The 115343-nt window shown below is 71.3% G+C and carries 100 protein-coding genes, 5 tRNA genes, 1 pseudogene and 1 riboswitch (1 of these 107 only partly in view); of the genes and pseudogenes, 61 read left to right on the forward strand and 45 right to left on the reverse strand.

Annotated features, from left to right (window positions below):
* Window positions 1-86 precede the first annotated feature (86 nt).
* Window positions 87-1910 carry a sigma factor-like helix-turn-helix DNA-binding protein gene (locus G515_RS0106775; RefSeq protein ID WP_028659550.1) on the reverse strand — a complete coding sequence of 608 codons (1824 nt, stop codon included), beginning with the start codon at window positions 1908-1910 and terminating at the stop codon, window positions 87-89.
* 133 nt (window positions 1911-2043) lie between these two features.
* Here G515_RS0106775 and G515_RS19925 point away from each other — a divergent pair, with 133 nt between their 5' ends.
* The 5 genes from G515_RS19925 to G515_RS0106800 all read left to right on the forward strand — a co-directional run bounded on the left by G515_RS19925 (window position 2044) and on the right by G515_RS0106800 (window position 6877).
* Window positions 2044-3363, forward strand: a complete 1320-nt coding sequence (locus G515_RS19925) for a cell division protein PerM (RefSeq protein WP_211220974.1) — start codon at window positions 2044-2046, stop codon at window positions 3361-3363.
* 9 nt (window positions 3364-3372) lie between these two features.
* Window positions 3373-3984 (forward strand): phosphoribosylglycinamide formyltransferase, encoded by a 612-nt coding sequence (purN, locus tag G515_RS0106785; protein WP_028659551.1) that lies wholly within the window; start codon window positions 3373-3375, stop codon window positions 3982-3984.
* A 12-nt stretch (window positions 3985-3996) separates the two neighbouring features.
* Window positions 3997-4072: riboswitch (ZMP/ZTP riboswitch) on the forward strand.
* Between the two features lie 32 nt (window positions 4073-4104).
* Window positions 4105-5670, forward strand: a complete 1566-nt coding sequence (gene purH, locus G515_RS0106790) for a bifunctional phosphoribosylaminoimidazolecarboxamide formyltransferase/IMP cyclohydrolase (RefSeq protein WP_028659552.1) — start codon at window positions 4105-4107, stop codon at window positions 5668-5670.
* 13 nt (window positions 5671-5683) lie between these two features.
* Window positions 5684-6541: a bifunctional methylenetetrahydrofolate dehydrogenase/methenyltetrahydrofolate cyclohydrolase gene (locus tag G515_RS0106795; protein WP_028659553.1), complete on the forward strand. Its 858-nt coding sequence runs from the start codon at window positions 5684-5686 to the stop codon at window positions 6539-6541.
* Between the two features lie 9 nt (window positions 6542-6550).
* Window positions 6551-6877 (forward strand): DUF3017 domain-containing protein, encoded by a 327-nt coding sequence (locus tag G515_RS0106800; protein ID WP_157571033.1) that lies wholly within the window; start codon window positions 6551-6553, stop codon window positions 6875-6877.
* 113 nt (window positions 6878-6990) lie between these two features.
* Here G515_RS0106800 and G515_RS0106805 read toward each other — a convergent pair whose 3' ends face one another.
* A complete protein-coding gene (locus G515_RS0106805) occupies window positions 6991-7971 on the reverse strand; it encodes a malate dehydrogenase (protein WP_036554729.1) in 981 nt (326 codons plus the stop codon).
* An 89-nt stretch (window positions 7972-8060) separates the two neighbouring features.
* Between G515_RS0106805 and G515_RS0106810 the strand changes: the two genes are divergently transcribed.
* The gene (locus G515_RS0106810; protein WP_157571034.1) at window positions 8061-8867 is read left to right on the forward strand and encodes a hypothetical protein; all 807 of its coding nucleotides are present in this window, start codon (window positions 8061-8063) and stop codon (window positions 8865-8867) included.
* A 15-nt stretch (window positions 8868-8882) separates the two neighbouring features.
* Here the strand turns inward: G515_RS0106810 and G515_RS23025 are convergent, their stop codons facing one another.
* On the reverse strand, window positions 8883-9980 hold the full coding sequence (locus G515_RS23025) for an MIP/aquaporin family protein (RefSeq protein WP_084653245.1): 1098 nt from the start codon (window positions 9978-9980) through the stop codon (window positions 8883-8885).
* 175 nt (window positions 9981-10155) lie between these two features.
* Between G515_RS23025 and G515_RS0106820 the strand changes: the two genes are divergently transcribed.
* The 3 genes from G515_RS0106820 to G515_RS0106830 all read left to right on the forward strand — a co-directional run bounded on the left by G515_RS0106820 (window position 10156) and on the right by G515_RS0106830 (window position 17579).
* Window positions 10156-12345 carry an NADP-dependent isocitrate dehydrogenase gene (locus G515_RS0106820; RefSeq protein ID WP_028659557.1) on the forward strand — a complete coding sequence of 730 codons (2190 nt, stop codon included), beginning with the start codon at window positions 10156-10158 and terminating at the stop codon, window positions 12343-12345.
* A 206-nt stretch (window positions 12346-12551) separates the two neighbouring features.
* Complete coding sequence (locus G515_RS0106825) at window positions 12552-16115, forward strand: ATP-binding cassette domain-containing protein (protein ID WP_028659558.1); 3564 nt, start codon at window positions 12552-12554, stop codon at window positions 16113-16115.
* 96 nt (window positions 16116-16211) lie between these two features.
* The gene (locus G515_RS0106830; protein WP_084653247.1) at window positions 16212-17579 is read left to right on the forward strand and encodes a cytochrome P450; all 1368 of its coding nucleotides are present in this window, start codon (window positions 16212-16214) and stop codon (window positions 17577-17579) included.
* 44 nt (window positions 17580-17623) lie between these two features.
* Here the strand turns inward: G515_RS0106830 and G515_RS0106835 are convergent, their stop codons facing one another.
* On the reverse strand, window positions 17624-18580 hold the full coding sequence (locus tag G515_RS0106835) for an acyl-CoA thioesterase (RefSeq protein WP_084653285.1): 957 nt from the start codon (window positions 18578-18580) through the stop codon (window positions 17624-17626).
* A 125-nt stretch (window positions 18581-18705) separates the two neighbouring features.
* Between G515_RS0106835 and G515_RS0106840 the strand changes: the two genes are divergently transcribed.
* The gene (locus G515_RS0106840; protein ID WP_028659561.1) at window positions 18706-19923 is read left to right on the forward strand and encodes an MFS transporter; all 1218 of its coding nucleotides are present in this window, start codon (window positions 18706-18708) and stop codon (window positions 19921-19923) included.
* Window positions 19924-20008: 85 nt separating this feature from the next.
* Here the strand turns inward: G515_RS0106840 and G515_RS19935 are convergent, their stop codons facing one another.
* Complete coding sequence (locus G515_RS19935; protein WP_051217968.1) at window positions 20009-21118, reverse strand: GNAT family N-acetyltransferase; 1110 nt, start codon at window positions 21116-21118, stop codon at window positions 20009-20011.
* Window positions 21119-21167: 49 nt separating this feature from the next.
* Here G515_RS19935 and trpS point away from each other — a divergent pair, with 49 nt between their 5' ends.
* The 4 genes from trpS to G515_RS0106865 are packed head-to-tail and all read left to right on the forward strand — an operon-like array spanning window position 21168 to window position 24112.
* On the forward strand, window positions 21168-22229 hold the full coding sequence (gene trpS / locus G515_RS0106850; protein WP_028659562.1) for a tryptophan--tRNA ligase: 1062 nt from the start codon (window positions 21168-21170) through the stop codon (window positions 22227-22229).
* A gap of 43 nt (window positions 22230-22272) precedes the next feature.
* The gene (locus G515_RS0106855) at window positions 22273-22809 is read left to right on the forward strand and encodes a 2'-5' RNA ligase family protein (protein WP_028659563.1); all 537 of its coding nucleotides are present in this window, start codon (window positions 22273-22275) and stop codon (window positions 22807-22809) included.
* Window positions 22806-23894 carry a YihY/virulence factor BrkB family protein gene (locus G515_RS19940; RefSeq protein ID WP_245565274.1) on the forward strand — a complete coding sequence of 363 codons (1089 nt, stop codon included), beginning with the start codon at window positions 22806-22808 and terminating at the stop codon, window positions 23892-23894. Before G515_RS0106855 ends, G515_RS19940 begins: the two co-directional genes overlap by 4 nt.
* Window positions 23891-24112: an SCO4848 family membrane protein gene (locus G515_RS0106865; RefSeq protein WP_028659564.1), complete on the forward strand. Its 222-nt coding sequence runs from the start codon at window positions 23891-23893 to the stop codon at window positions 24110-24112. Before G515_RS19940 ends, G515_RS0106865 begins: the two co-directional genes overlap by 4 nt.
* A 124-nt stretch (window positions 24113-24236) precedes the next feature.
* Here the strand turns inward: G515_RS0106865 and G515_RS0106870 are convergent, their stop codons facing one another.
* The 4 genes from G515_RS0106870 to G515_RS19945 form a co-directional block, all read right to left on the reverse strand.
* Window positions 24237-24980: a succinate dehydrogenase/fumarate reductase iron-sulfur subunit gene (locus G515_RS0106870; protein ID WP_028659565.1), complete on the reverse strand. Its 744-nt coding sequence runs from the start codon at window positions 24978-24980 to the stop codon at window positions 24237-24239.
* The gene (locus G515_RS0106875) at window positions 24980-27034 is read right to left on the reverse strand and encodes a fumarate reductase/succinate dehydrogenase flavoprotein subunit (RefSeq protein WP_028659566.1); all 2055 of its coding nucleotides are present in this window, start codon (window positions 27032-27034) and stop codon (window positions 24980-24982) included. Before G515_RS0106875 ends, G515_RS0106870 begins: the two co-directional genes overlap by 1 nt.
* Before the next feature lie 9 nt (window positions 27035-27043).
* Window positions 27044-27754: a succinate dehydrogenase cytochrome b subunit gene (locus tag G515_RS0106880; RefSeq protein WP_028659567.1), complete on the reverse strand. Its 711-nt coding sequence runs from the start codon at window positions 27752-27754 to the stop codon at window positions 27044-27046.
* Between the two features lie 345 nt (window positions 27755-28099).
* Window positions 28100-29152, reverse strand: coding sequence for a glycosyltransferase (locus G515_RS19945; protein ID WP_051217969.1), 1053 nt, complete (start codon window positions 29150-29152; stop codon window positions 28100-28102).
* A 486-nt stretch (window positions 29153-29638) separates the two neighbouring features.
* Between G515_RS19945 and G515_RS0106890 the strand changes: the two genes are divergently transcribed.
* The 10 genes from G515_RS0106890 (at window position 29639) to G515_RS0106935 (ending at window position 42836) form a co-directional block, all read left to right on the forward strand.
* The gene (locus G515_RS0106890; protein ID WP_028659568.1) at window positions 29639-31342 is read left to right on the forward strand and encodes a methylmalonyl-CoA mutase family protein; all 1704 of its coding nucleotides are present in this window, start codon (window positions 29639-29641) and stop codon (window positions 31340-31342) included.
* Window positions 31339-33504: a methylmalonyl-CoA mutase gene (gene scpA / locus G515_RS0106895; protein ID WP_028659569.1), complete on the forward strand. Its 2166-nt coding sequence runs from the start codon at window positions 31339-31341 to the stop codon at window positions 33502-33504. Before G515_RS0106890 ends, scpA begins: the two co-directional genes overlap by 4 nt.
* Complete coding sequence (gene meaB, locus G515_RS0106900) at window positions 33504-34514, forward strand: methylmalonyl Co-A mutase-associated GTPase MeaB (protein WP_028659570.1); 1011 nt, start codon at window positions 33504-33506, stop codon at window positions 34512-34514. The genes scpA and meaB overlap by 1 nt, the downstream gene beginning before the upstream one ends.
* 111 nt (window positions 34515-34625) lie before the next feature.
* Window positions 34626-35843 carry an amidohydrolase gene (locus tag G515_RS0106905; protein ID WP_028659571.1) on the forward strand — a complete coding sequence of 406 codons (1218 nt, stop codon included), beginning with the start codon at window positions 34626-34628 and terminating at the stop codon, window positions 35841-35843.
* Window positions 35844-36003: 160 nt separating this feature from the next.
* A complete protein-coding gene (locus G515_RS0106910) occupies window positions 36004-37062 on the forward strand; it encodes a BMP family lipoprotein (RefSeq protein ID WP_028659572.1) in 1059 nt (352 codons plus the stop codon).
* 166 nt (window positions 37063-37228) lie between these two features.
* Window positions 37229-38746: an ABC transporter ATP-binding protein gene (locus tag G515_RS0106915; RefSeq protein WP_028659573.1), complete on the forward strand. Its 1518-nt coding sequence runs from the start codon at window positions 37229-37231 to the stop codon at window positions 38744-38746.
* Window positions 38743-39885, forward strand: a complete 1143-nt coding sequence (locus tag G515_RS0106920; protein ID WP_245565276.1) for an ABC transporter permease — start codon at window positions 38743-38745, stop codon at window positions 39883-39885. Before G515_RS0106915 ends, G515_RS0106920 begins: the two co-directional genes overlap by 4 nt.
* Window positions 39882-41147, forward strand: a complete 1266-nt coding sequence (locus tag G515_RS0106925) for an ABC transporter permease (protein WP_028659575.1) — start codon at window positions 39882-39884, stop codon at window positions 41145-41147. The genes G515_RS0106920 and G515_RS0106925 overlap by 4 nt, the downstream gene beginning before the upstream one ends.
* Window positions 41148-41152: 5 nt before the next feature.
* Entirely contained in the window at window positions 41153-41563 is a 411-nt protein-coding gene (locus G515_RS0106930) for a cytidine deaminase (protein WP_245565278.1), read from the forward strand.
* On the forward strand, window positions 41556-42836 hold the full coding sequence (locus G515_RS0106935; RefSeq protein WP_028659577.1) for a thymidine phosphorylase: 1281 nt from the start codon (window positions 41556-41558) through the stop codon (window positions 42834-42836). Before G515_RS0106930 ends, G515_RS0106935 begins: the two co-directional genes overlap by 8 nt.
* 140 nt (window positions 42837-42976) lie before the next feature.
* On the opposite strand, the gene G515_RS0106940 is transcribed toward G515_RS0106935, so the two are convergent.
* On the reverse strand, window positions 42977-43432 hold the full coding sequence (locus G515_RS0106940) for a MaoC family dehydratase (protein ID WP_028659578.1): 456 nt from the start codon (window positions 43430-43432) through the stop codon (window positions 42977-42979).
* Window positions 43433-43486: 54 nt separating this feature from the next.
* Here G515_RS0106940 and G515_RS0106945 point away from each other — a divergent pair, with 54 nt between their 5' ends.
* A complete protein-coding gene (locus G515_RS0106945; RefSeq protein ID WP_028659579.1) occupies window positions 43487-44569 on the forward strand; it encodes an adenosine deaminase in 1083 nt (360 codons plus the stop codon).
* A 77-nt stretch (window positions 44570-44646) separates the two neighbouring features.
* Here the strand turns inward: G515_RS0106945 and G515_RS22550 are convergent, their stop codons facing one another.
* From G515_RS22550 to deoC, 3 genes are read right to left on the reverse strand one after another with little or no spacing between them, the layout of a single operon-like run.
* Window positions 44647-45186 carry a hypothetical protein gene (locus G515_RS22550; protein ID WP_051217970.1) on the reverse strand — a complete coding sequence of 180 codons (540 nt, stop codon included), beginning with the start codon at window positions 45184-45186 and terminating at the stop codon, window positions 44647-44649.
* A 12-nt stretch (window positions 45187-45198) separates the two neighbouring features.
* Window positions 45199-45795: an ATP-binding protein gene (locus G515_RS0106955; protein ID WP_028659580.1), complete on the reverse strand. Its 597-nt coding sequence runs from the start codon at window positions 45793-45795 to the stop codon at window positions 45199-45201.
* A 10-nt stretch (window positions 45796-45805) separates the two neighbouring features.
* Window positions 45806-46486 carry a deoxyribose-phosphate aldolase gene (gene deoC / locus G515_RS0106960; RefSeq protein ID WP_028659581.1) on the reverse strand — a complete coding sequence of 227 codons (681 nt, stop codon included), beginning with the start codon at window positions 46484-46486 and terminating at the stop codon, window positions 45806-45808.
* 63 nt (window positions 46487-46549) lie between these two features.
* On the opposite strand from deoC, the gene G515_RS0106965 reads away from it, so the two are divergent.
* Window positions 46550-47152 carry a hypothetical protein gene (locus tag G515_RS0106965; protein WP_036554735.1) on the forward strand — a complete coding sequence of 201 codons (603 nt, stop codon included), beginning with the start codon at window positions 46550-46552 and terminating at the stop codon, window positions 47150-47152.
* A 127-nt stretch (window positions 47153-47279) separates the two neighbouring features.
* On the opposite strand, the gene G515_RS0106970 is transcribed toward G515_RS0106965, so the two are convergent.
* Window positions 47280-48917, reverse strand: a complete 1638-nt coding sequence (locus G515_RS0106970; RefSeq protein WP_028659583.1) for a phospho-sugar mutase — start codon at window positions 48915-48917, stop codon at window positions 47280-47282.
* A 151-nt stretch (window positions 48918-49068) separates the two neighbouring features.
* Here G515_RS0106970 and G515_RS0106975 point away from each other — a divergent pair, with 151 nt between their 5' ends.
* Window positions 49069-49524 carry an SRPBCC family protein gene (locus G515_RS0106975; RefSeq protein ID WP_028659584.1) on the forward strand — a complete coding sequence of 152 codons (456 nt, stop codon included), beginning with the start codon at window positions 49069-49071 and terminating at the stop codon, window positions 49522-49524.
* On the opposite strand, the gene G515_RS0106980 is transcribed toward G515_RS0106975, so the two are convergent.
* Window positions 49493-50155: a biliverdin-producing heme oxygenase gene (locus tag G515_RS0106980; RefSeq protein WP_036554808.1), complete on the reverse strand. Its 663-nt coding sequence runs from the start codon at window positions 50153-50155 to the stop codon at window positions 49493-49495. The genes G515_RS0106975 and G515_RS0106980 overlap by 32 nt on opposite strands.
* Window positions 50156-50293: 138 nt before the next feature.
* On the opposite strand from G515_RS0106980, the gene G515_RS0106985 reads away from it, so the two are divergent.
* The 6 genes from G515_RS0106985 to G515_RS22555 all read left to right on the forward strand — a co-directional run bounded on the left by G515_RS0106985 (window position 50294) and on the right by G515_RS22555 (window position 58870).
* The gene (locus tag G515_RS0106985; protein WP_245565280.1) at window positions 50294-51442 is read left to right on the forward strand and encodes a heme/hemin ABC transporter substrate-binding protein; all 1149 of its coding nucleotides are present in this window, start codon (window positions 50294-50296) and stop codon (window positions 51440-51442) included.
* Window positions 51443-51461: 19 nt separating this feature from the next.
* The gene (locus G515_RS0106990; RefSeq protein WP_028659587.1) at window positions 51462-52538 is read left to right on the forward strand and encodes a FecCD family ABC transporter permease; all 1077 of its coding nucleotides are present in this window, start codon (window positions 51462-51464) and stop codon (window positions 52536-52538) included.
* Complete coding sequence (locus G515_RS19955) at window positions 52538-53392, forward strand: heme ABC transporter ATP-binding protein (RefSeq protein ID WP_084653289.1); 855 nt, start codon at window positions 52538-52540, stop codon at window positions 53390-53392. The genes G515_RS0106990 and G515_RS19955 overlap by 1 nt, the downstream gene beginning before the upstream one ends.
* Window positions 53393-53457: 65 nt before the next feature.
* A complete protein-coding gene (locus G515_RS19960; protein ID WP_051217972.1) occupies window positions 53458-54576 on the forward strand; it encodes a hypothetical protein in 1119 nt (372 codons plus the stop codon).
* On the forward strand, window positions 54566-56791 hold the full coding sequence (locus G515_RS19965; protein WP_051217973.1) for a hypothetical protein: 2226 nt from the start codon (window positions 54566-54568) through the stop codon (window positions 56789-56791). Before G515_RS19960 ends, G515_RS19965 begins: the two co-directional genes overlap by 11 nt.
* Before the next feature lie 123 nt (window positions 56792-56914).
* Window positions 56915-58870, forward strand: coding sequence for an HtaA domain-containing protein (locus tag G515_RS22555; RefSeq protein WP_051217974.1), 1956 nt, complete (start codon window positions 56915-56917; stop codon window positions 58868-58870).
* Between the two features lie 207 nt (window positions 58871-59077).
* On the opposite strand, the gene G515_RS0107015 is transcribed toward G515_RS22555, so the two are convergent.
* Both G515_RS0107015 and G515_RS0107020 read right to left on the reverse strand, forming a co-directional pair.
* Window positions 59078-59641, reverse strand: a complete 564-nt coding sequence (locus G515_RS0107015) for a TetR/AcrR family transcriptional regulator (RefSeq protein WP_028659588.1) — start codon at window positions 59639-59641, stop codon at window positions 59078-59080.
* A 2-nt stretch (window positions 59642-59643) separates the two neighbouring features.
* On the reverse strand, window positions 59644-60450 hold the full coding sequence (locus tag G515_RS0107020; RefSeq protein ID WP_028659589.1) for a purine-nucleoside phosphorylase: 807 nt from the start codon (window positions 60448-60450) through the stop codon (window positions 59644-59646).
* Between the two features lie 114 nt (window positions 60451-60564).
* Here G515_RS0107020 and G515_RS0107025 point away from each other — a divergent pair, with 114 nt between their 5' ends.
* From G515_RS0107025 to G515_RS23770, 3 genes and pseudogenes are all read left to right on the forward strand, one after another.
* Complete coding sequence (locus G515_RS0107025; RefSeq protein ID WP_028659590.1) at window positions 60565-60942, forward strand: VOC family protein; 378 nt, start codon at window positions 60565-60567, stop codon at window positions 60940-60942.
* 409 nt (window positions 60943-61351) lie between these two features.
* Window positions 61352-61648, forward strand: a pseudogene (locus tag G515_RS23765) (HD domain-containing phosphohydrolase); the annotation flags it as partial.
* Between the two features lie 256 nt (window positions 61649-61904).
* Window positions 61905-62606, forward strand: coding sequence for an HD domain-containing phosphohydrolase (locus G515_RS23770; protein WP_245565281.1), 702 nt, complete (start codon window positions 61905-61907; stop codon window positions 62604-62606).
* 9 nt (window positions 62607-62615) lie between these two features.
* Here G515_RS23770 and G515_RS22560 read toward each other — a convergent pair whose 3' ends face one another.
* Window positions 62616-63074, reverse strand: a complete 459-nt coding sequence (locus G515_RS22560) for an alpha/beta fold hydrolase (protein ID WP_051217975.1) — start codon at window positions 63072-63074, stop codon at window positions 62616-62618.
* Complete coding sequence (locus tag G515_RS0107040; RefSeq protein ID WP_028659591.1) at window positions 63071-63925, reverse strand: alpha/beta fold hydrolase; 855 nt, start codon at window positions 63923-63925, stop codon at window positions 63071-63073. The genes G515_RS22560 and G515_RS0107040 overlap by 4 nt, the downstream gene beginning before the upstream one ends.
* A 141-nt stretch (window positions 63926-64066) precedes the next feature.
* On the opposite strand from G515_RS0107040, the gene G515_RS19985 reads away from it, so the two are divergent.
* Window positions 64067-65185, forward strand: a complete 1119-nt coding sequence (locus G515_RS19985; protein WP_051217976.1) for a C45 family autoproteolytic acyltransferase/hydrolase — start codon at window positions 64067-64069, stop codon at window positions 65183-65185.
* Here G515_RS19985 and G515_RS0107050 read toward each other — a convergent pair.
* The 3 genes from G515_RS0107050 to G515_RS0107060 form a co-directional block, all read right to left on the reverse strand.
* Entirely contained in the window at window positions 65175-66077 is a 903-nt protein-coding gene (locus G515_RS0107050; protein WP_051217977.1) for an alpha/beta hydrolase, read from the reverse strand. The two genes, G515_RS19985 and G515_RS0107050, sit on opposite strands and share 11 nt — an antisense overlap.
* The gene (locus G515_RS0107055; protein WP_028659593.1) at window positions 66070-66636 is read right to left on the reverse strand and encodes a quercetin 2,3-dioxygenase; all 567 of its coding nucleotides are present in this window, start codon (window positions 66634-66636) and stop codon (window positions 66070-66072) included. The genes G515_RS0107050 and G515_RS0107055 overlap by 8 nt, the downstream gene beginning before the upstream one ends.
* A 102-nt stretch (window positions 66637-66738) precedes the next feature.
* The gene (locus G515_RS0107060) at window positions 66739-67191 is read right to left on the reverse strand and encodes a gamma-glutamylcyclotransferase (protein WP_028659594.1); all 453 of its coding nucleotides are present in this window, start codon (window positions 67189-67191) and stop codon (window positions 66739-66741) included.
* Between the two features lie 127 nt (window positions 67192-67318).
* Between G515_RS0107060 and lpdA the strand changes: the two genes are divergently transcribed.
* Window positions 67319-68716, forward strand: a complete 1398-nt coding sequence (gene lpdA, locus G515_RS0107065) for a dihydrolipoyl dehydrogenase (protein WP_028659595.1) — start codon at window positions 67319-67321, stop codon at window positions 68714-68716.
* A gap of 120 nt (window positions 68717-68836) precedes the next feature.
* Here the strand turns inward: lpdA and G515_RS0107070 are convergent, their stop codons facing one another.
* On the reverse strand, window positions 68837-70201 hold the full coding sequence (locus G515_RS0107070) for a hypothetical protein (RefSeq protein ID WP_028659596.1): 1365 nt from the start codon (window positions 70199-70201) through the stop codon (window positions 68837-68839).
* 180 nt (window positions 70202-70381) lie between these two features.
* Here G515_RS0107070 and G515_RS0107075 point away from each other — a divergent pair, with 180 nt between their 5' ends.
* Window positions 70382-71779 carry an NAD(P)H-quinone dehydrogenase gene (locus G515_RS0107075; protein WP_028659597.1) on the forward strand — a complete coding sequence of 466 codons (1398 nt, stop codon included), beginning with the start codon at window positions 70382-70384 and terminating at the stop codon, window positions 71777-71779.
* 328 nt (window positions 71780-72107) lie between these two features.
* Here G515_RS0107075 and G515_RS0107080 read toward each other — a convergent pair whose 3' ends face one another.
* Window positions 72108-75527, reverse strand: coding sequence for a pyruvate carboxylase (locus tag G515_RS0107080; protein WP_028659598.1), 3420 nt, complete (start codon window positions 75525-75527; stop codon window positions 72108-72110).
* 90 nt (window positions 75528-75617) lie between these two features.
* Complete coding sequence (locus G515_RS0107085) at window positions 75618-76595, reverse strand: NAD-dependent epimerase/dehydratase family protein (protein ID WP_028659599.1); 978 nt, start codon at window positions 76593-76595, stop codon at window positions 75618-75620.
* 148 nt (window positions 76596-76743) lie between these two features.
* Between G515_RS0107085 and G515_RS0107090 the strand changes: the two genes are divergently transcribed.
* The gene (locus G515_RS0107090) at window positions 76744-77454 is read left to right on the forward strand and encodes a TetR/AcrR family transcriptional regulator (protein WP_028659600.1); all 711 of its coding nucleotides are present in this window, start codon (window positions 76744-76746) and stop codon (window positions 77452-77454) included.
* A gap of 30 nt (window positions 77455-77484) precedes the next feature.
* Here G515_RS0107090 and G515_RS0107095 read toward each other — a convergent pair whose 3' ends face one another.
* The 7 genes from G515_RS0107095 to G515_RS0107125 form a co-directional block, all read right to left on the reverse strand.
* Window positions 77485-79152 (reverse strand): PH domain-containing protein, encoded by a 1668-nt coding sequence (locus tag G515_RS0107095; protein WP_051217978.1) that lies wholly within the window; start codon window positions 79150-79152, stop codon window positions 77485-77487.
* Window positions 79149-79646 (reverse strand): PH domain-containing protein, encoded by a 498-nt coding sequence (locus tag G515_RS0107100; RefSeq protein ID WP_028659602.1) that lies wholly within the window; start codon window positions 79644-79646, stop codon window positions 79149-79151. The genes G515_RS0107095 and G515_RS0107100 overlap by 4 nt, the downstream gene beginning before the upstream one ends.
* Before the next feature lie 179 nt (window positions 79647-79825).
* Window positions 79826-81076 (reverse strand): LPXTG cell wall anchor domain-containing protein, encoded by a 1251-nt coding sequence (locus tag G515_RS0107105; RefSeq protein WP_028659603.1) that lies wholly within the window; start codon window positions 81074-81076, stop codon window positions 79826-79828.
* 13 nt (window positions 81077-81089) lie between these two features.
* Window positions 81090-81848, reverse strand: a complete 759-nt coding sequence (locus tag G515_RS0107110; RefSeq protein ID WP_028659604.1) for a hypothetical protein — start codon at window positions 81846-81848, stop codon at window positions 81090-81092.
* Window positions 81845-83116: a hypothetical protein gene (locus G515_RS0107115; RefSeq protein ID WP_028659605.1), complete on the reverse strand. Its 1272-nt coding sequence runs from the start codon at window positions 83114-83116 to the stop codon at window positions 81845-81847. Before G515_RS0107115 ends, G515_RS0107110 begins: the two co-directional genes overlap by 4 nt.
* An 8-nt stretch (window positions 83117-83124) precedes the next feature.
* Window positions 83125-84306, reverse strand: a complete 1182-nt coding sequence (locus tag G515_RS0107120; RefSeq protein ID WP_028659606.1) for a hypothetical protein — start codon at window positions 84304-84306, stop codon at window positions 83125-83127.
* Window positions 84307-84330: 24 nt separating this feature from the next.
* Window positions 84331-86103: an acetyl/propionyl/methylcrotonyl-CoA carboxylase subunit alpha gene (locus tag G515_RS0107125; RefSeq protein WP_028659607.1), complete on the reverse strand. Its 1773-nt coding sequence runs from the start codon at window positions 86101-86103 to the stop codon at window positions 84331-84333.
* 230 nt (window positions 86104-86333) lie between these two features.
* Between G515_RS0107125 and G515_RS19990 the strand changes: the two genes are divergently transcribed.
* Complete coding sequence (locus tag G515_RS19990) at window positions 86334-86822, forward strand: GtrA family protein (protein WP_051217979.1); 489 nt, start codon at window positions 86334-86336, stop codon at window positions 86820-86822.
* Between the two features lie 76 nt (window positions 86823-86898).
* Here the strand turns inward: G515_RS19990 and G515_RS0107135 are convergent, their stop codons facing one another.
* The gene (locus G515_RS0107135) at window positions 86899-87501 is read right to left on the reverse strand and encodes a Maf family protein (protein ID WP_211220979.1); all 603 of its coding nucleotides are present in this window, start codon (window positions 87499-87501) and stop codon (window positions 86899-86901) included.
* A gap of 41 nt (window positions 87502-87542) precedes the next feature.
* Here G515_RS0107135 and G515_RS0107140 point away from each other — a divergent pair.
* A tRNA-Leu gene (locus tag G515_RS0107140) sits at window positions 87543-87624 on the forward strand.
* Between the two features lie 147 nt (window positions 87625-87771).
* Here the strand turns inward: G515_RS0107140 and bcp are convergent.
* Window positions 87772-88239: a thioredoxin-dependent thiol peroxidase gene (gene bcp / locus G515_RS0107145; protein WP_028659609.1), complete on the reverse strand. Its 468-nt coding sequence runs from the start codon at window positions 88237-88239 to the stop codon at window positions 87772-87774.
* A gap of 73 nt (window positions 88240-88312) precedes the next feature.
* Here bcp and G515_RS0107150 point away from each other — a divergent pair, with 73 nt between their 5' ends.
* Window positions 88313-88570, forward strand: a complete 258-nt coding sequence (locus tag G515_RS0107150; protein WP_028659610.1) for a DUF3618 domain-containing protein — start codon at window positions 88313-88315, stop codon at window positions 88568-88570.
* Window positions 88571-88622: 52 nt separating this feature from the next.
* Complete coding sequence (locus G515_RS0107155; RefSeq protein WP_028659611.1) at window positions 88623-88946, forward strand: GroES family chaperonin; 324 nt, start codon at window positions 88623-88625, stop codon at window positions 88944-88946.
* 18 nt (window positions 88947-88964) lie between these two features.
* Here the strand turns inward: G515_RS0107155 and G515_RS19995 are convergent, their stop codons facing one another.
* Together G515_RS19995 and G515_RS20000 are read right to left on the reverse strand one after the other, a co-directional pair.
* On the reverse strand, window positions 88965-89801 hold the full coding sequence (locus tag G515_RS19995; protein WP_036554743.1) for a serine/threonine-protein kinase: 837 nt from the start codon (window positions 89799-89801) through the stop codon (window positions 88965-88967).
* Window positions 89798-91600: an ABC transporter ATP-binding protein gene (locus tag G515_RS20000; RefSeq protein ID WP_169570470.1), complete on the reverse strand. Its 1803-nt coding sequence runs from the start codon at window positions 91598-91600 to the stop codon at window positions 89798-89800. Before G515_RS20000 ends, G515_RS19995 begins: the two co-directional genes overlap by 4 nt.
* Here G515_RS20000 and G515_RS23280 point away from each other — a divergent pair.
* On the forward strand, window positions 91599-91790 hold the full coding sequence (locus tag G515_RS23280) for a hypothetical protein (RefSeq protein ID WP_157571037.1): 192 nt from the start codon (window positions 91599-91601) through the stop codon (window positions 91788-91790). The two genes, G515_RS20000 and G515_RS23280, sit on opposite strands and share 2 nt — an antisense overlap.
* 294 nt (window positions 91791-92084) lie before the next feature.
* On the opposite strand, the gene G515_RS0107170 is transcribed toward G515_RS23280, so the two are convergent.
* The 7 genes from G515_RS0107170 to orn form a co-directional block, all read right to left on the reverse strand.
* Window positions 92085-92160 (reverse strand) — tRNA-Lys (locus G515_RS0107170).
* Between the two features lie 140 nt (window positions 92161-92300).
* Window positions 92301-92376, reverse strand: a tRNA-Lys gene (locus tag G515_RS0107175).
* 60 nt (window positions 92377-92436) lie between these two features.
* On the reverse strand, window positions 92437-94128 hold the full coding sequence (locus G515_RS20005; RefSeq protein WP_084653253.1) for an ATP-binding cassette domain-containing protein: 1692 nt from the start codon (window positions 94126-94128) through the stop codon (window positions 92437-92439).
* A 220-nt stretch (window positions 94129-94348) separates the two neighbouring features.
* The gene (locus tag G515_RS0107185; protein WP_028659612.1) at window positions 94349-95242 is read right to left on the reverse strand and encodes a bifunctional helix-turn-helix transcriptional regulator/GNAT family N-acetyltransferase; all 894 of its coding nucleotides are present in this window, start codon (window positions 95240-95242) and stop codon (window positions 94349-94351) included.
* A gap of 43 nt (window positions 95243-95285) precedes the next feature.
* A complete protein-coding gene (locus tag G515_RS0107190) occupies window positions 95286-95558 on the reverse strand; it encodes a hypothetical protein (protein WP_028659613.1) in 273 nt (90 codons plus the stop codon).
* 195 nt (window positions 95559-95753) lie between these two features.
* Window positions 95754-95826 (reverse strand) — tRNA-His (locus G515_RS0107195).
* 91 nt (window positions 95827-95917) lie between these two features.
* A complete protein-coding gene (gene orn / locus G515_RS0107200) occupies window positions 95918-96562 on the reverse strand; it encodes an oligoribonuclease (RefSeq protein ID WP_028659614.1) in 645 nt (214 codons plus the stop codon).
* Between the two features lie 369 nt (window positions 96563-96931).
* Between orn and bla the strand changes: the two genes are divergently transcribed.
* Window positions 96932-97756 carry a class A beta-lactamase gene (gene bla, locus G515_RS0107205; RefSeq protein WP_211220975.1) on the forward strand — a complete coding sequence of 275 codons (825 nt, stop codon included), beginning with the start codon at window positions 96932-96934 and terminating at the stop codon, window positions 97754-97756.
* Between the two features lie 49 nt (window positions 97757-97805).
* Here bla and G515_RS0107210 read toward each other — a convergent pair whose 3' ends face one another.
* Window positions 97806-98381 (reverse strand): hypothetical protein, encoded by a 576-nt coding sequence (locus G515_RS0107210; protein ID WP_028659616.1) that lies wholly within the window; start codon window positions 98379-98381, stop codon window positions 97806-97808.
* Window positions 98382-98505: 124 nt separating this feature from the next.
* Here G515_RS0107210 and G515_RS22565 point away from each other — a divergent pair, with 124 nt between their 5' ends.
* From G515_RS22565 to betT, 12 genes are all read left to right on the forward strand, one after another.
* Window positions 98506-99654: a sensor histidine kinase gene (locus G515_RS22565; RefSeq protein ID WP_051217981.1), complete on the forward strand. Its 1149-nt coding sequence runs from the start codon at window positions 98506-98508 to the stop codon at window positions 99652-99654.
* Window positions 99651-100307 (forward strand): response regulator, encoded by a 657-nt coding sequence (locus G515_RS0107220; protein ID WP_028659617.1) that lies wholly within the window; start codon window positions 99651-99653, stop codon window positions 100305-100307. Before G515_RS22565 ends, G515_RS0107220 begins: the two co-directional genes overlap by 4 nt.
* Before the next feature lie 93 nt (window positions 100308-100400).
* Window positions 100401-100901 (forward strand): SRPBCC family protein, encoded by a 501-nt coding sequence (locus G515_RS0107225; protein WP_028659618.1) that lies wholly within the window; start codon window positions 100401-100403, stop codon window positions 100899-100901.
* A gap of 3 nt (window positions 100902-100904) precedes the next feature.
* Entirely contained in the window at window positions 100905-101933 is a 1029-nt protein-coding gene (locus tag G515_RS0107230; RefSeq protein ID WP_028659619.1) for an LLM class flavin-dependent oxidoreductase, read from the forward strand.
* Between the two features lie 32 nt (window positions 101934-101965).
* The gene (locus G515_RS0107235) at window positions 101966-102460 is read left to right on the forward strand and encodes a MauE/DoxX family redox-associated membrane protein (RefSeq protein WP_028659620.1); all 495 of its coding nucleotides are present in this window, start codon (window positions 101966-101968) and stop codon (window positions 102458-102460) included.
* Window positions 102461-102464: 4 nt separating this feature from the next.
* Entirely contained in the window at window positions 102465-103187 is a 723-nt protein-coding gene (locus tag G515_RS0107240) for a DsbA family protein (RefSeq protein WP_028659621.1), read from the forward strand.
* A complete protein-coding gene (locus G515_RS0107245; protein WP_028659622.1) occupies window positions 103187-104203 on the forward strand; it encodes an adenosine deaminase in 1017 nt (338 codons plus the stop codon). The genes G515_RS0107240 and G515_RS0107245 overlap by 1 nt, the downstream gene beginning before the upstream one ends.
* Before the next feature lie 17 nt (window positions 104204-104220).
* Entirely contained in the window at window positions 104221-104388 is a 168-nt protein-coding gene (locus G515_RS23285) for a hypothetical protein (RefSeq protein WP_157571038.1), read from the forward strand.
* A 46-nt stretch (window positions 104389-104434) separates the two neighbouring features.
* A tRNA-Arg gene (locus tag G515_RS0107255) sits at window positions 104435-104508 on the forward strand.
* An 86-nt stretch (window positions 104509-104594) separates the two neighbouring features.
* Window positions 104595-106109 (forward strand): aldehyde dehydrogenase family protein, encoded by a 1515-nt coding sequence (locus tag G515_RS0107260; RefSeq protein WP_245565282.1) that lies wholly within the window; start codon window positions 104595-104597, stop codon window positions 106107-106109.
* A 53-nt stretch (window positions 106110-106162) separates the two neighbouring features.
* The gene (gene betA / locus G515_RS20015) at window positions 106163-107887 is read left to right on the forward strand and encodes a choline dehydrogenase (protein ID WP_036554747.1); all 1725 of its coding nucleotides are present in this window, start codon (window positions 106163-106165) and stop codon (window positions 107885-107887) included.
* Between the two features lie 6 nt (window positions 107888-107893).
* A complete protein-coding gene (gene betT, locus G515_RS20020) occupies window positions 107894-110044 on the forward strand; it encodes a choline BCCT transporter BetT (protein WP_084653256.1) in 2151 nt (716 codons plus the stop codon).
* A gap of 21 nt (window positions 110045-110065) precedes the next feature.
* Here betT and G515_RS20025 read toward each other — a convergent pair whose 3' ends face one another.
* Window positions 110066-111508 (reverse strand): aminopeptidase P family protein, encoded by a 1443-nt coding sequence (locus tag G515_RS20025; RefSeq protein WP_051217983.1) that lies wholly within the window; start codon window positions 111506-111508, stop codon window positions 110066-110068.
* Between the two features lie 82 nt (window positions 111509-111590).
* Between G515_RS20025 and G515_RS0107280 the strand changes: the two genes are divergently transcribed.
* The 3 genes in view from G515_RS0107280 to G515_RS0107290 are tightly spaced (at most 35 nt apart) and all read left to right on the forward strand, a layout consistent with a single transcriptional unit that may run on beyond the window.
* Window positions 111591-112733 (forward strand): PrsW family intramembrane metalloprotease, encoded by a 1143-nt coding sequence (locus G515_RS0107280; protein ID WP_028659624.1) that lies wholly within the window; start codon window positions 111591-111593, stop codon window positions 112731-112733.
* A complete protein-coding gene (locus tag G515_RS23905; protein ID WP_281168290.1) occupies window positions 112730-114640 on the forward strand; it encodes a dynamin family protein in 1911 nt (636 codons plus the stop codon). The genes G515_RS0107280 and G515_RS23905 overlap by 4 nt, the downstream gene beginning before the upstream one ends.
* A 35-nt stretch (window positions 114641-114675) precedes the next feature.
* Window positions 114676-115343: the beginning of a YfjP family GTPase gene (locus tag G515_RS0107290; RefSeq protein ID WP_051217984.1), read on the forward strand. 985 nt of this gene lie beyond the right edge of the window; 668 of the gene's 1653 nt are visible here — the first part of the coding sequence; its start codon is at window positions 114676-114678; its stop codon lies beyond the right edge, outside the window.

Here is a 115343-nt window from a genome sequence, read left to right on the forward strand (position 1 = left end):
GACTCAACGGTCCGGGAGGACCGACTCAACGGTCCGGGAGGACCGACTCAACGGTCCGGGAGGACCGACTCAACGGTCCGGAGTGGTCAGGACAGGTAGCCGAGGCGGTCCTGGGCGCGGTCGCTGAGGGTGGCGAAGTCGCCGGCGACCATCTGCACCGAGTCGGCGGGGATGAACCCGAGCTGGGAGACGTTGCGGCCTTCGCGGATGATCGACATCTGGTAGACGACGGTCCGGTTGTCGGAGACCTCCACCGAGACCCGCCACAGGGTGAGGTCACGCTGCTTGGCCCGCTCGGAGGAGAGCTCGGTGACGTCGACGGTGAGATCACGGTCCTGGCAGCTGGACATCTTGGTGCGCACCTGCTCGACGAAGCGCCGGGCCGCGGCCTGGTTCCTCAGCTGGCCGACCGACTGGGTCAGTCCGAATTCCTCGGGTAGCCGGGCCGCCTCCGGGATGACGAAGGAGCGAGTACGCCCCTTGCTCACCGCGTCGGTGTTGAAGGAGGTGGTGTCGCACCGAGTCGCGGCAAGGTTGACCGTGGCCCGCTGCGGTCGGGTGCCGACCCAGGGCTTGTTCACACCGGTGACGGGCGGGAGATCGACCTCGTCCAGCATCGCGGGGTTGCGACCGATGGGCAGCGGCTTGACCTCACGGGTCACGGGCACCCGGGCGCACGCGCCGGCCTCGGGGAGATCGCAGACTCCGTTGACCGAGTCCGCGAGCAGTCCGCTGATCCCAGTGCTGTTCTTCAGCTGCTTCGGCGGCAGCTGGGCGGCCACCGTGGTGGTCAACTGACCGGTCCGGGCGACACCGACGGCGATGGTGCGCACGGGGTCGGCCCAGTTCTGGAGGAGCACGATGCTGGCTTCGTCGCCGACGCGGCGCACCTGTTCGGTGGAGAGCAGTTGGAAGCGGGAGTCCTGGCAGGCGGCGTACCAGGTCAGCGCGTTGTCGTAGGCGGCCTCGGCGCCCGCTTCGCTGCCCGCCACCTCGGCGGAGGAACCCACGGCGGCGTCGGGCGTGCGGCCGGTGAAGGTGCGCACCAGTGAGGACTCGACGTCCTTGCCGGCGTACCGCTGCCGATGACAGGGGAGGAGCAGGCCGTCGTCGGCGGAGCTGTCGGAGGTCAGATCGACCCGCCACCGCCCGGGGAGGCGGCCGTTGACCTGCTCGGCGGTCACCAGATCGGTCGATTCGAGTTCGGGGACCGGAGCGCTGCTGGAGGGACTCTCACCCGGCCCGGTCAACCGGAGACCGTCCAGGGTGGGGCCGCTCTGACCATCGCTGGTGACGGCCCATCCGGTGCCCAGCAGTACGACGACCGCGGCCGCGGCCGCGGCGAAGGTGTGGGTACGACGGCGCCGGGTGCCGGCCCGGGTCAGGGTGTCCGCCTCGGGCCACGAGACGTCGTCCAGGTGGGCGGCCATCGGCGCGAAGACCGACGGGATCGCGGTGCTCTCGACCTCGCGGGAGAGGCTGAACGCGGAGCTGGCGGACTGCAGTTCGCGCTCCACACGCGCGCGGGCGAGGCCGACCTCCCGGGCGATCTGGTCGAGGGGGAGTCGGCTGAGGTGGGCGAGCAGCAACACCTTCCGCTGCACCAGCGGGAGCTTGCCCAACGCCGCCAGAGTGTCGCGGACCTCGTCCGGGACGTCCTTCTCCTTGTGGAAGGGGCGGGTCGTGTGCCGGCGCAACGCCCGGCTCCATGCCTGCGGCCGCACGTAGCTCTCGGGGTCGTCGAGCCGGCTGACCTTGCGCCAGTGGTGCCAGCTGACCGTGAGCGCGTCGCGGACGGCGGCCTGGGCGGCGGGCAGATCACCGGTGAGTGCCCAGGTCTGGAGGAGGAGCCGGTCGCGGACCTCTCGATAGAAGGTCGCGAAGGCAGCTGGGTCGGGCTTGTTGCTCATGACCGTGCCGAGTCTAGGCGGGCCGTGGTCGGGGCAGGCCGTCCGCGTGACGGTGGCCTGTCCCACACCGGGCCAAGACCGGATCCGGCGTGCCTGCGTGAACCGGCGACCTCGCCGGGTCAGGATGGCCACGATGACGTCCCTGCTGCACTCACCCGCGCGCGCCGCCAGCGGTCTCGCCGCTGACCTGCGTCATCGCCGTCCGCTGGTCCTGGTCGCCGCCCTGGCCGGCCTGCTCGCCGCCCTGGGCACGCTGGTGCTCTGCCTGGCGGTCGGCGTGGTCGGCTGGTTCCTCAGCGACGCCGGGGCGCACGGGACGCCGAGCGAGGCCCTCCGCGTCGGGGCGCTGGGTTGGTTGCTGGCGCACGGTTCCGGCATCGAGGTGGCCGGCACCACGATCAGCGCCGTACCCCTCGGCCTCACCCTGCTGTGCGGTTGGTCCTGCTGGCGGCTGGGGCTGGGGGCCGGCGACGCGATCTCGGGGCACGGACCCGACGCGGAGCGGTTGGCGGACGGGGAGCGCGACTACACCGTGCCGGTGGGGGCGGGCGTGTTCGCGTTGGCCTACGCCGCCATGGCGGTGCTGGTGGCGACGCTGGCCGGCTCGCCGTCCGCCGGGCGGGTCTTCGGCTGGTCCCTGCTGCTCGCGCTCGGCGCCGGCGGCACCGCGATCGCGGTGGGTTCGGGGCGGGCATCGGTGTGGCTGGCGCTGCTCCCGGAGTCGGTGCGCGCGAGCGTGGCGGCGGCCCGATCGATCCTGCTGGGCTGGCTGCTGGTCTCCGCTGCCGTCCTGCTGATCGCGTTCGTGGCCGACCTCGACACCGCGATCAACATCTTCTCCCAGCTGCACACCGACGCCGGCGCGGTCGTGCTGTACGCCCTGATCTGCGTGCTGCTGCTGCCGAACGCCGTGCTGTTCGCCAGCTCCTACCTGCTCGGTCCGGGCTTCGCGGTCGGCGCCGGCACCGTGGTCGCCCCGGGGGCGGTGTCCCTCGGAGCGCTGCCGCTGTTCCCACTGCTGGCGGCGCTCCCGGACGCCGGTGACCCCCCGGCCTGGACCCCCGCCCTGATGGCGCTCGCACCACTCACCGCGGCCGCGGGGGTGTTGCACGCCCAGCGTCGGCGTCCCACCGCCAGTTGGGAGGAGGGCGCCGTACGTGGCATGGCGGGCGGCCTCCTCGCCGCGGTGCTGCTCTGCTTGCTCTCGCTGCTCGCCGGGGGAGCGGTCGGTCCGGGTCGGATGGCACAGGTCGGCCCGTTCGTGGGTGACCTCCTCATCCACGTCCTCACCGCCTTCGGCCTGGCCGGCCTCGTGGCCGGGCTGGCCGGTGTGTGGTGGCAGCGTCGCTCCATGACTCGTGCACAGGGCCCCGCCAGCGCGACCACGGACACCGCGGTACGGCCCCGGGCGAGCGCCGAGTCGGCGGAGACCACCGAGGACGAGGACGTCTAGACTTCCGGCGTGCCAGCCGCTCGCCTCGTCGTCCTCGTGTCCGGTTCGGGCACCAACCTGCAGGCCCTGCTCGATGCCTGCGCCGATCCTGCCTACGGGGCGGAGGTGGTCGCCGTCGGTGCCGACCGCACCGGCATCGTCGGGCTCGAGCGGGCCGAGCGGGCGGGTGTCCCCACCTTCGTCCAGCGTGTCCAGGACCACGCCGGCCGGGCCGAGTGGGACGCCGCGCTGACCACCGCGGTGGCCGCGTATCGGCCCGACCTGGTGGTCCTGGCCGGCTTCATGAAGCTGGTCGGCGAGGACTTCCTCGCCCACTTCGGCGGCCGCACGGTCAACACCCACCCGGCGCTCTCGCCGTCCTTCCCCGGCATGCACGGACCCAGGGATGCACTCGAGTACGGCGTCAAGGTGACCGGTTGCACCCTCTTCGTGGTCGATGCCGGCGTCGACACCGGCGCCATCGTCGCGCAGCGGGCGGTGCCGGTCGAGGACGACGACGACGTCGAGGCGCTGCACGAGCGGATCAAGGTGGCCGAGCGGGGGGTGCTCGTCGACACCGTCGGCCGGATGGCCCGCGAGGGCTGGTCGGTCGACGGGAGGCGGGTTCGGCTGGGAGCCTAGTTCCCGGATAGGATCGGGGCACACGACTGGCGCAGGTGGGTCACCACCAGGGAGTGACGAGCCGGCATCGACCGCCTGGGTGCCCTCATCGAGATCAACGTAGCGATGAGGAGTGGAACCGTGGCACAGGACCGGATCGCGATCAAGCGGGCACTGGTGTCCGTCTATGACAAGACCGGGCTCGAGCAGCTCGTCCGAGGACTGCATGAGGCCGGCGTCGCGCTGGTCTCCACCGGCGGGTCCGCGCGGCTGATCGCCGAGCTCGGGCTCCCGGTGACCAAGGTGGAGGAGCTGACCGGCTTCCCCGAGTGCCTCGACGGCCGGGTCAAGACCCTGCACCCCCGCGTGCACGCCGGGATCCTGGCCGACCGCCGGCTCGAGTCGCATGTGGCCCAGCTCGAGGAGCTCGAAGTGGAGCCGTTCGACCTGGTGGTGTGCAACCTCTACCCGTTCCGCGAGACCGTCGCCTCGGGCGCGGCTCCCGACGACGTGGTCGAGCAGATCGACATCGGCGGCCCCTCGATGGTCCGCGCCGCCGCCAAGAACCACCCGTCGGTCGCCATCGTCACCAGCCCGGAGCGGTACGTCGACGTGCTGGCCGCGGCCGGTGCCGGCGGCTTCACCCTCGACCAGCGCAAGGCCCTGGCAGCCGAGGCGTTCGCCCACACCGCGGCGTACGACTCGGCGGTGGCGAACTGGTTCGCCGCCTCCTACGTCGGTGCGGAGGACGGCTGGCCCGCCTTCGCCGGCGAGGCGTGGGAGAAGCAGGCGGTGTTGCGCTACGGCGAGAACCCCCACCAGCAGGCCGCGCTGTACTCCGACGGCACCGGCGGTCTGGCCGGCGCCGAGCAGTTGCACGGCAAGGAGATGTCCTACAACAACTACGTGGACACCGACGCCGCCCGTCGGGCTGCGAACGAATTCGGCGAGCCGGCGGTCGCGATCATCAAGCACGCCAACCCGTGCGGCATCGCGGTCGGCACCGACATCGCCGAGGCGCACCGGCGCGCGCACGCCTGCGACCCGGTCTCCGCCTTCGGTGGCGTCATCGCCAGCAACCGGCCGGTCTCGGTCGAGATGGCCCAGCAGGTGTCCGAGGTCTTCACCGAGGTGATCGTCGCCCCTGGCTACGACGACGGCGCCGTGGAGATCCTGCAGGGCAAGAAGAACATCCGGATCCTGGTCTGCACCGCGGAGAGCGGCGAGCAGCCTGCCGAGTTCCGGCAGATCAGCGGCGGCGTCCTGGTCCAGATGCGCGACCACGTCGACGCCGTCGTGGAGGACGGTGGGGACGACCCGGCGACCTGGACCCTCGCGACCGGCGAGGCAGCCTCTCCCGAGGTGCTCGCCGACCTCGCCTTCGCCTGGAAGGCCTGCCGCTCGGTGAAGTCCAACGCGATCCTGCTCGCCGCGGACGGCGCCTCGGTCGGCGTCGGCATGGGCCAGGTCAACCGGGTCGACTCGTGCAAGCTGGCCGTCGAGCGGGCGGGGGAGCGCGCGGCCGGTTCGGTGGCCGCCTCGGACGCCTTCTTCCCCTTCTCCGACGGCCCCCAGATCCTGTTGGACGCCGGCGTGAAGGCGATCGTCCAGCCCGGTGGCTCGGTGCGCGATGAGCAGACCGTCGAGGCCTGCCGCGCGGCCGGGGTCACGATGTACTTCACCGGCACCCGCCACTTCTTCCACTGATCGCGAGGCCGAGATGACCGCTCAGAAACTCGACGGCACCGCGACCGCCAAGGCGATCAAGGACGAACTGCGCGAGCGCGTGGCCGTGCTCCGTGCGGCCGGCGTCCAGCCCGGTCTGGGCACGATCCTGGTCGGCGACGACCCGGGGTCGCGCTGGTATGTCAACGGCAAGCACAAGGACTGCGCCGAGGTCGGCATCGAGTCGATCCGGATCGACCTGCCCGGCACCGCGACGCAGGAGGAGATCGAGGACGCGGTCAGGGTGCTCAACCAGGACCCCGCCTGCACCGGCTACATCGTGCAGCTCCCGCTGCCGAAGGGCATCGACGAGAACCGCGTGCTCGGCCTGATCGACCCCGCCAAGGACGCCGACGGCCTGCATCCCACCAACCTCGGCTGGCTGGTCCTCGGCAAGCCCGCCCCGCTGCCCTGTACGCCGGCCGGGATCGTCGAGCTGCTGCGTCGCCACGGCGTCGAGCTGGCCGGGGCCGAGGTGGCCGTGGTGGGCCGCGGGGTGACGGTGGGGCGTCCGCTGGGGCTGCTGCTGACGCGGCGCAGCGAGAACTCCACCGTGACGCTGTGCCACACCGGCACCCGCGACCTGGCCGCGCACATCAGGAACGCGGACATCGTGGTGGCCGCCGCCGGCGTACCCGGCATCATCACCGCCGACATGGTCAAGCCCGGAGCGGCCCTGCTCGACGTGGGTGTCTCCCGGGTCGATGGCAAGCTCGCCGGTGACCTAGCCGCGGATGTCTGGGACGTCGCCGGCTGGGTCTCGCCCAACCCCGGCGGGGTCGGACCGATGACGCGCGCGATGTTGCTCTCCAACATCGTGCTCAACGCCGAGAACGCGCTGGCGGATCGGTAGTTTGACCCTGTGAGCGAGCAGGCCGAGGGCGAACAGCAGGCCGAGCAACCCGAGCACCGTCGGCACCCCTCGACGGTGGGAGGTGCGGTGTTCCTGGTGGTGCTGGTGGTCGCCCTGGCCGGGATCGGCATCGTGACCGCGGACCGCTGGCGGCTCGGCATCCAGTGCGTGGCGGGAGCGCTGGGGGCCGCGGCCCTGGTCCGGCTCGTCCTTCCTCGCCGGGACGCCGGCATGCTCGCGGTGCGGAGTCGATGGCTCGACGTCACGCTGCTCGCCGTACTCGCCGGGCTGCTGTGGTTCCTGGCCGGGAGCATCCCGGACCAGCCCACGATGTGACCCTCCGCGTTGGAGCGCCCCGCCCCAGCCTGGCGAGCCCGACAAGCGGCCCGCCGGGCGACGGGGTGTCGGGCGCGCCTGCCGGGGCGGGTACGCCGCGAGCAGCGGTGCGCTCAGACCAGGCCGAGTGACTCCACGGCCGCCTTCTCCTCCAACAGCTCGGCCACGGAGGCGTCGATGCGGGAGCGGGAGAAGTCGTCGATCCGGAGGTCCGGAACGATCCGCCACTCACCGCCGCCGGTGGTGACGGGGAAGGAGCTGACCAGACCCTCCGGGACGCCGTAGGAGCCGTCGGAGATCACCGCCATCGAGCCCCAATCGTCGGCCGGCGTACCGCTGAGCCAGGTGCGGGCGGCGTCCAGGGTCGCCGAGGCCGCGGAGGCGGCCGAGGAGAGCCCGCGCGCCTCGATGATCGCGGTGCCGCGCTTGGCCACCGTGGGGATGAAGTCCTCCTCCACCCAGGTCCGGTCCACCAGCTCCAGGGCGGGCCGGCCGTCGACAAGCGCGTGGGTGAGGTCGGGGTACTGCGTCGCGGAGTGATTGCCCCAGATGGTCATCTTGGCGATGTCGTGCGCGGGCACCCCGGTCTTCAGCGAGAGCTGGGCGATCGCACGGTTGTGGTCCAGGCGGGTCAGCGCGGAGAACCGCTCGCGGGGGATGTCGGGTGCGTTGGCAGCGGTGATGAGCGCGTTGGTGTTGGCGGGGTTGCCGGTCACCTGGACCCGGACGTTGTCGGCGGCGACCTCGTTCAGTGCCCGGCCCTGCGCGGTGAAGATGGCGCCGTTGGCCTCGAGGAGGTCCTTGCGTTCCATGCCCGCCGACCGGGGGCGCGCCCCGACGAGCAGGGCCAGCTCGACCCCGTCGAAGACCTGCTGGGGGTCATCGCCGATCTCGATGCCGGCCAGGTGCGGGAAGGCGCAGTCGTCGAGTTCCATCACCACCCCCTCGAGCGCCTTCAGAGCGGGCGTGATCTCGAGGAGCCGGAGCTCGACCTCGCGTTCGCCGGCGAGGGCGCCCGAGGCGATCCGGAAGAGCAGGGAGTAGCCGATCTGTCCGGCGGCACCGGTGACCGCCACCTTCAGGGGAGTCGTCACGCCGGTCACCGTAGCAGCGAAGTGATCTGGCCCACAGGAGGTCGCCGGCCCTTCTCCGGCGAGTCCGGTCGATGGGGGATGCTGGCACCGTGCAGGTATCTCGCCCTTGGGTCGTCAGGGCCGTCGTCACCGCCTCGCTGGTGCTGACCCCGGTACTGACCGGGTGCGGCACCTTCTCCCGCACCGAGCCGCCTACCGGGGTGGATCAGCTGACCATCCCGACCCCCTCGCCCGATCCGGCCGACTTCGTCGCGACGGTGGACAATCCGTGGCTGCCGCTGGAGCAGGGCCGGGTGAGCACGTACGCCGTCGAACTCCCCTCCGGCGGTCACGGAGTGCGGACGGTGTCGGTCCAGTCGGGGACCGAGCGCATCGCCGGCGTGCTGACCACGGTGGTCCTCGAGAGACTCACCGGCGACGCCGGCGGGATTCTCGACCGGGCCTTCTACTACTACGCCCAGGACCGGGACGGCAACGTGTGGTGGTTCGGCCGGCGCGACGCCGATGCCGAGGGCGCCGGTGCGGAAGCCGGGAGCGGCAATCCGCCGAGCCCCTCGACCGCACCGGAGGACACCTGGCGGGCCGGCGAGGGCGGCGCTCAGGCCGGGCTGGTGATGGCGGCCGGACCTCGGCTGGGCGACGGCTACCGGACGGCGTACCTGCCCGGCGTGTTGGAGCCGGTCGCGACGGTGACGGAGGTCGAGAAGGGTCGCGTGGAGCTCGAGATCGGGCCTGGAGGTGGGGAGCAGGAAGCCCCCGGCTCCGTCGGAACGGAACCGGGGGCTGTGACCTCCGAGGTCGTGACCGAGGTCTACGAGCTCGGCCTGGGGCTCACCCGGCGCGAGGAGGAGCCCAGCGGCCAGATCGAGTCGCTGACCTCCACGCTGCGTCGGTGAGTGCTGCTGTGCGGCTCAGCCCTGCGGGGGCTGGTCGACGGGCTTCCACTGCTGGGCGGCGTAATCCCACTGCCAGCCGTCCTGGATGATCACCGGCTGATCGGCCGGCGGGGGCGCCTCGGTGCCCTCGCCCTTGATCACGGTGCGGCCGTCCTCCTCATCGGTCCAGGGGGCGGCGTGCTGAGCGGGGGACTGCGGCGCCTGCGGGGCCTGCTGCTCCGGCTGCGGAGCGGCGTACCCCTGCTGCTGCGGGTAACCCTGCTGGCTCCAGTCCTGCTGCTGGTTCCACTCCTGCTGGAGCTGGTCGGGTGCGCCCCAGGCGGGTGCCGCGGCGGGGGCCGCACCGAACCGCAGGCCCGAGCCCGGCACATCCTCGTCGCCGCGACCGAACAGGACCGGCATCAGCAGGCCGGCCAGGGCGGCACCCACCAGTGGCGCCAGGATGAAGAGCCACAGTTGAAGGATGACGTCGAAGTCGAAGGTCATGATCGCCGGTCCGATGGACCGGGCTGGGTTGACCGAGGTGCCGGTGGCGGGGATCGCGACGAAGTGGATCGCGGCCAGGGTGAGGCCGATCGCCAGCGGGGCCATCCCCGGGTGGTCGTTGCGGATGTCGGTGACGGCCAGGATGACCATCACGAAGAGGAAGGTCATCACCAGTTCGAGGCCGAAGGCGGCGATCCAGGAGTAGTCGCCGGGGGACAGGTCGCCGTAGGCGTTCTGTCCGAGGCCGATCTGCTCGACGTCGTAGGCGGGGAAACCCTCGACGAGGATCCGGAGGACGATCGCGCCGACGAGTGCGCCCACGACCTGGGCGGCGGCGTACAGGGCTGCATCGATCCAAGCGATCCGGCCGGCGATCGCAGCACCGAGGGAGACCGCGGGGTTGAAGTGTCCGCCGGACACCTTGCCGAAGGCGTAGACCATCACCACGATGGCGATACCGAAGGTGAGGCCGACGGTGGTGATGGTCGGGAAGAGCGCCAGTGCGTCCCTCCCCGCGGCTGAGATGGCGAAGATGACCGAGCCGCAGCCGAAGAAGACGAGCACGAACGTGCCGATCGCCTCCGCGGTCAATTTCTGGACGAGTGTGGGTGTCGCCGTGTCAGACATGTCCTGCAGCTGCCCTTCTCCGAGTGGGTCCAACGAGAGGTCGCGAACGACTCTAGACCTTTCCCGCCGTGTGCGTGGGATGCGAAGCTGGGCGCGCGGACACGGCGTTCGGTGCCGTCAGGTATCTTGACGTCGAGGTATCTTTCCACGCTCGAGTTCAGGAGCCGCCCGAACCATGGCCACGATCATCTACACGCACACCGACGAGGCGCCCCTGCTGGCGACCTACTCCTTCCTTCCCGTCGTCTCCGCGTACGCCGCCAAGGCCGGCGTACCCGTCGAGACCCGCGACATCTCGGTGGCCGCGCGCATCCTCGCCCAGTTCGGTCTGGCCGATGACGCGCTGGCCGAGCTCGGTGAGCTGGCCAAGACGCCCGAGGCGAACATCGTCAAGCTGCCCAACATCTCGGCCTCGGTGCCGCAGCTGAAGGCGGCCATCAAGGAGCTGCAGGAGAAGGGCTTCGCGGTCCCCAACTACCCGGAGGACCCCTCCACCCCGGAGGAGAAGGAGATCCGGGCGAAGTTCGACAAGGTCAAGGGATCGGCGGTCAACCCGGTCCTGCGCGAAGGCAACTCCGACCGGCGCGCCCCCGCCTCGGTGAAGAACTACGCCAAGAGCCACCCGCACACCAACAAGCCGTTCGGTGAGGGGTCGAAGACCAACGTCGCCACCATGGGCGAGCACGACTTCAAGAGCAACGAGAAGTCGGTGACCATCACCGCCGACGACACCCTGTCGATCGTGCTCGAGACCACGGCCGGCGAGAAGGTCGTGCTCAAGGAGTCGCTGCCGGTCATCGCCGGCGAGATCGTCGACGCCACCAAGATGGACGTCGCCCAGCTCAACGCCTTCCTCCGCAACGCCATCGCCCGGGCCGAGGCGGACGACGTGCTCTTCTCGGTCCACCTCAAGGCGACCATGATGAAGGTCTCCGACCCGATCATCTTCGGCCACGTGGTGAAGGCCTACTTCGCCGAGGTCTTCGAGAAGTACGGCGCCGACCTCGCCGCCGCCGGTCTCTCCGCCAACGACGGCCTGGGCTCGATCCTGCCGGCGCTGGACGGGCTCGCCAACGGCTCGGAGATCAAGGCCGCCTTCGAGGCCGCGCTCGCCTCGGGTGCGCGCCTCTCCTACGTCAACTCCGACAAGGGCATCACCAACCTGCACGTCCCCTCGGACGTGATCGTGGACGCCTCGATGCCGGCGATGATCCGCAACGGCGGACGGATGTGGGGCGTCGACGGTGGGGAGGCCGAGACCCTCGCCGTCATCCCGGACTCCTCCTACGCCAGCGTCTACCAGGCCGTCATCGACGACGTGAAGGCCAACGGCCCGCTCGACCCGGCCACGATCGGCAGCGTCCCCAACGTCGGCCTGATGGCGCAGAAGGCCGAGGAGTACGGCTCACACGACAAGACCTTCGAGATCCCGGCCGCCGGCACCGTCCGCGTGCTCGGCTCGAACGGCGAGGCGCTGCTCGAGCACGACGTCGAGGCCGGAGACATCTGGCGCGCCTGCCAGACCAAGGACGTCCCGATCCGCGACTGGGTCAAGCTCGCCGTCAACCGCGCCCGCGCCTCGGCGACCCCGGCGATCTTCTGGCTCGACGAGACCCGTGCGCACGACGCCCAGCTGATCAAGAAGGTCGAGGCCTACCTGCCCGAGCACGACACCACCGGTCTGGAGATCCAGGTCCTCGCCCCGGCCCTCGCGACGGCGTACTCGCTGGAGCGGATGCGGCGCGGCGAGGACACCATCTCGGTGACCGGCAACGTCCTGCGCGACTACAACACCGACCTCTTCCCGATCCTCGAGGTCGGCACCTCGGCCAAGATGCTCTCCGTGGTCCCGTTGATCGCCGGCGGCGGTCTGTTCGAGACCGGCGCGGGCGGCTCGGCACCCAAGCACGTGCAGCAGCTGGTCGAGGAGAACTACCTGCGCTGGGACAGCCTGGGTGAGTTCTTCGCCCTCGTGCCCGCCTTCGAGAAGTACGCCGAGCAGGCCGGCGTCCCGGCGGCGACGGTGCTCGCCGGCGCGCTCGACCGCGCGACCGCGACCTTCCTCGAGGAGGACCGGTCCCCGGGTCGCAAGCTGGGCACCCTCGACAACCGCGGCTCGCACTTCTACCTGGCGCTGTACTGGGCCAAGGAGCTGGCTGCCCAGACCGAGGACGCCGACCTGGCTGCGGCGTTCGCTCCGCTGGCCGAGAAGCTCACCGCGGGCGAGGCGACCATCGTCGAGGAGCTCAAGGCCGTGCAGGGCGAGCCCGCCGACATCGGGGGCTACTACTACCCCGACGGCGAGAAGATCGACAAGGTGATGCGTCCCTCCGCCACGCTCAACGGCGCCCTCGCGACGCTGTAACTGTTGGCGCGAGCGTGTCGCCGCACGGGTGCGTGCAACGGACAAGGTGCACCCGCCCGGCGGCACGCTGCCGCGCGTGGGACGGGAGCTGATCCCGTCGCCCGGGCCCCGTCCGGCTCACCGGAGTCGGCGGGGCCTGTCCGCGTCCGGAGCACTTGAAAACCAGGGGAGAACTGTCGGTGTGGTGGCGTAGCGTCAACGAGGCCATGACGGACACGTTGACCAGACCTCTTCCGACCGAGGTCACCCGTTCCACGGATCCTGCGCGCCGGGTGGACTGGCGTCGACTCCGCGGCCGCGTGACCGTGGCCGCGTTGATCGCCTCCGCGCTCGCGGCGCTGGGGCAGAGCCTGGGCACCGTGGTCGCCGGCCAGTTGGCCGAGGATCCCTCCAGCACCCTGATCTGGCTGCTGACCCTGTGCGTGGTCGGAGCGGCCCTCGTGGACACCGTCGGCCGGGTGGCCTGGTCGGGGGTGAGCGACCGGGCGGAGGGTCGGTTGCGCGCAGACCTGCTGACCGCGGCGCTGCATCAGCCCCTGGGGGCGTTGAACGAGCAGGCCGTGGGCGAGATCCTCGACCGGGTCGACGACGACACCCACGAGGTCGGCACCCTGGTGCGGCTGCACCTGTGGATCGTCGCGCGCACCCTCTTCGGCGTCCTCCCGATGTGGGTGATCGCCGGGCTGACCTGGTGGCCGGCCTGGCTGCTCTTCCCCCTCATGGCGGCCGTGACCGGGTGGGCGATCCGTCCCCTGCTCGGGGAGATCGCGCGCCGCAAGGTCGTCGAGGAGATGGCCTGGACCGACCACGCGGCCGCCTTGGAGGAGGGCATCGCCGGCCGCGACGACCTCCGCACCAGCCTCGGGCAGGCCCATGTCGTCCGTCGGCTCGCACGACTCTCGGCCGAGGTGCACTCTCGGTTCCGCGCGGTGGTGGAGGTCGAGAGCAGGCTCGTGCGTCGCGCCGGCCTGTTGCTCTACACCCTGCTGGTCGCCGTGGCGGTGGCCGGCGTCGCGCTCGCCGCCGACGGGTCTCTCTCGGTGGGTGCGCTGGTGACCCTCTTCCTGATCACCTCCACCTTCGTCGGCCAGATCACGATGGTGGCCGAGCACCTCCCCGACCTCCAGGCGGGGCTGGGCGCGATCATGCGGTTGCGGCAGCTGCTGGGAGCCGACGAGGAGCCGGTCGGCGGGCAGTCCCTACCGGCGGGTGCCGTCGACATCGAGGTGCGTTCCCTCGAGTTCAGCTACGCCGAGGGCACCTTCGCGCTCCACGACATCGACCTGCGCGTGCCGGCCGGCCAGACGATCGCCCTGGTGGGGCGCACGGGTTCGGGCAAGTCCACACTCGCCTCGATGCTGTCCCGCGCCGTGGAGCCGCCGCCGGGGGCGGTGTTCCTCGGCGGTGTCGACGTCACCGAGCTCGACCTGCAGGGCCTACGCCGAGCGGTGGGTGTGGTCACCCAGCGCACCGAGATCCTGGCCGGCACCCTCGCCGAGAACATCGCCCTCTTCGCCGAGAAGCCGCGCACCGAGATCGAGGCCGCCGTCTCCGAGCTGGGGCTCGACGACTGGGTCGCCGGTCTGCCCGAGGGCCTCGACACCCTGCTCGGCCCCGGCGGCACGACCCTCTCGGCGGGTGAGGAGCAGTTGGTCGCCTTCGCCAGGCTGCTGGTGCGCGACGTGCGGGTCGTGGTGCTCGACGAGGCCACCGCCCGGATGGACCCGCTGACCGAGCGTCGGGTCGTGGCGGCGGCCGACCGGCTGCTCAGCGGACGCACCGGGGTGTTGGTCGCCCATCGGCTCACCACCACCGAGCGCGCCCAACTGGTCGGCGTGCTCGACCGCGGGCGTCTGGTCCAGCACGGCCCCCGGGCCGAGCTGGCCGAGCATCCCGGGCCGTTCCACGACCTGCTCCAGGCCAGCCTCGGCCTGCGCGCGCGGGCGCTGGACAGCGTGGGCCTGGAGAGCACGGAGGCGGTCCCCGCGTCGGCGGGCGCGGAGGGACGGGAATCCGCGGCCGCTGAGGCGGCCGCGATCGGCGGGCGTCGCCGTACGGGGCCGCCACCGGAGCTACCCGAGGTGGGCACCGGTCCGAGCCTGACCCGCGGCATCGCGCACACCCTCTCGGTGCGGCCGTGGTGGGGCATCCTCGGCGCCGCGATGTTCCTGCTCGCCGCGACCGTCGGCGCCCAGGGGGCGATCACCGGCATGCTGTGGGGCCGCCTGGTCGTCGACCTGCAGGACGGCGGCACTCCGGCGCTGCTGACCGTGGCGCTGGTGCTGTGCCTGGTCGCGGCACCCGTGCTGCTGGCCGACGCGTTCTGGCGCTACCCGCGCTGGTGGGTGGAGGTCATGCTCCGTGCGCGGATGGCCGTGCTCTACGGGCAGACCCGGCAGCATCGGCTGCCGCGCACCCCGCCCGGTGAGGTGGTGGCCCGCTCGATGGACGCCGACCGCTACGCCCGCTACGCCGACCGCTGGGTCGACTTCGTCAACGGACTGGTCATCGCGGCCCTCACCGCGCTCCTGGGCGGCACCTGGCTCGCCGGCGGGATCCTGCTCGCGGTGATGGTCGCCTCCGGCCTCGCCTCCGCACTCGGTCGACCCCTGGCCGGCCGCTCCGCGGCTGCGTCCTCCGCCGCCCGCGCCGGCTTCGGGCGCGCGCTGGTCTCCGCTCTGGAGTCGGCGCGCACGGTCAAGCTCGCCGCGGCGACCCCCGACGTGCACACGCATCTGCGGCACGTCGACGCCGGCCGGGTGCGGGCCGCGGTGTGGGAGCACCGGGTCCAGGCGGTCCTCGACGGGGTGCCCATCGTGATGGTCCAGCTCGGCGTGGTCGCCGCTTGGGCCGCCCTGGTGTGGGGATGGTGGGGCCTGGCCACCGCGCTGCTGGTCTCGGGCGCGGTCAACGGTTTCGACTGGTTCGGCAGGGTGGCCGGCTCGGTGATCACCGAGGCACCGGGCACCCGGGCCTGGCAGAAGGCCACCAGCAGGTTCGCCGGCGGCCGGGACCTGATGGACCTCCCGCCCGGTGTGGACCTGGTCGCCGGCGAGGCACCCGAGCCCGCCGCCGTGGTGGCCGAGCCGCTGCAGCGACTCGAACTCGTCGGGCTCAGCGCCATCCACGACGACGGCACCCTCGGCGTCAGCGACGTCGATCTCACCATCGAGGCCGGCGAACTCGTGTTGATGGTCGGTCAGGTGGGCGCAGGCAAGTCCAGCCTGATCGGCGCCCTCGCCGGGCTGGTCGAGCACACCGGTCAGATCCGGTGGAACGACCGGGTGATCGAGGACGCCCAGGTCTTCCTGCGTCCGGGGCAGGTCGCGCACGTGGCGCAGGTGCCGAGGGTCCTGTCCGGCACCTTCGCCGACAACGTCCAGCTCGGGCACGTCCGGGCCTTCGACCGGCCGGTCGCCGATGCCCGCCTGGAGAGCGACGTCGTGGAGGCCGGTGGCCAGCACGCCCTGGTCGGGCACCGAGGTGTCCGACTCTCCGGGGGGCAGGTGCAGCGGCTGGCGCTGGCGCGCGCGCTGGCGGCCGAGACCGAGCTCCTCCTGGCCGACGACGTGTCGAGCGCCCTCGACGCCAGCACCGAGATCGAGCTCTGGACCAGTCTGCGCGACCGTCACACCACCGTGATCGGGGCGACCACCAAGCACGCGGCCCTGGCCCAGGCCGACCGGGTGGTGGTGCTGGTCGAGGGGCACATCGTCGCGACCGGCCCCTGGTCCCAGCTGGTGCGTCGGTGGGGCCACCTGGCCGGCTGACAGGGCGGAGGGTCACGAACCCTCCCCGGGAGAGGCTACGGGGGAGTAGCCTCCCGCACGGAGCGGTGTGGCGCCGCTCACACGGAGGTGGGAAGCGTGCACTCAGGTGAGCGGTCGGCCGAGACCGGGGCCTCGGTCCGGGAGATCCCGGACGTACGTCGGGAGGACTCCGGGCTGCCCTGGCTGGGTCGGCTCTTCGACTACGCCCGCGACCCGGTCGCACTGATGCAGCGGCAATGGGAGCACTACGGGCCGGTCGCGCCGTTCAACGCGCTCGGGGGCACCGGAGCGATGTTCCTGGGGCCCGACGCCTGCGCGGAAGTGCTGCAGAACCGGGACAAGGCGTTCGCCAACAAGCCGGCCTGGTCGCGGCTGGTCGGCCCGTTCTTCCACGGCGGGCTGATGCTGATCGACTTCGAGGAGCACCATCGGCACCGCCGGATCATGCAGGAGGCCTTCACCCGCGACCGGTTGGCCGCCTACACCGGCGCGATGCCGCCGGTCATCGCGCGGGGCACCCGGTCATGGGGGAGCGACCCGGAGTTCCCGTCGTACTGGCGACTCAAGCAACTGACCCTCGACATCGCCGCCGACATCTTCATGGGGGGCGCCGCCGAGACCTCCGCCGAGGAGATGGCTCGGGTCAACCGCGCCTTCATCGCCTGCGTCCAGGCCGCGGCCGGGCTGGTGCGCGCCGATGTGCCGTTCACCCGCTGGGGGCGGGCCTTCCGGGGACGTCGTGTCCTCGAGGACTTCCTGCGGCACTACCTACCGGCCAAGCGTGCCCACGCGACCGATGACCTGTTCTCGGTGCTGTGCCACATCGAGACCGACGACGGTGAGCGGTTCAGCGACGAGGACGTCATCAACCACATGATCTTCGTGATGATGGCGGCGCACGACACCTCCACGATCACGACCTCCACGATGATGCAGTTGCTCGGCCAGCATCCGGAGTGGCAGGAGCGGTGTCGTGCGGAGGTGACCGCGCTGCCACCCGAACCCACCCTGGCCGACCTCGATGCCCTGGTCGACCTCGACCTGGTGATGAAGGAGGCCCTGCGTCTGCGCGCCCCGGTGCCGGTGGTGATGCGCTACGCCGTGAGCGACACCGTCGTCCAGGGGGTGCGCATCCCCGCGGGCACCCACGGCATGGTCGCCCTGCAGTGGTCGCAGTTGATGCCCGAACTGTGGAGCGACCCGACCGCCTTCGACCCCGAACGGTTCGCACCGGGGCGGGAGGAACAGCGCTCCCATCGCTTCGCCTGGGCTCCGTTCGGCGGCGGGGTGCACAAGTGCATCGGGCTGCACTTCGCCGGCCTGGAGATCAAGGCGATCATGCACCGGCTGCTGCGCGAGTTCCGCTGGTCGGTGGACCCCGCCTACGTCGCCCCGCTGGACAACCACTCCCTGCCCTTCCCCAAGGACGGCGGACCGGTCGACCTGGTCCGCGTGGCCGGCTGAGCCCGGCTCCACCGATGATGCGCGAGGGCGGGCGGTGCGCTGGGTCAGTCGGGGAGACGGAAGAGCGCCTCCTGGGCGACCTCCGCGACGAGCGCGCCGGCGTCGTCGTACACCCGGCACCGGGCCACGCCGCGACCGGAGCCGGCCCAGGGGGAGTCGTTGACCATCAGGATCCAGCCGTCCACCGGCACCGGCCGGTGGAACCAGACGGCGTGGTCGACGCTCGCGGCTCGTACGTCGATCGCGAAGGTGGAGTACTCGTGCGGCCCCATCACCGGGCGCAGGATGTGCAGGTCGCTGGCGTAGGTGAGCAGTGCCGCGTGCAGTACGGGGTCATCGCCGACCGAGCCGGTGGCCCGCAGCCATACCGGCATCGACTCACCGGGGGCGCTTCGCCGGCCGTGGACGACCTCATCGGCCAGGCCGGGGGTGCGCATCTCGAAGGCGTCGGGTGCCGGCGCGACCGGGTGGACGCCGGGTAGGCCGGCGAGGATCTCGGTGTCGGGCCGGACCGTCTCGGGAGCGGGTACCTCGGGGGCCGGCGCCTGGTGGCTCACGCCGTCCAGCGGCAGCGCGAAGGAGCACGACATCTCCGCGATCGTGCGGCCGTGCTGAACCGCGGAGACCCGACGGTGGGAGAAGGACCGGCCGTCGCGGGTCCGTTCGACATGGAACTCCAGCGGGACCGAAGGGTCGCCCGGGCGCAGGAAGTAGTTGTGCAGGGAGTGGACCGGTCGCTCGGCGGCGACGGTGCGAGCCGCCGCGACGAATGCCTGCGCGGCCACCATCCCGCCGAAGACGTGGTTGACCTCGCCGGCCATCACCGTGTGACCGCCCTGGAAGAGGTCGGGGCCGGCCTGGTCGAGATCGAGGAGGCCGACGACCTCGTCCAGGGTCGTGCCCGACACGGTCGGCGGGCCGGGCTGAGCACCTGACCGGGGGTCGCCCGCGGGTGAGACGGTGGGGGCATGCGCGGGAGCGTCGGGCGAGGGGGCGGTCATGGCGACACCTTCGACCAGCATTCGGCCCCGGGTCAAGATGTGACTGAGCGCTCGTTCAACAGCCACGTGGCCGGACGCACAGCGGTCCTCAGGAATGCGCCTTCGGCGGGACGGGTTTCGCGAGGGTGACACAGACCGATCTCCGCACCCACGACGTCCCAGGGCGCTCCGTGCACACCGCCTGGGCGCTGCTGGCCCTGGCGATGGGCGGCTTCGCGATCGGCACCACCGAGTTCGTGACGATGGGGGTGCTCCCGCAGATCGCGGACGGGATCGACGTGTCGGTGCCGACCGCGGGCCACGTGGTCTCGGCGTACGCCGTCGGCGTGGTCGTCGGCGTGCCGCTGCTCTCCATCTTCGCGGCACATCTGCCACGCAAGGGGCTGCTGCTCGGGTTCATGGGCGCCTACGCGCTGTTCAACGTGCTCAGCGCCCTGGCCCCCTCGTACGGCGTGCTGATGGTCGCCCGCTTCCTCGACGGACTCCCGCACGGGGCCTACTTCGGCATCGCATCCCTGGTCGCGGCCGGCCTGGTCTCGCCGGAGAGACGGGGTCGGGCCGTGGCGAGTGTGATGTTCGGACTCTCGGTCGCCAACCTGGTCGGCGTACCGGTCGCGACCTGGCTGGGCCAGAACCTCGGGTGGCGGGCGACGTACCTCGCCGCCGCCGGGCTCGCCCTGCTCACCGTCGCGCTGGTGGCGGTCTTCGTGCCGCGGGTGCCCGCACGCGAGGGGGCCAGTGGCCGCTCCGAGGCCCGTAGCTTCTTCAGCAACACCCAGGTGTGGCTGACCATGGCCGTGGGCGCGATCGGTTCGGGTGGACTCTTCGCCGTCTACTCCTACATCGGCAAGATCGTGCCGGACGTGGCGGGGCTGAGCGAACAGGCGGTCCCGATGTTCGTGCTCGCCTTCGGCCTCGGCATGGTCGTCGGTACGCCGATCGCGGGCGAGCTGGCCCGGTGGTCGGTGTTCAAGTCGCTCGTCGTCGGGTCGGTCGCAGGGGTCCTCACCATGGTGTTGGTGTGGATCGCGGCGCCGCACGGCTGGTGGCTGTGGCCGGCGATCTTCCTGGTCACCGCGCTCAGCTCCGTGCTCACCATCAACCTGCAGATGCGCCTGATGGACGTGGCCGGCGACGCGGTCACCCTCGGCGCCGCGATGAACCATGCGGCGCTCAACATCGCCAACGCGCTGGGCGCCTGGCTCGGGGGCGTGGTGATCGCGGCCGGCTACGGCTACCGCTCCACCGCGCTGGTCGGCGCGCTGCTGGCCCTGGTCGGCCTGGTCTTCCTGGGCATCAGCGCCCTGGTCGCGCTGCGGCAGCGGTCGGCGTCCAGGGGCTGATCGGGCTCTGGCGGGCCCGGTCGGCGTCGGAGCATCGCCCGGCGGTGGGTCCGGGGCCATGACGTCGGGGCTATCACGTCCTGGGCTATGACGGCGGCGTGAGCTCCCCGGGGAGCAGGTCGTAGAGGACCCCGTCGACCAGGCCGGTGCGGATCGGTACGTCGCGCCGCAGCACCCCCGCCGTACGGAACCCGACCTTCTCCAGGACCCGGCGGGAGGCGGCGTTCTGCTCCGCGGAACGGGCGCGGACCACGGGTGGGGAGAACGCCGCGAAGGTGTGTGCGAGAGCGAGCCGGCACGCCGCGACGGTGAGGCCGCGGCAGCGGGCGTCGGGATGGGTCCAGTAGCCGAGTTCAGGCGCGGATCCGTCGATGCCGCTGAGCCCGAGCGAACCCAGCAGCCGGTCGGTCTCCGGGTCCGTGACCGCCCAGTGCAGGTGCTTGCCGCGCGCATGTCCGAGACGGGCGTCCGCGAGGTAGTCGGTCGCCTCCTGGAGGCGGTAGGGCGCGGGCAGATCGCCCAGCCAGCGCTGCGTCTCCTCCTCCGAGCAGGCCTCCACCACCCGCGGCAGGTCGTGTTCGGAGAGGGCACGCAGCCGCACGCCGCCGCCCTCCAGGACCGGTGGACTCAGCCACGCTGACCGGGGCTCACGCGGGTCTGTGCGGAGCAGGGTGCCGACCCAGGCATCGCGCAGCTCGCCCCGGTGGGGCAGTACCTGGCGCAGGGTCCCCTCGATGGTGAATCCGAGCCGCCAGGCCACCCTGCGGGAGGGCCAGTTGCCCACCTCGGCCCACCACTGGACCGACTCCAGCCCCAAGGCGGCGTACCCCCAGTTCAGCAGCAGGTCGAGGGCGCGGGTGGTGACGCCGCGGCCTCGCACCCAGGGGTGGGCGCCATAGGCGATCTCGCCGCGGACGCCGCCGTGGTGCTTGAGCGAGACGGTGCCGGCGTAGCGACCGTCGTACTCCACCGCGAAGCTCCATTCCTGACCGCGCTCCCAGGCATCGCGCAGGTAGCCGAGGTGGGCCTCGGCCTCGTCCCGGTCGTAGGGGACGGGCACTCCGGTCCAGCGCTGGAACTCCGGATCCCGGCACTGCTCGATCAGGCCCGGGAGGTCCTCGGGCCGGTGCTCGCGCAGGATCACGGGGGGCCCGTCGTCCGGTGACTGGTCGGCGAGGCGTGGCACCGTGGGCATGGGGTCACCCTGCCAGAACGTCGCGCCTGGCCCCTGCGACAATGACCCCATGTCCAGCGCCACCCCTGCCGAGCCCACCGGAGGCAGCGCGCCCGCTGCTCGTCCGCGGGTGCTCTCCGGCATCCAGCCGACCTCCGACACCATCCACCTCGGCAACTACCTGGGTGCGGTGCGGCAGTGGGCGTCGCTGCAGGAGGAGTTCGAGCCGTTCTTCTTCATCGCCAACCAGCACGCGATCACCGTCGAGCACGACCCGAAGAAGCTGTTGGAGCGCACCTACCGATCGGTGGCGCAGCTCCTCGCGGCCGGCGTCGACCCGGCCCGCTCGGCGATCTTCGTGCAGAGCCAGGTGCCGGAGCACTCTCAGCTGGCCTGGGTGCTGGAGTGCCTGACGGGCTTCGGCGAGGCCCGGCGGATGACCCAGTTCAAGGACAAGTCGGCCAAGGTGGGTGAGGGTGCCGTGTCGGTGGGGCTGTTGACCTACCCGATGCTGATGGCCGCCGACATCCTGCTCTACCGCCCGCAGTACGTCCCGGTCGGCGAGGACCAGCGCCAGCACCTCGAGCTCACCCGCGACCTGGCCCAGCGGTTCAACCACCGCTTCAAGAAGACCTTCCGGCTGCCCGAGGCCTACATCCCGAAGTCGACCGCCAAGATCATGGACCTCCAGGAGCCGCGCGCGAAGATGTCGAAGTCGGCCTCCTCGCCCAGCGGTCTCATCGACGTCCTCGACGACCCGAAGATCACCGCGAAGAAGATCCGCTCCGCGGTCACCGACTCCGACACCGTGGTCCGCTTCGACGAGGAGAACAAGCCCGGCATCGCCAACCTGCTGCGCATCCACTCGGCGCTGAGCGGCGAGGAGATCCCCGCCCTCGAGGAGCGGTACGCCGGCCAGGGCTACGGCCAGTTCAAGAAGGACCTCGCCGACGTCGTGGTCGACTTCGTCGCGCCCTTCCGTGAGCGCACCCTGGCCCTGCTCGACGACCGTGCCCACCTCCAGCAGGTGATGGCCAAGGGCGCCGACCAGGCCCGCGCGGTGGCCTCCCGCACCCTGGCCGACGTCTATGACCGGGTCGGCTTCGTGGCGCCGCCGCCGGAGCGGCGTTGACCGGGTAGCCGAGCCCGTGGGAGGGAGCGCTAGGGTCGAGCGCATGGTCAGCAGCCCGGTCACCATCGGCGTCGCGGTGGCGATCCCCGAGCCCTGGGCCACCCGACTTCAGGAGTACCGCCGCTCGGTCGGAGACCACACGGCCGCGATGATCCCGACCCACATCACGCTGGTCCCGCCCACCCCTGTCCCCCCGGACGCGCTCGAGACGATCGAGCCCCACCTGGAGTCGGCAGCGCAGGGCACGGCGGGGTTCGCGGTCCATCTGCGCGGCACCGGCACCTTCCGCCCGGTCTCCGAGGTCGTCTTCGTGGCGGTGGCCGAGGGCATCTCCTCCTTCGAGCAACTGGCCGGCCGGGTACGACGCGGGCCGCTGGCCCAGGAGCTCAACTTCCCCTACCACCCGCACGTCACGATCGCTCACGACCTGCCGTCCTCGGCGCTCGACCGCGCCTTCGAGGAGCTCGCCGACTTCGAGTGCCGCTTCGACGTGGGGGAGTTCCATCTCTACGTCCACGAGGACGGCTCCGGATGGCGCCCCTCCCGCACGTTCGCACTGCAGGCACCGAGCGGGAGGTGAGCGTGCCGGGAGCCGAGGACTCTCCGCGCGGCCGCCTGGCCAGGGCGCGGGAGCGCAGCCCCCTGCTCGACCGGATCGTCCGGACCCAGCAGCACTACGGCAAGGTCCTCGCCGCCCAGCAGGCCGGGGCGATGACCTACTTCGGGTTCCTCTCGATCTTCCCCGTCCTCGCGCTGGCGGTGTTCGTGGTCGGCCAGGTCGCCAAGGTGTACGACGAGGCCGACCAGTCCCTGCTGACCGACGCCATCAACAGCGTGCTGCCCGGGCTGATCGGCGAGGGCAGCAACCAGATCTCACTCAGCTCGGTGGAGAGCTTCTCGGGCTGGGCCGGCGTGATCGGTCTGCTGGGTGTGCTCTACGCCGGACTGGGCTGGCTGTCCAGTCTCCGCAACGCGCTGGGCGTGGTGTTCGTGCAGCCGGTCGCGGAGCGACCCAACTTCGTGATCGGGAAGCTGCGCGACCTGGTCGCTCTGGCGGTGCTCGGCCTGATCCTGGTGGTCGCGGTCGGCGCGACCGGCGTCGTCCGCGGCTGGAGCTCCGAACTCCTCTCGTGGGTCGGGCTCTCCGACGACCTCGGCTGGTTGCTGACCCTGATCAGCCTGGTGCTGGGGCTGCTCGCCAACGCCCTTCTCTTCTTCGCCCTCTTCCAGTTGCCGGCCGGCGTCGATCTGCCCCGCCGGGCGCAGTGGGAGGGCGCCGCTCTGGGCGCCGTCGCGTTCGAGGTGCTCAAGCAGATCTCCGAGCCGCTGCTCGCCCTCACCAGCGAATCGGCCGCCTTCCAGGTGTTCGGGATCGCGCTGATCATGCTGGTGTGGATCAACTACGCCTCCCGGGCGATCCTGTATGCCGCCGCGTTCGTCGAGGTCTCACCCGAGGTGCGGGCCCGGCAGGACGCCGAGCGGCGGGCCGCGGAGCAGACCGCCGAGGCGGAGGCTCTGGAGGAGGCACGTCGTACCGCGGGGGAGCGGGCCGCCCGGGGGCACGCTCCCAGCCCGTTGTCCGCCGGTGTGCTGGGGGCCGCCGCGACCCTCGGCGTCCTCGCCCTCTGGCGCAGACTCAACAACCAGTCGAAAGGCACCTCATGAACGACAAGAAGCTCGGCCGACTCCTCCTCGGGGTCTCGCTGTGGAACTTCCTCACCTGGACCATGTTCGCCAGGAACCTCAACCGCTCCAGGCGGTCCGGAGAGCAGCGCCCCGCCGGCTACTGGATCTCCCACACCGTGTTGATCGTGGTCAACCTGTTCCTGGGCGGCCTGCTCGGGGCGACCGGCTTCAAGTCGGTGCGCTCGGGGCGCGGCTGACCCGGCGCCTCCCGAAATCACAGAACGGGCCGCTCCCCTCGGGGAGCGGCCCGTTCTGCGGTGCTGCTGGGGGCGGCGTCCTGGGACCTGGGTCCCGCCGCCCTGTCGAGGCGTCAGGCCAGGCTCAGAAGCCGTGCACCATCGCGGTACGCAGGTCCTTGTTGAGCTGGGAGATCACGTCGAGCGGGATGCCCTTGGGGCAGGCGGCCGTGCACTCGCCGATGTTGGTGCAGCCACCGAAGCCCTCGTGGTCGTGCTGGGCGACCATGCCCACCACTCGGGAGTACCGCTCCGGCTGGCCCTGGGGCAGGTCACCGAGGTGGGTGATCTTGGCGCCCATGAACAGGGAGGCCGAACCGTTCGGGCAGGCGGCCACACAGGCGCCGCAGCCGATACAGGTGGCGGCGTTGAAGGCATGCATCGCCTTGTCACGCGGAGCCGGGACGGAGTTGGCCTCCGGCGCCGAACCGGTGTTGGCGGAGATGTAGCCGCCGGACTGGATGATGCGGTCGAACGCGCTGCGGTCGACGATCAGGTCCTTGATCACCGGGAAGGTGCTGGCGCGCCACGGCTCGATGGTGATCGTGTCGCCGTCCTTGAACGAGCGCATGTGCAGCTGGCAGGTGGTGGTGACCTCCGGGCCGTGGGCCTGGCCGTTGATCATCAACGAGCACATGCCGCAGATGCCTTCGCGGCAGTCGGAGTCGAAGGCCACGGGCTCCTCGCCCTTGGTGACCAGCTCCTCGTTGAGGAGGTCGAGCATCTCGAGGAAGCTCATGTCCTCCGACACCCCACCCAGCTGGTAGGTGTGGATGCCGCCCGGAGCGGAGGAACTCGCCTGCCGCCAGATCTTGAGAGTCAGATTCATTACTTGTAGCTCCGAGCCTTCATCTTGGTGGCGGTGTAGATCAGGTCTTCCTTGTGCAGGACCGGCGAGCCGTCCTCGCCGCCCCATTCCCAGGCAGCGACGTAGGCGAACTCGTCGTCGTGACGCAGCGCCTCGCCGTCCTCGGTCTGCGACTCGCCGCGGAAGTGGCCGCCGCAGGACTCGCGGCGGTTGAGCGCGTCGATGCACATGAGCTCACCGAGCTCGATGAAGTCCGCGACCCGGTTGGCCTTCTCCAGGTCCTGGTTGAGGGAGTCGGCCGAGCCGAGGACCTTGACGTTGGTCCAGAACTCCTTCTTGAGCTCGCGGATCAGGCCGATCGCTTCGGTCAGCCCCTCCTTCGTGCGCTCCATCCCGCAGTACTCCCACATGATGTGGCCGAGTTCCTTGTGGATGGACTCCACCGAGCGCTCACCGTTGATCGACATCAGCTGGTCGACGCGCTCCGTGACGGAGGTCAGCGCCTCCTGCACGGCCGGGTGGGAGTCATCGAGCTTCTCGAAGGGACCGTCGGCGAGGTAGTCGGCGATGGTGTTCGGCAGCACGAAGTAGCCATCGGCCAGACCCTGCATCAGCGCGGAGGCGCCGAGGCGGTTCGCGCCGTGGTCGGAGAAGTTGGCCTCGCCGGTGACGAACAGGCCGGTGATGTTGGACTGCAGTTCGTAGTCGACCCACAGGCCGCCCATCACGTAGTGCACGGCCGGGTAGATCCGCATCGGGACCTGGTAGGGGTCCTCACCCGTGATCCGCTGGTACATGTCGAGGAGGTTGTCGTACTTCTCCTCGACCTTGTCGCGGCCCAGACGGGCGATCGCGTCGGCGAGGTCGAGGTAGACGCCGCGACGCATCAGGGTCGTGGTGCCGTCCTTCTGCTTCTCCTCGACCTGGGGTCCGACTCCTCGGCCGTCGTCGCACATGTACTTCGCGGCCCGGGAGGCGATGTCGCGCGTGACCAGGTTCCCGTACGACGGGTACATCCGCTCCAGGAAGTAGTCGCGATCCTCTACCGGGATGTCGCGGGGGTCCTTGTCGCAGTCCTCGGCCTTCTTGGGCACCCAGACCCGGCCGTCGTTACGCAACGACTCCGACATCAGGGTGAGCTTGGACTGGTGGGCGCCGGTGACCGGGATGCAGGTCGGGTGGATCTGGGTGTAGCACGGGTTCGCCATATAGGCGCCCTTGCGGTGGGCCCGCCAGGCCGCCATCACGTTCGACCCCATCGCATTGGTGGAGAGGTAGAAGACGTTGCCGTACCCGCCCGTGGCGAGGACGACGACATCGGCGAGGTGGGTCTCGATCTCACCGGTGACCATGTTGCGCGCGACGATGCCGCGGGCGCGACCGTCGACGAGGATCAGGTCGAGCATCTCGTGGCGGGTGAAGGCCTCGACGGTGCCGGCCGCGACCTGGCGCTCCATCGCCTGGTAGGCCCCGAGCAGGAGCTGCTGCCCGGTCTGGCCACGCGCGTAGAACGTCCGCGAGACGAGCACGCCACCGAAGGAGCGGTTGTCCAGCAGGCCGCCGTACTCACGGGCGAACGGGACGCCCTGTGCGACGCACTGGTCGATGATGTTGGTCGAGACCTCTGCGAGGCGGTAGACGTTCGACTCGCGGGCCCGGAAGTCGCCGCCCTTCACGGTGTCGTAGAAGAGGCGGTAGTCCGAGTCACCGTCGGACTTGTAGTTCTTCGAGGCGTTGATCCCGCCCTGGGCGGCGATCGAGTGCGCCCGACGGGGCGAGTCCTGGTAGCAGAAGGACTTCACGTTGTAGCCGGCCTCGCCGAGGGTGGCGGCCGCGGCGCCGCCGGCCAGGCCGGTGCCGACGATGATGATGTCGAGCTTGCGGCGGTTGGCCGGGTTGACCAGGCGGTTCTCGAACTTGCGCGTGGTCCAGCGCTGCTCGATCTGACCCGTCGGCGCCTTCGGGTCGACCAGCTTGTCCCCGAGGGTGTAGTAGCCCGCGGCGTCATCGGAGGTCTGGACCGACGGTTCGTTGGTGGGCTCGAGCCCCGGGTAGTACGTGGTGGTGTCAGCCATGTTCAGTCCTTAATCAATCACGCCGAAGAGAACGGCCAGGGGCACCAGCGAGAAACCGCCGGCGATGACGATGGCGATGACCCAACCAGCGATCTTCGCCTTCGCCCGCGCCGAGGCGGAGTTCACCCAGCCGAGCGTCTGCAGGGCGGAGTAGGTGCCGTGGTGCAGGTGGAACCCGAGCGCCAGCATCGCGACGAGGTAGATGAGGGTCATCCACCACAGGTCGAAGCTCGACACCATCAGCCGGTAGGGGTTCTCGGTGATGTCGGCGGACTGGTCGCCGGCCGGGTTGATCTTGACGATCGTGAAGTTCAGCAGGTGCCAGATCAAGAAGACGAAGAGCGTCAGCCCGCCCCAGCGCATCGTGCGCGAGGAGAGTGAGGACGCGTTGTTCCGCTTGACCTGGTACTTGACCGGCCGCTGCGCGCGGGCGCGGCGCATCAGAGCGACCGCAGACCCGACGTGCGCGACCAGGCTGACCAGCAGCACGATCCGGATGATCCAGAGCAGACCGTTCTCCGGCAGCATCGGCTCGCCGAAGATGCGCAGGTGGTGGGCGTACTCGTTGAACGCCACCTCACCGCTGAAGGCCTTGAGGTTGCCGTACATGTGTACGAGCACAAAAAGAACGAAGACGATGCCGCTGGCCGCCATCAGCAGCTTCAGGGCGATCGTCGAGCGCGTCGCGCGCGCTCCACTGACGAGAGACGTGGTTGCCACGATCCGCCACGGTACTCGCCTCAGGAGTCATCCGGGCACTCGGGTCCGCGCAGGGTCGTGTGACGTAGCTCCGGTTAGTACACCCTAACCAGACCCTAGTGTGGTGGGCTGGCGACGTCGAGAGTCCCGCTCCCGGAATGTCCGGAACCAACATTACCGACCGGTAGTCCCAGCGCTCGGATCGCGGCCCGGGATGCGGTGTCCGATGTGTCACGGCCCTCGCCTGTTGACGTGGGTCGCGCGATGGTCTCCGACTCCTGCCGGGCGCCGTCGGTGGGTTCAGGCCGGGGGCTGATCGGCCCGGGGGAGTGGTCGGAGCGGGCGCACGTTTCACAACGGTTCTGGTCAGAACGGTCGGGCGAAGAGCGAGGTGTGGTGTCCTCGGGACAGTTCGTCCACCGCGTCGGCCCAGGTGCGCTCGAGTGCCAACGCTCGTCCGCGGGCGCCGAGCAGGTGGCGCTGGGCGTCGGCCGCGACCGAGGTGACCGCCGAGATCAACCCGTCCGATGCCCCGGGGTGGTAGAGCAGCCCGGACTCGAGATGGGAGACGACGTCCCGGGCGCCGCCGGAACGTGGGGCGACCACAGGTACGCCGCTCGCCGCCGCCTCCCGGAGGACATGGCAGCAGGTCTCGTGCTCGCCGGTGTGGACCAGGACGTCGAGTGAGGCCAGCGCCACGGCCAGGTCGCCGGTGCCGAGCGGGCCGAGGAACCGGGCCTCCGGCAACCGGGACTCCAGCCAGGTGCGCTGGGGACCCTCACCGATCACCACTGGCCGGATCCCCGGCACGCGGGCGAGTTCGGCCAGGCGGCGGACGCCGTGCTGCCGGCGCAGGCCGCCGGCGTACCCGACCACCACCTGGGGGCCGCGACGCGAACGTGCCCGGGCCCAGCGGTCGTGCAGCCAGGGATCCCGGAGTGCGGGCGTGAAGCAGGCCGGATCGACGCCGGGGAGCCATAGCCCGGCCGGGACGCCCAGGCGGGCCAGGCCGGCGCGCATCCAACGGGCGGTCACCAGCAGCGTGTCCGCCTGTTCGGCGACCCTCCGCCGCCACAGGTCGGCCTGGGTCGTCGGGACAGGGGAGTGCTGCACCGCCACGGTGCGGAGTCCCAACCGGCGGGCGTGTAGGAGTGCTCGCCGGCCCACCCGCCCGGGGTCGGTCACATGCACGATGTCGGGTGCGAAGAGGGCCAGCGCGTCGCGCACCTGTGCCCCGGGCTTGCTCAGCGGGCTGATCCGCACCACGGGTGCGCGCCGGTAGGAGCGCAGCCCGGGGGCGGGCGCCACGATCGCCAGGTCGTGGCCGGTGTCGATCAGCCGGTCGGCCATCGCCTTGACCGTGGTCGTGGTGCCGTTGACGGTGGGGTAGAAGGCGTCGGTCACCAGCGCGATCCGCATGCGGTCACCCTCACCTGTCCTCGTGACCCGACCATGACCTCCGGACGATCGATATGTGTCCGAAGCATGAACATCACCCCCTCCACCTCCTCCTCATCGAGTTGGGCCTCGTGGCTTGTTGAGTTGGGTGCACTGGTGCGTTGAGTTGGGCCTTGCGGGTTGTTCAGTTGGGCGTTCTGGTGCCTTGAGTTGGGCCTTGCGGGTTGTCGAGTGGGTCTCTGGATCCTCGGTCCGCGCCGGCGACATCGCTCGTTCGGGAGCCGCGGCCGATGCGATCCTCCGGGAGGCTCGACTCGACGGTCCGCAAGGGTCGGCTCGACGGTCCGCAAGGGTCGGCTCGACGGTCCGCAAGGCTCGGCTCGACGGTCCGCAAGGCTCGGCTCGACGGTCCGCAAGGCTCGGCTCGACGAAGCGGGCACGTCACTGAACGGTCGTTAAAATCACACTATGTGGCGCAGGTCATGGTGCCCGCTTAGGGTTCCGGACATGACTGACGCCGAGGAACTCACTTTGGCCCAGCCGGAGGACGAGCACTCTCTCGACGAGTGGGAGGCGGCCGCGGCCGCCGTGCTGCGCAAGTCCGGCAGGATCGCCGAGGGCGACCCCGACAATCTCGTCTGGGACAAGCTCACCCGCACGACCCTGGACGGGATCGGGATCACCCCGCTGGGCACCGCCACTCTGCTCGAGGGCCTGACCACCAGTGGGCGTCCTACGCGCGCCCAGGCGTGGGACATCCGTCCCCGGCTGGCCGACGCGGACCCGGCCCGCGGCAATGAGATCGCGCTGGCCGAACTCGATGGCGGGGCGACCAGTCTGTGGCTGCGCCTGGAGGACAGCGACGATCTGGCCCGGCTGCTCGACGGCGTACTGCTGGACCTGGCTCCGGTGGTGCTCGACGCCCCGGCGGACCGGGTCGGTACGGCGCGTGCCTTGCTGGCGCTCTTCGCCGAGCGCGGGGTCACGCCGCACGACGGGACCAACCTGGGCGCCGACGCCGCGACCACACCGGGTGAGGAGCTGGTCGGCATCGCGAGGCTCGCCCAGGAGCTCGGCGTCCGGGGCGTGGTCGTCGACGCGACCGCCGTCCACGACCGCGGTGCCTCCGACGTGCAGGAACTCGCCTGGTCGATCGAGGCCGGGGTCCGCGTCCTGCGCACGCTCACCGACGCCGGTCTCAGCGCCGTCGAGGCCGCCCGGCTGATCGAGTTCCGCTACGCCGCGACCGACGAGCAGTTCCCCACCATCGCGAAGCTGCGCGCGGCCCGCCGGCTGTGGGCCCGGGTGCTGGAGCTCTCCGAGGCAGCGGGAGTGCCGCAGCGTCAGCACGTCGTCACCAGCCGGCCGATGATGAGCAAGTACGACCCCTACGTCAACATGCTGCGTACCACCGTGGCCGCCTTCGCGGCCGGTGTGGGCGGAGCGGACGCCGTCACGGTGTTGCCCTTCGACTCCCCGCTGGGGAAGCCGGACGGGTTCGGCCGCCGGATCGCCCGGAACCTCCACCACCTGCTCATCGACGAGTCCCACGTCGCCGCGGTCGCAGACCCCGCCGGCGGTGCCTACGCCGTGGAGAAGCTCACCGACGATCTGGCCATCGCCGGGTGGGATCTGTTCGGCCGACTCGAAGCCGGGGAAGACCTCGACCCGTTGATCGAGGAGGTCGTGGCCGAGCGTGACCGCCTCGTCGCGCACCGACGCCGGCCGCTCACCGGGCTGACCGAGTTCCCCAACCTCGAGGAGACCCTTCCCGAGCGTGAGCCCGACCCGACGGCCAGCGAGGTACGCCGCTACGGCGCCGACTTCGAGGCGCTGCGCGACCGGCCGGCGACCACCCCGATCTTCCTGGCCACCCTCGGTCCGATCGCCCAGCACACAGCGCGGGCGACCTTCGCCAGCAATCTTTTCGCCGCCGGTGGGGTCGCGGTCGAGAGCGCCGGTGCCACCACCGATCCCGCCGACCTCGCCCGCAAGTACGCCGCTGCGACCACGCCCACCCCGGTGGTGTGCCTGGCCGGTTCGGACGCCGCCTACCGGGAGTGGGGCGAGGCTGCGGCCGGGGCCCTGCGCGAGGCCGGCGCCCGGCACGTCATCATCGCCGGCCGCCCCGTCGAGTACGCCGACGACTCCTGCGCCGCGGGGCTGGACGCCCTGAGGTTCCTCACCACCACGAGGGAGAAGCTCGCATGACCATCCCCAGTTCCTTCTCCGGCCTCCCGCTGGGCACCTCCGGTGCCCCGGCCGACGCCGCCCCCGTGCAGGGGGAGGGGTGGCACAGCCCCGAGGGCATCGAGATCCGTCCGTCGTACGGCCCCGAGGACCTGGCCGGCCTGGACGGTCTGGACACGTTGCCCGGGCTCAGCCCCTTCCTCCGTGGCCCGTACCCCACGATGTACACCACCCAGCCGTGGACCATCCGGCAGTACGCCGGCTTCTCCACCGCGGAGGAGTCCAACGCCTTCTACCGCCGTAACCTCGCGGCCGGGCAGAAGGGCCTGAGCGTGGCCTTCGACCTGGCCACCCACCGGGGCTACGACTCCGACCACCCGCGGGTGCGCGGTGACGTGGGCATGGCGGGCGTGGCGATCGACTCGATCTACGACACCCGCACCCTCTTCGACGGCATCCCGCTGGACTCGATGTCGGTGTCGATGACGATGAACGGAGCCGTCCTGCCGGTGATGGCGCTCTACATCGCCGCCGCCGAGGAGCAGGGGGTGAAGCCGGAGCAGCTCGCGGGGACCATCCAGAACGACATCCTCAAGGAGTTCATGGTCCGCAACACCTACATCTATCCGCCGGCGCCGTCGATGCGGATCATCTCCGACATCTTCAGCTACACCGCGACCAAGATGCCGCGGTTCAACTCCATCTCGATCTCCGGCTACCACATGCAGGAGGCCGGGGCGACCGCCGATCTGGAGCTCGCCTACACGCTGGCCGACGGTGTCGAGTACATCCGTGCCGGACTCGACGCGGGCCTGGACATCGACGCGTTCGCGCCGCGGCTCTCCTTCTTCTGGGCGATCGGCATGAACTTCTTCATGGAGATCGCCAAGATGCGGGCGGCCCGGGCACTGTGGTCACGGCTGGTCCGCCAGTTCGACCCGAAGTCGGCCAAGTCGCTCTCCCTGCGGACCCACTCGCAGACCTCCGGCTGGTCGCTGACCGCGCAGGACGTCTACAACAACGTCGGCCGCACCGCGATCGAGGCGATGGCCGCGACCCAGGGGCACACCCAGTCGCTGCACACCAACGCGCTGGACGAGGCGATCGCGCTGCCCACCGACTTCTCCGCACGGATCGCCCGCAACACCCAGCTGCTCCTGCAGCAGGAGAGCGGCACCACCGGCACCATCGACCCCTGGGCGGGCTCCTACTACGTCGAGCGGCTCACCCACGAGCTGGCTGCGCGAGCGTGGGCCCACATCCAGGAGGCCGAGGCCGCAGGTGGCATGGCCAAGGCGATCGAGCAGGGCATCCCCAAGATGCGCATCGAGGAGGCCGCTGCGCGTACTCAGGCGCGGATCGACTCCGGCGCCCAGAATGTCATCGGCGTCAATACCTTCCGGCTGCCGGCCGAGGATGCTCTCGACGTCCTCAAGGTCGACAACGACGAGGTCTACAAGCAGCAGATCGCCAAGCTCGACCGGCTCCGCGCCGAGCGTGAGGACGACGAGGTACGTCGTGCGCTGGACGCCCTCACCAACGCCGCCGAGCGCGGCACCGGTCAGGGGCTCGAGGGCAACCTGCTCGCCCTGGCGGTCGACGCCGCTCGCGCCAAGGCGACCGTGGGTGAGATCTCCGAGGCGTTGGAGAAGCCCTACGGGCGTCACCAGGCGGTGATCCGTACCATCTCCGGCGTGTTCCGTGATGAGTCGAACGAAGCCGGCGACGACCGGATCGCGCAGGTGCTGGCGGCCACCGAGGAGTTCGAGGAGGCCGAGGGTCGTCGTCCCCGGATCCTGGTCGCCAAGATGGGCCAGGACGGTCACGATCGCGGCCAGAAGGTCGTCGTCTCCGCCTTCGCCGATCTCGGCTTCGACGTCGACGTGGGGCCGCTGTTCTCCACCCCCGACGAGGTCGCCCAGCAGGCCGTCGACGCCGACGTCCACATCGTCGGGGTCTCCTCCCTGGCGGCCGGCCACCTGACCCTCCTGCCCGCGCTCAAACAGGCGCTGGCCGAGCAGGGCAGGCCGGACATCATGATCGTGATCGGTGGCGTGATCCCACCGGACGACGTGGCCACCCTGCTCGACATGGGGGCTGCCGCGGTCTTCCCGCCGGGCACGGTGATCGCCGACTCCGCACTCGATCTGATCGCCCGGCTGCGGGAGCAGCTCGAACACTGATGCCGGGCATCGACGTCGCGGCCCTGACCGAGGGGATCCGCGCGGGGCACCGCGCTGCGGTGTCCCGCGCGATCACCCTGGTCGAGTCCACCAAGCCCGCCCATCGGGCCAAGGCCCGCGAGCTGCTCACCGAGCTCGGCTCGGGGCCGGACAGCGGGGTCGACTCGCCCGCCGTGCGGGTCGGCATCTCGGGCGTCCCCGGGGTGGGGAAGTCGACCTTCATCGAGTCGCTGGGCACCCAGCTCACCGGTGCCGGGCACAAGGTCGGCGTCCTGGCCGTCGACCCCTCCTCGATCCGCACCGGAGGGTCCGTGCTCGGGGACAAGACCCGGATGCCCCTGCTCGCCGTCGACACCCACGCCTACATCCGGCCCTCGCCCGCCGCCGGCACGCTGGGCGGGGTCGCCCGCGCCACGGTGCAGGCGATGACGGTGCTCGAGGCGGCCGGGTACGACGTCGTCCTCGTCGAGACGGTGGGGGTCGGCCAGTCCGAGATCACCGTCGCGGGCATGGTCGACACCTTCCTCTTCCTCACCCTGGCTCGCACCGGCGACCAGTTGCAGGGGATCAAGAAGGGGATCCTGGAGATCTCCGACGTGATCGCGGTCAACAAGGCCGATCCGGAGGACGAGGGGCGGGCCCGCGAGGCGCGAGGGGCCGCCCGTGAACTGGCCGGTGCGCTCCGGCTGGTGCACGGCAAGGGGGAGTGGGCACCGCCGGTGGTGACCTGTTCCGGCCTGACAGGCCACGATGTCGACGACGTGTGGGCGCGGGTGCACGCGCACCGCGACCACCTCGGCGCCGAGGGGTTGCACCACAAGCGCGCCGCCCAGCAGTTGGAGTTCACCTGGGCCCTGGTCCGGGACGAACTCGACCAGCGGCTGCGCCACCACCCCCGCGTGGCCGCCATCCGGGAGCAGGTCCGTGCCGAGGTGCTCTCCGGCGACCTCGCCGCCACCCTCGCCGCGGACCGGATCCTGGCGGCGTACGACGAGCGCGCCGCAGACTGAGCGTGGATCAGGGCTGAGGCCGGGGACGAACCGCTCGATCCAGGCAGCGGATCAGCGGGTTTGGTCCAGCGGTACCCGGGACGAGGGAGACGCTCCATTACCCTGACCTCGATGCCACTCGACCCGCCTGTTCCGAGTTCCGGCCGGTTCACCTCGCTCACCGAGGCGATCACCGGGACCGTCGACGAGCACGAAGCCGAGCTGGTCGAGCTGCGTCGCGACGTGCACGCCCACCCGGAGCTGTCCTGGGCCGAGGAGCGCACCACCGAACTCGTCCAGCGTCGGCTGGAGAAGGCGGGCTGGCGGATCACGCCGATGCCCGGCACCGGGCTGCTGGCCGATCTGGGCGACCGCGGTACGCGGGTGGCGCTCCGGGCAGACCTGGACGCGCTGCCGGTGCCCGACGAGACCGACGACCCGTGGCGCAGCACGGTGCCGGGGGTGGCGCACGGTTGCGGGCACGACGTCCACGTCGCCGCGCTGGTGGGAGCCGGTCTGGCCCTGGCACGGGCGGAGGAGGCACACGGTCTCGGGGGCCGGGTGCGGCTGATCTTCCAGCCTGCCGAGGAGGTCGTGCCGGGGGGCGCGATCCGGATGATGAGCGCTGGTGCGGTCGACGACGCCGAGCGGATCTTCGCGTTGCACTGCGACCCGAGCATCGACGCCGGGCAGGTCGGCCTGCGGCTCGGCCCGCTGACCAGCGCGGCCGATCTGCTCGAGGTTCGGCTGGAGGGCAGCGGAGGGCACACCAGCCGACCCCACCTGACCGGGGATCTCACCTACGCCCTGGCCAAGGTCGTCACCGAGTTGCCCGCCGTCGTGTCGCGGCGGATGGACCCCCGCGCCGGGGTGAGCGTGGTGTGGGGGAAGATCCACGCCGGCTCGGCGTTCAACGTCATCCCGGGCACCGGCGTGGCCTCCGGCACGGTGCGCATCCTCGACGCGGTGGCGTGGTCCGAGGCCGAGGACGTCGTCCGCGAGGTGATCCAGGATCTGGTCCGGCCCTACGGTGTCACCGCGCACATCGACTACGAACGCGGGGTGCCGCCGGTGGTCAACGAGCCGGTCGCGCACCGGATCCTGCACCAGGCGGTGCTGAGCATCCTGGGGGAGCGTGGCCACGTGGTCGCCCCGCAGAGCCTGGGCGGCGAGGACTTCGGCTGGTATCTCGACCAGATCCCCGGGGCGATGTTCCGGCTCGGCATCCGTACCCCCGGTGGGCCGACGTACGACCTGCACCAGGGCGATCTTCGGGTCGACGAGCGCGCCGTCGCGGTGGGGGCCAAGGTGCTGGCCGGCGCCGCGGTCGGTGCTCTGGCACTGCGCTGACCGAGCGGCGAACGCCGAGCAGCAGGGCCGCAGATCACGGAATCGCGGCTATCCGGTGCGGCTGGATAACAACTTCGTCACGGTCGAGCGTCCTCGCGGACGGTGGTCCTACAGTCGGCAGGTGTCTCGACCGGGGGCGCAGCTAGACGAAGGAGACGTCGTGCGACGCATCACCAAGATCTCGGCCGTGCTCAGCGCCGGCCTGTTCTCTCTCGCGGCCACCGCGTGCACCAGCGACGGTGGTGACACCGCGAGCGAGGGCGAGAACAGCGACTTCAAGGCCTGCATGGTGTCCGACTCCGGCGGTTTCGACGACAAGTCGTTCAACGAGACCTCGCTGGCCGGCCAGGACGCCGCCGAGGAGGACCTCGGGATCGAGACGGCGACCGTCGAGTCGGCCGGCGACAGCGAGTACGCCAACAACATCGCGCAGCTGGTCGAGCAGGGCTGTGACCACATCACCACGGTCGGGTTCCTGCTCGGTGATGCCACCCTCGCCTCCGCGCAGGAGAACACCGACCTCAGCTACGCGATCGTCGACTTCGCCTACGCCGACGACCAGGGCAACAACACCGCCCCCGACAACCTCAAGGGGCTCACCTACGCCACCGACCAGCCGGCCTTCCTGGCCGGCTATCTCGCCGCCGGGATGACTGAGAGCGACAAGGTCGGCACCCTGGGCGGTCAGAACATCCCGACGGTGACGATCTTCATGGAGGGATTCCGCCGCGGCGTCGACCAGTACAACCAGGACAACGGCACCAAGGTCCAGGTGCTCGGCTGGAACGGCAAGAGCGGCTCGTTCACCGACGACTTCGAGGACAAGACCAAGGCCCAGGCGATCGGCGAGCAACTGATCGGGCAGGGCGCCGACATCATCATGCCGGTCGCCGGTCCCTCCGGTCTGGGAGCCTTGCAGGCCGCCAAGGACGCCGGGGTCAAGGGCATCTGGGTGGACAGCGACGGCTACGAGAGCACCGAGTTCGGCGACATCCTGCTGACCTCGGTGGTCAAGGGCATGGACGTCTCCGTCGAGCAGGCCATCACCGACTCGGTCAACGACGAGTACGACAACGAGATCTACCTCGGCACCCTGGAGAACGAGGGTGTCGGACTGGCCGACTACCACGACTTCGAGGACCAGGTCCCCGACGAGCTCAAGGACAAGATCGACGAGCTCCGGCAGCAGATCATCGACGGCGAGCTCACGACCAGCTGATCGTCAGGGGCCGGCTCGATCGGCCGCCGGTCCACGAGGCGATGACCGGACCGGGGCAGCCCTGCCGGGTTGCCCCGGTCCCGTGTCGCGGCAGCGCCCACCGAGGCGATCTTTGGCCTAACGTCGGGTGCAGGCGGTCCCGTCCATCTCTGCGGCAGGAGCACACATGAAGTTGGAGATCCGGGGTCTCACGAAACGCTTCGGTGACTTCGTGGCCAACGACCACATCGACCTGACCATCGAACCGGGCGAGATCCACTGCCTGCTCGGCGAGAACGGCGCCGGCAAGTCGACGCTGATGAACATGCTCTACGGCCTGCTCGACCCGTCCGAGGGCGAGGTGCTGATCGACGAGGTGCCTCGAAGCTTCGCCACGCCGGGCGACGCCATCGCGGCCGGGATCGGGATGGTGCACCAGCACTTCATGCTGGTGCCGGTGTTCACGGTCGCCGAGAACGTCATGCTCGGCGATGAGAGCGTGCGCGGTGGGGTCTTCCTCAACCGCGGGCAGGCCACCGAGCGGGTGCGGGCACTCTCACAGCAGTACGGACTCAAGGTCGATCCCGAGGCGCTGGTCGAGCATCTCCCGGTCGGGGTCCAGCAGCGGGTGGAGATCATCAAGGCGCTCTCGCACAACGCCAAGGTGCTCATCCTCGACGAGCCGACCGCGGTGCTGACCCCGCAGGAGATCGAGGAGCTGATGCAGATCATGCGGGAGCTGCGGGACCAAGGCACCTCGATCATCTTCATCACCCACAAGCTGCGTGAGGTGAAGGCGGTCGGCGACCGGATCAGCGTGATCCGCCGTGGCCGGGTGGTGGGCACCGCCGATCCGAGCACCTCGGAGGCGGAGCTCGCCGAGATGATGGTCGGCCGCTCGGTCAAGCTGGTGGTCGACAAGGAGCCGTCCACCAGGCGCGACACAGTCCTGCAGGTCGAGCACCTCACCGTCACCGACCCCCGCGGCCACCAGGTCGTCAAGGACATCGGGTTCGAGGTGCGCGCCGGTGAGGTGCTCGGCGTCGCCGGCGTCCAGGGCAACGGGCAGACCGAGCTGGTCAAGGCGCTGATCGGGCTGATCAGGCCGGACACCGGGGTGATCAGCCTGGACGGCAACGACATCAGCGGCCACGGACCCCGCCGCAGCCTCGAGGCCGGCGTCGGCTACATCCCCGAGGACCGCTCACACGACGGCAACGTCGGGAGCTTCTCGGTGCGGGAGAACCTCATCCTCGACCTCTACCGCGACGACCGGTTCGCCCGCGGGATGGCACTGCGCCTCGACGACATCGCGACCAATGCCCAGGAGCGGATCGAGGAGTTCGACATCCGCACCGAGTCCGACCAGACGCCGGTCTCCGCGCTCTCCGGTGGCAACCAGCAGAAGGTCGTGGTGGCGCGGGAGTTCTCCCGACCGTTGAAGCTCCTCGTCGCCTCCCAGCCGACCCGAGGGGTCGACGTCGGGTCGATCGAGTTCATCCATCGGCGGATCATCGCCGAGCGCGACCGCGGCACCGCGGTCGTCATCGTCTCCACCGAGCTCGACGAGATCTACGCGCTCTCCGACCGGATCGCGGTCATGTACGACGGCCGCATCGTCGGCACCGTCACCCCCGACATCCCGCGCGAGCAGATCGGCCTGCTGATGGCCGGCGCCACCGACACCGGCGAGGAGAGGGTATGAGCAGCCTCCGAATGACCGCCGGCTGGTGGGCCAGCGCCAAGGTCACGCTCGCCGCCTTCGCGATCGCACTGCTGATCGGCGCCGTGCTGATCGCCTTCAGCGACGAGGACGTCGTCGAGACCCTGCCGAACCTGTTCACCTACCCCGGTGACTTCTTCGTCGCGGCCGCCGACGCCATCGGCTCGTCGTACTGGGCGATGCTGAAGGGCTCGCTGGGCAGTTGGCATGCGATCGCCAGCACCCTGGAACGCTCGGCGCCGCTGATCTGTGCCGGCCTGGGCGTGACGTTCGCCTTCCGCGCCGGCCTGTTCAACATCGGCGCCCAGGGCCAGATGACCATCGCCGCGCTGATCGGCGGCTATGTCGCCTTCGCCTGGCAGTTGCCTGCGGGTCTGCACCTGCTGTGCGCGCTGGTGGCCTGCCTGATCGGCGGTGCGCTGTGGGGCGGTGTCGCTGGGGTGCTCAAGGCGCAGGCCGGTGCGCACGAGGTGATCACCACGATCATGCTCAACTACGTCGCGGCCAGCGTCCTGCTCTACGCGCTGAGCAAGGATGCCTTCCAGCGACCCGGCAGCGACAACGCGCTCTCCCCGCAGCCGCTGGACACGGCGAGGTTCCCGAGCATCGGCGGTGTGCACCTCGGGGTGCTGCTGGCCCTGTTGGCCGCCGTACTCGTGTGGTGGGTGCTGGACCGGAGCACGCTCGGCTTCGAACTGCGGGCGGTGGGGGCCAACCCGAACGCCGCCCGCACCGCGGGCATGAGCACCACCGTCGTCTACACCGTCGCCATGGTCATCGCGGGAGCGCTGGCCGGACTGGCGGCCGCCATGAACGTGCTCGGCGAGGGCAATGCCCTCAGCCCGACCCTGGTCGGCTCGATCGGCTTCGACGCGATCACCGTGGCCCTGCTCGGCCGGGCGAGCCCGGTGGGCACCGTCCTGGCCGGTCTGCTCTTCGGGGCGATGAGCGTCGGCGGCGTGGCGATGCAGGCCAGCGTCGGGACGCCGAAGGAGCTCACCGCCGTGATCCAGGCGCTGATCGTGCTGTTCGTCGCCGCGCCGACCTTCGTCAAGGCGCTGATGCGGTTCAAGGACCAGGGTGGCGGCACCACCCTGCTGGCGAAGGGATGGGGAGCATGACCGCCGCCGCGATCACCGAGGAGGGCACGGTCGACATCCGCGACCGGGCCGACGTGGTCCGCCAGATCCGTCAGCTGGTGGTCTTCGCCATCGTCGCCGTGCTCACCCTGGTCTTCTGGCTCAGCACCGAGGACGCCGTGATCCCCTACCGCCTCGGCGAGGGCGAGGACGTGTCGACCTTCGACGGTGCGGTGGCCCTGGTCCTCTGTTTCCTGCTCGCGCTGGTCGCCCTCGGCCTGGCCGCGGTCAACCGGGTGCCCCGCGGCTGGGCGGGCACCCTGATCTATCTCGCGGTCGGGCTCGCGTTCGTGCTCTCCTTCCTGATCTGGAGCTACGGCGACCAGATGACCGAGACTCCGACCGCGCTGCTCAACCCGCTGCCCGGCACGGTGCGCCTGTCCACTCCGCTGATCCTGGGGGCGATGGCCGGCTGTCTGTGTGAACGTGCCGGGGTCATCAACCTCGCCATCGAGGGCCAGATGCTGGTGGGCGCCTACTTCGCCGCGCTCGCGGCCACCGTCGTGAGCAGCGCGACCTTCGGACTGGTCGGTGGACTCGTCGCCGGAGTCGCGCTCTCGGTGCTGCTCGGCTTCTTCGCACTCCGCTACCAGATGAACCAGGTGGTGCTCGGCGTGGTCCTGATCGCGCTGGCCACGGGGCTCACCGACTTCCTGCTCAGCCAGTTGCCCCGAGAGCTCAACGAGCCCGAGATCCTCCAGCGCATCGCCATCCCGGTGCTCTCCGACATCCCGCTGCTGGGCCCGACCCTGTTCGACCAGAACCTGCTGGTCTACCTGATGTACGTCGCGGTGGCCGGCTCCACCCTGCTGCTCTTCGAGACCCGCTGGGGCCTGCGTGTCCGGGCGGTGGGCGAGCACCCCAAGGCCGCCGACACGGTCGGCATCAAGGTCAACCGACTCCGCTGGCAGGCCGTCCTGCTCGGCGGCGCGATGGCCGGCCTGGGTGGGGCCTACTTCACCGTGGGATCCACCGGGTCCTTCGACTCCAACGCCTCGGCCGGTAACGGCTTCATCGCGCTCGCCGCGGTCATCATGGGGCGCTGGCACCCCATCGGCGCCACCCTGTCCGCCTGCCTGTTCGGCTTCTGCTTCACCCTGCAGGCGCAACTGGCGTTCCTCGACAAGATCCCCGGGGAGCTGCTGCGGGCCTCGCCCTACCTGGTCACGTTGATCGCCGTGGCCGGGTTCGTCGGCCGGGTCCGCCCGCCGGCGGCCGACGGGGAACCCTACGTGAAGGGATGAGGGAGATGGCTGAGGAGTTCGACTGGGTCGAGCTGCGCGCCCGCGCCAGTGAGGCCGCCACCCACGCCTACGCGCCGTACTCCGGCTATCGGGTGGGTGCGGCCGCGGTCGTCGACGACGGTCGGCTGGTGCGGGGCTGCAACGTCGAGAACGCGGCGTACGGCGTCGTCCTGTGTGCCGAGTGCGGGCTGGTCTCCCAACTCCACCTCACCGGTGGCGGGCGGCTGACGCACTTCGTCTGCGTCAATGGTGCCGGTGAACTGATCATGCCGTGCGGCCGCTGCCGCCAGTTGCTGTGGGAGAACGGCGGCCCCGCGCTGCTGCTGCAGACCAGGGCCGGAGTCCGCACCATGCGCGAGGTTCTCCCCGACGCCTTCGGCGCGGACGACCTCGAGGAGGCGGACAGTCATGGCTGAGCGGCACGACGCGGTCGAGGTGATCCGGGCCAAGCGGGACGGCGGGCGACTCAGCGACTCCCAGATCGACTGGGTCGTGGACGCCTACACCCGGGGCCTGGTCGCCGAGGAGCAGATGAGCGCGCTGGCGATGGCGATCCTGCTGCGCGGCATGGACCGCCTCGAGATCGTCCGCTGGACCTCCGCGATGATCGCCTCGGGGGAGCGGATGGACTTCTCCGGCCTCTCCCGGCCGACCGCGGACAAACACTCGACCGGGGGAGTCGGTGACAAGATCACCCTCCCGCTGGCGCCGCTGGTGGCCGCCTGCGGGGTCGCCGTACCCCAGTTGTCGGGGCGGGGGCTCGGCCACACCGGCGGCACCCTCGACAAGCTGGAGGCGATCCCGGGGTGGCGGGCCGAGCTGAGCAACCCCGAGCTGATGGCGCAGCTGGAGGACGTAGGTGCGGTCATCTGCGCCGCCGGCGCCGGGTTGGCTCCGGCGGACAAGAAGCTGTATGCGCTGCGCGATGTCACCGGCACGGTCGAGGCGATCCCACTGATCGCCTCCTCGATCATGAGCAAGAAGATCGCCGAGGGCACCGGAGCGCTGGTCCTCGACGTCAAGGTGGGGTCGGGCGCCTTCATGACCTCGCTCGAGGACGCTCGCGAGCTGGCGCGCACGATGGTCGACCTCGGCACCGACGCCGGGGTGCGCACCACGGCGCTGCTCACCGACATGGGTACGCCGCTGGGCCGGTGCGCCGGCAACGGCCTCGAGGTGGCCGAATCGGTCGAGGTGCTCGCCGGCGGCGGACCGCCCGATGTGGTCGAACTGACCCTCGCGCTGGCCGGCGAGATGCTCGCCGGGGCCGGTGTCACCGGCGTCGACCCGGCCGAGAAGCTCGCCGACGGGTCGGCGATGGACACCTGGCGCGCGATGATCGCGGCTCAGGGGGGTGACCCGGACGCGGCGTTGCCGAAGGCCCGGGAGACCGAGGTGCTCACGGCACCGAGGGCCGGGGTGCTCACCCGGCTGGACGCGATGGCGGTGGGCCTGGCCGGGTGGCGGCTCGGTGCCGGTCGCGCGCGCCGGGAGGACCCCGTGCAGCCCGCCGCCGGCGTGGAGTGGCATGCCCGGCCGGGGGAGCGGGTCAGCGCTGGGCAGCCGCTGTTCACCCTGCACACCGACGAGCCGGCCAGGTTCGAGCGCGCGCTCGCCGCCCTCGACGGCGGCTGGGAGATCGGGGACTCGCACACCCCCGCCCCGCTCGTCCTCGACCGCATCATCTGACCCACACCACCGGCGTACTGGCCGGGCAGCGGAGGCCGGGGCGACGAGGGCCGGACCCGGCAGGAGCGGAGGTCGGGCCGAGCCGGCCGAGGCCTCAGGGGAGAGGCCTTGACCGACGCGGCCGGCAGAAGGGGAGGACCTCAGCTGTCCAGCAGGAGCACGACGGTCTCGGCGACGCAGGCGGGCTTCTCCTCGCCCTCGATCTCGACGGTGTACTTCACCGTCATCTGCTTGCCCATCGGGAGGTCGGTGAGGCCGGCGATGGCGGCCTTCGCGCGGATCCGCTTGCCGACGCGCAGCGGGTTGGGGAAGCGCACCTTGTTGACGCCGTAGTTGAGCTTGGCGCCGGGCGTCTCCAGGCTGAACAGCTGCGGGCTGAACTGCGGGATGAGCGAGAGGGTGAGGTAGCCGTGCGCGATGGTGCCGCCGAAGGGTCCGGACTCGGAACGCTCCACGTCCACGTGGATCCACTGGTGGTCGCCGGTCGCGTCGGCGAAGGCGTTGACCCGCTCCTGGTCGACCTCGAACCATTCGGTGGGGCCGAGCTCCTCGCCGATGGCGGCGGCTAGTTCGTCGTTGCTGGAGAAGACGCGCATGTCGATCGTCCTGTTCGGTCTGCCAATGTCTTGGCTCGGTGATTGGATTGCGCCATGGAACCTACCGTGACCCACGACACGGTGCATCAGGCCCCCAAGGTTGTCCTGCACGACCACCTCGACGGCGGTCTGCGGCCCGCGACGGTGCGCGAGCTGGCAGGCCAGATCGGGCACGACCTACCCGCCGACACCGCCGAGGCGCTCGAGCAGTGGTTCTTCCAGGCCGCCGACTCCGGCAGCCTGGAGCGTTACCTGGAGACCTTCGGGCACACCGTGGCCGTGATGCAGAGCGCCGAGGCGCTACGCCGAGTGGCCCGCGAGGCGGTCGAGGACCACGCCGCGGACGGCGTGGTGTACGCCGAGATCCGATACGCACCCGAACTGCACGTGGAGGGCGGGCTCACCCTGGACCAGGTGGTGGCGGCGGTGCAGCAGGGACTGGACGAAGGCACCGCGGCGGTGAGCGCGGCCGGTGGCCGGATCGTGGTCCGGCAGTTGCTCACCGCCATGCGCCACGCCGCCCGCGCCCTGGAGATCGCCGAGCTCGCGGTCGCCTGGCGTGATCGCGGGGTCGCCGGTTTCGACATCGCCGGCCCGGAGGCCGGCTACCCGCCGACCCGATTCCTCGACTCCTTCGAGTTCCTTCGCAGTCACAACGCACACTTCACCATCCACGCGGGCGAGGCATTCGGCCTCCCGTCGATCCACGAGGCGGTGCAATACTGCGGCGCCGACCGACTGGGCCACGGCGTCCGACTGGTCGACGACATCACCCAGGAGGCCGACGGCACCCTGCGGCTCGGCCGGCTGGCGGCCTACGTCAAGGACGCCCGGATACCCCTCGAGCTCTGCCCGACCTCCAACCTCCAGACCGGCGCCGCCCTGGCCATCGCCGAGCACCCGATCGGACTCCTGACCCGGGCGAGGTTCCGGGTGACGGTCAACACCGACAACCGGCTGATGAGCCGCACCTCGATGACCCAGGAGATGTGGGCCCTGGTCCAGGCATTCGGCTACGGCCTGGACACGCTCGAGTGGTTCACCGTCAACGCGATGAAGTCCGCCTTCGTCCCCTACGACGAGCGCTACGCCACCATCCGCGAGGTCATCCGGCCCGGCTACGCCGCCCTCCGCTGACCCAGCCGCTCCTCCGCCCGCCCAACCGCGCGACTCGACCGGGGCCGACCGGATCGACCCGGCGTTGGGTCATCGGCTCAGTGCGGGAGGACGACGAACCAGGGATGGGTCCAGCCGCCGAGGTGGAGTTCGCCGTGGGTGAAGGCCCAGGGGGAGGCGGTGCGCAGGGTGCCGGAGGCAGGGTCGTAGCAGCGCAGCGCGCCGGTGTCGCTCGGCTCGAGGGCGAGTACGACGTGGCGTGGCAGGAACCGATTGCCGACGTAGAGGGCGACGGGGTGGCCGGCACGGCCCTCTCCGACCGCGTCCCGGGCGGCGGCGAACAGGCTCTCGGGCTCGTGGCGGGCGACCTTGACGGCGTACGGGACCCCCTCGATGCCGGCCAGGGCATGAGCGATCGCCCACGGTGGGGTGCCGAGGTGTCGCGGCCAGGGGAGCTGGGCGTGTCCCTCACGGTCGGTGAGGCCGACGAGTTCGCGATGGGTGCGCAGGACGTCAGGGGCGAAGGCCGAGGCCAGCGGGGTCACCCGGGTGCGCAGCAGCCGAGCGACCACGATGCAGGCGGCACCACAGGAGTACCCGTCCGGCTGCCTGAGCACCGGACCGAACGGGAGGCTCATCCGTGATCACCATCACAGGTCACGGAGCCGTTGTACCGCGTCGAAGCCCTGATCGGGAGTCACCGGCGTACATCCCGCGCTCGCGGCGTCGGCCACCACCCGGGGCTGGGCCCGCATCAGGGCCAGGCCACGTCGGACCAGCACGAGGGGTGGCTTGCGGCGCTCCCGCAGATCGCGGACCAGCCGGCGGCCGAAGGTGACGAGCGGCCGCTGGGTCACGCAGTACGCCGCCGCGAGGACACCGGCGTCGCGGCAGGGCTCCACGATGTGCTGGGCGAAGATGCCCTCGGCGACGAAGAGGTCGGCACCGCCGAGGTCGAGTTGGCGCCACCCGCAGCGGCCGTCGTGGGCCAGGTCGTAGAGGGGGACCTGGGCGCGCCCTTCGCGGCACACCCCGAGGACGGCGGCCAGCGCTTCCTCGGCGAGCCAACTGTCGGGGTGGTCCCAGTCGACCAGCCCGGCGTTGGGCCCAGCCGCGATCCGGGGCAGGGCCGGGTCCGAGCCGTTGCGATAGAAGTCGTCGAGACGCAGCAGCGGCAGACCCAGCCGCCGCGCCAGCCTGGACTTGCCGGCCCCGGACGGCCCGGCCAGGACGATCACCCGCGCCATCGGTGGCGGGTCAGTACCCGGTGGGTGCCTGCTCGGCGCCGGCCAGCAGGGCCCGGCTGCCGGAGACCCCCAGCCGGGTGGCGCCGGCGGCCACCATCGCGCGCGCCTGCTCGAGCGTGCGGACGCCGCCGGAGGCCTTGACTCCCAGCGACGGCACGGTCCGGCGCATCAGCCGGACTGCCTGCACGGTGGCGCCGCCCGCCGGGTGGAACCCGGTCGAGGTCTTCACGAAGTCGGCGCCGGCCTGCTCGGCCGCACGGCACGCGCCGACGATCTGCTCCTCGTCCAGCGCCGCCGACTCGATGATCACCTTGAGGACGACTGGCGCGGGCGCCGCCGCCCGCACGCCGGCGATGTCGGCCCGGACGTCGTCGTAGCGACCTTCCCGGGCTGCGCCGACGTCGATCACCATGTCGATCTCGTCGGCACCATAGGTGAGCGCCTCGGCGGCCTCGACGGCCTTGACCCGGGTGGTGTGCTTGCCGCTGGGGAAGCCACACACCACGGCGACCCGGAGGTCGCTGCCCTCGGGCACGCGCACCGGGAGCATCGAGGGGGAGACACACACCGAGTAGGTGCCCAGCTCGACCGCCTCGGCGACCAATGCGTCCACCTCGGCACGGGTCGCCTCCGGCTTGAGCAGGGTGTGGTCGATGATCCCCGCGATCTCGGCGGCGGAGGGAGACGGCATCGCGGCACGATTCACCGCCCCAGCATAGAGGCGGGCGTGGGGGCCTTCACTACCCTTGCCGGTGTGACGAGCAGCAAGCCCCCGGTCGAATGGTTCCGGCCGACCAGCGGCAGCGTGGTGGGATGGTTGGGGATCGCGACCGCGGTCGCACTGCTGGCCTTCTCCCTCGGCGTCGGCACCGACACCGGTGCTGCCCCGGCGGGTGTGGCGGGGGCGTTCCTGCTCGCGCTCGGTGCCTGGGTGGCGATGCTGCGACCCCGGCTCGGGGTGAGCGAGGACGAGGTCGTCATGCGGGGCATGCTCTCCACGACGTACCTGCCGCTCGCGGGGGTCGAGAACGTCACCGTCCGGCAGGTGCTGGCCCTGTGGGTGGGCGGCAAGCGCTACATCAGTGCCGCGATCGGGCACTCCTACCTCAAGGTGGCCCGGGCCCGTCGCCATCCGCACGGCGAGCCCGCGCAACTGAGCAAGGATCTCCTCTATCCCGATCACGTCGCCGATTCCATCGATCACCGGTCCAAGCTGGCGATGCACGACGCCGGGCTGAAGCCTCACACCGAGGCGCAGGCCGCTCTCGCCGCGCAGGTACGACGGACCTGGGCCTGGCCGGAGATCGCCGGGCTGGTCGTGCTCACCGCGGCCCTGGTGTGGCTGCTCGTGCTGTGAGGGGCGAGTCGTCACTTTCCCCGGTGAACCGGGGAAAGTGACGCTACCTGGCCGAAAAATCGGCCAGGAGGTGCCACTTTCGCCTGCGTTCGGTGACGCCTGAGACGCAAGGGATGATGCAGGCGCCTCAGAGTCCCAGGGTGTCCCGGAGTTCGGTGCGTAGGGCGTCGAGGCGTCCGGCGGCAGAGATCCGGGCGGCGTCGACATCGCCGTCCGGTTCCACCGGCACGACCACCTCGAGGTAGCACTTGAGCTTGGGCTCGGTGCCGCTGGGGCGGACGATCACCCGGGCGCCGGGCAGCAGGTAGCGCAGCCCTTCGGTGGGCGGCAGTGCCGCGGAACCTTCGGCGAGGTCGTCGACAGAGGTGACCGGAAGCCCACCGAGGACGGTCGGGGGAGAGGCGCGGAGACGGGCCATCGCGACCCGTATGAGGTCGAGGTCGGTGACGCGGAGCGAGAGCTGGTCCGTGGCGTGCAGGCCGTGCGCGCGGGCCAGGTCGTCGAGGACGTCGACCAGTGTGCGACCGGCCGCCTTCTCCCGCGCGGCCAGTTCGCACAGGAGCAGCAGTGCCGAGACGCCGTCCTTGTCGCGGACGTGCGCGGGATCGACGCAGTAGCCGAGCGCCTCCTCGTAGCCGAAGCTCAGCCCGGGGACCCGGCTGATCCACTTGAACCCGGTCAGGGTCTCCACGTGTCTGACCCCTGCAGCATCCGCCATCGCCGCCAGCAGGGAGGAGGAGACGATCGAGGCGGCGAAGGTGCCGCCGACCCCGCGCCGGAGCAGGTGGTGGGCCAACAGCGCGCCCACTTCGTCGCCGCGCAGCATCAGCCACCCGTGCGGTCCGGGCACGGCGGCGGCGCAGCGGTCGGCGTCGGGGTCGTTGGCGACCACCAGGTCTGCGCCGGTCGCCTCGGCGAGGGCCATCGCCAGGTCCATCGCCCCCGGTTCCTCGGGGTTGGGGAAGGCGACCGTGGGGAACTCCGGGTCGGGGTGGGACTGCCTGGTCACCGTCCGCGGCGGGGCGAACCCAGCGCCGGTCAGCACCCGCTCCACGCTCTCGCCCCCGACGCCGTGCAGTGGCGTGTAGACCAGGTCGAGGTCGCGCGGGCCGTCCTCGACCAGACGGGTCACCGAGGCGAGGTAGCGCGCGAGCACGGTCTCCTCGAGCGTGCGGCCGGGCCCGCCCAGCGGCAGCCCCGAGACCGGCCCGATCTCCGCGATCCGGGCCGCGATGTCGGCGTCGATCGGTGGGACGATCTGGCTGCCGTCACCCAGGTAGACCTTGTACCCGTTGTCCTGCGGCGGATTGTGGCTGGCGGTCACCATCACCCCCGCCACCGCGCCGAGGTCGCGGATCGCGAAGGCCAACACGGGGGTGGGCAGCGGTCGCGGCAGCACCAGCGCCTCGAACCCCGCCCCCGTCATGACCCGCGCCGTGTCAGCGGCGAACACGTCGGAGTTGTGCCGGGCGTCGTACCCGACCACCACGCGGCCGCCCTCGAACCCCGAGGCAGCGAGGTACGCCGCCAGCCCGGCGGCGGCCCGCATCACCACCACCCGGTTCATCCGGTGCGGCCCGGCGCCCAGGGCCCCACGCAGCCCGGCGGTGCCGAACTCCAGCGGCCCCGAGAACCGGTCGGCCAGCTCGGCGTGGGCGGCCGGATCGTCCGGGACGGCCTCGATCAGGGCACCGAGTTCGACCCGGGTCTGCTCGTCGGGGTCGTCGGCGAGCCAGGCCCGCGCCTGCGCGAGGAGATCGCTCATGCAGCGACGATATCCGTGCCGGTCGGACCCGTCCGGCCGCGGCCGCAGCGCCCCTGGCTCGGACGCCCATCGTGGGGCGGCGCGACACCGGTCGCGACACCTGCGGCTCCGGTCACCGGGATGCGGTGGGCCTTCGCCGTACCGTGGCGGGATGCGGGCGCGCTTCGAGTTCGAGGAGAGTTGGCCGATCGCCGGCACGCCGGAGGAGTTGGGTGCGATGCTGGTCGACCTGGAGCACTATCCGGCGTGGTGGCCCCAGGTGCTGGCGGTGGCCAAGGTCGGCCCGGACGATGCCCGGGTGCTGTGCCGCTCGGTGCTGCCGTACACGCTCGACCTCGGGCTGCACGCGGTGTCACGGACCCCGCCCACGCTCGAGGTCGCGCTCAGCGGGGACCTGGACGGCTGGGTGCGCTGGCACCTGCACCCCACCGCAGCCGGCAGCACCCGGCTGACCTGGGAGCAGACCGCCGAGGTCGGTGGGCCGCTGGCCGCCGCAGCCCGGGTGGCGGGGCCGCTGCTGCGCTGGAACCACGCCCGGATGATGGCCGGCTGTCGAGCGGGCCTCACGGAGGCGTTCAGCCGCGCGCGTCCGACCGAGGGGTGCTGAGCTCGTCGAAGAGGTCCTGGTTGAGCCGGAACGCGACCTGCACCTCCGCCACCACCCGCTCGACCGCAGCGGGGGAGAGGGCGAGCGCGTCGAGGCGGGCGCGGTAGGCGTCCTTGTACGGCTTCGGCTTGGGCACGGCGGGGAACTCGTAGAAGGCGAGCCCGGCACCGCCGAGCGCGAAGGTGCGATCGAGGATCCGACCGATCGCCTGACCGCCGGAGAGGTCGCCGAGGTAGCGGGTGTAGTGGTGGGCGAGGTAGAGGCCACCCCATTCCGCCGAGGCGCGGATGCGTGCGGCGTACCTCGCCGCAGCGGGTGAGCCGACGTCGACGGACGCACCGGGCGCCCAGTGGGCGAGGTCGGCGTCGAGCGCCGCGAGTCGGTCGAGCCCCGGGTCGTGTACGGCGGCGACCACCGGGTCGGCGCTCAGCTGCCGGCCGGTCTCCTCGAGCGCGGCGTAGATCATCCGGAGCCGCCGCAGGTAGGCGGCGTAGCCCCGGCCGTCCACGTGACCCGCGAGGAGTTCGCTGACGAACGACGATCCCTCGGCCGCCTCGTGCTGCACGGCCGACCCCTCCTTCATCGCGATGGAGAGGGAAGGGCGGGGGATGACGATCTGGGGCGCGGTCACGTGGGGCTCCTCGACGGGCATGTTGCTGACGTGTTGTCGAGAAGATCTTGACATGTGGTCTGGAACTTGTCCATGATCTTTTTAGGCAAACCTTAGTGAGGGAAGCCTAAGCAAATTTGGATGAGGGAGACAAACGGCGTGAATGTTGGGACCCAACGGCCACTCGGGCGCCGTGGACCGTGGCGGATCGCGAGCCTGCTGAGTGGGCTCGTGATCGCGGGGCTGCTCGTGGCCGGGTGCGCCGAGTTGCCCGGCACCGGCGGCGACACCGAAGCGGAGGACGGCACCACCGTCTCGCTCGCCGACGCCGAAGCGCTGGCGGATCCGAAAAGCTACGAGGGGGCGACCCACGCCTCGCTGGGCGAGCAGGCGGTGCGCCCGATCGTCGAGGATCCGAAGCAGCAGCTCCCGGTCACCGTCACCGATGCCCAGGGCACCGAGGTGACGGTCACCGACACCAGTCGGATCCTGGCACTGGACATCTACGGCACCCTGGCCCAGACCGTCTTCGAGCTCGGTCTCGGGGGTCAGGTGGTGGGGCGAGACATCTCCACCCAGTTCGCGGAGGCCTCCGAGTTGCCGTTGGTGACCGGCAACGGCCACGAACTCGTGGCCGAGCAGATCCTCGCCCTGGACCCCACGGTCATCCTCACCGACACCTCGCTGGGCCCCTGGGACGTCATCTTGCAGATGCGCGATGCCGGGATCCCCGTCGTCGTCATGGATTCGCACCGCGGCATCGACTCGGTCGGCTCCCTGACCCGTGAGGTCGCGCGCTCGCTCGGTGTAACGGAGGCGGGGAAGAAGCTCGCCCGACGGACCGAGAGCGAGATCGAGGCGGCCCGAGCCGAGATCGCGAAGGTCGCACCGGGCGCTGTCCAGGATCAGCTCCGCACCGTGTTCCTCTACGTCCGCGGGCAGGCCGGGGTCTACTACATGTTCGGCGAGGGCTCCGGCGCCGACGACCTCATCTCCGGCGTCGGCGGGTACGACGTGGCCGAGGAGATCGGCTGGAGCGGGATGAAGCCGGTCACCGACGAGGGCATCATCGCCGCGCAGCCCGAGCTCATCCTGATGATGACCAAGGGTCTCGAGTCCGTCGGCGGGGTCGACGGGCTGCTGGAGCGGCTCCCCGCGCTCGCCCAGACACCGGCCGGGCAGCGAAAGCGCATCGTCGACATGCAGGACTCTGCCATCCTGGGTTACGGACCGCGCACGGCCGAGGTGCTCGAGTCCCTCGCTGTCGCGATCTATGCCCCGTCGGCAGCCGAGGCGTCCGATGAGTGAGCGGACCGCCACCGCCGTACTGGCTGCCACCGAGCGGCCCTCGGCGGTGCTCCCGCGCACCCGGAACCTGCGCGCCGTCCTGCTCTTCTCGGGACTCGGCATCGGTCTGGTGGTCACCGTGCTGCTCGCCGCCGGACGCGGTCAACTGCAGATCCCCGCCGACGAGGTGCTCGGTGCCGTCCTGCACCGCATCGGGCTGGACGTCGGACCGCTGCCCGCCCACCCGCAGGGGGAGGTCACCCTGTGGACCGTGCGCTTCCCGCGGGTCGTGCTCGCCGTCCTGGTAGGCGGCGCGCTCGCCGCAGCCGGCGCCCTGATGCAGGGCGTCTTCGGCAACCCGCTCGCCGAACCGGGAGTCGTCGGTGTGTCCACCGGCGCAGCCCTGGCGGCGGCCGTCGTGATCGTGTTCCAGATCGGCCTGCTGGGCGCCTGGACGGTGCCGGTCTTCGCCTTCGTCGGGGGGCTGGTGACGACTGTGCTGGTCTACCTGCTCTCGCGTGCTGACGGGCGTACCGAGGTCGTCACGCTGGTGCTGACCGGGATCGCGGTCAACGCGGTCTGCAGCGCCGGTCTGGCCCTGATGCTCTTCCTCGCCGACACCCAGGCGCGCGAGGAGATCATCTTCTGGCAGTTGGGCTCCCTCAACGGCACCCGATGGGTGTACGTCGCCGTGGTGGTGCCGTTCGTGGCCGTCGGCCTGGCCGGCGCGCTGGTCCTCGCCCGCCGGCTCGATGTCCTCGCCCTGGGTGACCGGGCCGCGCGACACGTGGGTATCCATGTGGAGCAGGTCCGCATGGTCGCGATCGTGCTCGTCGCGGTCCTGACCGCGGCCGGTGTCTCCTTCGCCGGGATCATCGGCTTCGTCGGCCTGGTGGTGCCGCATCTGATCCGCATGGTGATCGGCCCTGGCCACCGGCTGCTGATCCCCGCGAGCGCACTGGGTGGTGCTCTGCTGCTGCTCCTGGCCGACCTGGTGGCGCGGACGGCGGTGCCGTACGCCGACCTGCCGATCGGCATGCTCACCGCCCTGGTGGGTGGCCCGTTCTTCTTCTGGCTGCTGCGCCGCACGCGCCGGACCGCGGGCGGGTGGGCCTGATGCTGCAACTCGACCGGGTCTGTGTCAGCTTCGAGGCCAAGACCGTCCTGAGCGGCGTCGACCTCCGGGTCGTGCCCGGTGAACTCGTCGCATTGGTGGGCCCCAACGGCGCCGGGAAGTCGACCGTGCTCGGCGTGATGTCCGGTGATCTCCCGCCCGACACCGGCGCGGCCACGCTCGACGGACGCGCGGTATCGGAGTGGAAGAACCTCGCCCTGGCCCGCCGCCGCGCCGTCCTGCCGCAGGAGCACCGGGTCGCCTTCGGGTTCCCCGCGGTCGAGGTCGTCCGGATGGGACGTGCCCCGTGGGCTCGCACCGACCGTGAACGGGCCGATGACGACGTGGTGGCCGACGCGATGCAACGCACCGAGGTGCTCGGCCTGGCCGACCGCAGCTTCCCCACGCTCTCCGGCGGCGAGAAGGCCCGGGTGGCCTTCGCCCGGGTGCTGGCCCAGGAGACCGAGCTCGTCCTGCTCGACGAGCCGACCGCCGCCCTCGACCTGCGTCACCAGGAGCAGGTGCTCGCTGAGGCGCGCCGGCTCGCCGCGGGCGGGACCGCGGTGGTGGCCGTCGTGCACGACCTGAGCCTGGCGGCGGCGTACGCCGACCGGCTCTGTGTCCTGGACCGGGGTGTCGTCGTGGCCGACGGGCCTCCTACGCAGGTGCTCGATCATGAGTTGATCGGCCGGGTCTACGACCACCCCGTCGACGTCATCCGGCACCGCGACCGGCTGCTCGTCGTACCGCGGCGGCTGGGGTCGGACGGTGACCTCGCCGCCCCCTCTGCCGCCGGCACCCGAAGCGGCACCGCACCGAGCACCGAGGAGAACGCGCCAGGGGCGTCCGCACGATGACGGGACAGCGGTCCGGGCCCCGGACCCGCCGGGGAGGACGGGCGAGTCGGTGGCGATGGCTGCTGGTGACCGCGCTGGCGGCCGTCCCGTCGGTCGTCCTGGTCGGGGCGAGCCCGCACGCCGAGGCCGCGGGGCGAGTGAGCGTCGCCAACGAGTCCGGCGACCCGGTCGCGGATCCCGACTACGCCACGACGGTGACCGTCTCCGGTAGCGGCTTCCAGTCGATCCAAGGCGGTCACGGCGGCATCTACGTCTTCTTCGGCATGGTGAAGGACGGCTGGCGGCCCAGCCAGGGAGGGCAGACCGGCCAGGACTACCTCTACGTCCCTGACAGCGAGTCCAAGAACAACGCCGGCTACCAGCGCTTCGTCGCCTTCCCCGGGAGCGACACCGCGGGTGCCGCCAACGGCGGCACCGTGCAGGCCGACGGCAGCTGGTCCACGCGGCTGGTGATCCCCGGCGCAACCTTCCAGTCCGCCGACCGCGAGGGCAACGCCACTACCGTCGACTGCCAGAAGGTCACCTGCGGGATCATCACCATCGGCGCACACGGCGTCGTCAACAGCAGCAACGAGAGTTTCACCCCCGTGCAGTTCGAGGACCTCCGGGCCGAGGGCGACTCGAACGCCGGTGACGGTTCCGGCGACGACTCCGATGAGGGCACCGCCGCGCCGGCGCAGCAGGACGACACCGCCGCGACGACCACCCGACCCACGCCGGGTACCACTGCCGCGCCCACCTCGACCGTGCGGCGCGGCAAGCCGAAGGTGACGGTCGACAGGTCCACCGCCGTGGTCGGTCGGGTCCTGACCTTCACCGGTGGCGGGTTCCTCCCGGGCGAGCAGGTCGTTGCGTCCTTCGATGACGGGATGGCCGCGGTCGGCCCGATCAGCGCCGGGCCCAGCGGTGAGGTCGCAGGAGTGCTGCAGTTGCCGGCCGACACCACCGGCGGTACACACCTGCTCCGGCTCAGCGGTGCCGCCTCGGGAGCCAAGCCCACCGTCAGTTTCGCCGTGCTGGAGCCTGCGGCCGTGAGCACGGAGCAGGACGAGGAACGAGCGGTGTGGCCGGCGTACCTCTTCCTCGGGGTCTCCCTGCTCGCGCTGGCCGGTGCGACGGTCGCCGTGGTGGTGCGGCGTCGCCGACGCAGCACCCGTCGCAAGGAGGCCGCCCGTGTCGCGTGAGCACCGGTCGTTGCCCGCGCTGCTTGCGGTCTTGGGCACCGCCGTGGCGGTCGCCCTGCTCGCGATGGCAGGCATGGTCTCCGTCGGCTCGTCCGCCTGGCCTGCCGCGGGTGCGGACCCCGGCGACGAGACGAACGCCCCGACCGCCCTCGAGGTCACCGACGCCCAGCTGCGGTGGGGTGTCAACAACGAGAGCAACAACCGCGCCTTCGCGCCCGGCACCTACAACTTCCTCTCCGCCGGCAAGGTGGGCAATCCCGGTGAGGGCGGCCAGACCATGGCCGGCCCCGGCACCTGGTCCAACGGCAAGGCTGCCGGCTGGTCGGCGAGCTCGGGCAATGTCGAGATCGAGAAGTATCTCGACGCCACCCGGACCTACGCGCCGGCGACCTGGGCCGGGCTGCGCACCGGCCCGGACGGGCAGAGCCTCCCGGGCGCGGCAGCGGGCGTGTACTCGGGGCACCAGGTGGTGCTCTCCGGCGGCACCGGTGCGCTGGACACGACCACCGGGGACGGCCGGATCGCCTGGGAGGGCAGCTTCACCGTCGTCTACTACAGCGGAATGTCCTTCTTCTACGTCAGCGATCCGGTGCTGAACCTCGAGAACGGCGTCGCGACCGTGACCGCCACCCTCGGTGGCTACGCATCCTCGATGGACGACATGACCCAGTGGGCGCCGGTCTCCTCGAAGCAGGTCACCCTGGCCGACCTGGGACGCATCGACCTGTCGGCCGAGCTCGGCTTCACCGCCACACCGGCCTACCGGGGGGTGAGGGTGCAGGGGACGGAGCCCGCCCAGGTGCGCTCCGGCGCGCACTGGGGGTCCTTCCCCCAGTCCTTCGTCGACTACCAGGTCGGCGCCGGCACCGGGGCGTACTGGTACTCCAGCGGTGGATCCAGCGACAGGGCCAAGCCGGCCCTCCCGATGACGGTGAGCTACGACGCCGGCGATCCGGTCACCCCCGGAGGGCCTGCCGATCCCACCGAAGAACCGACTTCGGACCCCACCGAGGGTCCGGCCGAGGACCCGACCGGGGAACCCACGTCGGTGCCCGGGGGAGGCGTCGAGATCACCGACGCCCAACTGCGGTGGGGGCTCAACAACGAGAGCAACAACCGGGCCTTCGCGCCCGGCACCTACAACTTCCTCTCCGCGGGCAGACTCGGCGATCCGGGTGAGGGCGGGCAGATGTTGTCCGATGCCGACACCTGGCCCAACGGTAGGGCGGCCGGCTGGTCGGCGAGCTCGGGCAATGTCGAGATCGAGAAGTATCTCGACTCCTCGGCTGCCTATCAGCCGGCCACCTGGGCCGGTCTGAGCACGGGAACGGACGGGAAGGCCCTCCCGAGTGCGACTGCGGGCGGGTACTCGGGGCACCAGGTGGTGCTCTCCGGCGGCACCGGTGCGCTGGACACGACCACCGGGGACGGGCGGATCGCCTGGAAGGGCAGTTTCACCGTCGCCTACTACAGCGGGATGTCCTTCTTCTACGTGACCGATCCGGTGCTCACGGCCACCGCCGGCCGGGTCAAGATCACCGCCACCCTCGGCGGCTACGGCTCCTCGATGGACGACCAGAGCAAATGGGAACCGGTCTCCGCGACTCGGGTCACCCTCGCAGACCTGGGGCACGTCGACCTGTCGACCGAGCTCGGTTTCACCCGGACCCCCGCCTACCGCGGGGTGAAGGTCTCGGTGCCATCCCCGGGCCAGGTGCGCACGGGGAAGCACTGGGGCGCCTTCCCGCAGTCCTTCGTCGACTACCAGCGCCGCGCGGGGACCGGTTCGTACTGGTACTCCAGTGGCGGGTCCAGCGACAAGGCCAAGCCGGCCCTCCCGATGACCGTGAGCTACGACGCCAGCAGCCCGGTGCCGCCGCCGTCCCCTCAGGACCCCACCGAGGATGCCCCCGACCCGATCAGCAACGACCCGGTCCTGCCACCCGGCGAGACCGATGATCCCTCCGAGGCCACTTCGACGCCGGCCCCGACATCTCCCGGGGGTGCCGCCCAGCCTGCCGGAAACACCGCTCCGGTCGCGGCCGGCGGGACCACCGTCATGGGCGCCATGCCGCTCGGGACGGTGCTGCCCGTCGCCTCGGTGGAGCCGGACGGGGGGCTTCCGCCGTGGCCGTGGTGGGCAGGCGGAGCCGCCCTGCTCGGCACCGCCGGACTGCTGATCTCCACGTTCGGTCCGGGGCGTCGTACGCCCTGACCGACCGGTCCATCGCCAACCGACCTCCCCTCACTCATCCATCACCGGCACGTGCCGCTCGGGCCGCCGCGTGCGCTCCCACCCATGCCCGGATCCCTCCGGCACCCACCCGAAAGGCACACCATGTCCTCACCCCGCACCCGAAGCGCCCTGGGCGCGAGCGTGGCGGTCGGGCTCGTCGCACCGACCCTGGCCATGCTGGCTGTCTCGCCCGCCCACGCCGCGGACCGGGTCGCCGTCACCGACGCCCAGTTCCGCTGGGGGATCAACGACGAATCCAACAGCGCCGGCTACGCGCCAGGGACGTTCAACCTGTTCTCGGCCGGGAAGATCGGCAACCCCGGCGTGGGCGGCCTGATGCTCAAGGCCGCCGATGAGGGGGCCACCTGGACCAACGGCGCCGCCGCCGGCTGGAAGGCGACCGATGGCAACGTCACCATCGAGAAGCAGCAGGCCGACGGCTCCTACGCCACCACCACCTGGGCCGGCACCAACACCACGCCTGCCGGGGAGAAGGTCGACACGAATGGGAAGCACAGCGCCCATCAGGTCGTCATCGATGCCGGCACCGGCATCCTCGACGCCGACGCCGATGACGCCCGGCTGAGCTGGGACGGAGACTTCAGCGTGATCTTCTACTCGGGGATGACCTACTTCACCGTCTCGGACCCGCAACTGAACGTGGAGGACGGCGAGGGCACCCTGACCGCCACCCTCGGCGGCTACGGCACCGCGATGGACGACCCGACCAAGTGGGAGGCCCTCCCCGACACCGAGGTCACTCTCGCCACCCTGCCCGATGTGGACGTCACCCCCGAGGGCATCGAGGTCACGCCGGACTATCAGGGCGTGCACTACGACGCTCCGACGAACGCCACCCCGCAGGCGCGGACCGGTGCGAACTGGGGCTCCTTCCCGCAGGACTTCGTCGACTTCCAGCAGCGCACCGGCAGTTCGTCGTACTGGTACAGCAGCGGTGGCGGTGCGGACGCCCGCAAGGCCGCCCGACCCCTCTCGGTGGCGGTCAACGCGAGCCAGACGGCCGGGAAGGTCACGGTCAGCGGCACCGAGTTCGACAGCGACGAGACCGCGACCGTGACCGTCGAGGGCACCGGCTTCGATCCGGCCCTGGCCACCGGCACTCGGCCGCCGCTGGCCGGTAAGCCCTCCGGTGCCTATGTCGCCGTCGGCAAGTACGCCGACGCCTGGGAGCCCTCCCAGGGGGCGCCCAGCACCGCTCGGGTGAACGGCGATGTGGCCTGGGCCGTGAACGCCGAGGACATGGAGACCATCGGCGGCCCCGCAGCGGGCGCGATCGAGCTGCGCCCGGACGGCAGCTTCACGGCGGAGCTGGAGGTCGACAGGGCAGCCATCGACGCGAAGGCCACCGACCCGAGCCTGACCGAGTACGGCATCTACACCTACGCCGGCGGCGGGGCGAAGCAGGCGGCGTACGAGACCTTCACCCCGATCACCTTCACCAAGCCCACAACCCCGAACCCGCCGCCCCCCGCCCCCAAGCCCAGCACGGTGAGCGTCCTCGGCAGCGGCGTCACCACCTACGGCTCCGCGGGCAGCCTGCGGGTCCGCGTGCCCTCGACGGGCACGGTCTCGCTGGCCGGGCTCGGTGTCACCCAGCGGGTCGCCGCCCGCGGGGGAGTGGCCACCGTGCGCGTGCCCTCGGGCCTGCGCGCGGGCAGGTACGTCGCGCGGGTGAGCTACAGCGGCAACGCGTCGTATGCGCCGAAGACGGTCACCAAGGCCGTCACGGTGCGCAAGGCCCGCACCACGCTGAGCACCCGCTGGGCGAGCAAGCCCCGCAAGAACCGCAAGGCCACGCTGGTCGTCCGGACGCGTGCGGTCGCGGCGCGGCCGACCGGCCGCATCCAGGTGGTGCTGAAGAAGGCCGGTAAGCGGGTCCAGCTCACCCGCACGCTCCAGCGCGGCCAGAGCCGGGTCGTGCTGAACAAGCGCCAGGTGCGCAAGCTCGGTACCGGCCGGTGGGTCGTCCGCGCGACCTACCGCGGTGACGCCAACTATCAGCCCACGGGCACCACGATCCGCACGCGCGTTCGCTGACCGATCGCCCTCACCCTGGCCCCGGGGTCCGACGTCCCCGGGGCCAGGGCCATGCCCGTCGCGGTCGGATCGGACCTGCCGGACGGTTGAGTCGGACCCCGTGGACGGTCGGGCTACCGAACTCGCCTCTCGACCGTCCGCGGGCGCAACCCGACATGCCGGGAGGCGCGGCTCAGGTTCGAGAGCAGCTGCACCCGCTGGTCCGGGTCAGGGGCATCCGAGGGCTCGAAGGACGAACGACTCCACCTGCTCGGACGGGAGGTCACGAGGGGTCAGACAGGCGTGCACGAGTGCGAGCGCGGTGTCGGGATCCGGCACGGTCATGGTCCCGGACTCGACCCCTTCCGCAAGGATGCGCCGCAGGACGTCCTCGACAGCGGTGACGTGTGCCCGGATAGCCCTGCGCGAGGAGTCCGGCAGCCGGCCCACGAGCTGTACGCCGAGCCCCATGTGGAAGGTGTGGCCGGCCTCGAGCTGATGGCGGATGTAGTAGCGCATCCGCAGGACGGGGTCGGGGGTGCTGGCCAGGCGTTCCTCGAGCTCGGCGACGTACGCCTCCGTCTCCGCCGAGGCGAACCCGACCACCACGGCCGCCTTGTCGGGGAAGTGATGGTAGATGGCCGTCCGGCCGAGCCCCGCGCGCTCGGCGATCCGGGCCATCGTGATGGCGTCGTAGCTCTCCTGCGCCATCAGGTCGGCGAAGGCGTCGAAGATCCGCCGGTGAACCTGGTGGCGGTGTTCGGGGACCGTGGCGGCCGAGATCCTCGGCACGGTCAGATCACCGGCACGATCTTGCCGAGCAGCGCGCCCATCCGGCTGGCGGCGGCGCGCCCTGCCTCCAGCACCTCGGCATGGTCGAGTGGCTGGTCGCTGATCCCGGCCGCGAGGTTGGTGACCAGGGAGATGCCGAGCACCTCCATCCCGGCTTCGCGAGCGGCGATCGCCTCCAGGGTGGTGCTCATCCCGACCAGGTCGCCACCGATGATGCCGGCCATCCGCACCTCCGCCGGCGTCTCGTAGTGCGGTCCGGGGAACTGCACGTAGACGCCCTCGTCGAGGCCCGGTTCGAGGTCGCGCGCCAGCCCACGCAGCCGACTGCTGTACAGGTCGGTGAGGTCGACGAAGGTGGCGCCGACCAGGGGAGATGCGCCGGTGAGGTTGATGTGGTCACGGATCAGCACCGGCGTACCGGGGGCCCAGGCGGGGTTGAGCCCCCCGCACCCGTTGGTGAGCACGATCGTGCCGCAGCCGGCGGCGGCCGCCGTACGGACCGGATGTACGACGGCAGCAACCCCCTTGCCCTCGTAGTAGTGCGTGCGGGACAGGAAGACCAGCACCTGCCGGTCGCCGACGCGGACGCTGCGGATCCTGCCGGAGTGGCCGGCCACGGCCGCTCCGGAGAACCCGGGCAGTTCGGTGGCGTCGATCTCGGCGGTCGTCTCGCCCAGCGCCTCGGCGGCCGGCAGCCAGCCCGAACCCAGCACGAGGGCCAGATCGTGCCGCGCGATCCCGGTCAGTTCGGCGAGCGTCGCGGCGGCGTCCTGAGCCAGGGAGTACGGCGAGGTCTGCGGTTCGGTCACGCAGAGAGGGTAACCACGTCTGAGACCGCTCGGGTCGCGCGGCGGGCGTGGGTCTGCTCGGTCGGAGGAGTGCAGCGGACCGCCACTGTCCGCGATTCTTGGGATGCTGGCAGCATGATCGATCACTTCGGCATCAATGCCGCCCACTGGGACGAGACCACCGGCTTCTACGACACCGTGCTCGCGGTGCTCGGCCACCGCCGCCTGATGGATTACGGCGTCGCGATCGGCTACGGCACCGAGGTGCCGGCCTTCTGGGTGAGCACGTTCGAGGGCATCGGACCCAACCGGGAGAACCACTTCGCGTTCACCGCCCCCGATGCCGCCACCGTGCGGGCCTTCTTCGATGCGGCCGTGGCCACCGGAGCCGAGGTGCTGCACGAGCCACGACTGTGGCCGGAGTACCACCCGGGCTACTACGGCGCATTCGTGCGCGACCCCGAGGGCAACAACGTGGAAGCGGTCTGCCACACGGCCGCCGAGGGCGACTGACCCGCCGGGACGGACTCCTGGCCGAGGTGGGTGGGCGGCTGGGACTGACCGAACCCGTCGGGGCCGGCGTCGGGCGGACGCGCTACCTCGCGGGTGCGCCAGGGTGTGTACTCGAACCATGACGTCCGAGCCGGCCCGGCTCAGTGACCTGCTGGCCGCACTCTCGGTGGCGACGGACCTGGGGATGGGCCAGCCGCCGGAGAAGGCGATGCGCTCGTGTCTGGTGGCCACGGGCATCGCCCGGGCAATGGCCCTGCCAGAACCCGACGTCCGCGACGTCTACCTGGCGACACTGGTCCGTCATCTGGGGTGCACGGCGACCGCGGCGGAGGAGGCACGGTGGTTCGGCGGCGACGAACTCCGCTCCCGGCCCGGTGCCGAGCGGGCCGACTTCGGCGATGCCCGGGCGATGCTCTCCTTGACTCTGAGCACGGGCCGCGGCAGCGGCAGGGCTCGTCCGGCACGGTTGGCGCGCGCTCTGGTGGGGGCGAAGGAGGAGGGGCGGATCCTACGCAGCATCTGCGAGGCCGGGGCAGCGCTCGCAGCCAGGCTCGGGCTCGGTCGCCAGGTGCAGGAGAGCCTGGACCAGGTCTTCGAGCGGTGGGACGGCACCGGGACACCCCGGCGTCTGGCGGGTGAGGAGATCACGCTGCCCGCCCGGATCTCCGACCTGGCCACCCAGGTCGTGATCTTCCACCTCGAGGGTGGGGCCGAGGCAGCCATGGCGATGGTCGAGGAGCGGTCCGGGGCATGGTTCGATCCTTCGGCGGCTGCGGCGTTCCGACGTCACGGGCCTGATCTGCTCGGCGAGCTCGCCGCGAACGACCCGTGGATCGCGGTGCTGGACGCAGAGCCGGCGCCGGTACGCCGCATCACCGAGCCCGAGTTCGATCAGGTCGCGCGCGGCTTCGCCGAGATGACCGACCTGAAATCCCCGGAGCACCCTCGGCCACTCCACCGAGGTGGCCGCGCTGACCAGGGCCGCGGCCAGCTCGCTGGGGTTGGCCGCCGGAGAGATCCGGGATCTCGGACGCGCTGCGCTGCTGCACGACATCGGCCGGGTGGCGGTGTCGAGCGGGATCTGGGAGAAGCGCGGAGCACTGACCCGTGCCGAGGTGGAGCAGGTCCGGATGCACCCGTACCACACCGAGCGGATCCTGGCCTGCTCCACCGAGCTCGAGCGACTCGGCAGGATCGCCGGACTGCATCATGAGCGGCTCGACGGAAGCGGGTATCACCATGGCGCCAGAGCCGCGGCCATCCCCACCGGTGCCCGAATCCTGGCGGCGGCCGACGCCTATCAGACATCGACCCAGTCGCGGCCACATCGGTGTGCCCTTCCGCCCGAGCAGGCCGCCGAGCGGGTGGCCGCGCCGGCCGCTCGCGGTCGGCTCGACCCCGATTGTGTCCGAGCGGTCGTGGAGGCGGCCGGCCAACTCGGCACGAGGGTCGTACCGAGGAGACCAGCCGGGCTGAGCGACCGAGAGGTCGACGTGCTGCGGTTGGTGGCGACGGGGGCGTCCAATCGACAGATCGCGAGCGCCCTGGTCATCTCCCGGCGTACCGCCGAGCATCACGTGCAGCACGTGTACGCCAAGATCGGCGTCTCGACGCGGGCCGGTGCTGCTCTTTTCGCGATGGAGCACGACCTCCTGCACGACTGAGGATCGGGCCTACTCGGCGAGCAAGGTGCGGATGACACCGGCCACGAGCGCAGGATCCTCCCGGTGGGCCAGGTGCGCGTGCCCCTCCAGCACCTGGACACGAGCCCCTCGGATCGCCGCCACCGCCGCGCCGTTCGCCCCGTAGGAGTGGCCGAAGAGCGCAACCGACGAGCCGGCGATCTCCGCGACCCGGTCGACCACTGCGGCGACGTCCTCGAAGTCGCGCTCGATCGCGTACTCCGGGCCGTCACCGCTGGCTCCGAACCCGCGGCGGTCCATGGCGAAGGTGGTGTGGTCGCTGCTGAGCTCGGCGACCAGCGCGGCAGAAACGGTGTGGTCCTGGATAGAGCCGTGGACCAGGACCATCGGCGGACCGTCCCCCTCGACCCAGACCGCGAGCGAGACCCCGTCCGGGGCACGTACGTCGAACCGGCCGGTGGGGGCCTCGGGTGCGGATCGCGGGCTCATCGGGCCGCCCCCGCCTGCTCGTGCGCTCCGACGAAGCGGACGAGCGTGTCCACGTACTCCTCGGGGTGGGTGACATGAGGGATGTGCCCGGCCTGGGGATGGAGGTGCCGTTCGGCGTGAGGAAGGAATTCCTCCAGGCGGTCGAGGACGGCGGCGAAGAACGCCGGACTTTGGCCACCGCCGGTGAGCAGTACCGGTCCGCCGTACCCGGTCAGCGCCTGCTCGTCGAGGCTCCGCCAGGACGAGTCGCGCAACTCGTCGAGATAGGTCGGGGCGTTGCCGGTCATCATCGCACGCAAGGACTCGGGCAGCCGCGCCCACGAGCCCGGCCCGAGGGCCACCTCGTCGACGAACTGCTCTGCGGCGCCGGCGTGGTCGCCGGCCGCGATCCGCCGGCCGACCTCGGCCACGGGACCCCGGTCGCGGGCCGCCCAGGCCTCCGCTTCCGCGGTGCCGGGGGCGAGCAGGCCCACCAGCGGCGGTTCGTGCGCCACGAGACCGCGCAACAGATCGGGCCGGGCCGCGGCGAGCTGGAGCGCGATCACGGCACCGCTGGAGTTGCCTGCGACCCAGGCCGGCCCCACTCCCAGCCGTTCGATCAGCGCGGCCAGGTCGGCGACGTCCTCGGTGAAGCTGCCCTGTCCGGGCGGGGCGGAGCTCTCGCTGTGTCCACGCCGGTCGTAGGTGAGGACCCGGAGGTGGCGAGACAGGGCCGTGACCACCGGATCCCAGTTGTGGTGAGACCCCCAACTGCCGTGCACCAGCACCAACGGTGGAGACGTGGATCCGCTGACGGCGTAGGCGATCCGGACCTGGTCGAGGTCGATCATCCGGGTATCGGGCGAGGCCATGGCGCCCACCTCCTTCGTGGACACCAGCCTCGCGTCGTCGCCCTGCCCGGCGCATCGGTAGACCTACCCATCCTGACCGTGGCGGGACCGGCTCGGGTGCGTGCGGCGGGCGGGCGCTGCTCACGGCGTACGGTGTGAGCCATGTCGCTCCAGACCTCGACCGCCCGCTTCGACCCGGACACCCTGACCCCGCCGGCCTCGATCAGCCCGCAGTTGCTCACGATCAGCGGTGCGGACGCCGTGACCCGGGGTCGCGCTCGGGGGGAGGCAGCCACCCGCGGGATCCGCCGGACCATCGAGGCCTACGCCGCCCTGTTCGCGGTCAAGGGGATCAGCGCATCCGCCCAGCGGGCCGGTGCGCTCGAGTCGCTGGGGGCGCTCCGGACGTGGGACGAGGCGCAGTACCGGGAGCTCGAGGGGGTCGCGGCCGGCGCGGGGGTGGCGTTGTGGCAACTCGGCCTGGTCGTCGCGCGCACCGAGATCCTCGCGCTCGCCGCGGTGGATCCGCACGAGTGCTCGACGGTGGCGTTCAGCCGGCCCGGCGGCTCCTGGTCCACCCAGACCTGGGACTGGCACGCCGAGTTCGCCGACGTCTGGCACTACCAACGGGTGACCGGCGTGGAGGGGCAGCACGACCACGCCGGCTTCGCGGAGTACGGCATGCTCGGCAAGATCGGGATGAACGACACCGGACTGGGCGTCCATCTCAACATCCTGCGCAACGCCGCGGACGACGGCGGCGGTGTGCCGGTGCACGCGATCCTTGCCGGCGTCCTGGCGCACGCCGGGTCGGTGAACGAGGCGATCGACCTGATCCTGTCCGCTCCGACCAGTTCATCCTCGGTCATCACCGTGACCGGTCCCGACGAGGTGCGGATGGTGGAGATCGCGCCGCAGGGCAAGCAGGTCCTGGGCGCCGAGGGGTGGTTCGCCCACACCAACCATTTCCTCAGCCCCGAACTGTCCGGGGGCGCGCTGGAGACCTCGCCCGTCAGCACGTCGCGGGCCCGCTACGAACTGCTTCAGGAGCGCCTGGCCGACGCTCCCGACCCGGGCGGGCTCGAGGACCTGCTGGCGCTGATGCGCACCGACCCCCACGAGGCGCCGGTGTGCTGCGTCCCCGACCCCGCCCGCCCCTTCGGCGAGCGCACCGCGACCCTGGTCACGGCCCAGTTCGACCCGCAGGGCCGGTCGGTCCGGATGAGCCCCGGCAACCCGCGCGACGTGACGCCCGAGAACGTCACAGTCTTCAGCTTCTGAGGTCCACCTGGGCGGCGCCGTCAGCCAGGTGGCGGCTGAAGAACGCGAGGGTGCGCTGCACGGCGTCCTGGGCGACCTCGGGGCCGCCGAGCCACATGTGCTCCGCACCGGGGTAGGTGTGGAGTTCGACCTCGGCCCCGACCTCGCCGAGTGCGGCCGCGAGCCGACGGCTCTGGTCACAGGGCACGAAGGTGTCCGCCTCGCCGTGGAGCAGGAGGTACGGCGGAGCGCCGGCGCGCACGTGGGTGACCGGACTGGCGTCGCGGGCGAGGTCGGGCCTGGCCGTGAGCGAGCCGCCGATCAGGAGGGCCTCGCGGCTGTCGGTCGCGTCCGGGTCTGTGCCCAGCACGGGCGGGATGGCCGCGAGATCGGTGGGCGGGTACCAGCCGACGACCGCCGACACCGCTGCTGAACCGGTGCCGAGCAGTCCTGCCGTCGCGGCCAGGTGCGCCCCGGCGGACTCGCCCCAGACACCGACCCGGGTCGGGTCGAGACCGAGTTCACCGGCGCGTCCGCGCAGCCACGCGATCGCCGTACTCACGTCGTCGCGCTGGGCGGGCCAGGTCGCCTCGCCGGAGAGCCGGTAGTCGACGGCGGCCACCGCGAGACCCGCCTCCAGGAAGGGGCGGACGAGGTCGGCGGTCGCGGCGGTCCCGACCAGCCGACGACTCCCCACCCGCCAGCCGCCGCCGTGCAGGAAGGCGATCACCGGCGCCGCGTCGTCGCCGAGCGGACGGTAGAGGTCCAGTTCGAGCGGCCGGGCCCCGGGCAGGGCGGCGTAGGGCAGGGCCGGGTGGACGGGCATCCCGTCGACGACGTACGCCGGCGGCACCGGCGCCAGGTGCGGCGGGGGAGCCAGTGGCGGACGCTGGGACACCGACGAGTCAGGCATCCGTGGAGGGCTCCGGCCACTCGAAGCCCGGGTGGAAGCTCATGTTGTGCTGCTCGGCGGCGGCCTGCATCCGCTCGAACGGCGGGATGAACGGCGGGGTGGCGGGATCGATGCGGTCGGTGAGGGTGCCCATGTGCTGGAAGAAGCGCTCGAAGCCGCCGGAGATGGTGCCGAGCATCTTGCCGGCCTCCTCCACCTGATAGGCGTGCGCGTGACCGGCCGGCACGTAGGCGAAGTCGCCTGGGAGGAGCAGTCGGGAGACCTTCTCGCCGGGCTCCATCTCCACGAAGAGGCGGATCTTGCCCTCGACGACGAAGAAGGTCTCGTGGGTGCCGGCATGGGTGTGCGCCGGGATGAGATCGCCCTTGGGGCAGTTGGCCAGGATCATGCCGAACTGGTTCTCGGTCTCATCGCCGCTCAGGAGCACCGAGAAGTGGTCGCCGAAGAGCCGCGAGTGCTCGCCCTCGCCCGCTGAGAGGAAGAAGGGCTCAGGCTTGCCGGGCAGGACGCCGTCCCAGGCCGGTCGGCCGGACGGGTCCGCGAGGTACTCGAAGGTCATGGTGCGCATGATGCGCCGTGACGGCCGTCGCAGTCACGTCGCCTTCCGGTCAACGGAAGACCGGGGTCGACGGCGGGCGCGTCCAGGAGCGTCGGGGGACCCTCACAGGCCGATCGACCGGCAGGGTCGGGCCCGGAGCGCCGCGACATAGTCGCCGGGTGCGTCGGCCGCCTCGGCCGCATTGGCGAGGGCGCCGAGGTAGTGCGCGGAGGGGAGGCCGCCCTCATGGGCGTCGAGCACGTAGGTCCAGACCAGCAGGTCGTCGGTCAGGGTGCTCACCCGCACCTTGGTCTTGCGGTAGAGCCCGGTGTCGGCGGACTCCCACTGGTCCAGGGCCCGCTCGTCCGGCGCGGTCAGGTCGTAGACGGCCACGAACACCTGCTCGAAGCTGTCCTGCACGAGCGTCGCGAGGGCGCCGTCCCAGCCGTGCTCCTCGCCGCCGAAGGTCAGTCTCCAACCCTCCAGCCAACCGGTGGTGTGCAGCGGGGAGTGCGGGCAACGTGCGCTCATCAGGGTGGGGTCGAGATTGGTCCCGTAGGCGGCGTACAGCGTCACGGGTGTGAGCCTAGTGGTGGGTCCGGACAACCCGGCCCGCCCGCGGCGGGGAGTGCCGGGCGGCCGTGACCGTCCAGTAGCACCCACGAGGCGGAGAGTCCGGGGGGTCGGGTCTACCCTTGGGCGCGTGAGTCACTTCGATGTCCTCGTCCTCGGTGCCGGCCCCGGTGGGTACGTCGCCGCCATCCGCGCTGCCCAGCTCGGCAAGTCCGTTGCCGTGGTGGAAGACAAGTACTGGGGCGGTGTCTGCCTCAACGTCGGGTGCATCCCGTCCAAGGCCCTGCTGAAGAACGCCGAGCTCGCCCACCTGCTCGCGCACGACAAGAAGAAGTACGGGATCGAGGGCGAGGCGACCATGTTCTTCGGCCCCACCCACAAGCGCAGCCGTCAGGTCTCCGCGGGCATCGTCAAGGGCGTCCACTACCTGATGAAGAAGAACAAGATCACCGAGATCGACGGTTGGGGCAACCTCAGCGGTCCGAAGTCGATCGACGTCAAGGACAAGGACGGCCAGGTCGCCTCCTACACCTTCGACAACCTGATCATCGCCACCGGCGCCACCGTGCGCACGGTTCCCGGGGTCAACCTCTCCCAGAACGTCGTGACCTACGAGGAGCAGATCCTCACCGACGAGCTCCCCTCCTCGATCATCATCGGCGGCTCCGGCGCGATCGGTGTCGAGTTCGCCTACGTGCTGGCCAACTTCGGGGTCCAGGTCACCATCGTGGAGTTCCTCGACCGGATGGTCCCGACCGAGGACGCTGACGTCTCCAAGGAGCTCGCCCGGCACTACAAGAAGCTCGGCGTCAAGGTGATGACCTCCACCGCGGTCAAGGGTGTCGAGGACACCGGCTCCGGCGTTCGGATCACCGTCGCGCCCGCCGGAGGCGGCGAGGAGCAGGTGCTCGAGGCCGACAAGATGCTGGCCGCCTTCGGGTTCGCCCCGCGGGTCGAGGGCTACGGCCTCGACAACGCCGGCGTCCAGCTCACCGAGCGGGGCGCGATCGCGGTCGACGAGCGTGGCCGCACCAACGTCGAGGGTGTCTACGCCATCGGTGACGTCACCGGCAAGATGATGCTCGCCCACGTCGCCGAGGCGATGGGCATCGTCGCCTCCGAGACCATCGCCGGTGCGGACACCATGGAGATCGACTTCGACATGATCCCGCGGGCGACCTACTGCCAGCCGCAGATCGCCTCCTTCGGCTACTCCGAGGCCCAGGCCAAGGAGAAGGGGTACGACGTCAAGACGGCCACGTTCCCCTTCTCGGCCAACGGCAAGGCACAGGGCCTCGGCGAGGCGGTCGGGTTCGTCAAGATCGTCGCCGACGCCGAGCACAACGAGTTCCTCGGCGCCCACCTGATCGGCCCCGACGTCACCGAGCAGCTGCCGGTGCTGACCCTGGCCCAGCAGTGGGATCTCACCGCGGACGAGGTCTCCCGCAACGTGTTCGCCCACCCGACCCTCTCCGAGGCGGTCAAGGAGGCCGTGCACGGCATCGCCGGGCACATGATCAACCTCTGATCGGTAGGCCGCCTCAGGCGGCCACACTGCACCGTGGGGTGCATCGGACACGGGAGATGTGTTCGATGCACCCCACGGTGCTTTCCACCGCTACCCAGGAGGCGGCCCTCCGACGGCCGGTCAGCAGCTGCGCCGGACCTCGACCAGGCGGCACCGGTCCTTCCCTGGGCCGCCCCAGCCGATGTCACTGCCGTTGCCGCCGACGAGGAAGTCGCGGCCCATCCGGCCGAGCATGCGGTCATCGCCGCCACCGCCCCGGAAGACTTCGGCCCGGCCGCTGCCGCGCAGGACGTCGTCGTACCCCTGCCGGTCGCAGGCGAACTGGCCGGAGCACACGTTGGCCTGGAACCGCTCCAGGCCGATCGCGCGGACTCGCCGGTTCTTGCCACCACAGCGGAACCAGCCGGCTCGGTTGTCGAGCGTGGCAGGGCAGCCGGCCCAGGTCAGGGTGTCGGGACCGCCGTCGCCCCACAGCCGCATCCGCAGGCGCTGGAACGGGAGGTCGAGTTCGATCCGGTCGGCGCCGGGGCCGGCGTGCACGTGGCCGCGTGACCAGGCGTAGGCGAGGTCCTTCCCGGGACCGAGCCGGACCGTGAGGCTTGATCGGGCCCGTCCACCCACCTGGCCGACCGTGCTCCGGCGGTCGAGCACGTCCGCATCATCCACCCAGTCGTTGCCTGGCCCGGCGAACACTGTGCCCGCGAAGGTGTGGATGTGGTCGCGGCCAGATCGGGCATGGATGGTGTCCACGCCACCGCGCCCGTCGATCTCGTCGCGCCCGTTCGTACCGAGGATCAGGTCGTCCTTCCCGGACCCGGTGTACGCCTCCATGCCGCTGAAGGTGTCGGAGGCGCCACCGGAGCGCGCGCGGACGGCCCCGGCGGCGAGATCCAGGCGCAGGGCGGGGTCCGCATTCTGGGGAAAGGCCAAGGTGTCCTGGCCGGAGTCCCCTCGCAGACGGTCGGCCGCACCGGTCACCGTCCCGTCGAAGAAGTCGTCACCGCCCCCTCCGGAGACCAGGTCGGCGCCGTCCGGAGTGCCTCCCATCGAGCGATCGTCCCCGAGCAGATCTCGTCCCCCCAGCCCGAGGACCACGTCGTCTCCGGCGTCCCCGCCGAGGACGTCGGTCCCGTTGCCTCCTCGGATCCAGTCGTTCCCCGGACCACCGGACACCTCGGTGCCCTGCCGCAGTCGTCGGGCGACGCAGACGGTGTCGTCACCTGCGCCGGCTTCGAACGGGACGTATCCGGCGACCAGTACGACGTCGTCCCGGTCGGTCGCAGCCTGCTCGGCCTGTCGTGCGGTGGTCACCACGGTGGCGGGCAGGCCGTGACACATGGCGGGTGCCGCCGAGGCCGGCGACGGGAGAACCGCGGTGCCGACACCCACCGTGAGCATCGTCATGGCCAGGAGCCCGGCGCTCCTGAGTGCGGCTGCGCGGGTACGTGGATCGGTGATGGTTCGTGAGGTCTCGATACCGAGCATCTGTCCTCCCTGCGAGTCAGACCGTCCATTGAAGGCAGATCGGACCCACCCGGGAGTGGCGCCGGTCAGGGATCTCATCAATACGAGGTATTTCGCTCGATGGAACCGCTCTGCTAAGCCGACAGCAGTCCTGTCGGTGCCGACTCGGTGCTTGGATCGATCCACTGCAAGAATGTGCCCATGGCTCGCGTGGTGATCATCGGTGGCGGACCCGGCGGATACGAAGCCGCACTCGTGGCACATCAGCTCGGCGCGGAGGTCACCGTCGTCGATCGGGACGGTCTCGGGGGATCGGCGGTCCTCACCGACTGTGTGCCCAGCAAGACCCTGATCGCGACCTCCGACCTGATGACCGACATGGCCAGCGCGGCCGAACTCGGCATCACCATGGTGGGCGACGGCGGGCAAGGCACCGCGGCGACGACCGTCCACGCCGACCTCGCTCAGGTCAACGCCCGTGTCCAGGCGCTGGCGGCCGAGCAGTCCCGCGACATCGAGGGTCGCCTGGTGCGTCGCGACATCACCATCCTCAAGGGCGTCGGGCGGCTGGACGGCCCCCGCCGGGTGATCGCCACCCTGCACGACGGCACCGAGCAGAGCATCGACGCGGACGCCGTCCTGATCGCCACGGGTGCGCGTCCGCGCACGCTTCCGAGCGCCCAGCCGGACGGCGAGCGGATCCTCACCTGGGAACAGGTCTACGACCTGACCGACCTGCCCACCCACATGATCGTGGTGGGCTCCGGGGTGACCGGCGCCGAGTTCGCCAGTGCCTACCAGTCCCTCGGTGTGCCGGTCACGCTGATCAGTTCCCGTGACCGGGTGCTGCCCGGTGAGGACGCCGATGCCGCCGTGGTCCTCGAGGACGTGCTCACCCGCCGTGGCATGACCGTGCTCGGGAAGTCGCGGATGCAGTCGGTCACCCGGACCGGTGACACCGTCACCGTCACCCTCACCGACGGCCGTGAGGTGACCGGGTCGCACTGCATCCTGGCCCTCGGATCGGTCCCCAACACCGAGGGCATCGGCCTCCAGGAGGCCGGCGTGAAGCTCGACGAGGGTGGCTTCGTCAAGATCGACCGGGTCTCCCGCACCCACGCCTTCCCCGTGTACGCCGCCGGCGACTGCACCGGCGGCTTCATGCTCGCCTCGGTGGCCGCGATGGCCGGCCGGATCGCGATGCAGCACTTCCTGGGGGACGCCGTCTCCCCGATCGACCTCGGGCAGGTGAGCTCGAACGTCTTCACCAGCCCCGAGATCGCCACGGTCGGTGCCACCCAGAAGGCAGTCGACTCCGGCGACGTCATCGCCGACGTCGTCCGACTGGACCTGAAGGGCAACCCGCGCGCCAAGATGCAGGGCGTGCGTGACGGATTCGTGAAGATCTTCGCTCGCCCCGGCTCCGGCATCGTGGTGGGCGGCGTCGTGGTCGGTCCCCGGGCGAGCGAACTGATCCACCCCATCACGCTGGCGGTCACAGCCAATCTCACCGCGGATCAGCTCGCCGCCGCGTTCACGGTCTACCCGTCGATGAGCGGTTCCACCGCCGAGGCGGCCCGACGCCTTCACCGGGTCTGATCACCTGGCCGCGCGCAGGGGCCGACCTACGGCACTGACCGGGCGCTGCGCGTTCCACCGGGCAACCGGCGAGAGGCGCACTCCCAGTGTGTCGCTCCACCGGGAGCGCGGAGTTCAACTGGGAGTGGGACGCCTGAGGTCCGCGGCCCCGGCGCCATCACCCGGCCGACCGGAACAGCAGGCGGACAGGACCACCCGGCCGACCGGAACACCCGGCCGACGGGGACACCTCTGGCCGCAGAATCCTGACGCAGCGACGCGAGGCCGCACGTACCTCCGTCGCGGCGGGTGGCACCGGCCCGAGGTCGCCCTCGGGCCGGCCCTGCTCTCAGCCGATCACCACCACCAGGTCGCCGCCGTCGACCGACTGCGGGCCGGGGACGGCGACGCGGGTGATGGTGCCGTCGATGGGTGCGGTGATGTTGGCTTCCATCTTCATCGCCTCGATGGTGGCGATGGTGTCACCGCTCTTGACCTGGTCGCCCTCGGCCACGGTGGTGGTGACCACGCCCTGGAAGGGGGCGGCGATCTGGCCGGGGGTGGCGGGGTCGGCCTTCTCGGCGGCGGCGACGGCAGCGGAGACGGAGCGGTCGCGCACCGCGATGGGGCGGAGTTGGCCGTTGATGGTGCACATCACGGTGCGGTAGCCGCGCTCGTCGGGCTCGCCGATGGCGCGGATGCCGAGCAGGAGCTCCTTGCCCTCGGAGAGCATGACGCTGTGCTCCTCGCCGAAGCGGAGGCCGTAGAGGTAGTCGCGGGTGGGCAGCACGGACAGGTCGCCGTACTGGGAGCGGGCGGCCTCGAACTCGCGGGTCGGGCCGGGGAAGAGCAGCCGGTTGAGGGTGGTCTGCCGGGCGCGTCCGGAGGTGGTCAGGTCGGCCTCGTCGGTGGGATCGAGGGTCTCGGCGGGCGGGGTCCAGGTGCGACCGGCGGTGGCCTTGGCCCGGAAGGGCTCGGGCCAGCCGCCGGGCGGGTCGCCGAGCTCACCGTGCAGGAACCCGATCACCGAGTCGGGGATGTCGTAGGTGGACGGGTCGGCGGCGAAGCCGGACAGATCGGAGGGGTCGGCGCCGGCGGCGACCAGGGCCAGGGCGAGGTCGCCGATGACCTTGGAGGAGGGGGTGACCTTGGGGATCCGGCCGAGCAGGTCGTTGGCGGCTGCGTAGGTGTCCTCGATCTGCTCGAACTTCTCACCCAGGCCGAGCGCGATCGCCTGCTGGCGCAGGTTGGAGAGTTGTCCGCCGGGGATCTCGTGGCGGTAGACCCGGCCGGTGGGGGAGGGCAGACCGGACTCGAAGGGGGCGTAGAGGCGTCGGACGGCCTCCCAGTAGGGCTCCAGGGCGTTGACCCCCGCCAGGTCGAGGCCGGTCTCCCGCTCGGAGTGGTCGGTCGCGGCGACCAGGGCGGACAGTGGGGGCTGGGAGGTGGTGCCGGCCATCGCCGCGGTGGCGGCGTCGACCGCGTCGACACCGGCCTCGATCGCCGCGGTGAGGGTGGCCAACTGGCCGCCGGTGGTGTCGTGGGTGTGCAGGTGCACGGGCAGGTCGAACCGCTCGCGCAGGGCGGTGACCAGGGTGCGGGCGGCCGGTGCCCGGAGCAGGCCGGCCATGTCCTTGATCGCCAGCACGTGCGCCCCGGCCTCGACGATCTGCTCGGCCAGGTGCAGGTAGTAGTCGAGGGTGTAGAGCTCCTCGCCGGGGTCGGAGAGGTCACCGGTGTAGCTCAGCGCGACTTCGGCCACGCCGGTGCCGGTGGCGCGGACGGCGTCGATCGCGGGCCGCATCTGGGAGACGTCGTTGAGGGCGTCGAAGATCCGGAAGACATCGATGCCGGTGGCCGCGGCCTCGGCCACGAACGCGTTGGTGACGGTGGTGGGGTAGGGGGTGTAGCCGACGGTGTTGCGACCGCGCAGCAACATCTGCAGGCAGATGTTGGGCACCGTCTCGCGCAGCGCGGTCAGCCGCTCCCAGGGGTCTTCGGACAGGAACCGCAGGGCGACGTCGTAGGTCGCCCCGCCCCAGGCCTCCAGCGACCACAGCTGCGGGGTCAGCCGGGCCACGTGGCCCGCGACGTTGGTCAGGTCGCGGGTGCGGACCCGGGTGGCCAGCAGCGACTGGTGGGCATCGCGGAAGGTGGTGTCGGTGACCGCCACCTCGCGCTGGGCGCGCAGCGCGGCCGCGAACCCTTCCGGGCCGAGCTCAAGCAACCGCTGCCGCGACCCGTCGGGGGCCGGGGCGGACAGGTCGAGACCGGCCTCGAGGCCGGGCAGCTTGGTGACCGGGTCCACCGAGACCCGGGCCGCTCCGTGCGGCTGGTTGACTGTCACGTCGGCGAGGAAGGTCAGCAGCTTGGTGCCCCGGTCACCGGAGGCCCGGGCAGTGAGCAGCTTCGGGTGGGTGGGGATGAAGCTGGTGGTGACCCGGCCGGCCTCGAAGTCGGGGTCGTCCAGCAGGGCCTGCAGGAACGCGATGTTGGTGGCCACGCCGCGGATTCGGAACTCGGCCACCGCCCGCCGGGCCCGCTTCACCGCGTCGTCGAAGGTGCGGCCGCGGCAGGTCAGCTTGGCCAGCATGGAGTCGAAGTGCGCGCTGATCTCGGCGCCGGCGTAGGTGGTACCGCCGTCGACACGCACTCCGGCGCCACCGGGGGAGCGGTAGGCGGTGATCACCCCGGTGTCGGGGCGGAACTCGTTGGCCGGATCCTCGGTGGTGATCCGACACTGCAGCGCGGCTCCGCGCAGCCGGATGGTGTCCTGGGACAGGCCGAGGTCGGCCAGCGTCTCGCCCGAAGCGATCCGCATCTGGGCCTGGACCAGGTCGACGTCGGTGACCTCCTCGGTCACGGTGTGCTCGACCTGGATCCGGGGGTTCATCTCGATGAAGACGTAGTTGCCCTGCGGGTCGAGCAGGAACTCGACCGTGCCGGCGCAGGAGTAGCCGATCTCGCTGGCGAAGCGCACCGCGTCGGCACACATCCGCTCGCGCAGATCCGGGTCCAGATGCGGGGCGGGGGCGATCTCGACGACCTTCTGATGGCGGCGCTGCACCGAGCAGTCCCGCTCGAACAGGTGCACCACGTTGCCCTCGCCGTCGGCGAGGATCTGCACCTCGATGTGACGGGGCTCGACCACGGCCTGCTCGATGAACACGGTCGCATCCCCGAAGGCGGCCTCGCCCTCACGCATGCAGGTCTCCACCGCGTCGCGCAGCAGTTGCTGATCGGGGCCGGGCTCATCGACCTGCCGCATCCCTCGGCCACCACCGCCGGCGACGGCCTTGACGAACAGCGGGTAGGACAGGTCTGCGGCGGCCTCGAGCAGGGCGTCGACATCGGTGGAGGGGGCCACCGAGGCCAGGGTCGGCACGCCGGCGGCCTTGGCCGCCGCGATCGCACGGGCCTTGTTGCCGGTCAGCTCCAGCACCCGCGAGCTCGGCCCGATGAAGGTGATCCCGGCCGCGGCGCAAGCCTCGGCCAGAGCGGGATTCTCCGAGAGGAAGCCGTAGCCGGGGTAGACCGCGTCGGCACCCGAGGACACCGCGACCCGGACGATCTCCTCGGGGTCGAGGTAGGCCCGCACCGGGTGGCCCTTCTCCCCGATCTGGTAGGCCTCATCGGCCTTCAAGCGGTGCTCGTTGCCCCGATCCTCGTACGGGAACACCGCCACCGTCTTGGCACCCAGCTCATAGGCCGCGCGAAAAGCTCGGATCGCGATCTCACCGCGGTTGGCCACCAATACCTTCGAGAACATGCGCGTCAACCTACCGAGGACCACCGACAGTGTGGGTGTGGGTTCGGTCACGGGAAGGTTTCGGGCGCGATCCTCAGGTTTCCGATCCGCTCACGCGACACCGGTAGAGCCGGTGTCGCTCCGGGCCCGCCACCAGGCGATGGTCTCCTTCACCCCTGCCTCCAGGGTCGTGGGGGCCAGGCCGAGCCGGGTCTCGCTGAGCGAGGAATCGACCTCGAACCGCCGGTCGAGCATGTAGCCCGTCTCGGCCATCTCGCGGGCCCCGGAGGACATCATCCCGGCCAGCTTCAGAAGCCGGGTCGGGATGGACCGCACCCGCGGCGCCGGTACGCCGGCGGCCTCGGCGTACCGCTCGACCATCTCGCGCTGCGAGACCGGTGCCGCGGTGGGGGCGAGCAGGAAGCTGTTCCACAGGCTCTCGTCGTTCGCGGCCCGGATCATCGCACTCGCCAGGTCGGGCACGTAGGTCCACGCGTGGGGTGCGTCGGGCCTCCCGATGACCCACAGAGTGCGCTGGTCGAGCACGGCCCGGGCCATCCGTTCGCCCGCATGCGCATGCGCCATCAGCACCTCCGGCCCGTAGAAATCGGAGGCGGCGACGCTCACGGTGGGTGTCGGGTGGGCCGCGCGGGCGCGCAGCAGGTCCGCTCGGACCCCCAGCTTGCCGGTACGGGCCTCGCGGGGAAGGTCTTCGGTCATGGGCACGGAGACCGGACCGTAGGAGTAGAGGCTCTCGGGGAAGACCACGACCGCGGCGGCGCGCTGGGCGGCGTCCATGATGGCGCGCTCGGCGCGGGGGAGTTCGGCTCGCCAGGCCTTCGCCGAGTAGGCGCTCCCGTGCATGCAGTCGTAGACCGCTCCGGCGCCCTCGAAGGGGCCGGCAAGGGTGGCCGGCTCGGAGGCGTCCGCGGTGACCCGCTCGAGGGGCGGGTGGCCCTCGAGGCTCGCGGCTCCCCGGCCCGATCGGGTGATCAGCCGGACCCTCCGGCCGCTCCCGAGGAGTTGCGCGGCGACCGTGGTGCCGACCTGGCCGGCTCCGATGACGACGTCGTGGGTGGTGGCGCTCATGGTGTCTCCCTCGTTCGGGTCGGGATCGTGCTCGGATTCGGATCTGAGAGCAGTGCTCTCGATTCGAGTGTGGGGGAGGTTCAAGGGGAAAGCAAGAGCGGTGCTCACATTTGTTGACACCGCTCTCTCCGCTGGGGAGGGTGGGGCCATGGCGACCACCCCGCGGGCGCGTGCCCGTGCCCAGACGATGGACGAGATCGTGCGGATCGGGCGGCGGCACCTCGCTACCGACGGCGCCGCCGGACTCTCCCTGCGGGCGATCGCCCGCGACCTCGGCGTGGTGTCCTCGGCGGTCTACCGCTACGTGCAGAGCCGCGACGAGCTGCTCACCCTCCTCATCGTGGAGGGGTACGACGAGCTCAGCCGCCGGGTGGAGGATGCGGTGGCCGAGGTACCCACCGCGGACCCGCGCGGGCGGTTGGGGGCGCTGGGCCGTGCGGTGCGGACGTGGGCGCGCGCGGAACCGGCGACGTACGCACTGCTCTTCGGCTCGCCGGTGCCCGGCTACCGCGCGCCGGAGGAGCGCACCGTCGCCGCGGGCACCCGGGTGCCGCGGCTCCTGATGAGCATCGTGTCCGATGCCTACGCCGCGGGCCGGATCGACATCGCGGCGCACCACCGCGCGACTGGGGCGAGCGCGACACCGGCGCTGGTCTCGGGGTTCGAGGAGGTGCGCGAGGCCTTCGGGATCGACCTTCCCGACGACGTGGTGGCGACCGGTGTCCTCGTGTGGAGCGCGCTGTTCGGCTGTGTCAGCTTCGAGGTGTTCGGTCAGTACGGCGCCGATGCGATGGGCGACCCCGACGCGCTCTTCGAGTTGCAGGTGACCCGGCTGGCCGACCTGCTCTGCCTTCCCTGAGCACTGCGCGCACGCGTCGGGACGCTTCCCCTATGGCGCGGGCGGAGGGGCCAGGAACTGGCTCACCAGCCCGGGCACGGCACGGTCGGCGAGTACGACGGCGTCGCGCTCGGGCACGTCGAGCACGGTGACCTGTTGCCGGCCGCCGGCGGTGGTGGCGACGGTCGTGGCCAGGGCGGCCCGGCGCTGGAACCAGCTGCTTCGGAAGGTCCAGCCGATGACGTGCTCGGTGCTCAGGACGTCGCGGCGGCGCAGCATGCTGCCCGAACGGGCCACCAGCAGCCTCCTGTCGGAGCCGGCCAGCGCGTGGCCCAGCGAACGGGAGCGGTCCACGGCCAGGCCCAGCCCGATCAGGATCGGCAGCGGGCTGAGCCAGGTCGCCCAGCCTAGGTCGACGGGGACGCTCTCGAGGGGATCGAGACCCACCAGCAGCACGGCGAGGCTCAGGACCGCGGTGGGGATCAGCGCGCGGGTGTAGCGCCGGCGTACCGCCAGCGGACCGTGGCCGGTCAGCGGCCCGGTGACCGCGGTGGCCTCGCCGAGGATCGCGGCGGCGGCGAGGCTCCCGACCTCCTTGGGACACGGCGGCACCAGGGTCGAGTCGCTGCGCAGCCCGGTCACGATCGCCCCCAGCTTGGCCGCTCCGGCGGCGCGCAGGACGAGTCCCTCGCCCACGGACACGCCGGCGAGACGGTCCTCGTCGATGCTGGTCTCGCGGGTGGTGAACAGCCCGCGCCGTACGTGCCATGGCGCCCCGGGCCAGGGGTGGGAGAGCGTGAGACCCCAGTACGCCGCCGCGTAGGCGAAGACGGAGAGGGCCAGCACGACCACCGCGAAGGCGAGCAGACCGAGGACCACCAGCCACCAGGTCACCCGGTCGGGCAGCCCGGTCGTGTCCACGTCGATGCCGAACTCGGTGACGAACTGGACGCCGAGGCCGATGGTCGCACCGGCGATCGCCAGTCCGCCGCCGGTCAAGGGGGCGTAGCGGAGCCAGCCGAGCCGGAAGCTCGCCACCGGGGGAGCCGGCGGGGGCGGCGGTTCCCCGGGGCCTCGGGCGTGCGCACCTTCCGGCGCGGGCGCGGTGGTGGCGCCGCGGAGCAGTTCGCGGCGCAGTTGCTCCGCGCGCGGGGTGGGGAGGGCGTCGAGGTCGAGTTGCTCATCGGCGTCGCTGGAGGCGCTGCCGGTGCCGACCTTGATCGTGGTGAGCCCGAGCAGCCGGTGGAAGATCGAGGCGGACAGGTCGACGGTGCGGACCCGGTCGAGCGGCACGGCGAGACGGTGGCGCTCGAAGAGGCCACGCCGTAGCTGCACCTGGCCCTGGGCGACCCGGAACGTGGTCGTCAGATAGCGCAGGACGCCGAGGGCCACCGGTACGGCGATCGCCGCGACCTGCCACCAGGCCGGCCCGTTGGCGGAACCGATCACGAACACCGCGATCAGGACAGGCACGAATCGCACCAACTCCTTGACCGGGTGCACGAACAGCATCCGAGGATCCAGTCGCTGCCAGTCGGCGTCCCGATGGAGTTCCTCGCCCGGGCCCGGCCGATCGGGCATGCCGGGCACGCTCCCGCCGGACTCGGGGGGCGTGTCGTCCTCGGCGGCGGTCCGGGGGAGGTGTGTGTCGCCGGGGGCACCGGCGGGTGCGGAAGGGGGGTCCCAGCCCGATCCGGCGGGGTCGCGGGCCTCGCTCATGTGGCATCACCCGGTACGACGTGCGCCTTGTGGGTGAGGTCCTCGGCGAGCGCCTGGGCGCGGCCCGCCTCGAGGCCGGCGATCTCCAGCGCGCCGGCGGCCGAGGCGGTGGTGACGGTGACACTCGCCAGCCCGAAGATCCGCGACAGTGCGCCCTGGGAGTAATCGACGGTCTGGATGCGCGACATCGGGGCGATCCGGCGTTCCCGCGTCCACCAGCCGGTCTGGGTGTAGACGGCGGTGTCGGTGACCTCCCAGCGGTGCACCCGGTAGCGCCACTGCGGCATGACCACGACATAGCCGGCCACCACCACAACCAGCAGTGCGTAGGCCCACCACGGCCAGTCCAGCCAGAGCAGTTGCACGGCGAGTGCCGCGCCGAGCAGCACCAGACCGCCGATCAGGGCACCCAGGAACCACATCAGCGGTGCCCGCGGGCTCACCCGCTCCGCGGGATCACGCAGGATGCGGGCGGGCGTCGAGGGCGAAGGCACACTCCGAGCCTAGGAGACAGTTGAAACAAGACCACGAGAGGCGAGCGTCGTCCGGCGTGGCGGGTCACCTCACCCGAAGCGGAGCCGTCGAGGCTCGCCCACCCGATGTCGCGTGGCCGTGCGGCTCCTCGGCAGACGCCCCTGAGGCGTGCCCCGGCCGGTCGGGCGCCGCGCGGCGCTCAGTCGTGACCTCGGAAGGCCAGCAGGCGCGCCAGCAGATCGGTGTCGAGGGCCCCGTAGCCGGACTCGCTCCAGGCGCCGAGATCGAGGGTGAAGTAGTGCCGCGGCACGCCGTGCGCGAGGAAGTCGAGGATGTCCGCGGGCTCCCGACCGGCGCGGACGGCGTCCGCGCACGCCGGGCAGGCAGGGACCTCGACGCTGACCTCGGCGCGGCCCGACTCCGACCCCGAACCCGCCTCCGACCCGGACTTAGAACCGGACTCAGACCACGACACCCGGCGGGCGGCGGCGGGATGCAGGGCGTTGAAGTAGCACGGCCGCGCCGGCGTCCAGCCCTTCCGCGCCAGCGCCGCCGCCATTGCCTCGTGGCCCCGGCGGGCGAGCACCAGGGCCCCGACGGCGTCGGCGGGGGTGTGGTCGCGGTGGAGGATGCGGCTGGCGACGTCGTAGTGGTCGAGTGCGGCCTGCCACGCCCGGCGTACCTCATCGCGGTTCGCGCGGAGCTCCGCGGCGTCGATCGCCTCGCCAAGGCCGAGTACGGCGGCCAGCGCCTCATCCTCGCGGCGGCGGTCCTCGGCGGCCCGGACGGTCCCCAACACGGTGACGGGCAGGACGAGGCTGCGGCCCTCGACCGCCGAGGCGACCGGGGTACGACGACGGCGGCGACGGCGGTCGAACACCACCGCGGCGACCACGGTCAGGACGAGCAGACCGCCGCCGAGGAGCCAGGGGGTCGGGGCACCGCCGGTTCCGGTGCCGATGGGGTCGGTGGGGTCCGGGGGGCCGCCCGGTTCCGGATGGGTCTGGTTGTACTGCTCGCGGGCCGCGGCGGGGTCGCCGAGCAGGTCGAGGGTGGTGAGTACCTGGGCGGTGAGGTCGCCGGGGTGCTCCTCCTCGGCCAGAGCGCTCGCGTACCAGTCCGCGGACTGGTCGGGGAAGGAGGTGACCTCCACGCGCAGGTCGCCGTAGGAGGGGACCCCCAGGTAGTGGCCGTCCCTGCCGGTGTCGAGGTGGATGATGCGGGCCAGATCGGCCGGAGAACCCGAGGTGAGGGGGTCGTCGTGGTCGAGCCGGGCGAGGGTCACGTACGCCGGAGCGCTGGAGGAGGCCACCGCGTCCTCGATCTGCTGCTCCTGGGCCGGCGAGACCTGGTCACGCAGCTGGTCGGCGACCCAGACGCCGTCCTGGGCGAGTTCGGCCTCCACCGCGCTCAGCTGTGCCTCGGTGAGGGTGGTGCCCTGATCGCTCATCTTCGCCCGTCCTTCAGCCGCGCCGGGCGCCGACGCTCACACGCACCACCGCGATGACCAGCCAGGTGGCCCCGTAGACGAGTGCGGCGAACAGGAGCCCGGCGAAGAAGCCACCCACGGGGCCACCCCAGAAGTCGGAGTCGGGGGACTCTGTGCCGGTCCCGGAGGCGGGCTCGGGCATCCAGTCCGAGGCCGCCAGGTGGGACAGTTCGCCGACCAGTCGCTCCAAAGCGGCGGCCGGACGGCCGTTGCCGTCGGCCTCGACGTACACCGTGTCGCCGTCCGAGGCCATCGCGGTCGGGTAGCGACCGGGGGAGGCGACGGCGTAGACGCCGGGCTCGGCGGCATGGGCGATGATCTGGTACAGCGCGGACTCCTCGCCGCTGTAGCCGCCCTCGCTGGTCTCGGCCCAGTAGACGACGTGCAGGGGTACGGCGGATCCGGCGATCCGGTCCTGGATGGCCCGGAGTTGTGCGGCGGTGAAGAGACTCCGCACCTCGGGAGCCACATGCAGGCCGGTCCGCTCCACGCCGGTGATGGCCTGCCGCACCCGATCGCCGGGGGTGCTCGCGGCGGCACGGGCCAGTTCGGCCTGGTCGCTCGGGTAGTCCGACGCGGTCGTCGCGGGGTGGTGGCCGGGCACCACGGCGGACGCGGTGCCGAGGGCGCCGCCGAGCAGCAGGGCGACGAGCAGCGCCGGCAGCGGGCGCAGCAGCCCTCGGCGTTCCTCGCGCCCACGGCGCGGTCGCGACGGGGAGTTCCTCGCGTTCATCGCCGCCCCTCCCGTGCCCGTGCGACCGCCCCGGCCAGGTCGTCGGTGAGAGCGCCGAAGCCGGTGCGGGCCCACACGGTGTCGCCGTCGTAGTAGGGCCGCCCGGACGGGGGCGTGAGGGGGTCGGGCCATCGGTCGCGCTCGAGCGCCTGCAGGCAGCGGGGGCAGACGGGCACCTCGACGGTGGCGTCGCCGAAGCGCCATTCGGCCTTCCGGGTGCCGCTGGGGTGGCGCGGGTCGAAGAAGCACGGCCGGTACGGCGTCCGCGCCCGACCCCGCGCCCGGGACACCTCGCGCCGGCCGATCCGGGCCAGGACGCCGGCACCGACCAGGTCCAGGACGTCACCGGAATCGAGCAGGGGTTCGGCGACCTCCCGGGCCAGCACGGCGGCCTGGAGGCGCTCGGCGGAGGTCGGGTCGGCGCCCCGGTCGCTGTACGCGGCCAGATCCTCGGCCAGGGCGGTCAGTAGGGCGCTGGACCGTTCCCGCTCCGCGTCGCGGTCGGGTGTGGTGCGCGCCGCCGAGACCGACCTCGGGGCGGACGGGGTACGCGCCGAGGAGGGACGGGCCGAGCCGGTCGCGCGAGGTCGCCGGAGCCGGGGCCGGCCGCTGAGCAGGTGCCACAGGAGCAGGAGTGCGAGCACGCCGGTGAGGCTGCCGACCATCCAGCGCTTCCCGGTCGTCCAGGGCTCCGGCGGCTGGTCGTCGTCGCCGTGCGACCGGGCCCGACGCGCGGTCTCGTAGGGCCGCAGCTCGTCGTTGCGCCGGGCGAGCTCCTCGACCTCGGTGGCCGGCAGGTTCGGCTCGGAGTAGTCGTCGTCGATGGTGTGGGTGGCGGTCCGTACGACGATCTCGGCGTCCACGACCGTGTGCAGCCGAGTGTCGGGCTCGGTCGCGGAGGTGACCGCCTCCTGGTTCGCGTACGCGTGCAAGGAGAACAGGTCCGGGTCCATGCCCTCGACGCCGATCAGCCGGCTGCGGACGCCGAACTCCGAGCCCACGACGTAGAGGCCCGGCTCGCCGATCTCGCGGCTCAGTGCGATGGCGAGCTCATCACCCGCTCCCGTGCCCGGTGAGATCTCCGGCGGCGGCGCGACGACGGCGACGTACACCGCGAACGGCAACTGGTCGGCGGACGCCGTGATGCGGCGGTCGGAGCCGGCGGTGTCTCCGGATCCGAGACGCTGCTCGATGATGACGGGGTCTCGGCGGAGGTGTTCTGCCAGCTCGGTCACCGAGTCGGGGGGCACCACGTCGACCGACAGCATCGACGCCCCTATCCGTTGGTGAGGGCCGCGACGAGGTCGGGCTCCAACGCCCCGAACCCGGTGCGGCTCCACACCCCCAGGTCCAGGCGGAAGTATGCCCGGGTCGCCTCGTCGGCGACGAACTCCAAGGTGTCCGTCGGCTCCTCGCCCTTCTCTGCCTGCCGCGCGCAGTCGGCGCAGGCGGGCGCCTCGACCTCAGGGTCGGTCCAGGTCACGGTCCGCACGGACCCGCCGTGCAGGGGGTTGAACCAGCACGGCGACCCCGGTACCCACCGCCGGCCGCGTTCGGCCGCGCGGAGGGCCTCGGCACCGCGACGGCCCAGCACGATCGCTCCGACGACGTCGGCGGGCGTGTGCGAGCGATCGAGGATGCGCCGGGCGAGCTCGTAGTGGTCCAGGGCGCTCTGCCAGGCGTCGTACGCGTCGGTGAGCTCGGGGTCCAGGGGAGCGCGGTCGAGCGCCTCGCCCAGATCGGCGACCTCGCGTGTCGCCTGCTCCTCCCTGGCCCTGGTCTCGGCGGCCCGGACGGAGCGGACCACCGTGGCCGGAAGAGCGAAGGTGGGGGTGGGCCGCGACGTGGTCGCGACGGGCCTGCGCCGGCCGCGACGCGCTCGGAACACCACGGCGAGGACGAGCAGCGCCACGACCACCCCGCCGACGCCGAGCCAGATGCCGCCGGCCGAGCCGTCCTCGTCCGCCGAGTCGCCGCCGCCGAAGTAGGCGTCCTGGATCATCTGCGCGGCCCGCGGGTCCTCCTCGACCCGCTGGTCGTAGTCGGCCGAGAGGTCGGTGCCGCCGTCGAGCAGCTCCACGCTCTCCGCAGCCTGGGCGGCCACGTCCTCGGGGTGGTCGAACCAGGCGATCCGCGCGGCCTGGTAGGCGTCGAGGTCCTCGGGGAACGACGTCACCTCCAGCGGCAGCGTCTCCGGCTCCACCGGGAGCCCGAGGTAGTAGCCGTCCCGGCCGGTGTCGTCGTGGATGAGCGCCGCCAGCTGATCGAAGCTCCCGGTGAGGGGATCGGCGTACTCCATCTCCGTGAGCACCACGAAGGTCGGCGTCCCGGACCCGGCCACCGCCTGCTCGACGGCGTGCTCGTCCTGCGGTGAGATCTCCGAGCGCAGTTCGGGGGCCACCCAGACGCCATCCTGGCCGAGCGCCGACTCGATCTCGGCCAGGGTCGCGTCATCCATCGTCGTGCTGCCTACGGAGGGCGATCAGCCCTTGAGTTCGCAGAGGACCTCTCCGTTGGAGACGGTGGCGCCGATCTGCGCCGCGAGACCGGTCACGACGCCGGCCTTGTGCGCCTTCAGCGGCTGCTCCATCTTCATCGCCTCGATGACCACCACGGTGTCGCCCTCGGCGACCTCCTGGCCCTCCTCGACGACGACCTTGACCACGGTGCCCTGCATCGGGCTGGTCACCGCGTCGCCGGATGCGGCCGCACCGGCCTTCTTGCCCTTGGCCCGCTTCGGCTTCTTCGCCCCGGCGGCGGGACCGGCCGAGAGCCCGCCCAGACCGGCCGGGATCACGACCTCGAGACGCTTGCCGCCGACCTCGACGGTCACTGCGGTGCGCTCGCCTTCCTCGGCAGCCTCGCCGGTCTCGCCGGCGTACGGGGTCACCTGGTTGTCGAACTCGGTCTCGATCCAGGTGGTGTAGACGCTGAAGGTCTCCCCGTCACCGATGTACGCCGGGTCGCGGGTGACCGCGCGGTGGAAGGGGATCACGGTGGGCATGCCGTCGACTCGGAACTCGTCGAGCGCACGGCGCGAGCGGGCCAGCGCCTGGTCGCGGTCGCGGCCGGTGACGATCAGCTTGGCGATCAGCGAGTCGAAGGAGCCCGGGATGGTCTCGCCCTTCTCGTACCCGCCGTCGAGCCGGACACCGGGGCCCGACGGGGGCGCCCACTCGGTGAGCGTGCCGGGGGCGGGCATGAAGTTCAGCCCGGCGTCCTCGGCGTTGATGCGGTACTCGATGGAGTGGCCGCGGATCTCCGGGTCGCCGTAGCCGAGCTCCTCGCCGGCGGCGATGCGGAACATCTCGCGCACCAGGTCGATCCCGGTGACCTCCTCGGAAACGCAGTGCTCGACCTGCAGTCGGGTGTTGACCTCGAGGAAGGAGATGGTGCCGTCGCTGCCGACCAGGAACTCGCAGGTGCCGGCACCGACGTAGCCGGCCTCCTTGAGGATCGCCTTGGAGGCGTCGTAGAGAGCGGTCATCTGGTCCTCGGTGAGGAACGGCGCGGGCGCCTCCTCGACGAGCTTCTGGTGCCGGCGCTGGAGGGAGCAGTCCCGGGTGGAGACCACGACCACGTTGCCGTGCTGGTCGGCCAGGCACTGGGTCTCGACGTGGCGCGGCTTGTCCAGGAACTTCTCCACCAGGCACTCGCCGCGGCCGAAGGCGGTGACCGCCTCGCGCACGGCGGAGTCGTACTGGTCGGGGATCTCCTCCAGGGTGCGGGCGACCTTGAGGCCGCGGCCGCCGCCGCCGAAGACCGCCTTGATGGCGACCGGCAGGCCGTTGGCCTTGGCGAACTCCACGACCTCATCGGCGTCCGCGACCGGGTCCTTGGTGCCGGGGGCCAGCGGGGCGTTGGCCTTCTGCGCGATGTGCTTGGCCTTGGCCTTGTCGCCCAGCGCGTCGATGGCGTCGGGGGAGGGGCCGATCCAGATCAGGCCGGCGTCCAGGACCGCCTGGGCGAAGTCGGCGTTCTCGGCCAGGAAGCCGTAGCCCGGGTGCACCGAGTCGGCTCCGGAGGTCTTGGCCACCTCGATGATCTTGGCGATGTCGAGGTAGGTCTCCGCCGGGGTGGCACCGCCGAGCGAGTAGGCCTCGTCGGCGAGCCTGGCGAAGAGTGCGTCCCGGTCGGGGTCGGCGTACACCGCGACCGACCCGATCCCGGCGTCCTTACAGGCACGAACGACTCGGACGGCGATCTCGCCGCGGTTCGCGATCAGGACTTTGGTCAACGGCTTGGTCTGCGGCACCGGGGGACTCCTGCTGGTTCGGCTGGTGGGTCGGATCTGAGGGGTGGATCGGAGAGTTTTCGGAGGGGGACGCGGTGCACGCTACGACGGCACTGGGTCCCACCGCGGGGCAGGGTACCGCCGCGGACAGGTCTTGTGGTGTGGCCGGTGTCACGTCCCACCTCGTGCGGTCGATTCCACAGGGGTGCGGAAGCGTGGTCACGGCGCGAGAGGAACTATTCTTATCCACCATGGAGCGATGGCGGACCCTCCTCGGCGAGGCGGGCCGATTCCTCGCGGTGGGAGGCGTGGCCACGCTGGTGGCGTTCACGCTCTTCAACCTGCTCGTGCACGGGCTGGTCGACGGCGCCGTCGCGGTGATGGCGGACCAGCCGATCCCGGCCTACGTCCTGGCCAACACCGTCGGCATGGCGATCAGCTACCGGCTGAGCCGGTACTGGGCGTTCAAGGACCGGCCGCCCCAGCACTCCGACGGCGGCCGGACGATGTTCGTGCTGATCAACGTCGTGACGATGTCGCTACCGGTGGCCTGCCTGTGGTTCTCCCGCGATGTCCTGGGTCACGACTCCCCGCTGGCTGACAACCTGGCGGCCAATGTGATCGGGCTCGCCGCGGGCATGCTGGCCCGTTTCTATCTGTTCCGCCGGTTCGTCTTCCGTCGCCCGATCGCCCTGGTCGAGATGTACGACGACCCCGCGGACCTCCCCCTGCGCGACTGACGCCCGCTCGCCGGGCCCGCGTGCATTGACGGTCGGACCGGTCGGATCGGTCGGGCCAGGGCCGGGGAGTGCGGGATCAGCGGCTCCAGAGGTCGGTCCAGCGATGGCCGAGCTCGGCGACCAGTTCGCGGAGCAGCGGCAGGCTCACCCCGACGACGTTGTGGTGGTCGCCCTCGATGCCGGTCACGAACGCGCCACCGAGCCCGTCGACGGTGAACGCGCCGGCGACGTGCAGCGGTTCCCCGGTGGCGACGTACGCCGCGATCTCCTCGTCGTCGAGGTCGGCGAAATGCACCGTGGTGCTCGCGGTGGCCGCCGCCGTCCGGCCGCTCGCCACGTCGGTGAGGGCATGACCGCTGACCAGGACGCCCGTTCGGCCGCGCATCGCCTGCCACCGCCGGACCGCCTCCTCGGGCGTGCCCGGCTTGCCCAGGGCCTCACCGTCCAGCTCCAGCACCGAGTCGCAGCCGAGCACCAGCGCATCGGCGGGCACCTCGGGCCGGCCGGCGACCGCGGCACACTTGAGCTCGGCCAACTGGAGGGCGAGCTCGGCCGGCGGCAGCCCGGCCAACTGGTCCTCGTCGACGCCGCTCACGATCACGGTCGGCTCGACGCCCGCGCTGCGCAGGGTCGCGAGGCGGGCGGGGGACTGGGAGGCGAGCACGAACGGGGTCACGATCGTCACTGTAGGTCGCGGGTCTTCTAGACTCCGCTCTGCGGGCCGGAGTGGTGGAATCGGCAGACACGCAGGATTTAGGTTCCTGTGCCTTCGGGCGTGGGGGTTCAAGTCCCCCCTTCGGCACACGTAGCACGTGCCGCCCGCCGGTGCCTCGCGCGCACCGGCGGGCGTCGACGCGCTCCTGCACCGCATCGGGGCGGGGTCGTCGAGCGGTGGGTCGATGTGGCGCCCGGCGACCAGGAGGCACGTCCGGTCGCGATCGGCGTTCCCCTAGTCCAGACCCAGGTCGCGGCGGAGTTTGGCGACGTGACCGGTGGCCTTCACGTTGTACTGGGCCAGCGACACGGTGCCCTCCTCGTCGAGGACGACGGTGGAGCGGATGACGCCCTGGACGACCTTGCCGTACAGCTTCTTCTCGCCGAAGGCACCCCAGGCGGTGAGGACGTCCTTCTCGGGGTCGGAGAGCAGCGTGATGGTGAGGCCGTCTCGCTCGCGGAACTTCGCCAGCTTCTCCGGCTTGTCGGGCGAGGTCCCGAGCACCTCGTACCCCTGGGCCTTGAGCGAGTCCAGGGAGTCGGTGAAGTCGCAGGCCTGCTTGGTGCAGCCCGGGGTCATCGCGGCGGGGTAGAAGTACACGATCACCTTGCGGCCGCGCAGGCTGCTCAGGCCGACCTGCTCGCCGGTGTCGGAGGGGAGGGTGAAGTCGGGTGCGGTGTCGCCGGGCTGCAATCGCGTCATGCCGGTGAAAATACCGGTCCCGCCCAGACACCGTCGGCCTCGCCCGGGCGTGCGGGGTTGGTAGCCTCGGCGCATGACCACGGCAGATGGCCCCTCCGCCCTCGAGCACGAGATCGAAGAGGCGCGCGAGCAACTCGCGACCACCATCGATCAGCTCCTCTACCGCGCCAACCCGAAGACGATCGCGAATCGTCAGCTGGCCGCGGTGAAGGCGAAGTTCGTCGACGAGGAGACCGGGGAGCCGCGCACCGACAACATCCTCAAGGTCGCCGGCACGGTGGCCGGGGTGATCACGGTGATCGTGGTGCTGCGTAAACTGTCCCGGCGCTGAGGGCCGGAGCGGCCCGCGCCGCGATCTGTTCATCCCTCCCAGAGAGCACCGCATGACCGAGAAGACGCCGATCAAGATGCTGCACGACCGCATCCTCGTGGACCTCGACAAGGAGGCCGGCGAGCGGCGTTCCGCCGGTGGCATCGTCATCCCGGCCACGGCTGCGATGGGCGCGCGTCGGCTCAGCTGGTCCAAGGTGGTCGCGGTCGGTCCGCACGCCCGCGCCGTCGAGGTCGGTGACACCGTCCTGTTCGACGCTGACGACAAGGCCGAGGTCGAGGTGTCCGGTCAGGTCTACATCCTGATGCGGGAGCGCGACATCCACGCGGTCGCCGCTGACCGGGTCGCCGACAGCGACACCGGTCTTTACCTGTAGCCGACCTCCGGGTCGCGCTCAGCCGAGCGTCGCGAGGCACACCTCGCGGACCCGTGCCAGGGTGGGCCGGCGTTCGGCGTCGAGCGCGACGCATGCGATCAGCAGCTGCGCCAGCTCCTCCGGTACGCCGGGCAGCCGGTCCGGCGCGCGCGGCAGGGGCCGGTGGATCAGGGGGATCCGGCGGCGGGTCTCCCAGGTGGCCTCCTCACCGAAGGGTAGGTCACCGGTGAGGCACTCCAGGAGGGTGACGCCGAGGCCGAAGACGTCACTGGCGGGCGAGAGCCCGCGGCCCAGTGCCTGTTCGGGCGAGAGATAGCCGCGGGTGCCCGCGCCCGGCCGCCCCTCGCCGGCGGGCCCGGCCAGGCTGAGGTCGATCAGCACCGCCTGGCCGCCCCGGACCACCACGTTGGCCGGCTTGACGTCCAGGTGCAGCCAGCCGTGACGGTGCAGGTATCCCAGCACCGACGCCAGCTGGAGCGCGAGCTGGGCGACGTCGCCCGGTGCCAGCGGATGCTCCTCGGCGACGGCGTCGAGGGTGGCTCCGCTGAGCGTCTCCAGCACGATCGCCGGGCGTGGGACCTCCACCACGTCGAAGCCCCGCACCAGGTGCGGGTGGGCCAGGGAGGTGACCAGTCGGCCCTCCTGGAGGGTCGCCCGGACCACCCGCGGTTCGTGCATCCGGTCCGGCCTGAGGATCTTGACGACGACGCGGCACTCGCGCTCCTCGTCCCAGGCGTCGTAGGTGTCGAGGCGGCGGCCGTGGGCGAGCAGGTCCACGACCCGGTAGCCGGGCAGCAGCTCCTCACCCGCGGCGACGGGCGCGAAGCCAGGGGAGCGGCGCGACCGGGAGTTCACGGCGCCGGCTCCGTGGCGGTTCCAGCCGGTTCGGACGGGGCGAGGAGGTCACCGAGGGCGACCACCCGGTCGACGTAGGGCAGCACCCGCGGGTCGTGGGTCATCACCAGCACCGTTCGGTGCGTCCCGTCCGCGACGCGGAGCAGGGCCTGGAGGAAGCGCTCCGCCGCTGCGTCGTCCAGACCGGTGGTGGGTTCGTCGAGCACCATCACTGGAGCACCTCTCAGGAGGGCCCGCGCGAGGGCGAGCCGTTGTCGTTGTCCACCGGAGATGAGCCGGCCGCGCTGGCCGACCCGGGTGTCGTAGCCCTCGGGCAGCCCGGTGACGAAGTCGTCGGCGTCGGCGGTGCGTGCCGCCGTCCGGACCTCCGCCTCGGTCGCGTCGGGTCGGGCGAGCGCGATGTTCGCCCGCACGCTGGCGTCGAGCAGGAGCGTCTCCTGCATCACGACCGAGACCTGGTCGCGCACCGAGCACGCGGTGCGCTCGGCGAGGTCCTGATCGTCGATCAGCACGCGCCCACGGTCCGGTGCGAGCTGACGGGTGAGCAGCCGGACCAGGGTGGACTTGCCGCTCCCGCTCGCTCCGGTCACGGCGACCGCGGCGCCGGCCGGGATCAACAGGTCCAGGCCGCTCAGGGCCGGGCGAGGTCCGCCCGGATAGGTCGCACGGACCCCCTCGAAGCGGATCTCCCCACCCCGGACCACGAGCGGCCGCGCGTCAGGTACGTCGCCGGGGGGCTCCTGGTCGAGCAGTTCGACGACCCGCTCGATCCCGGCCGTCGCGGAGAACAGGGAGGGCAGCAGATCGGAGAGTTCCTGGACCGGTCGGTAGCACTGGACCAGCAGGGTCATGAACGCGAGCAGGCCGCCCAAGGTCAGCCGATCGGTGGAGAGGGCCCACACCCCCATGCCGACGACCAGCAGGATCCCGGCCAGTTCGATCAGGTCGACCAGGGGAAGGAAAACCCCGCGGACCTTGCTGCCCGACAGCTCCGCGTCCGCGATCGCCCGGTTCTGCCGGTGGTAGCCGGCCACGGCGTCGTCCTGGGCGCCGTAGACCTGCATCAGGGTGGCGTTGGCCAGGCTCTCCTCGGTGACGGAGGCGAGCGACCCGCCGCGGCGGCGGCGCTCGCGCGAGACATCCTTGGCGAAGCGGGCGAACCGTGAGGAGACCAGGGCCAGGGCGGGTGCGGCGAGCAGGGAGGCGAGGGCCAGCTCCCATTGCAGCCAGAAGAGCGCGCCGACCAGCAGGACCAGCCGGATCACGGCGCCGAGACCCGCGGTGAGGTGCCCGACCATGAACCGTTCGACGGTCGCGATGTCGGTGGTCAGCCGGGAGAGTACGTCGCCGAGCCGGCGGTGGTCGTGGACATGGGAGGGCAGGGCGAGCACGTGGGCGAACACGTCGCGCCGCAGGTCGACCAGGAAGCGCTGCGAGATCCAGGTCGCCAGGTAGTCGTCGAAGGCCGAGACGAGGCCCGAGAGGAGGTTGAGCCCGACGTACCCGACGGCCAGGACGAGCAGGGTTGCCCACAGCAGCGCGAGCGGCTCACCACCGGCCGCCGGGACGAGAACGTCGTCGACCAGCCGTTGGAAGAGCAGGATCTCGGCGATCTCGATCAGCGGGATGATTGCGAGCAGGCACAGGCTCAGCAGCAGCCACCACCGCAGCGGGCGCATCCTGGGCCAGAACCGCCGGAACACCTCGGCGAGGGTCAGGCCGGTCGCGTGCGCGACGAAGGGAGCCTCGTCCCGTTCCGGCCGTAGCCACGCGGCGAGCCGCTGCCACCATCGGCGCATGTCGTCCATCCCTGGGAAGGGACAGGTGGGGCTCGATGTCGAGCCCCACCTGTCGCTCGTGTCGGGCGCGGAACCTCAGCTGCTGCGCGAGCGGCTGCGGTTGCGGTTGCGCCGCCGCCGGCGACGACGCCGGCGGCGGTCGTCGCTTCGGCTGCGCGAGTTCGCCCTCGCGGCCAGCCGGGCGGGCTGAAGTGCGGTGAAAAGGCCTGAGCTGGGCATTGCATCCTCCTTCTGCCGGGATCGGGGCGCCTCCCCGATCGCGAGCACCACGCTGCCGAGTGCAGGTGGGAGGGGGATGAGGTGCCGATGAGAGGACCCTCATGCTGGGGTCGAGTGACGACCCCTGACCTTGACGTGCCCCGGGACCGGACGGAACCGGGCGGCGTGGACGTGCAGCGGCCGAGCGGAAGGTGTTCGCCCCCAGGGTCCGTCGGGGGCGAGATGCGAAAAGGTCACAGACCCGGGGGGTCTGTGACCTTCGAAGTGGTACGCCATCAGGGACTCGAACCCCGAACCCGCTGATTAAGAGTCAGCTGCTCTGCCAATTGAGCTAATGGCGCATGCTCAAGCGATCTGAACATTACCAGCGGGTGGCCGGTGGGCGTTAATCCCGAGGCGGGGCCGCTGGGCCCGCCCGAGTGTGTCGAGTGGTGGTGCGGGGACGACGAAGGCCGGCCCTGGGGGAGCCGGCCTTCGTGGGTGGTACGCCATCAGGGACTCGAACCCCGAACCCGCTGATTAAGAGTCAGCTGCTCTGCCAATTGAGCTAATGGCGCATGTGCTGCGTCGCAGACTTTAGCAAGCGGACCGGCGCCCCACCCAATCGGCAGCGGCTCTCACTGCGGGACCAGATCCAGATGCGGCCAGGCAGCGGTGTCCCGCAGCAACTGCCGGTCGTGGGTGGCGATCACGACGGCGGCGCCGGTCGTCGCCAGCGCCTCGGTGAGGTCGTCGACCAGGGTGGCGGAGAGGTGGTTGGTGGGCTCGTCCAGGAGCAGGACGTCGGGTCGGGTGGCCAGCTGCAGAGCCAGGTCGAGCCGACGCTGTTGTCCGGTCGAGAGCCGGCGTACGGGCGTGTCCCAAGCGCGTTGGTCGAGCAGCCCGAGGGACCGTGCCGGGACCTGCTCCGCGCTGCCGAGCACTCCGTGGGCCACCGATGACTCGGTGTAGGCGCGGTAGGCGTCGGCGGCGGTGCCCCGTCGATGGGGCGCCCCCTCCTGACCCAGTAGCGCCACCCGCACGTCCCGGGCGCGGTGCACCTCTCCTTCGGTCGGGGCGAGGTGACCCGCGAGCAGGTGGAGCAGGGTCGACTTGCCGGCGCCGTTGGGCCCGGTGAGGAGCAGCCGGGAACCTGCCTCCAGGTCGAGGGACACCATCGGGTCGAGCCGTCCGACGAGTCGTACCCGGTCGGCCCGGAGGAGGGTGCGCCCGGGCTGGGGGCACAGGTCTGGCAGGGCGAACTCGGGCGGCGGTGCCGGGATGTCCACGCGGGCGGCCTCGAGCGCGTCCTGGCGGCGGCGCACCGCCTGGAGGAGCCCCGGCGCGTGCGACTGCCGCTGGTGCTTCCCCGTGCCCTTGGCCGGTCGCCAGCCGGTGGACAGTCGCGCCTCCGCCTGCCCCGCGGCCCGTTCGAGGCGGTCCCGCTCGAGCAGCTGGGCGTCGTACTCCTGCTGCCACCGGGCACGCTCCCGGTGACGGCCCTCGAGTACGCCGGCGTAGCCGCCGCCGTACACCCGTGGACGCCCGTCGAAGGTGGGGTCGAGGTCGAGCACGTCGGTGGCGACGTCGTGGAGGAGGGCGCGGTCATGGCTCACCAGCACCACGCCGCCGCAGTGCTCGCGCAGGGCTCGGGTGAGGAAGGCGAGACCGCCGGCGTCGAGGTGGTTGGTCGGTTCGTCCAGGAGGAGGAAGTCGTGCTCGGCACCGAGGAGGCAGGCCAGCCTGATCCGATAACGCTGGCCCACCGAGAGGGTGTTCAGTGGCCGGTCAGGATCGCGGCATGCGTCCAGCGCGGCCAGGGCCTGATCGAGGCGACGTTCGGCGTCCCAGGCCCCGAGCAGGTCCACGGCCTCGAGGGCGGCACTGTAGGACGCCTCGGCCGTCGTACCGTCTTCGGCGAGGGCCAGGGCCGCCTCGTCGAGCGCCCAGAGGGCAGTCCGAGCCTCGGTCAGGGTGGCCTCGAGCAGGTCGCCGACGCGTCGGTGCCGTGGCGCCGGCAGGTCCTGGTCGACCAGGCCGAGGGTGCCGAGGCGGCGGACCGCCCCCTCGTCGGGGGTCAGCCGGCCGGCGAGGGCGTGGATCAGGGTGGTCTTGCCGCGACCGTTGTCGCCGACGACGGCCCACCGCTCGCCCGGGGAGACCCGGAGGGTGGCGCCGGTGATGACGCGATGGCCGCCCCGGTGCACGGTCAGCTCGGTGGCGACCAGCTGGGCGCGGCCGCCGGCCGGCAGGGTGAGGTGGCGTTCCGCGGCTCGCTCGGGCTCGGCGGAGGGGTGGGGCCCGACGGGGTCGGGGGAGGAGAGGGGCAACGATGCTCCGGTGCTGTGGCACGGCGGCGAGGGGCGCGCGCGTACGGGTCGGGAGCCGGAGGCGGAGGGCGCCGTCCGGCAGGTCGGACCTGCGTGACGGCGGAGCGAGAAGGGGTCGCGCCGCCGTCAGCGGACGGAGCGCAGGCGCATCGAGGCGACGATCATGGTCCAGATCCTAACCGGGACGTGGTGAGGTCTCATCCGGGTTTGCGGCCGCGGCTCAGCGATCATCCCCGGCGTCGAGTCGCTTCTGGAAGAAGTGCGTGGCGTAGGGGTTGTCGTTGTACCGCTCGACGGCGGTGTACCCGGCCCGCTCGTACAACGCGATCGCCTCGGTGAGGGACTCCTGGGTGTCCAGTCGGACGGAGTCGTGCCCGAGCGCCCGCGCCTCGTCCTCGAGTCGGCGCAGCACCCTGGCGCCGAGGCCGGCACCGCGCCACTCGGGGTGTGCCCACATCCGCTTGATCTCGGCGACGCCGTCGTCCTCGCGTACGCCGCCCCCGGCCACCGCCGCGCCGTCACTGGTGGCGACCACGAACGCACCGCTCGGGGCGCGCAGCAGGGCGTCCTCGGCGGGGTCCGGCGGGCCGGGGTCGAAGCCGCCCTCGAAGCGCCGGTCGAGCTCGGCGACGTAGCGTCGCACCACGTCGCGGGCCAGCGGTGAGGCGGGGTCGACCACGTGGAGTTCGACGGTCGCCGCGCGGACCAGCAGGTCCGCGGTGGCCAGCGCCTCGGTCAACCGGGCGCGCTGCCGTGCGGTGAGCGGAGCGAGCAGGTCGTGCGCGCGCAACTCCGAGCGCTGCTCGACCTCGTTCCAGACGTCCCGGCCCTCGGGGGTGAGCTCGATCAGGCGGCGGCGACGGTCCTCGGGATCCGGTCGCAGGGCGACGTACCCCCGGCGCTCCAGGCCTCGGATCGTGCGGCTGAGGAAGCCCGAGTCGAGCCCCAGCAGGGTGCGGAGATCCTGCACCGAGGGCACCCCGGCGCCGATCTCGTAGAGCAGGCGGAGCGAGGTGAGTGGCATCCCGAGCCCGAGGAAGGAGTCGTCGAGCGCGCCGATGCGCTGGGTGTAGCTCCGGTTGAAGCGGCGCAGGACGGAGGTCTGGGCATCCACACCGCGATCATAGCTGACTCGGGTCAGCTAAAATCGCTGGATTTCATGCGTCCACCGCCGGACCGGAGGCTGTTGCGGGGTTCGCTCCCCGAGAGGTCGGCGCCTCGGCTCCCGAGGCCGGGGTGTGCTTCGCGGCGGTGAGGCCCAGATAGGACGCCGCGAATGCGTACACGGCCAGGGTGACGGTGAGCCAGCTGGGTTGGGCGGTGGCTGCGGCGCCGTACCCCACCTGCAGGCCGCCGAGGATGAGGCCGACGGCGAAGGCGAAGTAGTACATGGTTCGCCGGGCCCCGGGGTGGTTGTCGAGCGGGTTCATGGAGACTCCTGGGAGATGGTTCCGAATGGTCCAGCGCGATCGCGCCTGAGTGTCCTGGGCGTGAACGCGGACCGATATGAGGACAGGAGCGAGGTCGGGGCCGCGGCGGACATCCCAGCGAGGGGAAGTTCGCGCGGCCCTCGATGCCCGGGTACGACAGAACCCCCGGCCGATCGGCCGGGGGTTCTGGAACGGGGCGATTGACGGGACTTGAACCCGCGGCCACCTGGACCACAACCAGGTGCTCTACCAACTGAGCTACAACCGCCATGACTCGCACGTCGTGCATGCGATCCGGGGAAGAGTGTAGGGGAAGCACCGGCCCGACCGGGAATCGGGGGGCCGTCATCCGCCGCGGGTCAGGCGGACGGGCGATCGGACCCCTCGTGGAGTCCGGTCAGTGACCCGCCGTGCCGCTGTGCGACTGCCTTGGCAGTAACGCTGTCGGGCCCGGGCGAGGGGACGAAGACGGCCTCCCGGTAGTAGCGAAGCTCCTCGATGCTCTCCTGGATGTCGGCGAGCGCGCGGTGGTTACCGCGCTTGGGTGGCGACTGGTAGTAGGCCCGCGGGAACCACCGCCGCGCCAACTCCTTGATGGAGGAGACATCGACGATCCGGTAGTGCAGGAACGCATCGAGCGTGTGCATGTCGCGGGCGAGGAAGGCCCGGTCGGTGGCCACGGTGTTGCCCGCCAAAGGTGGGCGCGAGCCGGTGGGGCAGTGCTCGTGCAGATAGGACAGCACCTGCTCCTCGGCCTCGCTGAGGCTGACCCCGGCGTCCAGTTCCTCGAGCAGCCCGGAGGTGGTGTGCATCGTTCGGACGAGCTCGATCATCTGCTCCAGCGCGGCCGCGGGCGGCTTGATGACCAGGTCGACCCCGTCGCCCAGCACGTTCAACTCGTAGTCGGTGACCAGCGCTGCGACCTCGATCAGGGCGTCGGCGCCCAGGTCGAGTCCGGTCATCTCGCAGTCGATCCAGACCAGGCGGTCGGTGGTGGCAGACACGCCTGAACCCTACGCCGAGCGGGCCCCGGCCGATCCGCGGGAAGGGGTCACGCAGCCCAGCGGGGCGCCGGGCACTGCTTGGCCGGAGCGCCCGATCGTCGTCTCCGGGGCCCGGTGGTCGCGCTTCCTCCCACCCCGTCCACAACCTCTGCCGACTCGCGGCCGGGCTCGTTGACTCGCGTCGGAGGTTTGTCCAGGATCGCCGTCGTGTGCGCGTCCGGCCGGTCGGCGCCCGGGTGCGACCCTCCGGCTCGCGTGCATGAACCCATGCCTACTTCCGAGGGGATCACGATGAGTTCCAGCCAGCACCGTCCCGTGTCCAGACGCCAGATCCTCGCCGCCGGAGCGGCGGCGGCGACGGTGGCTTCCGTGGGCATCCCACCAGCGGTGGCCGGGTCCGCACCGCCGGTGAGCTCCCATCCCGCGGTCGGCGACCTCGAGGCCCGCACCGGGGCCCGGATCGGGCTCTCGGCACGCAACCTGCGCACCGGCAGCGGCCTCGCCCACCGGGTCGATGAGCGCTTCCCGCTCTGCTCCACCTTCAAGCCGCTCGTGGCAGCGGCCCTGCTGAGCCGGCGGGTCGACCTGGACGAACTGATCCGCTACCGGAGCAGCGACCTCGTCGACTACTCCCCGGTGACCGGGGAACGCCGAGCGATGACGGTGGGTGAGCTGGCCGACGCGGCGATCCGGTACAGCGACAACACGGCCGGCAACCTCCTGCTCCGCCGGCTCGGGGGGAACCGGGGGCCGGCGGCGCTCACGGCGTACCTGCGCAGCGTGGGGGACGACGTCACCCGGCTGGACCGGTGGGAGACCGAACTGAACGAGGGCACGCCCGGGGACCCGCGTGACACCACGACGCCTCGGGCCCTGGCCGCGACGTACCACCGGCTGCTGGTGGGCTCCGTGCTGCCCTCCAGGGACCGGTGGGTCCTCACCGGCTGGATGCAGTCCAACACCACCAGCGTCGCGAAGTTCCGGGCCGGGCTGCCGACCGGATGGTGGTGCGCGGACAAGACCGGCGGAGGTGCCTACGGCACCCAGAACGACGCCGGCCTGATCACCGCTCCGGACGGCACGCGGATCGGTTTCACGATCCTCACCCGGGCCTCGATGACCGACCCCGACGCGGTCGGCGATCCCACCCTCATGCGGTCGCTCGCAGAGCTCCTCGTCGCTGAACTCGGGTGAGCCGGCGGCGAGCCGGGCGAGCCCATCGGTCGCCCGGCCCGCCTCGGCCCTACCGGGCGTCGGTGTCGGAACGCCGGCGAGGGATCCACCTCGAGGCCGGGTCGACGGCCCGGCCGGCGGTGAGCAGGACCCCGAGGCACACGAGCGCCATCCACAACGAGTTCAGCGGCGCGAGGAACATGATCGGGAGGAACAGGGCGAGGCCGACGCCGGTCGGCCACGGCCAGATCCGCCTGCTTCCCAGGACACCCGCGGCGACGGTCCCGATGAGGGTGGGCAGCACCGAGAGGACGAAGAGCCAGTCCGCCGGTTCGGCCCCGACGACCGGGACGCCGATCATGGTGAGACCGGCGATGGTCAGGCCGACCGGTCCCGACCACCACAGCAGGGCCCGCCAGCCGGTGACGGGCACGGTGGCCGCGAGCGCGACGGCAAGTGCGAGGAAGGCGAGGGCGGCGGTCAGCTCGGAGGCGAGGCCGAGTCCGGTGGTGTGGTCCTCCACATCGCCGAACCCGATGCCGACGTTGGCGAACAGGACGCCGGCCGCGACTCCCGCGGCGGTTCGGGTACGCCGGATGCCGGCGTCGGTGGAGGAGGGGTGCTCGGCACGAACGGTGGTCGACATGACGGCTCCTGGTCGGACGGGACGCCGATTGCGTCCGGTCACTCGACGCTAGGGACGACCGCTGGTCGCGACCTCTCCCGCATGATCGGAGTTCCTCTGTCGCCAGACAGAGGACGCCGAGCCGGTGCGGTCCCTACGATCGACGGGTGCCCCGGCTCACTCGTCCCCCTGGCTGGCCGATGCGCTGCTGGCCGATCTGCTGCTGGGCGTCGTGCTGGCAGTGGTCGCCGAGGTCGAGTTGGCCCTGCTCGACCCCACCCAGGTCGACGGCTCCCTGGTCGTCCACCAGGTGATGATCCTGCTGATCGTTCCGGCGACGGCGATCCGCCGGGTGTGGCCGCTCGGGTCGATCGTGGTGAGCTCGCTCGGCTTCGCCGTGGAGCCGTTGGCCGGCACCGCGCCGACCGCGACCCCGTTCCTGGTCCTGCTGTTCCTGCTCGGCTCGCTCGGTTGGTACGCCGGGACACGCACCGGCGCGCTCGGCGTCGTGCTCGTCCTGGTGGGCGGCCTCGGTCACGACGTCTGGTCGGGCGACGTCCGGGCGGCCGACGCGGTCGTCAACATCGCCATCATCGTCGCCGCGTGGGGAGCGCTGCATCTCCTGCGACGGATGAGCGACCGCCGGGTCGCCGCCGAGCTGGACGCCGACCGACGGGCCCGCGCTGCCGTCGAGGAGGAGCGCACCCGCATCGCCCAGGATCTGCACGACTCGCTGGCGCACGCGCTCACGCTGATCACCCTGCAGGCGGGGAGTGCTCGGGAGCGGGCCGAGCAGGCCCTGGTCGCCGACTCCCTGGCGTCGATCGAGCGAACCGGTCGCGAGGCGATCGCGGACATGCACCGGTTCCTGGGCCTGTTGGGACCCCGGGAGGGTGAGGCCCCGGGCCTCGCGCATCTGCCCGACCTGGCCGCGAGCGTGCGCGGGGGCGGCCTCGCCGTGGATCTGGTGGTCGAGCCGCCGGTGGCCGAGTGCGACATCCCCGCGAGCGTGTCGACCACCGTGTATCGGATCGTGCAGGAGGCACTCACCAATGTGGTGCGGCACAGCGACGCCCGCGTCGCGAAGGTGCGGGTGTGCCGGGCGGCGGACGACCTCGTGACCGTCGTCGCCGACGACGGTCACCGCCGGACCCCGCGCACCGCGGGCTCGGGTCGCGGACTCGACGGTCTGCGGCGCCGGGTCATGCTCTTCGACGGATCGCTGGCCGCGGGGGAGACCTCCGACGGCTGGCGGGTCGAGGCGCGGATCCCGCTCGTGGCGGGCCGGCCGTGACGGCGCGCGTCGTCATCGCCGACGACGAACCACTGGTCCGCCAAGGACTCCGGATGGTGCTGGGGCTCGACCCGGAGTTGGAAATCGTCGCCGAGGCTGAGGACGGGGTCGCGGCGCTCGCGGCGATCACCGAGCACCGGCCCGATCTGGCCCTGCTCGACATCCGGATGCCGCGTCTGGACGGGATCGAGACCACCAGGCGACTGGTCGCCGATCCGGTGACCGCCGACGTGCGGGTCCTCGTGCTCACCACCTTCGCCGATGACGACCTGATCGTCGCGGCGCTACGGGCGGGCGCGTCGGGCTACCTGCTGAAGTCGATGCCGCCGGAGCATCTCCGCCGCGCGTTGCGGCAGGCCCTGGACGGACAGACCGCACTCGCTCCGACCCTGGTGGACCGACTGGTGCGTGAGTACGCCGAGCGGTGGGCGCCCCGCGCGCCCGCGCTGGACAGGCTCACGCCCCGCGAGACCGAGGTTCTGGTCGAGGTCGCAGGGGGGCTCAGCAACCAGGAGATCGCGCGCAAGCTCTTCCTCGGCGAGGGAACGGTGAAGACCCACGTCGCCGCGGTCCTGCACAAGCTCGGCCTGCGTGATCGCACTCAGGCCGCGGTGGCGGCCTACGAGCTCGGGCTGGTGCGGCCGGGCCGCTGAGCCCGCCCTCCGTCGAGAACTCTGCCCTCTGCCGCGCGAGCGTAGTGATGTAGGGCACTATCTGCCTGTGCAACCGTCGAGGAGGAGATTGGCATGAAGCTGTCCGATGCGCCGACCACCCGCGCGGAGATCGAGATCGAGGCCTCGGCCGAGACGGTGTGGCGAATCGTCACCGACCTCCAGACGCCGGCATTGAGCAGCCCCGAGTTCAAGGGCGCCGAGTGGCTCGACGGTGCCGGTGAACCCGCTGTCGGCGCCCGGTTCACCGGCCGCAACGCCCACCCGGCGATCGGTTCGTGGGAGACGACGTGTGTGGTGAGCATCGCCGAGGAGCCGCGTGAGTTCGCCTATGTCGTCGGCGATCTCGAGACCCCCAGCGCCGTGTGGCGCTATCTCATCGAACCGATCGACCGCGGCGGCGTCCTGCTGCGGCAGATCGCCCAGATCGGCCCGGGGCCCTCGGGTCTCACCCCGGCGATCGAACGGATGCCGGAGAAGGAGGACCGGATCGTCGAGCGCCGGCTCCAGGAGCACCAGGGTGCGATCACCGCGAACCTGGCGCAGATCAAGCGGCTCGCGGAGGGCGGGGAGTAGAGGATGAGGATCGGGATCAACGTCGCGCCGCACACTCCCGAGGGACTCAGGCTGGCCCTGGAGGCGGACGCGATGGGCGTCGATTCGCTGTGGACCGCAGAGGCGTGGGGGTACGACGCGCTCACCCCGCTGGCGATGCTGGCGGGTCGCACCCGGCGCGCTCGGCTGATCAGCGGTATCGCGCAGCTGGGGGCTCGCACCCCCGCGATGCTCGCGATGTCGGCGATGTCGATGCAGGAGCTGAGTCAAGGACGGTTCGTCCTCGGCCTGGGCGTCAGCGGCCCGCAGGTGATCGAGGGTTGGCACGGCGTCCCGTTCAGCAGGCCACTGCAACGCACCCGCGAGACGATCGAGATCATCCGGCTGATCTGCCGCGGGGAACGGTCGGTGTACGAGGGGCAGAGCTACCAGCTTCCGCTGCCGGGCGGGGAGGGCAAGGGCATCCGCTCGATGGCCCCCACGCCGGTGCACGTCCCGATCTGGCTGGCGGCCCTCGGCCCGGCCAACCTCCGCCTGACCGGTGAGCTGGCCGACGGTTGGATCGGCAACTCGTTCATGCCCGGCACCGCCGGTGAGGTGTTGGTCGCCCCCATCGCCGAGGGAGCCACGAAGAGCGGCCGCGCCCTCGAGGACCTCGAGCTCGCGGTCGCGGTCTCCCTCGAACTGGGGGAGGAGTCGCAGGTGGACGCCCTGGCCCGCAAGCATGCCGGCGGCTACGCGTTCACCTTCGGAGCGATGGGCAGCTCCCGGACGAACTTCTACAGCGCCGCCTTCGAGCGGCAGGGCTTCAGCGAACAGATCGCGCGGGTGCACGACCTGTGGCAGGCAGGTGACCGCGAGGGAGCGGCCGCCGCGGTGCCTGCGGAGATCGGGCTCGGGACGAACCTGATCGGCACCGAGCAGATGGTCGCCGATCAGCTCGCGGCGTACGCCGCCGCCGGGGTCGGGCTGCTACGGGTCACCCTCGTCGGCGACTCGACCGACCAGCAGCTGCGGGCCCTGGAGCGTCTCCTGGAGCTGGCGGCTCGGTAGGCGGCTTGGACCGCTCCACTAGCGTGATGCTCGTGGATGGATCGGGTCGCAGGGGCGACTATCAGCCCTGGATCGGCCTGGTCGCACGTCTGGTCGTCGGTGTCGTCTGGATCTGGGCCGGCGCCACCAAGGTGACCGAGCCGGTCGCCAGCGTGCAGGCGGTGCGGGCCTATCAGCTCCTGCCCGGCGAGCTGGCCGAGGTGGTGGGTCGGCTGCTGCCGGCGGTCGAGCTGGTCCTCGGTCTCGCGCTCGTGCTCGGCGTCCTCACCCGTCTCTCGGCGGTGCTCTCCGGGCTGCTGTTCGTGGCCTTCATCATCGGGATCGCCTCGGCGTGGGCCCGCGGCCTGGAGATCGACTGCGGGTGTTTCGGCGGCGGCGGTTACGACCCAGACGCCGCGTTCAAGTACCCCTGGGAGATCGCCCGCGACGTCCTCTTCCTCGCCCTGTCCGCCTATCTGGTCGTGTGGCCGCGGTCCAAGTGGGCCCTCGACTCGGTTTTGTTCCGCCGTACCTCCACGGGAGAATGAGCACGTGTCCAAGAAGTCCGACGCCCGGGCCGCCAAGGCCGCAGCCGCGCTCAAGGAGCAGCAGCGGCGCGAGCGCCGCCGTAATCTCAGTGTCGCCGCGATCGTCGTGGTGGTCCTGATCGCGATCATCGGAGCGGTCTACCTCTCGACCTCGATCGGCGGTGACGACGAGGTCGACGCGAAGGCTGCGACCGGGGAGCACGCGCTGGTGATCGGCCCGGAGACCGCGCCGCACACCATGGTCATCTACGAGGACTTCCTGTGCCCCTACTGCGGTGAGTTGGAGCGTTCCTCGCACGAGGAGTTCAGCCAGCTCGCCGAGGACGGCAAGGTCCGGATCGAATACCGGCCCTTCAACCTGCTCACCGACTTCGATTACTCGATGGACGCGCTGGAGGTCTTCGGGGCGGTCATGCTGACCGCCGACGCCGACGTGGCCGCCGCCTTCCACACCCAGCTGTTCGAGGACCAGCCCAGCGAGTCCGCCAGCAGCTTCCCGTCCACCGACGACCTGGTCGATGAGGCCGTCGACGCGGGCGCCGACCGGGACGCCGTCGAGGACGCGCTGGACAGCGACCAGGCGATGGACTGGGCCAAGGCCGCCACCGAGGAGGCCGCCGACGCCGGCGTCCAGGGCACCCCGACCGTGCTTCTCGACGGCGAGCAGTTCACCGACTTCCGCACCATCGACGAGATGGTCACCAACCTGGTCGACGCGGTCAAGTAGTGAGCGGTTCGCTCGCCGACTTCATCGCCGGTCTGCCCAAGGCCGAGCTGCACGTCCACCACGTCGGCTCAGCCTCGCCGTCGATGGTCAGCGAGTTGGCCGCCCGTCACCCTGGCCCGGTGCCGACCGACGTCGATCGGTTGCGCGACTTCTTCGCCTTCCGCGACTTCGACCATTTCATCGAGGTCTACCTCGCGGTCGTCGACCTGATCCGGTCGGCCGAGGACGTTCGCTTCCTCACCTACGAGGTGGGGCGAGCACTCGCGACCGAGGAGGGGGTGCGGTACGCCGAGCTCACCTGCACCCCGCACACCTCCGTGCTCCGCGGCATCCCCATCGAGGCCTACACCGAGGCGATCGAGGACGCACGGGCCGCGGTCGAGCGTGACCACGGCCTGGTCATGCGGTGGATCTATGACATCCCGGGTGAGCTGGGCGTCCCGGCCGCGGACGCGACCCTGACCTACGCGCTCGAGCACCGCCCCGACGGGTTGGTCGCCTTCGGCCTCGGCGGGCCGGAGGTCGGTGTACCCCGGCCGCAGTTCGCCCCGCACTTCACCGCCGCCCGCGACGCCGGCCTGCGCTGCGTTCCGCACGCCGGTGAGACCACCGGTCCGGAGACCGTCTGGGATGCGCTGCACCACCTGCACGCCGACCGGATCGGGCACGGCACCTCCGCCGCTCAGGACCCCGCCCTGCTCGCCCACCTGGCCGAGCACCGGATCCCGCTCGAGGTGTGCCCGTCCTCGAACGTCGCCACCCGCGCGGTCGCCTCCCTGGCCGAGCACCCGCTCGCCGCGTTCCGCGACGCCGGGGTGTTGGTCACGGTCAACTCCGACGATCCGCCGATGTTCGGCACCACCCTGCGCCGCGAGTACGAGATCGCTGCCGACCTGCTCGGACTCGACGAGCAGGGGGTCGCCGACCTCGCCCGCGACGCCGTGCGGGCGTCGTACGCCCCCGAAGAGGTGCGCACCCGCGTCCTCGCCGAGATCGACGAGTACGCCGGCGCCTGAGCCCGACTCAGCGGGCGGTGCGCAACCGGACGACCTTCGACATGGACGCGGCGTACGGCGTCTCCCGGGTGGTCACCACCCGCAGCGGCATCCGGCCGCGCTTCTTCGGCCAGCGGCACCACAGCCTGGAGGTTCGACCGGGTTCGGGCGATCCGGAGGCCGAGACGGGCCACCGGCGGGGGTGAGGCATACTGTCCGCGCGTGCCGCCCGGGCTGGTCGGGTGGTCATGAGCCCCCGTAGCTCAGCTGGATAGAGCAGCGGCCTTCTAATCCGCGGGTCACAGGTTCGAATCCTGTCGGGGGCGCCCCAAAGCCACCCCTCGGTCGGGAGCCCTCGCCCCGTCTGGGGGTTGACGGGCCGTGCGCCGCTCGCTTGTCTGGACGTTGAGACGTGGCCCCCGCCCACCGGGCCACCCGGGGCGGGGAGGCGGTCGGGATGGGGGATCTGTTCATCGCGGGTGCCTGGGTGGGCGCTCGGGCGGGCGGTGTCCGGGAGATCCGGTGTCCTGCCGACGGGTCCCTGGTGACGACCGTCGACGAGGCCGAGGCCGACGACACCGAGGCGGCGATCGCAGCGGCGCGGGAGGCCTTCGACCACGGGCCCTGGCCCCGATTGCCCTTCGCCGAGCGGGCCGCCGTCCTCGACAAGGTTGCCGACCTGCTCGAACGCGACAAGGCGGAGGTCGCGCGGCTCGAGGCCCTCGACACCGGGAAGCGGTACGTCGAGGCGGAGTACGACGTCGACGACGTGGTCTCGGTGTTCCGGCACTACGCGACGCTCTCCGAGGAGCCGCGCCGGGTCGAGGTCGGCCAGGAGAACGTCGACTCGGTGGTCGTGCGCGAGCCGGTCGGGGTCTGCGCACTGATCACCCCCTGGAACTACCCGCTGCTCCAGACCTCGTGGAAGGTCGCTCCCGCGCTGCTCGCGGGATGCACGTTCGTGCTCAAGCCCAGCGAGATCACCCCTAGCTCGGCGATCCACCTGATGCGGATCCTGGAGGAGCTCGAGCTCCCGGCCGGTGTGGGCAACCTGGTGCTCGGCGCCGGGCCGAGCGCCGGTGGCCCGCTCTCGATCGACCCTCGGGTCGACCTGGTCTCCTTCACCGGCGGCATCGGCACCGGCAAGCAACTGATGCGCAACGCCGCCGAGACGGTCAAGAAGGTCGCCCTGGAGCTAGGCGGCAAGAACCCCAACATCGTCTTCGAGGACGCCCACTTCGACACGGCGCTCGACTTCGCGCTCACTGCGGTCTTCCTGCACTCCGGCCAGGTCTGCTCGGCGGGCGCCCGGCTGCTGGTGCAGGAGAGCCTGCACGACAGGTTCGTCGACGCCCTGGTCGAGCGGGCGAGCACGATCCGCCTCGGTGGCCCCTTCGACGAATCCGCCGAGACCGGCCCGCTGACCAGTGCGGCCCATCGGGACAAGGTCGAGGCGTACGTCGCGGCGGGGCTCGCCGAGGGCGCCGTCCTCCGTCTCGGCGGGGCTCGGCCCGAGGATCCCGCGCTGGCCGACGGCTTCTACTACCTGCCCACCGTCCTGGACCGTTGCGACACCTCGATGTCGGTGACCAAGGAGGAGTCGTTCGGGCCGGTGCTGACGGTGGAGACCTTCGTCGAGGAAGCCGACGCGATCAGGATCGCCAACGACTCGATCTACGGCCTCGCCGGGGGAGTCTGGACCACCGATCCGGACAAGGCCCGCCGGGTCGCGGCCGCACTGCGGATGGGCACGGTGTGGATCAACGACTACCACCCGTACGTCGCCCAGGCCGAGTGGGGCGGCTACAAGCAGTCCGGCATCGGGAGGGAACTCGGTGCCGTCGGTCTGGAGGAGTACCTCGAGACCAAGCACATCTGGACCAACACCGCGCCGGAGCCGCAGCACTGGTTCGCACCGGGCGACTGATCCGGCGTCGCGCCGGCCGCTCACCACCACCGACTCCTCGAGAGGACCAGAGCATGGGCCAGCGGTTCGACTACGTGATCGTGGGCGGCGGGTCCGCCGGAAGCGTGCTCGCCAACCGGCTGAGCGCGGACCCGGGCACCAGTGTGCTCGTCCTGGAGGCGGGGCACAGCGACTACCGGATCGACCCCTTCATCCACATGCCGGCGGCGCTGCCGTTCCCGATCGGCAGCCGGTTCTACGACTGGGGTTACGAGACCGACCCCGAGCCGCACATGGGCGATCGGAGGATCTACCACGCCCGAGGCAAGGTCCTGGGTGGATCGAGTTCGATCAACGGCATGATCTTCCAGCGGGGCAACCCGATGGACTACGAGCGCTGGGCGTCCGACCCGGGCATGGAGAGTTGGGACTACCTGCACTGCCTGCCGTACTTCAAGCGGATGGAGAGCCGCTTCCTGGCCGACGGTACGTCGGGTGCCGACCGCTGGCGTGGCGGCAGCGGCCCACTGCACCTCGAGCAGGGACCGGCGGTGAACCCACTCTTCCGTGCCTTCTTCGAGGCGGCCGAGCAGGCCGGCTTCCCGCGGACCGACGACGTCAACGGCTACCGCCAGGAGGGGTTCGCCCCCTTCGATCGCAACGTCAACAACGGCCGGCGCTGGTCGGCGGCCAGGGCCTACCTGCATCCGGTGAAGTACCGGAAGAACCTCCGCGTGGAGACCTTCGCCTTCGTCACCAGGATCCGGTTCGATCGACGCGGGGAGACCCCGCGCGCGGTGGGGCTCGACTACGTCCGCGGCCTCGGCCGGGCCAGTCGGCCGAAGGGGGTCGAGGCCGGCGAGGTGATCCTTTGCGGGGGAGCGATCAACACCCCCCAGTTGCTCCAGCTCAGCGGGGTCGGCGACCAGCACCTGCTGGGGGCGTACGACGTACCCGTCGTGACGCACCTGCCGGGAGTCGGCGAGAACCTCCAGGACCATCTCGAGGTCTACATCCAGTACGCCTGCAAGGAGCCGGTCTCGATCGCTCCCGGCCTGGCCTGGCACCGGCGTCCGCAGATCGCCTGGCAGTGGCTCTTCGGGCACAGGGGGCTGGGCGCGTCCAACCACTTCGAGGGCGGCGGCTTCGCCCGCTCCAACGAGGAGGTGGACTGGCCCAACCTGATGTTCCACTTCCTGCCCATCGCGATCCGCTACGACGGCAGCTCCTCGATCGAGGGGCACGGCTACCAGGTGCACATCGGTCCGATGTACGCCGACACCCGGGGCCACGTCCGGATCAGGAGCACCGATCCGCGGGTGCACCCCTCGATGCTGTTCAACTACCTCTCGACGCCCAACGACCGGCGTGAATGGGTGGAGGCGGTCCGGACGGCCCGGTCGATCCTCAACCAGCCGGCGTTCGACCCGTTCAACGACGGCGAGATCTCACCCGGCCCTTCGGTCGAGAGCGAGGACGAGATCCTGGACTGGGTCGCACGGGATGCCGAGACCGCCCTGCACCCCTCCTGCACGGCCGCGATGGGCACCGGCGAGCTGGCGGTCACCGATCCGACCACGATGAAGGTGCACGGGACCGAGGGGCTGCGCGTCGTCGACGCCGGCGTCTTCCCCTACGTCACCAATGGCAACATCTACGCCCCCGTGATGATGGTGGCCGAGAAGGCGGCCGATCTGATCGCCGGCAACACCCCCCTCGCCGCGGTGGAGGTGCCCTACTACCGGCACCGGAGCGGTCTGCCGCTCTACCCGCCGGGCGACCCGCGCAACCAGGAGTGAGCCGCGATGAGCCAGCATTCCTCCGATCCGTTCCGGACCCCACTGGGAGCCCCGCCCGAGGGTCACGTCTCCGCAGATGCCAGGGCCGTCCTCAACGTCCCGGTCTTCGTCGGAGCGGCCGCGCTGGTGGCGGTCGTGGCCGTCGTGAGCCTGATCGCGCCCGATTGGGCCTACGACCTCACCTCGACGGTGGTCACCTGGATCTCCAGCTACTTCGGCTGGTGGTACTTCGCGCTGGCCGCCGTCCTGATCGTCTTCGTCGTCGTGGTCTGCCTCTCCAAGTACGGCAGGTACCGCCTGGGTCCTGAGGAGTCCCGGCCCGAGTTCAACCTGTTCACCTGGACCGCCATGCTCTTCGCGGCCGGCATCGGGGCCGACGTGATGTTCTACTCCGTCGCCGAGCCGGTCGCCCAGTACCTCCACCCGCCCGACGCCCAGGGCGGGAACCCCGAGGCCGCCCGCGAGGCGGTCACCTGGACGCTGTTCCACTACGGCATCTCCGGTTGGGCGATGTACGCCGTTCTCGGCATGGCGCTGGGCTACTTCGCCTTCCGGCACGGGCTGCCGCTCTCGATCCGCTCCGCGCTCTACCCGATCTTCGGGCGGCGGATCCACGGCGCCGTGGGGGACGCCGTGGACCTGGCCGCGGTCATCGGCACGATCTTCGGCATCGCCACCTCGCTGGGGATCAGCATCGCCCTGCTGAACGTCGGGTTGAACGTGATGTTCGACATCCCGGTCGGCAGAGGGGCGCAGGTCGGGCTGATCGTCGCGGCCGTCGTCCTGGGCACGGCCTCGGCGGTCTCGGGGGTGGACAAGGGCATCCGTCGGCTCTCCGAGTTGAACGTCCTGCTCTCGGTCGCGCTGATGCTGTTCATCCTCTTCGCCGACAACACCTCGTTCCTGCTCAACTCACTGGTGATGAACCTCGGCGACTATGCCAGCCGGTTGCCGGGGATGAGCCTTGACACGATGGCCTATCTCGACGCCGAGGGAGCCACCGTGTCGGGCGACCCAGCGACCACGGTGACCGCCTGGAAGGGCCTGTGGACCCTGTTCTTCTGGGCGTGGTGGGTGGCCTGGTCGCCCTTCGTCGGTCTCTTCCTGGCCCGGATCTCGCGCGGCCGGACCATCCGGCAGTTCCTGGTCGGGGTGATGATGATCCCCTTCGGGTTCATCCTGCTGTGGGTCTCCATCTTCGGCAACAGCGCGATCCGCGAGATCCGGGGTGGCAACGCCGAGTTCGGTGAACTCACCTACGGTGACGGTGCGGTCGGCTTCTACACGTTCCTGGATCAGTACTCCGGAGCCGGCCTGATCATCGCGGTGGCCACGCTCACCGGCTTCTTGTACTACGTCACCTCGGCGGACTCGGGGGCGCTGGTGATGGGCAACTTCACCTCCCGACTGCCCCACCCGATGGCCGACTGCACCATTCCCGTGCGGATCTTCTGGTCCCTCGCCATCGGCGTCCTCACCCTGGCCATGCTCGTGGCCGGCGGGGAGAACTGGCTCACCCAACTCACCAACATCACCGTGATCATGGGGTTGCCCTTCTCCTTTGTGCTCGCCCTGGTCGCGATCGGCCTGTACCGAGCTCTCCGACTCGAAGGGCTCAAGACCGAGAGCCTTCGGGTCTCGCTGCCGGGCCAGATCTCGGTGGCCAGGGCCCACGCGGTGGACGGCACGCACTTGTCCGCGGCCCAACGACTGCGGCGTACCTTCACCTATCCGAGCCAACGCGACACCGAGCGCTTCCTGGTACAGGTCGCCCGCCCCGCCCTGGAGCAGGTCGCCGCGGAGTTCGACCAGCACGGGCTGGAGGCCACGGTGGTCGAGTGCGAGCCGGCCACCTCGGCGGGCTCGGTACTGCCGGGGCTCCAGCTGACCGTGGCCCTGGGGGAGGAACCCGCGTTCATCTACCACCTGGCGCCGATCCCCGCCCGGGCACCGACCTTCGCGAAGGGGCGGGTCAGCACCGAGCGCTACTACCGCACCGAGGTCTACCTGGCAGAGGGCACCCAGGGGTACAGCGTCAACGGCTACTCCCGCGACCAGGTGGCCGGCGACGTGCTGGACCAGTACGAGCGGCACATGAGCTACCTGCACCTGGTGCATGAGTCGGACACCGGGCGGGCCGAGCCGACGGAGACCTGAACCCGGGCCCCTCCGGCGGGGTCAGAGATACTGCCCCATCCACTCCTCGACGTCGGCGGAGGTGCGGGGGAGCGAGTCGGAGAGGTTCTTCGGGCCGTCGGCCGTGACCAGGATGTCGTCCTCGATCCGGATGCCGATCCCGCGCAGTTCCTCGGGCACCAGCAGGTCGTCCTCCTGGAAGTAGAGGCCGGGCTCCACGGTGAGGACCATCCCCTCGGCCAGGGTGCCGTGCGAGTACGACTCGGGGGCAGCGTTGCCGCAGTCGTGGACGTCCATGCCGAGCATGTGGCTCACGCCGTGCAGGGTCCAGCGCGAGTAGACCTTGCTGCTCTCCTCGAGCGCCTCCTCGGCGGAGACGGGCAGCAGACCCATGTCCTCCAGCCCGTGCGCCAACACGGTGACCGCGGCGTTGTGGCCGGCCCGGAACGGCTCGCCGGGACGGATCGCGGCGATGCCCGCCTCCTGGGCGCGGAAGACCAGGTCGTACAGGTCGCGCTGGAGCGGGGTGAAGGTGCCGTCGACGGGCAGGGTGCGGGTGACATCGGCGGTGTAGAGGTTGTGCCCCTCCACCCCCATGTCGAGCAGCACGAGCTCGCCGGGGGTGATCGGGCCGCTGTTCTCGATCCAGTGCAGCGTGGTGGCGTGCTTGCCCCCGCCCACGATCGAGTCGTAGCCGATGTCGTTGCCCATCGCCCGGGCTCGGCGGAAGAAGGTGCCCTCGATCCAGCGCTCGCCGAACTCCAGCACCTGCTTCCACTCCCGCACCGAGTCGGTGAAGCCGAGCGTGGTGATGTCGCAGGCCTCCTGGAGCTGGGCCAGCTCCCACTCGTCCTTGATCAGCCGCATCTCCGAGGCCACCCGGGCGAGCTCGCCGTCCTGGCCCTCGTCGCCCGCGACGAGGCCGTCGACGTACGCCGAGACACCACGGTGCACCCGGGTCTTCGTGCCCGAGGTGAGGGCGGAGGCGAGGTCGTCGACGTGCCGCACCTCCAGGCCGAGTGAGTCGCTCATCTCCTTGGCCGAGGGCCGCCGGCCGGCCCACAGCTCGCCGTACTGCCGGTCACGGAAGAACTCGTCGCTCTCGCGGCTGGAGCGTGGCCGGGCGAAGAGCACCGAGGAGCCGTCGGGCTCGATCACCAGCGTGGCGTCGGAGGTGAGGTTGCCGGTGAAGTAGGTGTGCGCCGTGTCGGGCCGGAAGCGGTAGTCGGTGTCGTTGGACCGCACCTTGTAGGTGCCGGCCGGGAGCACCAGGCGCTCGCCCGGGAACGCCTCGGCGAGCCTGGCCCGCCGGGCCGCGGCGTACGTCGTGATCGGGTGGGGCGGGAGGTCGAGTTCGCGCTCGCCCCAGCCCTGCCGCATGAACTCCGACCAGGCCTCGGACACGGTCGGGTCGTGCGACTCGGTGTGCTCCTGCTGGGCGGCGTCGGAGGTGCTGGACGGGTCGGGCTTCTCGGAGGCGCTCACCCGAGCCACTGTACGCGCGCGCGATCCGCGCGCGTACCTCACGAAGAAGGAACCGGGCGCACCGGCCGATAGGCTGAGCGGCATGGGGGTCAGCCGGTCGCGCAGCAATCTGGCGTTCACCGTGACGGTGGCCGTCATCGTGGGCGTGTGTGCGCTCCCGGTGCTGCTGATGCTGGTCGTGGGCGCGGCCCTGGCCCCGCTGGCGGCGATGCTCGCCGTGGTGGCCGCGCTGGTCCCGGTGGTCCCACTGGTCGCCTGCTTCCTGTGGCTGGATCGCTACGAACCCGAGCCCCGCGGGCTGCTCGGCCTCGCCCTCGCCTGGGGTGCCGTGGTCGCGGTGGTCGCGACCTTCCTGGTGCACGGCATCGGGGGTCTGGTCTTCGACGTCTCCGAGGCGCACTCGCTGGCGCTGTGGGCTCCGATCGTCGAGGAGGCCGCCAAGGGGGCGTTCCTGTTCCTGCTGCTGTGGTGGCGGCGTGACACCCTGGACGGCATCCTCGACGGCATCGTGTACGCCGGCATGCTCGGGATCGGCTTCGCCTTCACCGAGAACATCCTCTACCTCGCGACCGCCTACGCAGAGAGCGAGTCGTCGGGGATGAGCCCGGTCGGAGGGCTGACCGCCACCTTCGTGGTGCGTTGCCTGTTCAGCCCGTTCGCCCATCCCTTCTTCACCGCCTTCATCGGCATCGGCATCGGCATCGCCGTGATGTCGCGGCAGCGCTGGGTGCGCTGGCTGGCCCCGCTCGGCGGGTACGCCCTCGCCGTGATCGCCCACGCCGCCTGGAACTCCTCGACCCTGATCGGCGCGGGCAGCGGGGTGCCCGGCTTCCTCGTGGTCTACGCCGTGCTGATGCTGCCGGCCTTCTGCGGGATGACCGGATTGGCCGTCTGGACCCGGATCAGCGAGCGTCGGCTGCTGGCGGCGTCCTTGCACGACGCGGCCCGGCGCGGACTCGTCCCGAGCACCGACATCGGCTGGATGGTCGACCTCCGGGCCCGCAGGTACGCCCGGCGCTATGCCCGCCAGCGGGGCGGGCCGGGCGCCGAGCGGGCGATGCGCGACTACCAGCAGACCGTCATCGAGCTCGGCTACCTGCACCACCGCTACCTCCGCGGCACCCCGCCACCCGACTTCGCGGTCCGCGGTGGGGAATACATTGCCAGGATCGGGGCGGTGCGTCCGCTCCTCGCCTTCCCGGGACAGGTGGTACCCATCAGATGACGCCGCGTTCCGACCCCGGCCACCCTCAGCATCCACGTCCGTCCACCACCAAGGAGCCCACCCTGGAGCCCACCGAGCCGCAGACGCCGGAGCAGACCAGGACGCCGGCGCGGCCGGCCGCCTCGCACCGGCCGCACCCGCACGAGCAGTCCGACGGTGACACCACCCGGATGGTCACCGCGCTGGTGCGGATGAGGCAGGCCCTGCAGCAGGTCTCCCTCCCGCTCGACCTGCCCGGATCCGACCGGCAGCGGCAGTCGCTGAGCGAGCTGGTCGCCCAGCTCGAGGACTACGTCATCCCGCGGATGATGACCCTCGACGCCCCCCTCCTCGCCGTGGTCGGCGGGTCCACGGGCGCGGGCAAGTCGACGCTGGTCAACTCGCTGGTGGGACGTAAGGTCACCACGCCCGGACTGCTGCGCCCCACCACCCGGTCGCCGGTCCTGGTGCACCATCCGGACGAGGCCGGCTGGTTCGGACAGGACCGCCTGCTGCCCGACCTCGAGCGGGTCACCCACGCCACCAACGACCCCGACGCGCTCCAACTGGTCGCCGATCCGGGGATGCCGGCAGGCCTGGCGATCCTCGACGCGCCCGACGTCGACTCGGTCGAGGAGCGCAACCGGGTGCTCGCCGCCCAACTGCTCGCAGCCGCTGACCTGTGGATCTTCGTCACCTCAGCGGCACGGTACGCCGACCAGGTGCCTTGGGGCTTCCTCAAGCAGGCGGCCGAACGCACCACGGCAGTGGCCGTCGTACTCGACCGCACCCCCGAGGACGCCGTGGGGACGGTGGCCACCCACCTGGCCCGGATGCTCGCCTCGCGCGGGCTCAAGGACAGCCCGCTGTTCATCGTCCGCGAAGGGGCAGTGAGCGAGGACGGTCTGCTCCCGTCCGACCACGTCGCCGAGGTGCGCGGCTGGCTGGACATGCTCGCCGAGGACTCCGGTGCCCGACAGGCGGTGGTGCAGCAGACCCTCGAGGGCACCGTCCGGTCGGTGACCCAGCGCACCCACCCGCTCGTGGAGGCCGAACTCGACCAGCGAGAGGCCGCCCGGCAGCTGAAGGCCGACGCGGTGGACGCGTACGCCACCTCCACCGACCGGCTCGTCGAAGCCACCTCCGACGGCACCCTGCTGCGCGGTGAGGTGCTGGCCAGGTGGCAGGAGTTCGTCGGCACGGGGGAGCTCCTGCGCTCGCTGGAGACCAAGGTCGGCTGGCTGCGGGACAAGGTGGTCAACACCTTCAAGGGCAAACCACAGCAGGCCGAACGCGCCCAGATCGCGGTCGAGTCCGGACTGGAGCTTCTCGTCCTCGAGCACGCCGAGGCCGCCGCCGAGCGGGCCGAGGCCGCCTGGCAGCAGCTCGCCGCCGGGCGCGGCCTGCTGCAGGGGAGCTCCCAGGACCTCGGCCGGGCCTCCCGGGACCTGCGCCGGCGGGCCGAACGCGCCGTCCGCGACTGGCAGGCCGGCGTCTTGGAGATGGTCAGGTCCGAGGGCCAGGACAAGCGCTCCACGGCCCGCTTCCTGGCGGCCGGGGTGAACGGGCTCGCGGTGGCGCTCATGGTCGTGGTGTTCTCCTCGACCGGGGGCGTGACCGGCACCGAGGTCGGGATCGCCGGCGGCTCCGCCGTACTCGGCCAGAAGCTGCTCGAAGCGGTCTTCGGCGACCAGGCGGTGCGCCGTCTGCAGGAGCGCGCCCGTGCGGACCTCGAGGATCGGATCCGGGCGCTGCTCGACGCCGAACTGTCGCGCTACACCGAACTGGTCGACGACCTCGGGTTCGTGGAGGGCGCCGCCACCCGCCTGCGTGATGCGGCGCGGCGGGTCGACGACGCTCGGTTCGAGGCCCGGCGCCATGACGGAGGCAGTCATCTCGATCCGGGTGCTGGCGCCTCAGCACACTAGACTGAAGTGACGACTTCTCACGACACAGGGAGACCATGACCTCGTTGCTTCAGGGCGCCAAGAACCTGGTCACCAGGGGCACCGACATCGGCGACCGGATCGACGGACTGGCCACTGCGACGCAGGCGGCCCAGGGCCGCCTCGACGACGAGCTGGTCGAGTCGGCCCGAGCGGTGGCGGAGCGGGCCGGCAGCCGACTGCGACTCTCCGCCGACCACACCGTCGTCGGCATCGCCGGGGCCACGGGTTCGGGCAAGTCGTCCACCTTCAACGCGTTGACCGGCCTGGAGCTGTCCGCCGTCGGTGTCCGCCGGCCCACGACCTCGTGGGCGACGGCGTGCGTCTGGGGCTCCGCCGGGGCGAGCGAGCTGCTCGAGTGGCTCGGCATCCCGGAGCGCCACCAGACCACCCGCGACTCGATGCTCGACACCCGACGGGAGAGCAACGAGCTTGACGGCGTCGTGCTGCTGGACCTGCCCGACCACGACTCCACCGAGGTCTCCCACCACCTCGAGGTCGACCGGCTGGTCGACCTCGCCGACATGCTGGTGTGGGTCCTCGACCCGCAGAAGTACGCCGATGCCGCCATCCACGACCGCTACCTCGAGCCGCTGCGCACCCATGCCGAGGTGATGGTCGTGGTGCTCAACCACATCGACACCGTGCCGGCCGACCGGCGCGAGGCGATGGTGGGCGACGTCCG

It is taken from the genome of Nocardioides insulae DSM 17944 (genome assembly GCF_000422825.1).
In the GTDB taxonomy this organism is placed as follows: Bacteria; Actinomycetota; Actinomycetes; order Propionibacteriales; family Nocardioidaceae; genus Nocardioides; species Nocardioides insulae.

Coding starts and splice junctions, on each gene's coding strand:
- G515_RS0106775 (WP_028659550.1), bottom strand. CDS start 1,910: ATGAGCAACAAGCCCGACCCAGCTGCCTTCGCGACCTTCTATCGAGAG.
- G515_RS19925 (WP_211220974.1), top strand. CDS start 2,044: ATGACGTCCCTGCTGCACTCACCCGCGCGCGCCGCCAGCGGTCTCGCC.
- G515_RS0106795 (WP_028659553.1), top strand. CDS start 5,684: ATGACCGCTCAGAAACTCGACGGCACCGCGACCGCCAAGGCGATCAAG.
- G515_RS23025 (WP_084653245.1), bottom strand. CDS start 9,980: ATGTCTGACACGGCGACACCCACACTCGTCCAGAAATTGACCGCGGAG.
- G515_RS0106820 (WP_028659557.1), top strand. CDS start 10,156: ATGGCCACGATCATCTACACGCACACCGACGAGGCGCCCCTGCTGGCG.
- G515_RS0106825 (WP_028659558.1), top strand. CDS start 12,552: ATGACGGACACGTTGACCAGACCTCTTCCGACCGAGGTCACCCGTTCC.
- G515_RS0106835 (WP_084653285.1), bottom strand. CDS start 18,580: ATGACCGCCCCCTCGCCCGACGCTCCCGCGCATGCCCCCACCGTCTCA.
- G515_RS19935 (WP_051217968.1), bottom strand. CDS start 21,118: ATGCCCACGGTGCCACGCCTCGCCGACCAGTCACCGGACGACGGGCCC.
- trpS (WP_028659562.1), top strand. CDS start 21,168: ATGTCCAGCGCCACCCCTGCCGAGCCCACCGGAGGCAGCGCGCCCGCT.
- G515_RS0106855 (WP_028659563.1), top strand. CDS start 22,273: ATGGTCAGCAGCCCGGTCACCATCGGCGTCGCGGTGGCGATCCCCGAG.
- G515_RS0106865 (WP_028659564.1), top strand. CDS start 23,891: ATGAACGACAAGAAGCTCGGCCGACTCCTCCTCGGGGTCTCGCTGTGG.
- G515_RS0106870 (WP_028659565.1), bottom strand. CDS start 24,980: ATGAATCTGACTCTCAAGATCTGGCGGCAGGCGAGTTCCTCCGCTCCG.
- G515_RS0106875 (WP_028659566.1), bottom strand. CDS start 27,034: ATGGCTGACACCACCACGTACTACCCGGGGCTCGAGCCCACCAACGAA.
- G515_RS19945 (WP_051217969.1), bottom strand. CDS start 29,152: ATGCGGATCGCGCTGGTGACCGACGCCTTCTACCCCACCGTCAACGGC.
- G515_RS0106890 (WP_028659568.1), top strand. CDS start 29,639: ATGACTGACGCCGAGGAACTCACTTTGGCCCAGCCGGAGGACGAGCAC.
- scpA (WP_028659569.1), top strand. CDS start 31,339: ATGACCATCCCCAGTTCCTTCTCCGGCCTCCCGCTGGGCACCTCCGGT.
- meaB (WP_028659570.1), top strand. CDS start 33,504: ATGCCGGGCATCGACGTCGCGGCCCTGACCGAGGGGATCCGCGCGGGG.
- G515_RS0106905 (WP_028659571.1), top strand. CDS start 34,626: ATGCCACTCGACCCGCCTGTTCCGAGTTCCGGCCGGTTCACCTCGCTC.
- G515_RS0106915 (WP_028659573.1), top strand. CDS start 37,229: ATGAAGTTGGAGATCCGGGGTCTCACGAAACGCTTCGGTGACTTCGTG.
- G515_RS0106920 (WP_245565276.1), top strand. CDS start 38,743: ATGAGCAGCCTCCGAATGACCGCCGGCTGGTGGGCCAGCGCCAAGGTC.
- G515_RS0106925 (WP_028659575.1), top strand. CDS start 39,882: ATGACCGCCGCCGCGATCACCGAGGAGGGCACGGTCGACATCCGCGAC.
- G515_RS0106930 (WP_245565278.1), top strand. CDS start 41,153: ATGGCTGAGGAGTTCGACTGGGTCGAGCTGCGCGCCCGCGCCAGTGAG.
- G515_RS0106935 (WP_028659577.1), top strand. CDS start 41,556: ATGGCTGAGCGGCACGACGCGGTCGAGGTGATCCGGGCCAAGCGGGAC.
- G515_RS0106940 (WP_028659578.1), bottom strand. CDS start 43,432: ATGCGCGTCTTCTCCAGCAACGACGAACTAGCCGCCGCCATCGGCGAG.
- G515_RS0106945 (WP_028659579.1), top strand. CDS start 43,487: ATGGAACCTACCGTGACCCACGACACGGTGCATCAGGCCCCCAAGGTT.
- G515_RS22550 (WP_051217970.1), bottom strand. CDS start 45,186: ATGAGCCTCCCGTTCGGTCCGGTGCTCAGGCAGCCGGACGGGTACTCC.
- G515_RS0106955 (WP_028659580.1), bottom strand. CDS start 45,795: ATGGCGCGGGTGATCGTCCTGGCCGGGCCGTCCGGGGCCGGCAAGTCC.
- deoC (WP_028659581.1), bottom strand. CDS start 46,486: ATGCCGTCTCCCTCCGCCGCCGAGATCGCGGGGATCATCGACCACACC.
- G515_RS0106970 (WP_028659583.1), bottom strand. CDS start 48,917: ATGAGCGATCTCCTCGCGCAGGCGCGGGCCTGGCTCGCCGACGACCCC.
- G515_RS0106975 (WP_028659584.1), top strand. CDS start 49,069: ATGCGGGCGCGCTTCGAGTTCGAGGAGAGTTGGCCGATCGCCGGCACG.
- G515_RS19955 (WP_084653289.1), top strand. CDS start 52,538: ATGCTGCAACTCGACCGGGTCTGTGTCAGCTTCGAGGCCAAGACCGTC.
- G515_RS22555 (WP_051217974.1), top strand. CDS start 56,915: ATGTCCTCACCCCGCACCCGAAGCGCCCTGGGCGCGAGCGTGGCGGTC.
- G515_RS0107025 (WP_028659590.1), top strand. CDS start 60,565: ATGATCGATCACTTCGGCATCAATGCCGCCCACTGGGACGAGACCACC.
- G515_RS22560 (WP_051217975.1), bottom strand. CDS start 63,074: ATGAGCCCGCGATCCGCACCCGAGGCCCCCACCGGCCGGTTCGACGTA.
- G515_RS0107040 (WP_028659591.1), bottom strand. CDS start 63,925: ATGGCCTCGCCCGATACCCGGATGATCGACCTCGACCAGGTCCGGATC.
- G515_RS19985 (WP_051217976.1), top strand. CDS start 64,067: ATGTCGCTCCAGACCTCGACCGCCCGCTTCGACCCGGACACCCTGACC.
- G515_RS0107050 (WP_051217977.1), bottom strand. CDS start 66,077: ATGCCTGACTCGTCGGTGTCCCAGCGTCCGCCACTGGCTCCCCCGCCG.
- G515_RS0107055 (WP_028659593.1), bottom strand. CDS start 66,636: ATGACCTTCGAGTACCTCGCGGACCCGTCCGGCCGACCGGCCTGGGAC.
- G515_RS0107070 (WP_028659596.1), bottom strand. CDS start 70,201: ATGCTCGGTATCGAGACCTCACGAACCATCACCGATCCACGTACCCGC.
- G515_RS0107075 (WP_028659597.1), top strand. CDS start 70,382: ATGGCTCGCGTGGTGATCATCGGTGGCGGACCCGGCGGATACGAAGCC.
- G515_RS0107080 (WP_028659598.1), bottom strand. CDS start 75,527: ATGTTCTCGAAGGTATTGGTGGCCAACCGCGGTGAGATCGCGATCCGA.
- G515_RS0107085 (WP_028659599.1), bottom strand. CDS start 76,595: ATGAGCGCCACCACCCACGACGTCGTCATCGGAGCCGGCCAGGTCGGC.
- G515_RS0107090 (WP_028659600.1), top strand. CDS start 76,744: ATGGCGACCACCCCGCGGGCGCGTGCCCGTGCCCAGACGATGGACGAG.
- G515_RS0107095 (WP_051217978.1), bottom strand. CDS start 79,152: ATGAGCGAGGCCCGCGACCCCGCCGGATCGGGCTGGGACCCCCCTTCC.
- G515_RS0107105 (WP_028659603.1), bottom strand. CDS start 81,076: ATGAGCGATCAGGGCACCACCCTCACCGAGGCACAGCTGAGCGCGGTG.
- G515_RS0107110 (WP_028659604.1), bottom strand. CDS start 81,848: ATGAACGCGAGGAACTCCCCGTCGCGACCGCGCCGTGGGCGCGAGGAA.
- G515_RS0107115 (WP_028659605.1), bottom strand. CDS start 83,116: ATGCTGTCGGTCGACGTGGTGCCCCCCGACTCGGTGACCGAGCTGGCA.
- G515_RS0107120 (WP_028659606.1), bottom strand. CDS start 84,306: ATGGATGACGCGACCCTGGCCGAGATCGAGTCGGCGCTCGGCCAGGAT.
- G515_RS19990 (WP_051217979.1), top strand. CDS start 86,334: ATGGAGCGATGGCGGACCCTCCTCGGCGAGGCGGGCCGATTCCTCGCG.
- bcp (WP_028659609.1), bottom strand. CDS start 88,239: ATGACGCGATTGCAGCCCGGCGACACCGCACCCGACTTCACCCTCCCC.
- G515_RS0107150 (WP_028659610.1), top strand. CDS start 88,313: ATGACCACGGCAGATGGCCCCTCCGCCCTCGAGCACGAGATCGAAGAG.
- G515_RS0107155 (WP_028659611.1), top strand. CDS start 88,623: ATGACCGAGAAGACGCCGATCAAGATGCTGCACGACCGCATCCTCGTG.
- G515_RS23280 (WP_157571037.1), top strand. CDS start 91,599: ATGTCGTCCATCCCTGGGAAGGGACAGGTGGGGCTCGATGTCGAGCCC.
- G515_RS20000 (WP_169570470.1), bottom strand. CDS start 91,600: ATGCGCCGATGGTGGCAGCGGCTCGCCGCGTGGCTACGGCCGGAACGG.
- G515_RS0107190 (WP_028659613.1), bottom strand. CDS start 95,558: ATGAACCCGCTCGACAACCACCCCGGGGCCCGGCGAACCATGTACTAC.
- G515_RS0107210 (WP_028659616.1), bottom strand. CDS start 98,381: ATGTCGACCACCGTTCGTGCCGAGCACCCCTCCTCCACCGACGCCGGC.
- G515_RS0107225 (WP_028659618.1), top strand. CDS start 100,401: ATGAAGCTGTCCGATGCGCCGACCACCCGCGCGGAGATCGAGATCGAG.
- G515_RS0107230 (WP_028659619.1), top strand. CDS start 100,905: ATGAGGATCGGGATCAACGTCGCGCCGCACACTCCCGAGGGACTCAGG.
- betA (WP_036554747.1), top strand. CDS start 106,163: ATGGGCCAGCGGTTCGACTACGTGATCGTGGGCGGCGGGTCCGCCGGA.
- betT (WP_084653256.1), top strand. CDS start 107,894: ATGAGCCAGCATTCCTCCGATCCGTTCCGGACCCCACTGGGAGCCCCG.
- G515_RS0107280 (WP_028659624.1), top strand. CDS start 111,591: ATGGGGGTCAGCCGGTCGCGCAGCAATCTGGCGTTCACCGTGACGGTG.
- G515_RS23905 (WP_281168290.1), top strand. CDS start 112,730: ATGACGCCGCGTTCCGACCCCGGCCACCCTCAGCATCCACGTCCGTCC.